Raw genomic sequence first — 110,739 nt, 5'->3', positions numbered from 1 at the left:
ACGCCGGGGGCTCGCCGCCGGGGCGGTCGAACCACTCGCGCAGCGTGCAGACCAGCATCCAGTCCAGCAGCCGGTCGAGCACCACCTGCTGCCCGGGCGCGTCGACGGCGACCTCGGCGGCGAGGTGGTCCAGCACGGCGTCGCCCGTGCCGCCGCCGGCGACGCGCAGGACCGTGGGCAGCGCGTCCAGCAGCCGGGCACCGATCTCGCCGCGGACCGGGTAGGCGCCGACGATCACCGTCGTCGCGCCGTCGCCGGGGTCGTGCCAGCCGCGCCGGTACCGGGTCCCGCCCTCCACGCAGTGCTCGCCGCACGCGACCGGCTCGGCGCCCGTCCCCGGCTCGTCGACGAACGTGAACGTCCCGGGCCCGCGCACGACGACCGTGTCGTAGGCGTTCAGCGGCTCGGGCTCGCCATGCTCGGGCACGACCCAGCCGCCGCCGTCGAGGACGGTGCACAGGGTCAGCGGCGCGCCGTCGACGAAGTGCAGCGCCCAGGGCGCGGAGAGGGCCGAGCTGCCGAACAGCGAGCCGTGCGCCCGCAGGTCACCGAACGCGTCCACGTCGTCGAGATTAGACGATCGGACAGGCATTCCGGGGTCTCGCCCATGGGATCGTCCGAGCGGATCGGGTTGACTCGACGCCATGACCGCGTTGACCGAACAGGACCTCGAGTTCCTCCGCCGCCCATTGCATGGATTCCTGACCGTCGCCGGCGGCCAGCCGCGCCCGGTGTGGTTCGAGGCCACGCCGGACGGCGTCGAACTCTTCACCGAACCGGACTCGCCCAAGGTGCGCCGCCTGCGCCGCGACCCCCACGCGTCCCTGATCGTCGCCGCGCCGGTGGGGGAGCGCGAACGGTGGGTTTCGGTCACCGGCCGCGTCACGCTGGAACCCGGCGGCGCGCACGACCTCGCCGCGCGCCTGGCCGCCCGCTACTGGGACCTCGACGACCCGGTGCGCGCCGCCGACCTCGAGGGCATCCTGGCGACGGACCAGCTCCGGCTGGTCATCCACCCGGAAACCGTGCGCCGGTACACCTACTGAACGGGGCCCCGGGCGGGTGCTCCCGCCCGGGGCCCCGGCCTCAGTCCAGCTCGGCGCGCACCTCCCGCGCCGCCGCCACCAGGTTCCGCAGCGCCGGCTCGACCTCCGCGTACCCGCGCGTCTTCAGCCCGCAGTCCGGGTTCACCCACACCCGCGATGCCGGCACCGCACCCACCGCCGTCCGCAGCAGGGAAGCCACTTCGTCCGCCGACGGCACCCGCGGCGAGTGGATGTCGTACACCCCCGGCCCGACGCCGCGGCCGAAGCCGCCTTCGTTCAGGTCCGTGAGCACCTCCATCTTCGACCGCGCCGCCTCGATCGACGTGACGTCCGCGTCCAGCGCGTCGATCGCCGGCAGCACCTCACCGAACTCCGAGTAGCACATGTGCGTGTGGATCTGCGTCGCGTCGGCGATCCCGGACGTCGCCAGCCGGAACGCCGACACCGCCCAGGCGAAGTACTCGTCGTGCCGCGACTGCCGCAGCGGCAGCAGCTCCCGCAGCGCCGGCTCGTCGACCTGGACGACGCGGATGCCCGCCGCCTCCAGGTCGTGCACCTCGTCGCGGATCGCCAGCGCCACCTGCCGCGCCGTCTCGCCGAGGGGCTGGTCGTCGCGGACGAACGACCACGCCAGGATCGTCACCGGGCCGGTCAGCATGCCCTTGACCGGCTTCGCGGTCAGGCTCTGGGCGTAGCGCGCCCACTCGACGGTCATCGGTGCCGGCCGCGAGACGTCGCCGTAGAGGATCGGCGGGCGGACGCAGCGGGAGCCGTAGGACTGCACCCAGCCGTGCGCGGTCGTGGCGAACCCGGTCAGCTGCTCGGCGAAGTACTGCACCATGTCGTTGCGCTCGGGCTCGCCGTGCACCAGGACGTCGAGCCCCAGCTCTTCCTGCAGCCGGATGACCCGCTCGACCTCGGCACGCATCGCGGCGGCGTAGCCCGCGTCGTCGAGCGTCCCGGCGCGGTGCGCGGCTCGCGCGCGCCGGACGTCCAGGGTCTGCGGGAACGACCCGATCGTCGTGGTCGGCAGCGGCGGCAGCCCGAGTGCGGCCTGCGCCGCCGCCCGTTCCGCGTACGGCACCCGGGCGACGTCCGGGAGCGCGGCCAGCCGGTCGCGGACGGCGGAGTCGGCCAGCTCGGCCGCCGAGGCCCGGTCGGCGACCGCGGCCCGGGCGGCGGTCAGGTCCGGGGACTCGCCCTGCAGAGCGCGCCCGAGCAGCACGACCTCGTCGACCTTCTGCCGCGCGAACGAAAGCCAGCTCGCGAGCCGCGGGTGCAGGTCTTCCCGCGTGACGTCGTAGGGCACGTGCAGCAGCGAGCACGACGTCGCCACGCTGACGGACTTCGCGACGCCGAGCAGGGTCGCGGCCCGGCTCAGCGCGCGCTGCGGGTCGGTTCGCCAGACGTTGCGCCCGTCGACGACCCCGGCCAGCACCTCCTTGTCCCGCAACGCCGGTTCCGCCGCCACCGCGTCCACAAAGGACTCGTCGGTGACCAGGTCGACGGCCAGCGCGTCGATCGGGGCGCGGGCCAGCACGCCGAGGCCGCGGCCCAGCCCGCCGAAGTATCCGGCGACCAGCAGCTTCGGCCGCGCGGCCGCCTTGCCGAGCCAGTGGTACGCGCGGATCAGCGCGTTCAGCTCGGCCTCGGTGCGGTCGGCGGCGAACGCGGGCTCGTCGAGCTGCACCCACTCGACACCCTCGTCGTGCAGTCGCGCCAGCAGGTCGGCGTAGCGGGGGAGGAGCGCGTCGAGCAGGTCCAGGGGGTCGAAGCCGCCGATCCCCTTGCTGAGCAGCAGGAACGTCACCGGCCCGACGAGCACCGGCCGCGTCTCGATGCCGAGCGCGCGGGCCTCCCGGTACTCGTCGAGGGGTTTGGTCCCGGCGAGGGTGAACTCGGTGTCCGGGCCCAGTTCCGGGACGAGGTAGTGGTAGTTGGTGTCGAACCACTTGGTCATCTCGAGCGCCGGCGCGTCCTGGATGCCCCGCGCGGCGGCGAAGTACGTGTCGAGCCGTGAGAGCCCCGGCCGCGCGGGCAGCGCGCCGAACAGTTCGGCCGTGTCCAGCACGTGGTCGTAGTGCGAGAACGTGTTGGACGGGATGGAGTCCAGGCCGGCGTCCCGCAGGTCGAGCCAGGTCCGCTGCCGCAGTTCGCGCCCGACGGCCAGCAACGCGGCCTCGTCGATCTTGCCCGCCCAGTAGCGCTCCAGGGCGCGCTTGAGCTCCCGGTCCGGGCCGATCCGGGGGTAGCCCAGCACAGTGGTGCCGATGGTCACAAGCTCTCTCCTCGCGAGCTGGTCCGAAGAGTCCGGACGCGCGCGAAGGCGAGCGTTTCGGTCGTGCCCATCCCGCGAGGCCCGGACTCGCGCACGCCGTCGGCGCGCGCACCACGGGCAGGTCTTCGGACTCGTGGGCGCACTGCTCGCGCCTACCGGCCGTCGCTTCCCAGGCTCGCGCCCAGTGCTTCATGACGGCTTTCGTTCCCACTCACCGCTGCGGGGCAGTCCCGGATTCGCACCGGGTTCCCTGTTGCCTCCCCGGGGCGAACCCCGGGGAACCAGTGGCGGGTCCGAGTCTAGGTCACTTGTCCAGGGCGACGGCGAAGAAATCGGTGAGCTTGCCGACAGCGAGGTCGATGTACTCGCGCTTGTCGTAGAGGTCGACGTGGCTCGCGCCCTCGATCCAGTGGATCTCCGCGGGACCGGTGGCCCGCCGGTGGGCTTCCAGCCCCATCCACGCGGTGACGGCGCGCTCCCCGAGGATCTGCAGGATCGGGCGCGGGCCGATCAGCGGCACGGCGTGGAAGACGTCGCCGGACGCCATCTTGTCGACGCTGTCCCAGGTGAGGAACTTCGCCGAGCGCTCGTGGTAGCCGCGGGCGCCGCAGTAGTACTCCCAGCCCTCGATGCCGTGCTCGCCGCCGAGGGCACCGGCCTGTTCCGCGGTCTCCGGGAACATGGTGAGCACACCGGGGTCCTCGCCGCGGGCGGCGGTCGTGCGGGCCTGCGCGGCGGCGTCGAGCAGGCCCTGGAAGACGGCCGGGTCCTGGGTGCCGTCGGCGCCGTAGCGGAACTGGCGGGCAGGCTCGGCGGTGCACACGGTCGCCACGGCCTTGACCCGGTGATCGCCCCCGGCGGCGGCGAGCGAGTAGCCCCCGGAGGCGCAGATGCCGAGCAGCCCGATCCGGCCGGCGTCGACCTCGGGCCGGGTGGTGAGGAAGGAGACGGCGGCCTTGAAGTCTTCGACCCGCTGGGCGGGATCTTCGAGGCCGCGCGGCAGGCCGCCGGACTCGCCCTGGTAGGCGGCGTCGAAGGCGAGGGTGACGAAGCCGCGCTCGGCCATCAGGCGCGCATAGGTGCCGGAGGTCTGTTCCTTGACGCCGGTACCGGGGTGGCCGACGACGAGGGCCGCGCCGGTGGCGTCGTCGGGAACGTAGAGGTGGGCGGCGATGTCGAGGCCGACGCTGGGGAAGGTGACTGTCGTGGTCATGTCTCCACCTTCGGCCCGGGGTGCGCGGCGGAAAAGACGAGAGTTCCTGCCTGGGCAGGATCCTGCCCCCGCACGCGCACGCCGGGAACTCCACACTGGAGGCATGAGCACCTGGACGCCCGAAGACCTCACCTTGCTGGCCGAGAGCTACTCGCTCGTGCTGACCGCCGGCGACGGCGACGAGCCCGGGGCGGAGATCGGGATGGCGGTCGCCGGCGGCGCGGTGTACGTCCGCGCCCATCGCGGTGTCCGCTCCCGCTGGTACCGGGCGGCGAGCGAAGCCGGGCACGGCCGGATCCGCGTCGGCGGCGTCACCCGCGAGGTCCGGCTCACGACCGGTCCCGAGCTGCCCGCCGGGCTCGACGCGGCCTTCGCCGGCAAGTACGGGCCGGTGTCCGAAACACTCGTCGCGAGTCCGCAGGCGCGGGCCGCGACGATCCGGATCGACCCGGCGGCGTGAAAAAGCCCGGCCACACCAGGAGGTGTGGCCGGGCTCAGCGGGAGATCAGTCCCAGTCGAGCGCGCCGCCCGACTGGTATTCGATGACGCGGGTCTCGAAGAAGTTCTTCTCCTTCTTCAGGTCCATCGCCTCGGACATCCACGGGAACGGGTTCTCGGTCTCGCCGAAGATCGGCTGGAGGCCGATCTGCTGCGCGCGCCGGTCGGTGATGAAGTGCATGTACTGCTCGCACAGCTGCGCCGACAGGCCGAGCATGCCGCGGGGCATCGTGTCGCGCGCGTACTTGACCTCGAGCTCGCACGCCTCCTTCAGCATCCCGCGGACCTCTTCCTGGAACTCGGGCGTCCACAGGTGCGGGTTCTCGATCTTGATCTGGTTGATGCAGTCGATGCCGAAGTTCAGGTGGATCGACTCGTCGCGCAGGATGTACTGGTACTGCTCGGCGATGCCGACCATCTTGTTCCGGCGGCCCAGCGACAGGATCTGCGCGAAGCCGGTGTAGAACCACATGCCCTCGAAGATCACGTAGAACGCGACGAGGTCACGCAGGAACGCCGTGTCGGCCTCCGGCGTCCCGGTCTTGAAGTCCGGGTCCTCCAGGTGCTGCGTGTACTTCAGCGCCCACGCGTCCTTGTCCGAAATGGACGGGACCTCGCGGTACATGTTGAACAGCTCGCCCTCGACCAGGCCGAGGCTCTCGCAGATGTACTGGAAGGTGTGCGTGTGCACGGCCTCCTCGAACGCCTGGCGCAGCAGGTACTGGCGGCACTCGGGGTTGGTGATCTGCCGGTACACCGCGAGCACGATGTTGTTGGCCACCAGGGACTCCGCGGTCGCGAAGAAGCCCAGGTTGCGCTTGAGCATCTGCCGCTCGTCCTCGGTGAGGCCGTCCTTCGACTTCCACAGCGCGATGTCGGCCTGCATGGCGACCTCGGTCGGCATCCAGTGGTTGTTGCAGCCGGCCAGGTACTTCTCCCAGGCCCACGTGTACTTCATCGGCAGCAGCTGGTTGACGTCGGCGCGCGCGTTGATCATGCGCTTGTCGTCGACGTTGATCCGGGCGGCGCCGACCTCGATCTCCCCGAGGCCGGTCGCGTCCGTGGTCTCCACGTTGGTCATGTTCCCAAGTTCCTTACTGGCAGGCTTCGCAGTCGGGGTCGTCGATGCGGCAGGCGGCGCCTTCGGTGGCGACGAAGTCCACGTCGGGTGCCGGGGCCGGCGACGGCGCCGGGGCGGGCGTCGGCGCGGGGGCCGGAGCGGCCGCGGGCGCCGCCGGGGCCGGGGTGGCCGAGACGGCGTTCAGCTTGCCGTCGGTGCCGCGCAGGGTGCTCTTCTCCACGTGCGTCGCAGACTGCGCCCGCAGGTAGTACGTGGTCTTGAGGCCCTTGTGCCACGCGTAGCGGTACAGCTCGTCGAGCTTGCGGCCGCTCGGCGCCGCGATGTACAGGTTCAGCGACTGCGCCTGGTCGATCCACTTCTGGCGCACCGAACCGGCGTCGACGATCCACTTCGACTCGATCTCGAACGCCGTCGCGTACAGCGCCTTCAGGTCGTCCGGCACGCGGTCGATCTGGCCGAGGGAGCCGTCGAAGTACTTGAGGTCGCTCACCATGACCTCGTCCCACAGCCCGCGCTCCTTGAGGCTCTTGACCAGGTGCGGGTTGACCACGGTGAAGTCGCCGGACATGTTCGACTTGACGAACAGGTTCTGGAACAGCGGCTCGATCGACTGGCCGACGCCGGAGATGTTGGAGATCGTCGCGGTCGGCGCGATCGCCATCACGTTGGAGTTGCGCATGCCGACGGTCTTGACGCGCTCGCGCAGCGGCGCCCAGTCCAAAGTGGACGAGGTGTCGATGTCGAGGCCGTCACCGCGGCGCGCGTCGATGAGCAGCTGCAGCGAGTCGATCGGCAGGATGCCCTTGCTCCACAGCGAACCCTCGAACGACTGGTACTGCCCGCGCTCCTCGGCGAGGTCGGTCGACGCCGAGATCGCGTAGTAGGAGAGGTGCTCCATCGAGACGTCGGCGAACTTCACGGCCTCGGCGGAGGCGAACGGGACGCCGATCTCGAACAGCGCGTCCTGGAAGCCCATGATGCCCAGGCCGACCGGGCGGTGGCGCAGGTTGGAGCGGCGCGCCTCCGGGATCGTGTAGAAGTTGATGTCGATCACGTTGTCCAGCATGCGGACGGCCGTGCGCACGGTCTTCTCGAGGCGCTTCGTGTCCAGGCCCTCGGGGGTGACGTGCTTGAGCAGGTTCACCGAGCCGAGGTTGCAGACCGCGACCTCGTCGGTGGTGGTGTTCAGCGTGATCTCGGTGCACAGGTTGGACGAGTGCACGACGCCGACGTGCTGCTGCGGCGAGCGCAGGTTGCACGGGTCCTTGAACGTGATCCACGGGTGGCCGGTCTCGAACAGCATGGTCAGCATGCGGCGCCACAGCTCCACCGCGCGGATCCGGCGGAACACCTTGATCTCGCCGCGGTCGGCCATCGCCTCGTACTCGCGGTAGCGGGCGGCGAACTCGTTGCCGTAGAGGTCGTGCAGGTCCGGGGTCTCGTTCGGCGAGAACAGCGTCCACTCGGCGTTGGCCTCGACGCGGCGGAGGAACTCGTCGGGCACCCAGTTCGCGGTGTTCATGTCGTGGGTGCGGCGGCGGTCGTCACCGGTGTTCTTGCGCAGGTCGAGGAACTCCTCGATGTCCACGTGCCACGTCTCGAGGTACGCGCAGGCCGCGCCCTTGCGCTTGCCGCCCTGGTTGACCGCGACGGCGGTGTCGTTGGCGATCTTGAGGAACGGCACCACGCCCTGCGACTGGCCGTTGGTGCCCTTGATGTGCGCGCCGAGGCCGCGGACCGGGGTCCAGTCGTTGCCGAGGCCGCCGGAGTACTTGGCCAGCAGCGCGTTGTTCTTGTAGGCCTGGAAGATCGAGTCCAGGTCGTCGTCCACCGTGGTCAGGAAGCAGGACGACAGCTGCGCGCGGGTGGTGCCCGAGTTGAACAGCGTCGGCGTCGAGGCCATGAAGTGGAACGTCGAGAGCAGCTCGTAGAACTCGATGGCGCGGGCTTCGCGGTCGTCCTCGCGGATCGCCAGGCCCATCGCGACGCGCATGAAGAACGCCTGCGGCAGCTCGAAGCGGGTGCCGTCGTGGTGCTGGAAGTACCGGTCGTAGAGCGTCTGCAGGCCGAGGAAGCCGAAGTCGAGGTCACGCTTGGCCTCGATCGCGGCGGTGATCTTGTCCAGGTCGAAGGACAGCAGCTCGCCGTCGACCAGCTCCAGCTCGACCGCGCGGCGCAGGTAGGCGCGGAAGTACGCGGGGTACTCGGCCGCCATCTCGTCCTGGCTGGCCAGGCGCGGCTTCTTCGCGAGGTAGCTCAGGGCCTCGCCGCGCAGCTTGTCCAGCAGCAGGCGGGCGGAGACGTAGGAGTAGTTCGGCTCCTGCTCGACCAGCACGCGGGCGGCCAGGACCTGGGCCAGGGCCAGCTCCTCGGCGCTGATGCCGTCGTAGAGGTTGCGCTTGGCCTCGGCCAGCACCGGCTCGGCGCTGACGTCTTCGAGGCCGGCGACGGCCTCGCCCACGACGTGGGACACGCGGGCCCAGTCGAGCGGGCGCAGGACGCCGTCGGCGCCCTTGACGTTCAGCGAGACCTCGGTCGCGGCCGGCTTGACAGCCTCGCGGGCCTTCATGCGCTCGTCGCGGTAGAGGACGTAGGCGCGGGCGACCTTGTGGTGCTCACCGCGCATGAGCGCGAGCTCGACGATGTCCTGGATCTGCTCGATGTGCAGGGCGGTCTCGGGGCCGGCGTGGCGCAGCAGGGTGGTCTCGACCTGCTGGGTCAGCTCGGCGACGACGTGGTGCACGCGGGAGGACGCGGCGGCGTCGCCGCCCTCGACCGCGAGGAACGCCTTGGTCAGCGCGACCGAGATCTTCCCGGCGTCGAACGGCGACACGCTGCCGTCCCGCCGGATGACCCGGATCGCGGTGGGTGTGTCCGCGGCGGAGGGCCGCTGACCGGTTTCGACTGACATGCGTGTCTCCAAGTTTTCGGGCGCGTCGGATCGCCGCACGGCCTCGCGAGGCCGTGCGCTGCACGTTCTTCAAAGCTGCCCGGCAGTACTCTGCAGCGGTCTCCCCGTCGCTGGGCCCTGCCGGTCACCAGAGACTACATGTAGGGGTCGATGTGCGCGCGGGACCCCAGATGGCGTGTCGCGAGCTCACCCTGCCGGGTTACGTGATCACCCAGAGGCGCAGTTCAGGAGGCGGAGCGGAGGGCTCGCGAGTAGGTTCCGAGGTCGCCGCGAGGAGAGCGGACCACGGGGGCCCGGTGGTCCGGTGGGTCGGCTCAGGCGCCGAAGCGCAGCTCCGACTTCGGGAGCTCCAGGCTCGCCACCGGCCGCCGCCCCGCGAGGTAGCCCAGCGGGCCCTCCGGGTTGAAGCTCCAGTCCGCCGAGGCCGGGCGCGGGCTGACCTTCGCCCCGACCGGGGTCCGCAGCAGGCCGTCGCGTTCCTGGACCACCTCGAACGACGTCGGCAGGCGCACCGGCAGCCCGGCCCGGCGCCGGAACGCCGCCGTCGCGATCCAGTCGTCCGCCGTGGCCGCGGTCGCGGTGAACGTGCGGCCACCGGTGAAGTCCAGCGTCGCCAAGTCCTTCGGGATCGCCCACAGCTCGCGGCCGCCGGCCAGGGACGCCTCGCTGTCGACCCAGATCTCGGTGATCGAGCACGACACACGCCGGGCCTTGATCGACACCGCGGCCAGCAGCTCGTGGTACGCCATCTGCCCGGGCGGGGTGTAGTCGATCCACGCCGTGAAGACGGACGCGTGCCCGGCGATCACCAGCGGCTCGGCGGCGACCTCGGGCAGGTCCGCCACCGGCACGCGCCAGATGGACACCCGGGCGTCGGCGGTCAGGTTCCAGGGCTGCGGCGGGTAGAGGCTCATTTCTCCAGCCAGGGAAGGTAGTCGGGCAGGTCCTCGTCCACGCGCAGGCCCCACGACGGCGGCCGCTTCTGCAGGAACGACATGACCCCTTCGACGGCGTCCGCGTTGGTGCCCAGGCCGCCGATCAGCTTCGAATCGAGCTCGTGCACCGGGAACGGCGACTCGGCGCTCGCCATCCGGTAGAGCAGCTGCCGGGTCACCGCGACCGACACCGGCGCCGTGTTCGCGATGATCTCGCGAGCCAGCTGGTACGCCTCGTCGAGCACGGTCCCGGTCGGGAAAACCTGGTGCACCAAGCCCTTGGCGAGGGCCTCCGCCGCGGGGAACACCCGGCCGCTGATCATCCAGTCCAGCGCCGTGCCCATCCCGACGAGCCGGGGGAGGAACCACGCCGACGCGCCTTCGGGGTAGATGCCGCGGCGGGTGAACACGAAGCCGAACCGCGAGTCCTCCGAAGCGAGGCGGTAGTCGCAGGGGAGCGTGATCGTGCTGCCCGCGCCGACGGCCGCGCCGTGCAGGGCCGCGATCACCGGCTTGTTCATCGTGAAGATCCGCTTCGAGCACCGGCCGGCGGGTTCCTGCCACGCCGCGTCCGGGCCGGTCGCCGGGTCGAAGTCGAAGCCGCCCTGCGACAGGTCGGCGCCGACGCAGAAGTCCTGGCCCGCGCCGGTCAGCACGACGACCCGGACGTCCTCGTCGCGGTCCGCGCGGTCCATGGCGGCACCGAGCTCGTCGGCCATCCGGATCGTGTAGCCGTTGCGCGCCTCGGGGCGGTTCAACGTCACCGTGGCGATCCGGTCCGCGACGGCGTAGGTGGTCTCGGCCATGGTGAGGAAAGTATTGCAGTCCGCCACTACTGGCAAGATGTCAATAGTGTGTCCGCAGCGTCCGGGGTGAAACAATCAGGCGTGCTTGATTTTTCCGGCGGCCGGTGCGACGCTGGGCGACAGGACGCAAGGAGGCGGCGGATGGCGGACCTCGGCGTGATCCTCGGGGATCTCGACGCGGAATCACTGGCGATCGACGACGTGGTGGCGAACCTGCCCGAGTCCGACTGGGCACGCGCGACGCCCGCCGAGGGGTGGACTGTCGCGCACCAGATCGCCCACCTGGCCTGGACCGACCGCAAGGCCTTCATCGCGGCGGCCCACCCGGAAGACTGGCAGGCCGAAGTCGAAGAACTCCTCAAAGCGGGGGAGACCTACGTCGACGACGGCGCCGCCGCCGGGGCCGAGCGCCCGCCGCGGGAGATCCTCGAAGACTGGCGGGCCGGCCGCAGGCAGCTCGCCGAGGCCCTGGCCGCGGTGCCGGACGGGCAGAAGCTGCCCTGGTACGGCCCGCCGATGAGCGCGGCCTCCATGGTCACCGCCCGCCTGATGGAGACCTGGGCGCACGGCCAGGACGTCTTCGACGCGCTCGGCCTGACCCGCGAGCCGACCGCGCGGCTGTGGCACATCGCCCGCTTCGGCACCCGCACCCGCGACTTCGCCTACCTGCTCAACTCGCTCGCGCCGCCGGCCGAGGAGTTCCGCGTCGAGCTGACCGCGCCCGACGGCTCCGCCTGGACGTTCGGTCCCGAGGACGCCGAGCAGAAGCTCACCGGCAGCGCGGTCGACTTCTGCCTGGTCGTCACCCAGCGGCGGCACCCGGCCGACACCGACCTGGTCGCGCACGGCGCCGACGTCGAGGAGTGGCTGACCATCGCGCAGGCCTTCGCCGGTCCGCCGGGGGAAGGCCGGAAGCCGGGGCAGTTCGCACCGCCGACGCACTCTTCTCCGCGGAGGCGGCAATGACATCGCTGTACCGCATCGGCAACGCGTCGGGCTTCTACGGCGACCGCTTCAGCGCGGTCCGGGAGATGCTCACCGGCGGCCCGCTCGACGTCCTGACCGGCGACTATCTGGCCGAGCTGACCATGCTCATCCTCGGCCGCGACCGGATGAAGGACGCGAACCGCGGCTACGCCAAGACCTTCCTGCGGCAAATGGAAGAAAACCTCGGGCTGGCGCAGGAAAAGGGTGTCAAGATCGTCGCCAACGCGGGCGGGCTCAATCCCGCCGGGCTCGCGGACGCCCTGCGCGAACTGGCGGCGAAGCTCGGCCTCGACGTCAAGATCGCGCACGTCGAAGGCGACGACCTCGTCGCCCGCGCCGACGAACTGGGTCTCGGGAAACCGTTGACCGCCAACGCCTACCTCGGCGCCTGGGGCATCGTGGAGTGCCTCAACGCGGGCGCGGACGTCGTCGTCACCGGGCGGGTCACCGACGCCTCGGTGATCGTCGGCCCCGCCGCCGCGCACTACGGCTGGGCTCGCGACGACTTCGACGCCCTCGCCGGCGCGGTCGCCGCCGGGCACGTCATCGAGTGCGGCGCTCAGGCCACCGGCGGGAACTACGCCTTCTTCACCGAGCATTCCCTGGGTGTGCCGGGCTTCCCGATCGCCGAGATCGAGGCCGACGGCTCCAGTGTCATCACCAAGCACCCGGGCACCGGTGGCGTGGTCACCGCGGGCACGGTCACCGCGCAGCTGCTGTACGAAATCACCGGCGCGCGCTACGCCGGGCCGGACGTCACGACCCGGTTCGACACGCTGTCGCTGACCGAAGACGGCCCCGACCGCGTCCGCATCTCCGGCGTCCGCGGGGAAGCTCCGCCGCCGACCCTGAAGGTCGCGCTCAACACCCTCGGCGGCTTCCGCAACGAGACGACGTTCGTCCTCACCGGACTCGACATCGAGGCGAAAGCCGCGCTGGTGCGCGAACAACTCGAAGCGGCACTCAAGGAGCGGCCGCCCGCCGACGTCCAGTGGACACTGGCCCGGACCGACCACGCCGACGCCGACACCGAGCAGACCGCGAGCGCCCTGCTGCACGTCGCCGTCAAGGACGCCGACCCGAAGGTCGCCGGACGCGCCTTCACCGGCGCCGCCGTCGAGCTGGCGCTGGCCAGCTACCCCGGCTTCCACGTCACCGCGCCGCCGTCCGACGCTTCGCCGTACGGCGTCTACACCGCGGCCTATGTGGACGCCGGGCAGGTCCCGCACGTCGCCGTGCTGCCGGACGGCATGCGTGTCGACATAGCGCCTTCGGCGTCCACTCTGGACTTGTCCGAAGTGGACGAGCCCGCGCTGCCCGAGCCGCTCGACCACGGCCCCGTGCGCCGGGTGCCGCTCGGCACGATCGCCGGTGCCCGCAGCGGCGACAAGGGCGGCAACGCCAACCTCGGCCTTTGGGTGCGTTCGGAAGAGGCCTGGCGGTGGCTGGTGCACCGGCTGACCGTCGCCGAGTTCAAGCTGCTGCTGCCCGAGACCGCCGACCTGGCGGTGACGCGCTACCTGCTGCCGAACCTGCGGGCGATGAACTTCGTCGTCGAGGGCATCCTCGGCGAGGGCGTCGCGTCGCAGGCGCGGTTCGACCCGCAGGCCAAGGCCTTCGGCGAGTGGCTGCGGTCCCGTGAGATCGACATCCCCGAGGTGCTCCGGTGACCGACCCCTTCCGGACGCCCGAGCGGGCCGAGCTGCGCAAGACCGTGCGCCGGTTCGTCGAGCAGGAGGTCCTGCCGCACCTCGACGACTGGGAGCGCGCCGGCGAGCTGCCGCGCGACCTGCATCGCAAGGCCGGGGACCTCGGCCTGCTCGGGGTCGCGTTCCCCGAGGAGATCGGCGGCGGCGACGGCAACTACCTCGACGCCCTCGTCGTCGCCGAGGAGATGCACTACGCCGGCGGCTCCGGCGGGCTGTTCGCGTCGTTGTTCACCTGCGGCATCGCCGTCCCGCACATCGCCGAGGCGAACGACCCGGTGCAGATCGAACGCTGGGTGCGCCCGACGCTGGCCGGGGACAAGATCGGTTCGCTGGCCGTCACCGAGCCGGACGGCGGCTCCGACGTCGCCGGGATCCGGACGACGGCGGTGCGCGAGGGCGACGAATACGTCATCAACGGCGCCAAGACCTACATCACCTCCGGCTGCCGCGCGGACTTCGTCACGACGGTCGTGCGCACCGGCGGTGACGGCGCGCACGGGCTTTCACTGATCGTCGTCGAGCGCGGGACGCCCGGGTTCACCGTGTCGCGCAAGCTCGAGAAAATGGGCTGGCTCTGCTCCGACACCGCCGAACTGTCCTACGTGGACGTCCGGGTGCCGGTGGAGAACCTGGTCGGTGCCGAGAACAGCGGGTTCGCGCAGGTGGCCACCCAGTTCGTCACCGAACGGCTTTCCCTTGCGGTGCAGGCGTACTCGCACGCCCAGCGGGCGCTCGACCTGACGCTCGACTGGTGCCGCCTGCGCGAGACGTTCGGCCGCCCGCTCATCTCGCGGCAGGTCGTGCAGCACAAGCTCACCGAGATGGCGCGCAGGACCGACGTCGCGCGCACCTACGCCCGGCAGGCCGCGATCCGGCACGTCTCGGGCGAGGAGGTCATCGCCGAGGCCTGTTTCGCCAAGAACACCGCCGTCGAGGCCGCCGAGTGGGTGGTCAACGAGGCCGTCCAGCTGCACGGCGGGCTCGGCTACATGCGCGAGGCCGAAGTGGAGCGCCACTACCGCGACGTCCGGATCCTCGGCATCGGCGGCGGCACCAACGAGATCCTCACCGGCTTGGCCGCGAAGCGATTGGGATACACTTCATGACCGCTCTGAGGTCCACAGTGGACACACGGGCCGCCGAGTTCGGCGCCAACCGCGAGGCGATGCTGGAGAAGCTCGCCGAGATCGACACCGAGCAGGCCAAGGCCGTGGCCGGCGGCGGCGAGAAGTACGTCGAGCGCCACCGCAAGCGCGGCAAGCTCCTGGCCCGCGAGCGGATCGAACTGCTGCTCGACGAGGACTCGCCGTTCCTGGAACTTTCGCCGCTGGCCGCCTGGGGTACCGACTACCGTGTCGGCGCCAGCCTGGTGACCGGCATCGGGGTCGTCGAAGGCGTCGAGTGCCTGATCTCGGCGAGCGACCCGACGGTCAAGGGCGGTGCCAGCAACCCGTGGACGACGAAGAAGAGCTTCCGGGCGGCGGACATCGCCGCGCAGAACCGGCTGCCGTCGATCAATCTCGTCGAGTCGGGTGGTGCGGACCTGCCGACGCAGAAGGAGATCTTCATCCCCGGTGGCCGGATCTTCCGGGACATCACGCGCGCGTCCGCCGCGGGCTGCCCGACGGTCGCGCTGGTGTTCGGCAACTCGACCGCCGGCGGGGCGTACCTGCCGGGCATGTCGGACTACGTCGTGATGGTCAAGGAACGCGCCAAGGTGTTCCTCGGCGGGCCGCCGCTGGTCAAGATGGCCACCGGTGAGGAGTCCGACGACGAGTCGCTCGGCGGCGCCGAGATGCACGCGCGGACCTCGGGCCTGGCCGACTACCTGGCTGTCGACGAGCAGGACGCAATCCGCTTGGGCCGCAACATCATCAAGCGGCTCAACTGGACGAAGCAGGGGCCGTCACCCAAGCCGGAGTACGACGAGCCGCTGTACGACACCGAAGACCTGCTCGGCATCGTGCCGCCCGACCTGAAGGTGCCGTTCGACCCGCGCGAGGTGATCGCCCGCGTCGTCGACGGCTCCGACTTCGACGAGTTCAAGCCGCTGTACGGCTCGTCGCTCGTGACGGGCTGGGCGAGCATCCACGGCTACCCGGTCGGCGTGCTGGCCAACGCCCAGGGTGTGCTCTTCGGCGAGGAGTCGCAGAAGGCCGCGCAGTTCATCCAGCTGGCCAACCAGATCCACACGCCGCTGGTGTTCCTGCACAACACGACCGGCTACATGGTCGGCAAGGAGTACGAGCAGAGCGGCATCATCAAGCACGGCGCGATGATGATCAACGCCGTGTCGAACTCGAAGGTGCCGCACCTGTCCGTCCTCATGGGAGCGTCCTACGGTGCCGGGCACTACGGCATGTGCGGCCGCGCCTACGATCCCCGCTTCCTGTTCGCCTGGCCGAGCGCGAAGTCCGCGGTGATGGGCCCGGCGCAGCTGGCGGGCGTGCTGTCCATCGTGGCCCGCGCGGCGGCCGAGAGCCGCGGCCAGGAGTACAACGAGGACCACGACAAGGCCATGCGCGCCATGGTGGAAGGCCAGATCGAAGCCGAGTCGATGCCGATGTTCCTCTCCGGCATGCTCTACGACGACGGCATCATCGACCCGCGCGACACCCGCACCGTGCTGGGGCTGAGCCTGTCCGCGATCCACAATGGACCAGTGAAGGGCGCCGAGGGCTTCGGCGTCTTCCGGATGTGAGTGAGCGATGATCCAGAACCTGCTGGTCGCCAACCGCGGCGAGATCGCCCGCCGCGTGTTCCGCAGCTGCCGCGACGCCGGGATCGGCACGGTCGCCGTGTTCTCCGACGCCGATGCCGCCGCGCCCCACGCGCTGGAGGCGGACGCGTCCGTCCGGCTGCCCGGCAACGCGCCGTCGGAGACGTACCTGCGCGCCGAGCTGCTGGTGAAGGCCGCGGCCGACACCGGCGCCGACGCCGTTCACCCCGGCTACGGCTTCCTGTCCGAGAACGCCGCGTTCGCCCGCGCCGTCCTCGATGCCGGGCTGACCTGGGTCGGGCCGCCGCCGGAGGCCATCGAGACCATGGGCTCCAAAGTGGAGTCGAAGCGGCTGATGGCCGCCGCGGGTGTCCCGGTGCTGTCCGAACTGGACCCCGAGCACGTCACCCAGGACGATCTTCCGTTGCTGGTCAAAGCTTCTGCCGGTGGTGGCGGACGCGGGATGCGCGTGGTCCGCTCGCTGGACGAGCTGGCCGAAGCGGTGGAAGGCGCCGGCGCGGAGGCCGGCTCGGCGTTCGGCGATCCGACCGTGTTCTGCGAGCGGTACCTGGAGACCGGGCGGCACATCGAGGTCCAGGTCCTGGCCGACCGGCACGGCACGGTGTGGGCGGTGGGGGAGCGGGAGTGCTCGATCCAGCGCCGGCACCAGAAGGTCGTCGAAGAGGCACCCTCGCCGTTCGTCGACGAAGCGATGCGCGAGGAGCTGTTCGACGCCGCGCGCAAGGCGGCCCAGGCGATCGACTACGTCGGCGCGGGCACGGTCGAGTTCCTCGCCGGTCCCGACGGGCGGTTCTACTTCCTCGAGATGAACACCCGGCTGCAGGTCGAGCACCCGGTCACCGAGAACGTCACCGGGCTGGATCTGGTCGCGTTGCAGCTGCGGGTCGCGGAGGGGGAGCGGCTGCCCGCCGACCCGCCCCCGACCGTCGGGCACTCCATCGAGGTCCGGCTCTACGCCGAAGACCCGGCCGAGAACTGGCAGCCGCAGAGCGGCACGCTGCACACCCTGGACGTGCCCGACGTAGACCGGCGCTTCGGGCACGGTCCTGGCTTGCGGCTGGACTCCGGGTTCGAGAGCGGGTCCGTGGTGGGCGTCCACTACGACCCGATGCTCGCCAAGGTCATCACCTGGGCCCCGACCCGCGCCGAGGCGGCCCGGCGGCTCGCCAAGGCGCTGGCGGCGTCGAAGATTCACGGCGTGGTCACCAACCGCGACCTCCTGGTGACCATCCTGCGGCACGAGGCGTTCCTGGCGGGGGAGACGGACACCGCGTTCTTCGACCGGCACGGCCTCGACACCCTCGCCGCGCCACTGGCCACTGTGGACACCGAGCGCGTCTCGGCACTGGTCGCCGCGCTGGCGGACGCCGCGGGCAACCGGGCGTCGGCGACCACGCAGGGACGGCTGCCCAGCGGCTGGCGCAACGTCCGCTCCGCCGGTCAGCGCAAGGTTTTCTCGGTGAGCGACCGCGAGTACGAGGTCGTCTACTCGCTGACGCGCGACGGCCTGAAAGCCGAAGGTCACGACGTCGAACTGGTCACCGCCGGGCCCGGCCGGGTCGTCCTGGACGTCGCCGGCGTGCGGCGCACGTTCGACGTCGCCCGGTACGACGGGGTGTCCTACGTGGACTCCGCACTCGGCTCGGTGGCGTTGACGGCGGCGCCGCGGTTCGCCGACCCGGACGCGGCGCTGGCCGCGGGGTCCTTGGTCGCGCCGATGCCGGGCACGGTCGTCCGGCTGGCCGTGCAGGCCGGGGATCCGGTCAAGGCCGGCGACCCGTTGCTGTGGCTCGAAGCGATGAAGATGGAACACCGGATCGCCGCCCCCGCCGACGGCGTGGTGGCGGAACTGCCGGTGACAGTGGGACAGCAGGTCGAAGTGGGCACGATCCTCGCGGTGGTGGGAGAAGCAGAATGAACGCGATGAACTTCATCGAGCCGGAAGAGCGGATCGCGCTCCGCAAGGCCGTCGCCGAGCTCGGTACCAAGTACGGGCACGAGTACTACGCGAAGAAGGCACGGGCGGACGAGAAGACCCACGAGCTGTGGGACGAGGCCGGCCGGCTGGGCTACCTCGGCGTCAACATCCCCGAGGAGTACGGCGGTGGAGGAGCGGGTATCGCCGACCTCGCCGCGGTGCTCGAAGAGCTGGCCGCCGCCGGTTCGCCGTTGCTGCTCATGGTCGTCTCGCCGGCCATCTGCGGCACCGTCATCTCCCGCTTCGGCACCGACGAGCAGAAGAAGCAGTGGCTGCCCGGCATCGCCGACGGCACCAAGCGGATGGTCTTCGCGATCACCGAGCCGGACGCCGGGTCGAACTCGCACAAGATCACCACCACCGCCAAGCGCGACGGCGACGGCTGGGTCCTCAGTGGACGCAAGGTCTACATCTCCGGCGTCGACGAGGCGGACGCGGTGCTCGTCGTCGGCCGCATGGAGGACTCCAAGACCGGCCGGCTCAAGCCCGCGCTGTTCATCCTGCCCACCGGCACCGAGGGCTTCGAGTACACGAAGATCCCGATGGACATCGTCGCGCCGGAGAACCAGTTCTCGCTGTTCCTCGACGACGTCAAGCTCCCGGCCGAGGCGCTCGTCGGCGAGGAGGACGCGGCCATCGCGCAGCTGTTCGCCGGCCTCAACCCGGAACGCATCATGGGTGCGTCGTTCTCCCTCGGCATCGCCCGGTACGCGTTGGCCAAGGCCGTCTCCTACGCCAACCAGCGGCAGGTCTGGGGCACGCCGATCGGGGCGCACCAGGGGCTCGCGCACCCGCTGTCGGAGATCAAGATCGAGCTGGAACTGGCCAAGCTGATGACGCAGAAGGCCGCCTCGCTCTACGACTCCGGCGACGACTTCGGCGCGGGGGAGTCGGCCAACATGGCCAAGTACGCCGCCGCCGAGGTCGCCATCCGCGCGACCGACCAGGCCGTGCAGACCCACGGCGGCAACGGCCTGGCCACCGAGTACGGCCTCGGCACGCTGGTCACGGCGGTGCGGCTCGGCCGGATCGCCCCGGTCAGCCGCGAGATGGTGCTCAACTTCGTCGGCCAGCACAGCCTCGGCCTCCCCAAGTCCTACTAGGAGGGTCGCCATGTCTACTTTGGACGGCAAGACGATCATCATGTCCGGCGGCAGCCGCGGCATCGGCGAGGCGATCGCGCTGCGGGCAGCTGCCGACGGCGCCAACGTCGCGCTGCTGGCCAAGACCGCCGAACCGCACCCGAAGCTGCCCGGCACGATCTACACGGCGGCGGAGGCGATCGAGAAGGCCGGCGGGCACGCGCTGCCGATCCTCGGCGACGTCCGGGACGACGACGGGGTCGCGGCGGCGGTGGCGAAGACCGTCGAGCAGTTCGGCGGCATCGACATCGTCGTGAACAACGCCAGCGCGATCGACCTGACGCCGACCGAGCAGGTCAGCATGAAGCGCTACGACCTCATGCAGGACATCAACGCGCGCGGCACCTTCCTGCTGTCCAAACTGGCCATCCCGCACCTGCGCGCGTCGGCCAACGGGCACGTCCTCACGCTGTCGCCGCCGATCAGCCTCGACGAGAAGTGGTTTACCGCCGGGCACCTCGCCTACAGCATCGCGAAGTACTCGATGAGCCTGGTGACCGTCGGGCTCGCGGCGGAACTCAAGAAGGACGGCATCGCGGTCAACTCCCTGTGGCCGCGCACGACCATCGACACGGCGGCGATCCGCAACGTCGTCGGCGCCGAGCTGGCCGACCGCAGCCGGACGCCGGAGATCATGGCCGACGCCGCGTACGCGATCCTCACCAAGCCGAGCCGGGAAGCCACCGGGAACTTCTTCCTCGACGACGAGGTCCTGCGCGCCGAGGGCGTCACCGACTTCGCGAAATACCGCATCGGCGGTTCGGAGGAGGACCTGCAGCTCGACTTCTGGGTCGATCCGGCTTGACCGGCGTCCGCGAACCCCAGCAGGAACGCAGCCGCACGACGCGGCGGCGGCTGATCGAGGCCGCGCTCGACAGCTTCGGCGAGCGCGGCTGGCACGGCGTCACGGTCGCCGTGATCGCCGAACGCGCGGGCGTCTCCCGGGGCGCCGCGCAGCACCACTTCCCGACGCGGGAGGACCTGGTCGCGGCAGCGGTCGACCTCCTGGGCGAGGCCCAGATCGACGAGCTGCGGGCGCAGGCCGCGGACCTGCCGAGCGGGGCGTCGCGCATCGAGCGCGTCGTCGAGATGGTGCTGAACCTCTACACCGGGCCGCTGTTCCGCGCGGCCCTGCAGCTGTGGTCGGTGGCGGCGACCGACGAGGCGCTGCGGGACGTGCTGGTCCCGCTGGAAGCGCGGGTCGGGCGCGAGGCGCACCGGGTGACGGTGGAGCTCCTGGGCGTCGACGAGTCCCGCCCGGGGGTGCGCGAACTGGTCCAGGCCACCCTCGACCTCGCTCGCGGCCTGGGCCTGGCGAACCTCCTCACGGACGACGCCCGCCGGCGGCGGCAGATCGTCCGGGAATGGGCCCGGACGCTGGAGCTGCGGCTCGGGTGAGCCGGTCCAGGGCCGCCTGGCTCCGTTCGTCCGCGGCCCGGTGGATCACCAGCAGCTGGTCCGGGTCCTGGACCGGCCGGAGCGTCTCGAACTGCACGGTGAGAACGCCGGCCTCGGGGTGCCGCACGACCTTGCGCCCGCGGCCGTTGACCTTGACGTCCTGTTCGGCCCACAACCGCGCGAACTCCGCGTTTCCGGTGGTCAGTTCGGCGATGAGCCCACTCAGCGCCCGGTCGTCCGGGTGCGCGGCCCACGCGGTGCGCAGGTGGGCGATCCCCTCCCGCACCACGGTTTCCCGGTCGAGGTAGAACTCGCGGACCCGCGGGTGCATCAGGCACAGCCACATCGCGTTGCGCCGCGCCGGGGGCAGCGTGCCGAAGTCCACCAGCAGCCTCGCCATCTCGGGATTCCAGGCGAGGACGTCGTAGCGGTGGTTGAGGAGCATGGCCGGCAGCGGCGACAGGTCGGTGACCAGCCGGGCCAGCGGCGGCGTCGCGGTGGTGGCGAGCTCGTCGGTGGAACGCGGGCGCTGCCGCGTCAGGTCGAAGAGGTAAGCGCGTTCGTCCGGGGCCAGCCGCAACGCCCCGGCCAGCGCCTCCACCACCTCCGCCGAGGGCCGCAGCCCGCGGGCCTGCTCCAGCCGGACGACGTAGTCGACGCTGATCCCGGCCAGTTCGGCGACGTCTTCGCGGCGCAGCCCGGGCGTCCGCCGGCGCGGCGGCAGGCCGAAGTCCCGCGGGTCCAGGCGTTCCCGCCGGGTCCGCAGGAACGCGGCGAGCTCCGCGGTGGGGGTCGTCATGATCTTTGCAACCACCAGCGTGGGACTCGTGTTCCCAGGAAGCCCTTTCCCTTACCCCGGGCGCGCGGCGGCCGCAGACTCGCTGCGACACCGCGATCGCAGGAGGACACCATGGCACTCACTCTCGACACCTACCGGCTGCTGGGCCGCTCCGGGCTGCGGGTTTCCCCGCTGGCGCTGGGCACGGCGACGTTCGGCACGGAGTGGGGCTGGGGTGCGGAGAAGGCCGAAGCGCGCAAGCTGTTCGACACCTACGTCGAGCGCGGCGGCAACTTCATCGACACCGCCAACACCTACACGGACGGCAGCTCCGAGCGTCAGCTGGGCGAGTTCACCCGCGACAGCCGCGAGAGCCTGGTGCTGGCCACGAAGTACACGACGCTGCGCCGTCCCGGCGACCCGAATTCCACGGGCTCGCACCGCAAGAGCCTCTTCGCGTCCGTGGAAGCCAGCCTGAAGCGGCTGAACACGGACTACCTCGACCTGCTCTACCTGCACGTGTGGGACTTCACGACCCCGGCCGAGGAGATCCTGCGCGGCTTGGACGACCTCGTCCGCCAGGGCAAGGTCCTGTACGTGGCGATGTCCAACGCCCCAGCCTGGGAGATCTCGCGCATGCAGGCGATCGCCGACCTGCGCGGCTGGTCGCCCCTGGTCGGGCTGCAGGTCGAGTACAACCTGATCAACCGGGCCGCGGAACGCGACCTGATCCCGATGGCGCGGGCGATGGGCCTGGGGGTGACGCCGTATTCGCCGCTGGCGGGTGGGGTGCTCACCGGCAAGTACCGCGGCGCTGCTCCCGCGGGCGCCCGGTCGAGCTTCAACGCGGGCCTGGGGATGCTCAGCGAACGGAACCTCGCCATCGCCGACGTCGTCACGGAGGTCGCTGCCGAGCTGGGCCACACGCCCGCGCAGGTCGGGCTGGCCTGGACCCTGCAGAACCCGGGCGTGACGGCCCCGATCATCGGCGCGCGCACGCCCGGGCAGCTGGAAGGGAACCTCGGCGCGCTGGCGGTCGAGTTCACCGAGGCCCAGCTGGTCCGGCTCGGCGAAGCGAGTGCGATCGACCTCGGCTACCCGCACGACCTGCTCGCCGGTGACCACATCCGCGCGGTGACGCTCGGGGAGCTGAAGCTCGAAGCGCGCCGTTGACTGCGGGCGGCCGGACCGCTCGCCGGGCCCGCCGACCGGTCGAGCGGTCGGGTGCGGGCAGGACACCGCCGGTCCGCCGTTCGGCCGCGACTCGCCGACGGCGGACGACCGGTCGGCGACACGCCGACCAATCCGGAACCGCAACCGGGTCCGAAGCGTCATAGTGTCGTAAGTAACACAATCGGCCCAATGGGCGAATGACTATTAGTAGTGGTTCTCAGAGGAAGGCAGACCGGTGTCCGGTTCAGGAGTCGAGCTCACCCACCGCGCGATGGCGATGCTGAAGGCGGTGGCAGCAGGCCGGGCACAGATGTCGTGCAGCTGCGAGCCCGACCTCTTCATCGACGGATTCGCCTGTTGCGATCAGATGACGGCCCACGCGCTGGCCCACGGCGGCTACCTGCGCCCCGCCGTCGAGGCCGCGGCCGGTCGCGTCCCGGCCGAACTGACCGAAGCCGGCCGCGCCGCGCTGGAGATCACTGCCGCCGCCTGAGCACACGCACGCGTGCTACGGAGCGTCGTGGCGTCGAACAGGTGTTCGGTATCCCGCGCGCGACCCCGACCTGGCAGGCTTGAGCCATGGCGGAACCCCCACCACCGGTGGACGACGAGGCGACGGTCTTCCTCCCCAGCGACCTGCGCGGCGCCCACTGGCCGACCCGTGACCCCGACGTCTCCCGGCGGCCCTACGACGAGTTCGCCACCCAGATCGTCGCGCGGCCGCCCGCCTCGCCGGTCTCCGCCGGGCGCGGGGAAGGCGCCGGCTCGTCGCTCGCCCGCTCGAGCGGCCGGATGGCCGTCGCCTCGACCGTCAGCCGGATCACCGGGTTCGTCGCGAAGCTGCTGCTGGCCGCCGTGGTCGGCACCCGGGTCGTCAACGACTCCTTCACCGTCGCGAACACCCTGCCCAACATCGTCTTCGAGCTGCTCTTCGGCGGCGTGCTCGCCAGCGTCGTCGTGCCGCTGCTCGTGCGCTCCCAGGACGACCCGGACGGCGGCCGCGCCTACACGCAGCGGCTGATCACGATGGGGCTGGTGCTGCTCACCGTCGGCACGGCCGTCGCGGTGGCGATCGCGCCGCTGTTCACCTCGCTCTACGTCGACAAATCGTCTCCGACCGCGAACCCGGGGCTGACCACCGCGCTCGCGTACCTGCTGCTGCCGCAGATCCTGTTCTACGGCCTCTTCGCGCTGCTCTCGGCGATCCTCAACGCCCAGAACGTCTTCGGCCCGCCGGCCTGGGCGCCGGTGCTGAACAACGTCGTCGTCACCGCCACGCTCGTCGTGTTCGCCGTCGTGCCGGGGGAGCTGACGCTCGACCCGGTCCGGATGAGCGACCCGAAGCTGCTCGTCCTCGGCCTCGGCACCACGCTCGGCATCGTCGTGCAGGCGCTGGTGCTGATCCCCGCGCTGCGCCGCACCGGGTTCCGGTTCCGCTGGCGCTGGGGTTTCGACCCGCGGATCAAGGAGTTCGGCGGGCTCGCCGCGTGGATCCTCGGCTACGTCGTGGTCAGCCACGTCGGGTTCGTCGTCACGACCCGCGTGCTGACGTACGGGACCAGCGGCGGCGTCACCGCCTACAGCTACGCGTCCCTGCTCTTCCAGCTCCCGTACGGCATCCTCGGCGTCTCGCTGCTGACCGCGCTGATGCCGCGGATGAGCCGCGCCGCCGCGGACGGCGACACGGTCTCGCTCGTCGGCGACCTCTCGCTCGCCTCCCGCATCTCGACGGTCCTGTTCGTGCCGATCTCCGCCGTGCTGGCCGTGGTCGGCACGCCGGTCGGCATCGCGATCTTCACCTGGGGCCGCGGCACCCTCGACGACGCCGAGCGGCTCGGCCAGACCCTGGCCGTCTCCGCGGTCGGGTTGCTCCCGTTCGCGCTGGTCATGTTGCAGCTGCGGGTGTTCTACGCGATGAAGGACGCCCGCACGCCCACGCTGATCATGCTCGTGATGACCGCCGTGAAGATCCCGCTGCTGCTGCTCTGCCGCGGCCTGCTCGACGGCGAGCACGTCGTCCTCGGCGTGATGCTCGTGAACGGCGCCGGGTTCGTCGTCGGCGCTGTCCTCGGCCAGGTCTGGCTGTGGGTCCGGCTCGGGCACCTGCGCAGCAAGCGATCGCTGCGGGTCGGGCTGATCACCCTCTCCGTCAGCGCCCTCGGCGTCGGGGCCGCGGTGCTCGCCGGCTTCGCCGTGCCCGGCTCGCTCGGCACGATTCCCGCCGCCTGGGTGAAACTGCCGGTCCAGACCTTGCTCGGGATGGCCGTCCCGTTCGGCTTGCTGGCGCTGTTGAGGCTCCCTGAGTTCACGCCGGTGACCCGGCGCGCGGCCGCTCTCCTGCGGCGATTCGCGCCTCGTTGACGACTACGGCCGGGAGCGCGATCCGGATGTCTCGAAACGGTAACGAGACCGCTGCGATCAGCGCGTTTACATTTCCCGCGCGGCTTTCTACGATCCACCCGGATCAGCGATGGGGTGGAGGTCGTGCATGACGCGCAGGGCGCGCAGGCGGCGGGACCGGGTCACGGTCGACGAACTGCTGCGGGCGGCCGGGGTGCGGCCGCGCAAACCCGGTTCGCGCTCGGCCGAGGTGGCTGCCCGGCGTGATCCCGACGACCCCGAGCCGCGTGGCGCGGCCGGCCGGATCGCGCTGGCGTCGGCGGTGATCGTGGTGCTCGGCGGGCTCGTGCTGGCCCTGGCGACGCGCAGCGATCCCGTCCCCGGGTCGACGCGGTTCCCGCAGCTGCAGCCGGCCACCGGCGTCCCGACGTCGACCGTGGTCGCCGTGCCGACGCGGACGACGACCCCGTCGCCGGTCGTCATGCACGCCCGCGAGACACCGACGCCCACGCCGACGGTGACGGTCGAGCTCCCGCCGTCGCCGACCACGACGGTCACCCTCCCGACGTTCACCCCGGACTACCGCTGCTACCCCTACGGCTGCCGCCGCGACGGCACGCCGGTGCGCTGACGCCGCAGCAGCAGGTAGGTCCCGGCGGCGAGCACGAACCCGGCGGCGAACGTCAGGTCACCGGTGGCGGGGACGGCTTTCGGGATCGGCGCGGTGTAGAGCGCCTGGTTCGCGAACAGCCCGACGGAGACCACCAGCCCGACGAGGAACGCGGTGAACCCGGCGGCGTTGCGGTGGCGCCGGTCGGCGAGCAGCTCGCCGAACTCCGTGCCGCGGCGCAGGTGGTGGTCGGCCAGCAGCACACCGAGCCACGGGCCGATCCAGTAGGCGATGACCAGCAGGAAGTTCTCGTACGCGTGCCCGGCGTCGGCCAGCCCCAGCCAGGCCAGCACGAACCCGACCGCGCCGAACGCGAGCGCGACGACGGCGCGGCGCCACGCCAGCGGCAGCCGGATCCCGAGGGCGAGGAAGGCGAGGGCGCCGGAGTAGACGTTGAGGACGTTCGCGGCGACGGCGCCGAGCGTGATCGCCAGCAGCGTCGCGGCGGCGAGGAAACCCGGCAGGTGCCCGGTGAAGGCCGTCGTGGGGTTGTCGTCGGCCGGGCCGGCGATGGTCGTCGACGCGGCGCCGACGAGCATCAGGATCGTCGTGGAGACGAACAGGCCACCGCCGGCGTAGAGGCCGATCGCGCGTCGTGACGCGGTCTTCGGCAGGTAGCGCGTGTAGTCGGCGGCGTAGGGGTTCCAGCCCGCGGTGTAGCCGAACGCGGTGCCGACGGCCAGGAGGAACCCGCCCACGCTGCCGGCGTTGGTGGTGGCGCCCGACTTCCCGAAGATGACGACGCTCGCGACGGCGAACACGATGGCGAGAACGGCGAAGACGTACTTCTCGTAGGCCTGGACGAGGTTGTGCCCGAAGAACGCGATGGCGATCTGCAGCGCGACGACGAGCACGAGGCAGGCGACGGTGGGCAGCCCGGTGAGGCTCGCCAGCGCGAAGGCCCCGCTGACGCTGTTGACGGCGAACCAGCCGACGCCGGCCATCAGGGACATGAGCGCGGCGGGCACGAGGTTCCCGCGGTAGCCGAAGGCGGCCCGCCCGAGCACCATCTGCGGCACGCCGTAGCGCGGCCCGCGGGCGCTCAGGACGCCGTGCGCGACGGCGCCGAGCCCGTTGCCGACGACGGCGGCGAGCGCGGCCTGGGTGAAGGAAAGCCCGAACGCCGTGACGGCGAGGACGCCGACGAAGACCGTGGCGAACTCGAGGTTGGGGGAGGCCCAGGTCCAGGCCAATTGCCGGGGCGTCCCGTGCCGGTCGGCGTCGGCGACGGGTTCGACCCCGCCGGGCTCGACCGCGACGACCTTGTCGCCGTATCCGGGTTCTGCGGGGCTCGTCATGCGAAGACGGTAGGTGACGAAGATTGCGGCGGTGTGACGGATTCCCGCTTCCCGCTCACCGGAACGATTTCCGCTGACCGGGAACCCGCGAAGACCCCCTCACCGGCCCCGATGCCGGTGAGAGGGCCTTCGACAGCCCCACTACGGGCCTGGTGTCAGCCGGCGTACCCGGCGACGATCTTCGTGAACGCGTACTTGTCCTGCGTGATGCCGCTGCACTCGCCGCCGCCGCTGCAGTCGCGGTTGGTGGCCCAGAACGTGAAGCGGGCCAGGTGGTGGCTCGTGGCGTAGCCGCGGATGGAGTTGAAGTTCGCCACCGTGACCGTCTCGCCCGCGTTGTCGGTCTTGCCGTTCATCGAGGAGAGGCCGCTGTGCCGGTAGGCGGTGTCGTCGCTGTAGCCGAACGTGGTCTTGAGCTGGTTCTTCAGCCCGTCGACCGCGGACTTCGTCAGGGCGGCCATGTCCCCGCCGCTGGAGAAGTCGAACGGCATGACCGACCAGACGTCGACCGGGGCGCCGATCGCCTTGGCCTGGTTGATCAGGCGCTTGCCCCACGAGTCGGGGCCGGTCGTGGTGGTGCCGATGGTGATGACGACCTTCAGGTTCGGGTTCTTCTGCTTGGTCAGCTTGACCGCGTTGAGGATGCGGTCCTGCACCGTGTTGTTCTGGAACTCGTCGGTGTTCTCGATGTCCAGGTCGATCGCCTTGAGGCCGTAGGCGTCGATCACCTTCTGGTACGCGCCGGCCAGCGCCGACGCCGACGTGCACTTCGAGCCCAGCTTCGTGCCGGACCAGCCGCCGAAGGAGGGGATCACGTCCCCGCCCGCGTTGCGGATGTTCTGGATCATCGTCTTGTCCGAGCCGGTCAGCGAGCGGCTGCCGTCCCACTTCGGGTTGCAGGTGCCGTCGGACAGGACGAACGCGAGGGTAAACGCTTTCACGCCGGTGGCGGACATCGCCGCGGTGGGGCTGGTCTGGCCGCCCCACTGGTACAGGTACGGCGAGGCGAGCACCGGGTCGACCGCGGCCATGGCCTGCGGGGCGAGGCCGACCGCCGTCGCCATCGCGGCTCCGGCCGCGACCGCGAGGGTCACCAGACGGCGCATGGATTTCATGATGGGGTCCTCCAAACGAGCAGGTTGGAGCACCTCCGGTTTGAGGCGGCGGGATCATCCCGGGAGGAGCGCTGTGTGCCACCACACAGTGGACTAGACCAATGTTGTATGTCAACCCTCCGAGGGTCGGAAATATGACTTACCGTGCGCGCACGGCCCCCGAGCGTCGGCGGCGTGAGATTCCCCTGAAGGCGGAGTGACAGCGCCCCGCATTCCGGCTACTTTGCCGAAATGGTGGGGGATTCGGTCGCCGCCGGCGGAGGACGCCGCCCGGGCCGGTCCCTGCCCGCCGTCGTCCTGCGGCGCTGGGCACTGCGGCGGTGGGCGCTGTGGCGGCTGCCGCGCCGCGGTCAGGTCCTCTACCTCGTCGCGATCGACGTCCTGGCCCTGGCCGCCACCGTGCTCGCGGCCCTCCGGTTCCCGCCGCTCGCGACCATGCTGACGCCGTTCGCGCTGCTCCTGGGCGGGATGCTGGTGTCGGCCGAGCTCGCCCGCGGGGTCGAGCGCCACCGCGAAGAAACCCTCCTCGGCCCCGGCGTCGACACCCCGTGGATCTTCGCCGGGGTACTGGTGCTCCGGCCGGGCCTCGCCGTCGCGCTGGTCGTGCTCTCCGCGCTGCACCAGTGGTTCCGGGTCCGCAGAAGACCCGTGTACCGGCAGGTGTTCGGCGCCGCCGCGACGGCGCTGGCCGGCCTCGTCGCCGGCGCGTTCCTCACCGCGACCCGGGTCCGGCCGCTCGGCGAGGTCCTCGACGCCCGCACCGTCCTCCTGCTGACCGTCGCCGGCGTGGTGTTCCTGGCGGTCAACGCCGCGCTCGTGACCGCCGCGGACGGTCCCCGCGGGTCCCGTGAAGCGCTTCCGGGCCACGCTTTCGACGCCGCGATGACGGCGTCCGCTCTGCCGCTCGCCTGGGCCGTCGGGGCCGCCCCGCTGCTGGTCCCGCTGCTGGCGGGCGCCACCGTCGTCCTGCACCGCGGCGGGCTGGGCCGCGGCCGCCGCGACCACGTCACCCTCGACCCCGGCACCGGCGTGCTGACCGCGGCGTCCTGGCGCGGCGCCGCCGAAGCCGAGCTGGACCGGCTCGGCCGCCGCGGCCCCGGCCAGGCCGTGCTGCTGCTCGACCTCGACCACTTCCGCCAGCTCAACGACCGCTACGGCGCCCGCATCGGCGACGCCGTCCTGCGCGCGGTGGCCGACACCCTGCGCGACGAGGTCCGGGCCGCCGATCTCGTGGGCCGTTCCGGCGGCGAGGAGTTCGCGGTGCTGCTGCCCGGCACCGGCCGCTTCGACGCGATGGCGATCGCGGAGCGGATCCGGCTGAAGGTGGCGTCGACACTGGTGGCGCTGAAGGCCTCGGGCGACGGGCCGCAGTTCGTCGGCGTGACGGTGTCGATCGGGGTGGCGGGCTGCGCGGACGGCCTGCTCGCGGACGCGCTGCTCGCGGCGGAGGCGGCGGTGCTGCGCGCGAAGGCGGCGGGCCGCAACCGCACGATCTGCGCCGAACCGGGCTAGCGCGTCTTGCCCGCGACTCGAGGGCGCGGGACACCGTCGACGGACACGTAGATCCCGAACATGCGGCCGTGGCCGGTCCAGCCGTCGACCCGGCCGCGGTTGTTGCCCCGGCTGCGGATCAGCGGGCTCATCGCGGAGCCGCTGGGCCGGACCGTCACCGTGGCCCCGCCGGCGACCCGGCGCGCCACCGGTTTCCGCGCACCGCCGGCGTTATCTTTCCGTTAGGCCGGCCGTACAACCGGCAATATCCCGGAGCGTCTTGGGAACAGGGAAGGCGGCGAGGGGCCGTCAGGGGAATTCAGGGGGAACAAATGTCTTCACTTCGTCGTGCCGTCGGCGCCGCAACCATTGTGGCGGCGGCCGCGATTCTGTCGGCGTGCACCGGTCAGCAGGATGCTCCGCCGGCGGGCGGGCCGACCACGGCGCCGACCACGACACCGGCGGCGACGACGGCCGCCGTGCCCGCGGACGCCACCACGTCCGCGCCGGCGGCGAAGCCGAAGCCGGCGCCGACCAAGGCGAACCCGTGCGCCACGGCGACCAAGGCCACACTGGAAGCCGCGCTGAAGGCGGACAAGGAGCTGTCCGGCGCGCTGATCGTGGACGGCAAGAGCCTGCAGCGCATCAAATGCGTCGCGCCGTGGGCTTTCGCGCACTTCTCCAACGAGATCGACGGTGGCAGTGTTTTGTTCACCCAGCGGAACGGGACCTGGATTCCGGTGGGCGGGGGCACGGGGGAATTGTGCGAAAAGGTCCCGGCCGCGATCGCGAAGCAGATCTGCTACTGAGTGACCGTGATCGCGTCCAGCTTCTCCCGCAGGTAGTCCGCCGCGATCACTTCCGGGTAGGTCCGCTTGCCCAGCGGCGGCGCCAGCGACGTGATCCGCGCGTCGTGGTCGGTCTCGTAGAAGAAGATCAGGGACACGAGGTCCTCGTCGGGGGCCGAGGCGGCCGGTGGCAGGACGCGGTGCCGCGTCGAACGCCACCGGTCGCCGGTCCAGCGGGCCATCAGGTCGCCGATGTTGACCGTGAACGCGTCCGGGTGGAACGGCGCGTCCGCCCACCCGCCGTCGGTGTAGACCTGCAGCCCGCCGACGCCGGCCTGGCGGTCGAGCACCGTCACCGTGCCGAAGTCGGTGTGCGGGCCGATCCGGAACTGCTCCGGCTCGGGCGCGCCGACGTGGGTCATCGGCGGGTACCAGTTGATGTTGAACGTGTACGTCGGGTGCGCGGTGTGGCGCGTGAAGTGGCTCTCGGCCAGGCCGAGCGCCGCGGCGCAGATCTCCAGCAGGTGGTCCGACAGCGCCCGCATCCGGCGCATGTACTCCGTGGCCGTCTCGGCGAGTCCCGGCACTTCGTCCGGCCAGACGTTGGGCTGGAACCAGAACCCGTCGATTTCGGCGTCGCCCACGCCGAAGTCCGCGCCCGCCGAGTACGACTCCTTGAGGTCCGGCGGGGTCTCGGTGCCCTCGGCGTAGCCGTTGGCCTCGACGCCCGGCGGCAGCCAGCCGCGGCCGCCGACGGTCACGGCGTAGCGCTGCTTCACGTCCTCGGGCAGCGCGAAGAACTCCCGCGCCAGCTCACGCGTTCGGTGGCGCAGGTCGTCCGGGATGCCGTGGCCGGTGACCAGCAGGAACCCGGACTCGCGCAGCGCGCTGTCGATCTGCGCGGCCACCTCGGCGCGGCCCTCGGACGTGCCCGCGAACCACGGCGAGAGGTCCACGAGCGGAACGGTTGACGGCATACCGGCTCCTCAGCAAAGCACTGTCCTATTCGGACTTTTCGACTCCGATGTCCTCGAACCACAGGTCCGGGCGCGCGGCGATGAACTCCGTCATCAGCGCGGTGCACGCGGGGTCGTCCAGCAGGGTGATCTCCACGCCGAGCCCGGCGAGCCAGTCGTGCCCGCCGTGGAACGTCTCGGCCTCGCCGATGATGACGCGCCCGATCCCGAACTGACGGACGAGCCCGGAGCAGTACCAGCACGGCGAAAGCGTCGTGACCATGATCGTGTCGCGGTAGTGCGGGCGGCGCCCGGCGTTGCGGAACGCCGAGGTCTCGGCGTGCATCGAGGGGTCGTCGTCCTGCACGCGGCGGTTGTGCCCGCGGCCCAGCAGCGTGCCCGTGGTGTCGAACAGCGCGGCCCCGATCGGGACGCCGCCCTCGGCCTTGCCCAGCTCGGCTTCTTCACGGGCGACGGCGAGCAGGGCGCCAGGGTCGATCGGCATGCGTCACTCTTTCCGCCCGACGCGGTCCGTGGCAAGTGTTTGACCGTCCGACTGCACCATCCGGCGGATCGCGGACGGAAGCTGTCCGCGATGTCTGCCACACTGCGTCTCATGTACGGGACATCGGAACGCCTGCTCAGGCTGCTCTCCCTGCTGCAGGCGCGGCGCGACTGGCCGGGCGCGGACCTGGCGTCGCGGCTCGAGGTCGACGTCCGCACGATCCGCCGCGACGTCGAGCGGCTGCGGTCCCTCGGTTACCCGGTGCACGCGACCCCGGGCGTCGCCGGCGGCTACCGGCTCGGCGCGGGCGCGGCGCTCCCGCCGCTGCTGCTGGACGACGACGAGGCCGTCGCGGTGGCGGTCGGCCTGCGCACGGCGGCGAGCGGCACGGTCAGCGGCATCGAGGAGACGTCGGTGCGCGCGCTGGCGAAGCTGGAGCAGGTGCTCCCGGCCCGGCTGCGGCCCCGGGTGGGCGCGCTGAGCGCGGCGACGATGTCGCTCCCGGGCGGCGGCCCGACGGTCGACGCATCGGTGCTGACGGTGATCGCGGCGGCCTGCCGCGACCACGAGCGGCTCCGCTTCCCCTACGGCGACCGGTCCGGCGCGGAGACGGAACGATCGGTCGAGCCGCTGCGCCTGGTCCACACGGGACGGCGCTGGTACCTGGTGGCGTTCGACCTGGACCGCGCCGGCTGGCGCACGTTCCGCGTGGACCGCATCACGAGCGTCCCGGCCCCGAGCTTCCGGTTCACACCGCGCGAGCCTCCGGCGGAGGACCTGGCGGCGTACGTGTCGCGGCAGATCTCGTCGGCGCCGTACCCGCACCAGCTGGTGCTGCGAGTGGCGGCGCCGGCATCGGAGCTGTCCCACCGGGTACCCCCGACGAGCGGCGCGGTGGAGCCGATCGACGAGCACAGCTGCCGGGTGCGCACCGGGGCGAACACCCTGGACACGGTGCCGTACTACCTGGCCCAGTGGGGGTACGACTTCGTGGTGGAGGAGGCGCCACCGGGATTGGTGGAACGGCTGCGAGAGGTGTCTGAGCGCTTCGCCCGCGCGGTGGATTAGGTCGTTTCGACCCGGATGCGATCACTCTCGCCGTCGCTCAAGAAAGCCGCCAGCTGTGCCCCTTCCTCCGTCACTGCCGAGCGTTCGGGCCTGGTCAACCGCCGCAGCGGCCGCACCACCACCTCCTCGGCCTCCACGGTCCAAGTCGCGGCAACCCGGCCGTCCACCAGCACCACCCGCTCGCCCGCGACCGACAGCCCCCGGTGCGCGTCGTCGATGATGCGGGTGCGGTCGTCGTACCCCAGGATCGCGTTGTCGAACGCCGGCAGGAACCGCGCCGGCGCCGGTGTGTCCGGGTCCGGGCGGGGCGCGTCCGGGAGGTCGAGCAGCTCGCGGCCGCGCTCGTCGCGGAAGGTCACCAGTTCCGCGCGCACCGCCTTCACCGCCGCCGGCAGCCCCGCCAGGCCGCACCACGCGCGCAGGTCGGCCGAGGAAGCGGGGCCGAACGCCGCCAGGTACCGCTTCACCAGCTCCTGCCCGACCCCGTCGGCCGGGTCGAGCGGGTCGATCTCCCGGCCCAGCCACGACGCGAGCGGCAGGTTCCGCACCCCGCCCTTGGCCCGCCACAGCCCCCGCGGCGGCAGCTGCACCACCGGGATCAGCGCGGCGATGAGCATCTCGCCGAGCGGCCGCGGGCCGCACGAAGGCCACCGATCGGCGACCGCCCGGGCCAGCTCGCCCATCGACCGGGGCTCGCCGTCGGCCAGGACCGCCCGGCCCGCTGCCGCGAGCTCGTCGAGGTCGACCCCCTCGAGCTCGCGGCGGTAGGTGCCGAGGACGCGCTGGCGCAGCATGGCGTCGAAGCGGGCGCGCCACGCCAGGACGTCCTCGGCGGTGAGCAGGTGGACGGTCCGGCGCATCAGGTGCGTCCGCACCACGCGCCGCCCGGCGAGCAGGTCCGACAACGCCGCCGGGTCGAAGTCGCGCAGCCGCGACCACAGCCCGGTGAACGGCTCCTGCGGTTCCTGCGCCTGCAGGCCGCCGAGGTGCGCGACGGCGTCGTGCACCGGCAGCGCGGCGCGGTCGAGCAGCAGCTGCCGGGCGAGCGTCGCGCGGTTGAGCGACCGGGCGTCCAGCACCGTCACGTCGACTTCTGGCCGTCGAGCGTCTCGCGGATGAGGTCGGCGTGCCCGGCGTGCTGGGCGGTTTCGGTGATGACGTGCAGCATGGCCCGCCGCGCGCTCCACGTCGTCCCCGGCCGGTTCCACGGCGCGTCCGGCAGCGGGTGCTGCACGGAGAGATCGGCCTTCGCGATGATTTCCTCGCTGCGCTTCGCGACGTCTTCGTAGCGCGCGAGCACGCCCGCCAGGGTCTCGCCGGGCTGCATGGCGAACTCGTTCTGGTGGTCGATCGCCCATTGCGGGTACTCACGGGCGGTTCCGGCCGCCATGTCCGCCCAGGTCACGCCGTCGGGCAGGGCGTAGTTCATGGCCGACGGGCCGTCGACGGCGAAGCGCTGCCAGCTCTCTTCCATGGACGCGACGTGCTTGACGAGCCCGCCGAGGCACAGCGCGCTGACGGTCGGCCGCGCGCCGGCCTGCTCGTCGGTGAGGCCGTCCGTGGTGGTGACGAGGGCGGCACGGGCGGCCGCCAGCTCGGCGATGAGGTCGTCGCGTTCGGTTTCGTGGGTCATGGGACCACCATGGCAGGGGTAGCGGACAGGATGTGTCCGCTACCTCGGGCATGATCGGGTGATGCCGAAAACTTCCGCACGCCTGCTCGCCCTGCTCTCGCTCCTGCAGGCGCGTCGCGACTGGCCGGGGGCGCTGCTGGCCGAGCGCTTGGAGGTGAGCGCGCGCACGGTCCGCCGCGACGTCGACCGCCTGCGGGAGCTCGGCTACCCGATCGCGACGGCCAAGGGCCCCGACGGCGGCTATCGCCTCGGCGCGGGCGCGGACCTGCCGCCGCTGCTGTTCGACGACGAGCAGGCGGTCGCCCTGGCGGTGGCGCTGCGGACGGTCACCGGCGGCGGGATCGAGGAAGCGGCGGCGCGGGCCCTGACGACGGTCCGGCAGGTGATGCCGTCCCGGCTGCGCCACCGCGTCGACGCGCTGCACGTCACGGCGGTTTCCCCGGCGGGGCCGACGGTGGATCCGTCGGTGCTGGCGACGCTGAGCGCGGCTGTCCACGCGCACGAGGTGTTGCGGTTCGGCTATGCGTCGTCGGACGCGCCGCGCCGCGCGGAGCCGCACCACCTGGTGACGCGCGGCGGGCGCTGGTACCTGGTGGCGTGGGACCTCGACCGCGCGGACTGGCGCACGTTCCGCGTCGACCGGATGACGCCGCGCGTCCCGAACGGCCCCCGGTTCGTTCCGCGCGAGCTGCCCGGGGGAGACGTGGCGGCGTTCGTGGCGGACCGGTTCTCGGGCAAGGACGAGTGCCGCGGCGAGGTGATCCTGGACCTGCCGGCGAATGTCGTGTCGACGTACGCCGCCGACGGGGTGGTGGAGGAGCTGGGGCCGGACCGCTGCCGGCTGGTGCTGGGGGCGTGGTCGTGGGTGGGCCTGGCGGCGTCGATCGGCCGGTTCGACGCCGACGTCGAGGTCGTCGGACCGGAGGAGCTGAGGGAAGCGTTCGGGCAGCTGGCCCGCCGTTACGCCGCGGCGGCCGACCGACCGCTTAGTCTGTGACCGGCATCTCAGGCTGGGAAACGCCGAGCATCCGCAGCACGAGCCCGCCGTACTCCTTGCCGAGCGCGGTCGGCGTCTGGCGGGCGCGCTCGGTGTACCAGCGGGCGACGTCGACGCCCAGGGACAGCACCGCGCGGGCCGAGGTGTGGGCGTCGGTCACCGTGAACACCCCGGCTTCGGCGCCGGCCGCGATGACCTCGCGGACGATCCGCTCGATCCGCCGCCGCAGCTCGGCGACGACCTCGAACTCCTGCTCGGGCAGGGCCTGCAGCTCGTACTGCACGACCCGGGCGACGGTGTGCCGCCGAGCGTGCCAGGCGACGAAGTCCTCGACGATGAGCCGGATCCGTTCGACGGGATCGGACTCCTTCGCGACGACGTTCTCGACGAGGGCGAGGGTCTGCTCGTGGCCGTACCGGCTGATGGCGAAGAGCAGCGCGGCCTTGGACGGAAAGTGCACGTAGAGAGCGGCGGGACTCATCCCGGCGGCCCCGGCGATGTCCCGCGTGGTGGTGGCGTGGTAGCCCCGCTTGGCAAAGGCTTCCACCCCGGCGAGCATGAGCCGCCGCGCGGTCTCGGGCTGCACATCCGGCCACAGTTCGGCCGACAGCGACATCGTCATCCGGTGATCCTCCCAGACCGGACGGCCCGAGGTGGCCGGCTCCGCTCGCCCCCATTGTAAGCGGGCGCTTTGTCAGCGGATCTGGGGAGACATCCCCAAAATGGGGATGTCATGCCGGCAGGCTAGCGCTCCGACGGTCGTGCGCGACAGCTGGGTCGGCCCCAATGAGGTCGGGTCGATCGAACGCGTGTTCGAGCAATCGGGTAGAGTCTGCCTGGTGGTGGCGCGCCCGCAGGGGAAGTGCGGTACGCGCCACCACGCCTGACTCGGCGATCGCTGGAACGGCGCCGGTGCTGGTCTCCGCGACGACGGCGCCGTTGCCGACCGCGGTCCTCGCTGCCGGCCGGCTCGTGCCGTCAGGCCGCGAGCGGATGTGGCTCTCCGGTCAGCGCCGCGACCACGAACGCCGGCTCGTCGACGGTGGCCGCCACGTAGGTCATCGTGCTGCTCGTCTGGTAGCCGTGCGGACACCGGTTCGGCGCCGTTGAGCCCGGCGCGATGTCGGGTGACCAGGTTCGAGTCCGGGCGGCAAAGCGGTCGGAAGCAGCCTTGAGGTGCGTCGGGGATCAGCAAGGCCGCGGGCGGCGCGCGGTTTCGGTCGCCTCAAATGTCGCCGAGCAGTCTCGCCGCCTTGATGCCGAGGTGCAGGACGAGGCGGCGTTCCCCGTCGCTCAGGTCGAAGCCGGTGAGCTCTTCGATGCGGCGGAGCCGGTGGTAGACCGTCGCCCGGTGCACCCCGAGGCGCTCGGCGACCGCACGGGAGTCACCCGCGCGGTCGAGGAAGGTCTCCGCGGTGACCACCAGCTCGGGATCGGCGTCGGCGAGCGCGGTGATCGCCTGCGCGACCCCCATGCCGCGGAGCTGTTCGCGTGGCTGGGCGGCCAGCAGGGCGTAGATCCCGAGCGCGTCGTGGCGGGCGACGGACCGGAACCGGGGGATGACGTCGGCGACGCGGATCGCGTCGAGAGCCTGCTGGTACGAGGTCGCGGCGTCGGCCAGCCGTGTCGTGCGACGGCCGACCCCGGCCACCACAGCCCGCCAGTGCTCGGGGCGACCCAGCCGCTGCTCCGCCGACGAGCACAGCTCGTCGGCGAGCCGGGGGACCCGTTCCGCCGCGCGCTGGGTCACGACGAGCAGCCCGTGCCCGGGGCGGACCAGGACCATGCTCTCGCGGGCGGGCAGTGCGGTGGCCGCCGCACGCAGAGCCGCGCCCAGCGCCAAGCGGTCACCTGCGTCGACTTCCTGCCCGGCGACCGGCAGGGGTGCGACGACGATGACGACGACGCCACCGCGCGCCGCGAAGAGGTCCGATTCGACGAGCCCGTCGGCCGCGAGGGTACGGGCGACGTGGTCCTCCGAGAGGAGATCGCGGAGGAATTCCCCGACGCGGGCGTCGTGCAGTTCGCCCAGCGTCCGCTCGCGGAACAGCACCTCCGCGGCTTCGCCGGCCGCGACACCGGCGAGCGCGAGCCCGGCGTCGTCGACCGGTTCGTCGGCGTCGATGAGCCACAGGTAGCCGAACTGGACGCCTTGGAACCGGATCGGGATCGCGACTCGGGGCAGCAGGCCGAGCTCCGGGGCGGCGGGAAGGCGGACCGGTCCGTCGGCGCGGGCGAGCCGGAACCGCCGCAGCCAGGCGACCCCTTCCGGCGGAGCCTCCCGAGTCAAGATCACCCGCGCTCGCATGTCGTCGATGGGCCCGGCCTGGGCGCTGTAGGCGAGCAGCCGGAAGTGGACGTCGTCGACCGCGACGGCCCGGCCCAGCTGCCGGGCGAGGGTGTCCACCACCCGCTGCAGGTCTTCGCTCACGCCGACCGCGTGCCTTTCCTCGTGCGCGGCGCCGTCACGACGCTCCCCGTCAGCTCGTGAGACTAACTTCAGGGGACGTCGTCGAGCCACGCGACGACGTCGAGCTCGACGCGGAACGGCGAGATCAATCGCGCGCCGATCGTCGTCCGAGCGGGACGCCGGTCGGGGAACTCCTCGGTCCAGACTTCGTTGTAGGCGGCGAAGTCATCGAGGTCGGCCAGGTAGGCGGTGACCTTGAGGATGTGGTCCGGGCGCGCGCCGGCCTCGGCCAGCACCCGCCGGACGTTCGCGAAGGCCGCGCGGGCCTCGTCGGGGAACGCCCCGGTCACCGGTCGCCGGCTCTCGTCGACCCCGACCTGACCCGACATCAACAGCAGGTTGCCCTGCCTGCGGAATGCCGGCGCGGGCGGCGGGGTGATCGCGGTGTCGCTCATCGAAGGCTCCTTGGGCGTAGCGGGTCGAACGGACCCAGTTCGAGGGCGGCGGTCCTGCTCACGATCTGGTCGGCCAGCAGCTTTCCGGTGACCGGTCCCAGCGTCACGCCCCACATGCCGTGCCCGCCCGCGACGTGGACGCCGGGAAGCTTCGTCGCTCCGATGACCGGGAGGCCGTCGGGTGTCAGCGGCCGGGATCCGGCCCACGGTTCGCGGACGTCGTCCCACTCGGTGTCGAGCAAGGAGCGGAGCGAGCGCAGGATCGAGTCGATGCGGCGACCGTCGAAAGGTGCGTCCCGGTCGGCGATCTCCATCGTGCCCGTGATCCGGACCCGGTCGCCGTACGGGGTGAGCGTCACCCGTGCGCCGGGCAGGTAGACCGGACCCTCGAGCGGTTCGGCGAGCCGGACGCTGCACGAGTAACCGCGCCCGGCCTGCACCGGCACGCGCACGCCCAGCAGGCGGGCCAGCTCCGGCAACCACGCGCCCGTCGCCAGCACGACGGCGTCGGTCTTGTGCGGCGGTCCGGACCAGGTGTCCACCTGCAGCCCGCCGGGCCCGAACCCGATCGACCGCACGTGAGCGCCCTCGACGATCTCGCCACCTCGCTCGCGTACCGACGCGGCGAGCGCGTCGAGGAACGCGCCCGGCGCGAGGAACCGCTGTCCGTGCAGGTGCAGGATCTGCGTGATCTGGTCGGAGAACGGCGCCTCGTGGCCCGCCGAGATCCGGTAGGAGACGTCCTGCCCGGCGGTCCGGGCGGCGGTGAGTTCGTGCTCGAGCCCCGCGGTGTCCTGGCCGGCGGTGAACCCGATGCGGACGGTCCGCTCGTGGACCTCCGCAGCGACGCCGCCCTTGGCCAGCTCGTCGAAGGCGCCGAGGCCGTCGGCCGCCAGCGGCGCGAGCGCGGCCATCCCGCGCCGCCACCGGGACGCGGTCGCGTTCCGCGCGAACCCGGCCAGAAACGCCACCGTCGCCGCGGACGGCCGTCCACTGACCGAGACCGGTGAGCCGGGGGTGAGCAGGCTTCGTGTGCCTTCCCGCAGCAGGGCCGGCTCCGCCAGCGGTGCCACCATGGCCGGCACGAGGTAGCCGGCGTTGCCCCACGACGCGCCCGCCGCCACCGCCGACCGCTCCAGGACGGTGACCTCCGCGCCGTGCTTTTGCAGGAACCACGCACAGGAAAGCCCGACGACGCCGGCGCCGACGACCACGACCCGACGGGGTGTCCTCCCGTTCACCGCCACACCTCCTCGGCCACGCGCAGGAAGTTGCCGCCCAGGATCCCCTCGACCGCCTCAGGCGGGTGGCCGCGCTTCACCAGGGCCGAGGTGATGGCGGGCAGGCGTTCGGGCTCGATGAACTCCAGCTTGTCCCACTGCGAGTAGCTCGCCGGGAACAGTTCGGGGTTCGCGGCCAGCTCGTCACCGACCTGGTCGAAGCAGAAATCCAGCCCGAGGCCCACGTGCTCCCACCCGATCACTTCCACGGCGTGCTCGACGTGGCGGACGAGCGCTTCGGTGCTCGCGTCGTTGTCTCCCAGGAACATTCCGACCCCGTTGATCCCGACGACGCCACCGGTCGCCGCGCACGCGAGCATCTGGTCGTCCCACACGTTGCGCGCGTCGTCGTGCACCGCTCGCGCCGCCGTGTGGGACACCACCACCGGTGCCGTCGACGCCGCGAAGACGTCCATCGATGTCCGGTACGAGCAATGCGCGGTGTCGACCACCATTCCTGCCCGGTTCATCGCTGCCACCACCTCCCGGCCGAAGTCCGTCAGGCCGCCGTCGCTCTCGTCGTGGCAGCCGGAGCCGGCGGCGTTGCGCTGGTTGTAGGTCAGCAGCATGGTGCGCACGCCCAGGTCGTAGTAGGTCTGCACCAGGTCGGCCCGCCCACCCAGCGGATTGGTGTCTTCCAGGTCGAACGCGACGGCGAGCCGTCCGGTGGCCCGCGCCTCGCGCACGTCCTCGGTCGTGCGCGCCAGGAGGTAGCGGTCGGGCCGGCCGAGCAGCTGGTGCCGGAACCCCGACACCACCCGGATGGTGTCGGCAACGTCGTGCGGTGCGTAGCCGACGTTGACCGACACGAACGATGCTCCCGCCTTCGCGTACCGCCACAGCACGTCGACGTCGGTGTCCGGGTCGAGCGGGAGGCAGCAGTGCTGCTCCCACACCACAGCCCGCGTGCCGCACTCGGAAGCGTCCGGCCGGGTCGTGGGCATCAGTGGTTTCCGTTCACGCAGGAGGGGCAACCCGGCAGGCGCGCGCCGTGATGGAGCGCTCGCTTGTAGCGGGCCTCTTCCTCGAGCTCGGGAGGAAGGTCCGCGGTCAGCAGCGGCTGTTCCGGCAGCGCGTCGCGATCCACCAGCGCGCCGTCCTTGATGACGGCGTGGATGCTCTGGTAGTTCTTGGCGCCCAGCAGGGGATTCTCGTCGAGGACGACCAGGTCGGCGATCTTGCCGGCCTCGAGTGTCCCGAGGTCGTCGTCGACGTGGTAGGCCTCGGCGATGTTGCGGGTGGCCGCGTGCAGCAACGCCATCGGCGCCATGCCTTTTTCTTCCATGGCCCGGAGCCAGACGAAATGACCGGTCGCCAGGCGGTTCAGCCCCTCGTCTTCGGGCAGGCCGTTCCAGGTGCCCTTGATCATCGGCTCGCTCATGACCTCCGGGGCGAAGATGCCGCCGTCGTTGGCGAGCAGGATCGATGCCCCCGCCTCGACGAGGTGGCGGGCGTTGGCGTCCGAGGCCTTCCAGATCGTCCATTCCGGGTCCGAAATGGACTCCTTGAGAACCTTGAACCCGTTGTCGGTCAGCGGAAAGAGGACCGCGCCGCAGTTCTTCTCGGCGAAGAGTTCGAGGGTCTCGCGCGGGATCTCGGTGGGGCCGGTCGTGTTGGCGTGCTGCACGAGGTCGCAGCCCGCCTCGATCGCCATCCGCAGGCCTTCGACCGACGAGGTGTGGGCCTGCGCGGTCAACCCGGCGCGATGGGCTTCTTCGACGATGACGCGCTGCGTGCGCTCCGAGAACTGGATGAAGGCGCCGGCCGAGGCCCCGCCGTGCTCGTTCGACGCGTACTTGACGAAGTCGATCCCGCGTTCGAGGTACGCGCGGACCTCCTTGCCGACCTCCTCGGGCGTCAGCCACATCAGGTGCCGCCCGACGTTCTCGACCCACGTCGCGTTCACCCGGTCGACGAAGTGGGAGCTCCCGACGCCGGGGATCCGCTTGTCGAAGTCGTCGGAGAACGGGCCGTCGAACCCGACGATGTTGCCGGCGCAGCGGATCCGGCTGCCGGGCGTCTCGCCCCGGTCGATCCGGTCGCGGACCGCCATCAGCGCCCGGCGCGGCCCCCAGGTGTCGAACACCGTCGTCAGCCCGCCTTTCAGCGCGACCTGCGCGGCCTCGGCGATCAAGTCTTCGTAGCGCCCTTCGTACCGGACGAGCGTTTCGAACATGATGTTGACGAGGAGGTGCACGTTGGCGTTCATCAGCCCGGGGATGAGGAACTTCCCGCTGAAGTCGAGGGTCTCGGTGCCCGCCGGGACCGCCAGGGCGTCCGGGCGGTCGATCGCCGCGATGCGGCCGTTCTCGATCAAGATCGCGCGGCCGTCGATGCCCTTGTCGGCGACGCCGTCGATGACGGTCGCGCCCGTCAGCAGGAGTGACATCGTCGTCTTCCTTCCGTTCTCCGGTGCGTCACATCACGGTAGGTCCGTGGGCGCCACCCTGGTATGGACAGGAGTCGCACTGACGGGTGACCGCATTCGACAGCTGTCGAATGCGGCGCGCCCACTCGCTTGACAGAATCACTTGATGCTCACATCGAACGAACTCGCCGATCGGCTGTCGCGGCTGGCGGAGAAGTTCACCGTGACGGGTGCGTCGGCGGCGCTGTGGCACGACGGCACGCTGATCCGGTCCGAAACCGGGACGGTCAACGTGACGACCGGCGCTCCGGTGCGGCCGGACACGTTGTTCGCGGCAGGCTCGGTGACGAAGACGCTCACCGCGTCCCTGGCGATGACCCTGGTGGACGAGGGGCAGCTCGTCCTCGACGCGCCCGTGAGCGAGTACCTCCCCGGCTTCACGACGGCCGATCCCGGCCGCTCGGCGGCGATCACCGTGCGCATGCTGCTCAACCACTCGTCGGGCCTGCCCGGCAACTACCTGCCGAACCTGGAGCCGGGCGACGACGTGCTCGAGCGGCTGATGCGGGAACTCACGACGCTGGAGGTCACCGGCGTCCCCGGTCGGCGGTTTTCCTACAGCAACATGGGAATGAGCACCCTCGGACGACTGATGGAGGTGATCACCGGCGAACGTTTCGACGTCGCACTGCGCACCCGCATCCTCCAGCCGCTCGGCATGACCGCGACGGCGGACGCCGAGGAAATGCTCCTCCACTCAACGGCCGTCGGGCACGTCGTCCACCCCGCAAGCGGAGCCGTCTCAAGGGTGCCGCGCCTGCGTGTTTGGCCGGAGTACGGCCCGGCCGGTTCACGCTTGTGGCTCGACGTCGAGTCGCTGGTCCACTTCGGACGGATGCACATCGACGGCACGACACCCGACGGACACCGCCTCCTGTCGCGGGCAGCATTGGAGCAGATGCGCACGCCCCAGTACGACGAGTTCTGGGGCTGCCTCCGCGGGTGCGCGAACTTCGGGCTCGGCTGGGGCATTTTCCGTGAGGGCGACGACCCGGTCCTGACGCACTCCGGCGCCAACCTCGGCATGCATTCGACCCTCTACGTCGTTCCCCGGCAGCAGGCCGTGCTCGCGGTACTCACCAACAGCAGCACCGGAGCGATGCTGCACTCCACCTTGTGCACCGAGCTCCTCGACGAATTCTTCGACGCTCGGGGCCCGGCGGCCGTCGCCCCACCCGAGGCGAGCATCGAGGTCGACCGCGAGCGGTTCACCGGCCTTTACCGTGCCCCGGACGGCCAGGTGTCGGTCGAGGTGCGCGACGGGCAACTCCACGCGCGGTTGCTCCCGGATGCCGGCCTGGCCGACTGGGACCGCTTGATGGGCAGCCCCGCGGGCGGCGGCCAGGCCATGCCGATCACCTGCATCGACAGCGCGCGGAGCCGATTCGTCATGGACCTCGGCAGCCCGGGGAGTTTTCTGGCAGTCCAGTTCTACGAACCGGGCTTGGACGGACGTCCCACCCTGGTGCGGCTGGGGACCGTCTACGAGCGGACGCCGTGAGTACGCCGACGAGGTCGGATTCGTGAGTGAAGCCGGTGCCGGTGCGGCTGGTGGGCACGGCGGTGCCGTCCGGGCGATCCGCACGCAGGCCCGGTAGCCGTCCGGCTCGTACTCCTACGCCCATTCCGAGCGGGCTTGTAGCCGGCCGCCGTTGGCTTCGGCCTGCAGCGGTGTGATCCCGCCGGACACCCGGGAGCACGGCGCGCTGCCATGGCAGCACCCTTGCGCGGCCCGCCGCCCCTCGGACCGGACTTGGTCCGAGAGGCACCGCGGCAGCACGATGTGCACGGCGGTTTCGGCCAGTCCGAAGTCGGCGTCCGGCACCGGCTTCTGCTCGTTGACCACGATCCGCCCGCCACCCGCCAAGGGGATCGTGCTGTTCGGTCGCGGTCAGCCCGGCGATGTCGATCACCGGCAGGCCATCCGCACCCGGCTGGCGTGGGAGCGCTCGGTGAACTCACCGGCTGACATCGGCGGTGTTCCGGCAGCGGACGTCGCCATGGCAGCGAGAATTCCGGATGTGCTCATCGCCCGGGCCAGGGAGTCGCGTGTCTTGAGGTCGTCCGGGGGACTCCGGCTGCCGAGAGCGATTGCCGACCCGGCAGGGAGACGGTCGAGCGGCCGGCGCCCCAGAGGCCGGCGCCGGCCGATCGGACTCGCGCGATACTCAGGCGTCGCCGGGGTCGGAGCCGAGCCCGGCAGTGCCGAAGCCTCCGGCCGTGTGCAGGCCCGCGGTACGGCGCAGGGTGAACCGGTCGATCTCCACGCCGTCGTTGCGCAGTGTCCGCACGGTCAGCGTGGTCTTGTGGCCGAACCACGCCGGCTCGACGTCGATCGCCAGGAACGAGTAGCCGGTGTAGCGCACGCGCGACCAGCCGACCGTTTCGGTTTCCTGCCCGCCGCCCCGCACCCAGTGATACGACGTGAACTCGCCCTCGAAGGTGTCGGGCACCGGGAAGCTGTAGACGCTGCGGCCCCCGCCGCCGCAGGTCGCGTAGACCGTGCCGTCGCGGTCCGGGTCGACGGTGTCGCCGATCGCGACCTTCCGCGTGATCCGGCCGCCGCGCAGCGCGTCCGTGCGTTCGTAGATGTGGTTGTGCCCGTTGACGACCAGGTCGACGTGGTACTGGTCGAACAGCGGCACCCACTCCTCCCGCACGCCGCCTTCGGACGCGTGCTGGTTGGTCGTGGAGTAGGCGCAGTGGTGGAAGAACACGACGATGAAGTCGACGTCGGGCTGCTGCCGGAGGTAGCGCAGGCGGCGCTTGAGCCACGCGGTCTGCGAGCCGTGCGAGTAGCCGCGGTTGGCCGGGATCTCGTAGGAGACGTCGTTGGCGTCCAGGGAGATCACGCCGACGTTGCCGTAGATGAACGAGTGCACGCTCGGGCAGTCGGCCGGGCCGCTGCCGGGGAAGTCCCAGCGCTTGGTCTGGCCGCCGTAGCCGTCGGGCGAGTAGAGCGCTTCCATGTCGTGGTTGCCGGTGGTGACCATCCACGGCACGGACGCGGCGACGCCTTCGATCTGGGTGTAGTAGGCGTCCCAGACCTTCGGGTCGTAGAGGTCGTGGGTGCCGTCGGCGACCGGGCCGGGCGGGAGGCCCGCGCCGCTCGGGTCGGCGTAGGCGATGTCGCCGGCCAGCAGGTGGAAGCGCGGGTGCTGTTTCGCGACGGCGCCGTCCTGGGCCAGCGCGGTCGTGGAGACGCCCTGGTCGCCGAAGGCGGTGAAGGTGAACTTGCCGGCCGGGAAGCCGCGCGCGGGGGCGGTGGTGAACGTCGAGATCGCCGCAGCGCCGCCGTCGCCGCGAGCCGGGTCGAAGCCGTCGTGGCCGACGGCGTACGTATACGTGCGGCCCGGCGTCAGGTGGCTCGCCTCGGCGTGCAGGTAGTACTGGTCGTAGGGCGCGATGACCCCGGCGACCTCCGAGTGCAGGGCACGGGTCTCGGCCGGGATCCGGTGTCCCCACTGGAACCCGTGCCGGTCGTGGTGGTCGGCCACCCGCAGGAACGGGTTCTTGACGCGGGTGGGCACCTGCCAGGCGACCCGGATGTCCGTGCGGGGGTTGCGGCCGAAGGCGAGGTGCCGCCCGGCCGGGGCGACCTTCGCGCCGTCGGCGTAGGCGGTGCCGGGCAGCAGCAGCGGGCCGGCGCCGAGCAGGGCGCCGGTGGCGGCGGCGCCCTTGAGCAGGGAACGACGGGAGAGGTACTCGTGCTGCTCGGCCATGCTCAGGCGGGCAGCCAGCGCGTCGGGAACACCGACTCTCGGGATTTCCATGCGCGGATGCTCGCCGACGCGCGTTCCGGGCTGACGACACCGAGACGAACGGCAGCCGTCCAGTTACCCGTAGGGGAGTCAAGGAATACCCAAGCGCCTTTTACCTTGACCGAGTACCCCGTATGGTCGGCCCCGCCGGCGGCCTGGACCGTGGGCTACGGCAGGACGACGAGGCGTTTGCCGTGCAGGTCGGTGCGCTGCCAGGCGGCCTCGATGTCGGTCAGGGGCACCTTCTCCAGGTCGAAGGTGAGCTGCCCGGACCGGGTCCAGCCGACGATCTGGCCGTAGACCTCGCCCATGGTCTGCGGGTCGAGTCCCTTGGCCGCACCGCAGATCTCGACCCCGGAGGTGCGCAGGCTCTCCGCGGTGAGGCTGAGCGTGGCCCCGGCGGCTTGGCCGATCTGGATCACCCGGGTCGGTTTCGGGAACGCGAACGACGTCGGTACGAGCGAGCGCAGCAGGATCTCGGTGGGCCGCCCCCACAGGTAGTCCACGACGACGTCGTAGCCGTCTCCTCTGGCGTCGGTGAACGCCTGCGCCAGTTCTTCGTCGGAGACCGCGGTGTTGATCACCGTGTCGGCGCCGAGAGCCAGTACGTCGCGCAGCTGATCGTCGTCCCGGCCGGTTGCGACGATCCGCCCGGCGCCGAGCAGCCGGGCCACCTTGACCGCGAGCCGCCCGGCGACGCCGGTCGCGCCCTGCACCAGCACCGTCTCGCCGGGGACGAAACCCGCGGCGGTCGTGACGGACATGCCGGTGATCGCCGAGCCCAGCACCGTCGCCACGGCCGGGTCGATGTCCTCGGCGATCGGGACGAACGAGCCTTCCGGCACCACGGTCCGCTCGGCGAGCGCGCCGTAGGGCAGGCGCGGATTGCCGAACCCGACGAGGGTCCCGTCCGGGAGCGTGCCGATGCCGTCGAACGCGGCGATCGCGGGCAGCGCGGCGACGTACTTCGTGCTCGCGTAGTGCTCCCCGGCGGCGAACGCCTTGTCGACGTTCTCCACGGCAACCGCCGAGACCTCGATGATCACCTCGCCGTCGCCCGCCACCGGATCCGGGAAGTCCTCGTAGCGCGGGATGCCACCGACCTCGTGCAGCACCGCCGCTTTCATCGCAGCTCCTGCCCGAAGAACGCGGCGATCCGCCGTTGCCAGGCGGCCAGCACGCGAGGTGGCCGGGAGGGCGAGTGGTTGCGGGCAGGGGAGTGGTGCCGCGCGGGGGCGTGGCCCTGGTGCCCGGCAGGCCGCTCGATGTGCGCGGGCACTCCGGGGATGCGGTGGGTCATCCGGTGCAGCGCGTGGCGGAGCGAGTATTCGGTCATCGTCACCCTCCAGGTGTCTCTATCACTGATAGAGGCAGCCTATCACTGATAGAGTGCGGCCGGGAGGTGCCGAGATTGACGTTGGACCGGCAGCAGATCGTCACCGAGGCCGTGGCCCTGCTGGACGCCGAAGGGCTCGACGGCGTGACCACGCGGAAACTGGCCGCGCGCCTCGGCGTGCAGTCGCCGACGCTCTACTGGCACGTGCCCAACAAGGCGGCGCTGGTCACCGCGATCGCCGAGCACATCCTGGAGGAGCAGTTTCCCGAGCTGTCCCCGCCGCCCGCGGAGGAACCCTGGCAGGACTGGCTGACCGGTCTCGCCGAACGGCTGCGCCGGGCACTGCTCGCCCATCCCGACGGTGCCCGGGTCATCTCGGCCGCCCAGCTGTCGCGGAAGATGGCCGCGATCTCCGAACTGGCGATGAGCACCCTCGTGGCGCGGGGATTTCCGCTGCGTCACGCGCGCATGATCGTGCTGACGGTGGAGCGGTTCACCGTCGGCTACGTCCTGGAGGAGCAGGCGCCCCGCCCGGACACCGGCGCCGACGGTTTCGACCTGGCCGAGTTCACCGCGGCGTATCCGACCGTCGTGGCCGGCATCACCGACTACTTCCAGCCTGGCCGCACAGTCGACGACCTGTTCCACGACTGCCTGGACGTGATCATCGAGGGGGCCGCGGCCAAAGCCGGTCCGCCGTCTTGATCAGGGCGCGCGGCGGCCCGGTTGTCGTCACCCACAGGAAACTCGAGATTCGGTGTTCCAGTCCGCTGCGGCCACTTTCGGCCTGTTCCAGGACTGTCCGGCTGCACCCGCGGGTCGCCGTGCAGACACCGCGGAGACCTGGCCGGCCGGCGGCCCACCTCGACCAGTAGGTGTTCCAGTTCGACACCACCCCGGTCCGCAGCGCGGTGATCGTCGCGGCGACGTTCCAGATCTACCAGGTGTTGACAGCGAGTCAGGCGGATTCGTTGCGCCGGCAGGAGAGCCCGCGCACCCCGGAGATCATTCCAGCGCAACATATGAGGTCGGCCATCGACCACATCCGCAGCTACCAGCCCCGATTTCCGCGCCGCGGTGGAGCTGTGTCAGGCCGCGGGGCAGCGCACCACGGTGAGGGACGCGGGACCGACCCGCAGGATTCCGTCATCGAGAGGGGTGCAGCGCACGCCGCCGCGCCCGCGGAGCCCGCGGAACGCGCCGGGCGCCAGCACCACATCCATCCAGGCGCACGGGTGGGCCGGGCGATAGGCATGGAACCGGACTTCGCCCGCCCCGGAGTCGAGGCCGAAGACGGCGCCGGTCCCGCCACGCGGCCAGCTCGTCGACGGGAAACCCGCGCACGACGATGTTGCGTCGCGGCAGGTGCGGGCCCGGCACCACGGCGAGGCCGAGGTCCCGCGCGAGAACGTCGAGTGACTCGGCGGCGAAGAGGGTGACGGCGGCCCGGCGGTGGGCGGGCTGGTTGAAGTACCGGTCACCGACGAGCCCGAGCGTGGCGCGCACGGTCACCTCGTCGCGCTCGACGGGTTTCGGGTCGGGCCGCGGGCCGTCCGCGGGACGGCCTTCGAAGGCGTGTGCGGAGGAGACCAGCAGCGCGACGATCTCCACCGGGGTCGAGATCGTGGCGGGCGGGGTCGGCATGGGCTCTCCTCGACCGGCCGGTGCGCGAACCGGAGTTCGCGCGCCTGCGTTCCTCACTGGCCCTCGGTGTCGCTGGTGAACAGGGTGCGGTAGTCGCCGTAGCCCGCGTCTTCCAGGTCGTCGAGGTGGACGAACCGCAACGACGCGGAGTTGATGCAGTAGCGCATTCCGCCCTTGTCGAGCGGGCCGTCATCGAAGACGTGGCCGAGGTGGCTGTCCCCGTGCAGCGACCGGACCTCCGCCCGGATCATCCCGTGGCTGAAGTCTTCACGCTCGACGACGGTGGACTTGGCGATCGGCTTGGTGAAGCTGGGCCAACCGGAGCGGCTGTCGTACTTGTCGACCGAAGCGAACAGCGGCTCGCCGGAAACGACGTCGACGTAGATGCCCGGCTCGTGGTTGTCCCAGTACGCGTTCGCGAACGGACGTTCCGTGCCGTCCTGCTGAGTAACGCGGTACTGCTCCGGATCCAGTCCCGACACGGCTTCCGGATTCTTGTGGTACTTGGCCTGCTGAGGCACAGCTCTTCCTTCCCCGCCTGGCGGCGCGAAGCTGGGACACCAGGTGAAACGCACCTGGACGTGCAGATGTACAGACGTGCGGCGTACCCGCGCTATTCCGCTGGGCGTCCGGTCGGCGCGGGCGCGTTCTCCTTTCGTAAGGACTGGGAGAACGCGCCCGCCCGGGTGGACTGTGCGGTCCCTGAAACGGACGCCACTCGAAGGGGAAACCATGGCCGGCACGCGTCGTTGCCGATCCCCCTACGTGAGCCGGCCACCGGGTGAGACGCGCTGCTGCGCCGGACGGCGGCTGGACATCGCGCTCGGAGCTCCCGAACAATGTGCCCTCGTAATCGAGGGGGCGGAACCTGCCGGTGCCGCGACACGAGCGACCGCTGACCGAGGACGGGGCAGTAGCGAACCTCGCGACCGGTCTGCGCGAGTTGCGGCGGATGGCGGGTAATCCGCCGTACGTCGGCGAGTGGGCTTCCAACGGTGCTCGGCGGAACGCTGGCGTTCAGTGATGGCAGTGCCGTGCCGGTGTCCGCGTTGGACAACAGCGGGATCGGCAAGGTGATCGCGTTCGCACCTCGGTCGGTGACCTGGATGAAGTTCTTGGCCGCCGGCACGGCAGCCGGCAGAAACGTCGGGCTTTCCGAGTTCGAGGCGTACCGGCCGTGACAGGCCGGTGCTGCGCAACGATCGGATCCGTCCTCGGGCATCTGCCGAGCTCGTCGAGCAGGTGGTCAAAGGCGAGCACGGCACCGGGGCGGGCGACATCGCGCAGCTTCCTTCCCGGCAATCAGGGCGGTGGCCGCGCTCACGGTTGCCTCCTCCAGGGTGTGGCGACGCTGTGCTGGTAGACGTCGGCGAAGCGCCCGGCGACGCGGTCGATGCTGAACCGCTCGGCCACGGTCGCGCGGCCGGCGGCCGCGGCGGCCCGCGCCCGGGCGGGATCGCCGGCCGCGGCGCGCACGAACGCGGTCAGCCCGTCGGCGAAGCGGCTCAGCGTCGCGGTGTCGGCCAGCATCCCGTTGCGGCCGTGCTCGATGTAGTGGCCGAGCCCGCCGCGGCGTGGGCCGAGCACCAGCAGGCCCGCGTCCATCGCTTCGAGCACGGCGATGCCGAACTCCTCCTTGCGGCTCGGGCACACGTAGAGGTGGGGTGTCGGCGCCGGGAGCCACCGGGTGAGGCCGTGTTCGAGCAAGCGGACGTCGTCGTTGCCGAGCGCGGGCAGCACCGCCAGCCGGCCGGCCGCTTCGGAGTGCTCTTCGGACAGGGCCAGGATCCGGCCGAGGACCTGGGTTTCCTCCGCGGTCGGAGCGGCCGGGTCGCCGCCGACGAGCACGAGCGCGGCCTGCCGGTGCAGGCCGCGCGTGAGCCAGGCCTCGACCAGCAGGTCCTGTTGCTTGACCGGGTGCAGCCGGCCCACGGACAGGATGACCGGCAGGCCGCGGGCGGCGTCGCCCAGCCGCGGCAGGCCGGGGGACGGGGCGAACAGGGACTCGGCGAGCCGCTGCTGGCGGGCTTCGGCCGTGGGCACGCGGGGCAGCAGGGCGATCCCTTCGGCGACGGACTCCGGTTCGCGCCCCCGCAGCCGCGGGAAGTACCCGGGGAGTTCGCCGTCGGGCCGGCCGGGCAACCCCAGCAGGGTGTCCACGGTCGCGACCAGCCGGTCGGCGGTGTACATCCGGTGCAGGTCGAACCGGGCGGCGACGGGACCTGCGGGACCGGCGGCGGCGTGCCGCTCGGCGAGCGAGCGGTGCGGGTCGGCGGTGAGGGTGAACACGGTGCGGGCGCCGAGGGCGCGGGCGGCCTGGGCGATCGCGGCGGATCCGTCGTCGGAGTACCGCACGTGGACGACGTCCGGGGTGCAGCCCGACAGCCACAGCAGCTGCCGGGCGAGGAACGTGATCGCCGCGCGGTGCCGGGACAGGTCGATCTGGGCCGGCGCTCCCGCCGCGTCCACCGGGAGCCGCAGCACCACGTGCCCGGTCCCGTCGGGCTCGGCCAGCACGGGCCGCTCGGCCAGTCGGTCCCGGCCCAGCAGGGTCAAAGTCACCACGCGGGCGATCCCGGGCCGGCGGGGGAGGGCGTGCCCGAGGTGCCGCAGCAGGACCGTCAGCCCGCCGCTGGCGCCGGCGCCCGGGTGGTCGAACGAGCCCAGCAGCATCGACTGGGCCACGGTCAGCCCCGGCCGGGCCGGTGGCGGGACCGTCCACAAGGGAGCGCCGTCGGGGACGTCGGCCAGGCGGGCCAGGCAGATCGAGGCGAGGACACGTTCGTAGGGGTCGTCGGTGCTCTCGCGGGCCGACGCGATGGCTTCGGCGGCCGCCGGGTCTCCGGTGCACTGGGACAAGTAGCGCAGCGCCGCGTGCCGGTGGCCGCGGTCACCGTCGAGTCCGGCGATCACGTCGGCCACCGGGAAACAGCGGAGTGCGTGGCGTTCGGCGAGGTCCAGCAGCAGGACCCGGTGGCGTGGTGACGCCGCGGCGATCGCCGCCGCGGCTGCCTCCGAACCGTGTGCGGCGACGGCGTCACCGAAGACGTCCGCGGCGACGGCCGTCGCGAGGGAGTCGATCAGCTCGTCGCCGGTTTCCGGTGTGGCCGCGAGGACTTCGGCGGGTGCCGGGGTGACTGGTGCGCGAGCGAGCGCGCGCAGGGCGGCCAACGCGGAGTCCGCGTCGGGCAGCGCCGGACGGACACCGGCGTACTCGATCAGCGCCGGACCGGCGAACGACGGGTGGAAGGCGCGGCGGACGTCGGCGAGCCGGTCCGGGGACGCCCCGGGGCCGAGCGCGCGCAGCCGGGCCACCGCGTCGGCGGGGTGCGTGGTGGTCGTGGTCGCCGAAATCGTCACAGCGGGGCTCCCGTGCTCAGGCCGTAGGGTCGGTGGGGACGGAGAAGGAGGTGCGGATGACCGCATCGACGGGACCGCGGATCGCGGTGGTGAGCCCGCCGTTCGCGTCGCACGCGCGTCCACTCGCGACGGTCGGTGCCGCGCTCGCGGCCGAGGGCGCCGACGTGACTTTCGCGTGCGCGCCGGCGTTCGCGGGCCTCGCCGGGGAACACGGGCTGCCCTTCGGCGTTCTCGCGTTCGGCGACAACGCCAACACCGGCATCGCGGAACGCACCCGGCAGGAAGCCGCCGGCGCGGCCCGGCTGGCCGAGTTCCTCGAGGCGACGCGGGCGGGCGCGATCCCGGCGCTGCTCGCCCAGGCTCGGCACCGGCGGGCCGACATGCTGCCCGATCCCGCCGCGGTGCTGGCTTCGGTGCGGGAGTTCGACGACCGGTTCCGGCCGGACTGGTACCTCGTGGACCAGCTGGCCTACGCCGTCACGCTGGCGCTCCACGCCCTCGGCCGGCGCTGGGCGGCCTACTGTCCCGGTCACCCCGGTTACGTCCTGGAAGGTCCCGGGCGGTTCTTCGGGCTGCCGCCGTACTGGCCGGACGCGATCCGTCCCGGCGCCGGGGACCTGGCTCGCCTCCGCGCCGAGGCGGAGGCCAACGACCGGCAGTTCACCGGGCTGTTCGCGGCGTTCCTGGCCGAGCACGCCCCGGCCCGGCCGGCGCCGCCCAGCGCGTTCGGCCTGACGTCCGCGGAGGCCGTGCTGTTCAACTACCCCGAACTGCCGTGGCTGCCGGACCTGCCGCGCGGCCCGGCGCTGCGGTTCGCCGGGCACTGCAGTGACGTCGGGAAGACGTCCTTGACCGACGACTGGGTGCGGCGGATCGACCGGTTGACCGGCGACGGCCGGCGCAGGCTGGTGCTGGTCTCCTTCGGCACGTTCCTGTCCGCTCGCGACGACGTGCTCCGCACCGTCGTGACCGGCTTGCTCCGGATCCCCGACGTCGCGGTCCTGGTGGCGGCCGGAGACCGCGCCGCACCGGTACGGGCGGCTTTCGCCGGGAACGACCGCGTCGAGGTCGAAGACCAGGTGCCCCAGCGGGCGCTGCTGTCCCGTGTTGCCGCCGTGGTGCACCACGGCGGCAACAACACGTTCACCGAGTGCCTCGCCGCGGGCGTGCCGGCGCTCGCGTTGCCGTTTTCCAGCGACCAGTTCGCCGTCGCCCACGACCTGGAGCGGATCCCGGCCGGCCGGGTGCTCGACCCGCACGGCCTGACCCCGCAGGCCGTCGCGGACACGATGGCCGCCGTACTCGCGACGGCTCATCGAACCCGGGCGGCGGCGCACCGGCTGCTCGCCGGGCGTGGTCCGCGCGAGGCGGCTCGAAGCTTGCTCTCGGCCATGGGGCACCTTCCGGCCGTCGATCCACGGACGATGCAAACGTAGGTGGAAGATCGGCCACTGTCCGTGCTCGATCGGCGGTGATCCACGGCGGATTCCCACACCGGATCGGCGTGATCGCCGAGTTTCAGCAGGTAGGATTGACGGGCACAGGCCGCTCGGGCGATGTAGGAAAGTCGGCAAGGAGCCGAATCTGCATCGAAGTTGCATCGAAGTCGCGATTCGGCAGGACGGAGGTCGGGGCCCATGACCAGCGTCGCGCAGGTACGGGAACGGGCTCGGGACGCGCTCTTCGCGCGGGTGGCCGGCCCGGACGGGCCACGCAACCGGGACCGGATCCACCACGCGCCCGGACCGCGCTGGTTCGCTCCCGACAGCGCGATCCGCCGGGTGCACGGCGACACGGCGATGTTCACCGGCGGGTTGCGCGCGCTGCTGCTGCAGTCGCTGCACCCGTCGGCGATGGCCGCGGTGGCCGCCCATTCGGGGTACCGGGGCGATCCCTGGGGACGGCTGCAGCGCACCAGCACGTTCCTCGCCGTGACGACGTTCGGCACCGCCGAGGACGCCGAGCGAGCCGTCTCGGCCGTGCGGGGCGTGCACCGGCGCGTACGCGGTACCACCGAGGACGGGCAGCCCTACCGGGCCGACGACCCGCACCTGCTGAAGTGGGTGCACATCGCGGAAACGGACAGCTTCCTGCGGGCCCACCAGCGGTACGGCGCCCAGCCGCTCGACGAGGCCGGATGTGACCGCTACGTCGCGGAGACCGCGTTGGTCGCCGAGAAGCTCGGCGTCCTCGAGCCACCACGGACGCGGGCCGAGCTCGACCGGGCGCTGGCCGCGTACCGGCCGGAGCTGCGGGGCGGCGCGGACGCGCGCCGGGCGGCTCGGTTCCTGCTCGTCACCCCGCCGATTCCGTGGCCTGCAAGGGTTCCGTACGCCGTGCTCGCGGCTTCCGCGGTCGCGATGCTGCCGGTGTGGACCCGGGCTCCGCTGCGCCTGCCGTACCTGCCGGTGGCGGAGGCCACGGTCGTCCGGCTGGCGGCCGCCTCCTTGGTCAAGGCGGTGCGCTGGGCCATGGCCGCGCCGGAGTCGTGAACCGGCGCCCTCCGTTCTGCGATGCAGCCGCGATGCAACGGTATGCTGTGGTGCGATCAAATCGTCATCCACGCAGGTGGGAGGCGGTGGCAGGCGAACACCGGGAGACGGCGTGACCGATACGTCCGAAGCACGTTCGCTCGGCTCGAGCGAAGTGGCGCGGGCGCTCGGGGTCTCCCAGGTGACCCTGCGGACGTGGGAGAAGCGGTACGGGATCGGCGCCGCCCAGCGGGAGGACAACAACCGCCGGCGCTACACCCCGGAGGACGTCGAGCGGCTGCGCCGGATGCGGGCGCTGCAGGCGCAGGGGACCAGCGCGCGGGACGCGGCCCGGCTCGTGCTGTCGCGCTCGGCCGCCGAGACGACCGCCCGGCGACGCCGGGAGCGGCTCACCGAAGCCGCGGAGTCCTTCGACCTGCCCACGATCGGCGCGCTGGTCGACGACGCCTTCACCAGCCTGGGCGTGGCCAAGACGTGGACTGAGGTCGTGGCACCGGTGCTGCGCGCCATCGGTGAACGCTGGGCCGAGCACGATGACCGGAACGCGATGGTCGCCGAGTGGGCGCTGGCCACCACGGCCTCCGCGGCGATCGACCGGTACGCGGCCCCGGCGGCCGGTCCCGGGGGCTCGGCGCCGGTGCTGTTCGTCTGCGGCCCGACCGAGCGGCACGAGCTGCCGGTCAAGATGCTCAGCGCGGCGTTGAGCGACGACGGCGCCGCGGCCGCGTTCCTGAGCGGGCCGGTTTCGGTCGACGTCCTGCGGGCGATGTCCGCCCGGTTCGCGCCGCGCGACGTCGTGGTGTGGTCGATGACCGCGCAGTCGGCCGACGTGCGGTTCCTGCGCGTCTTGAGCGCCGAAGGGGTGCCGGTGCGCCCGGCAGGGCCGGGGTGGCGCGGGCTGCCGACGGTGGGCGAGCCGCTCCCGCCGTCGTTCACGGCGGCATTGGGCGTTTACAGCAGCTGAACGGCCTGGCGGTCATCGGCGTTCTTGGTGCAGGGCACGGGTTTCGTCCTCGGGGTCCGGGCGCAGCAGGGACCCCGGCACGGCGTGGCCGGCGGTGCCCAGCTTGTTCATCTTCTTCGGCACGGGCGCGCCCTGGTACTCGAGCGGGACCGCGGACAGGGGCTGGTGGACCTCGATGAACTCGCCGTGCGGCAGCCGCTTGATGATGCCGGTTTCGACGCCGTGGTCGAGCACCTCGCGGTCGGCCCGCTGCAGGCCCAGGCAGATCCGGTACGTGACGAAGTAGGCCAGCGGCGGGGCGACCAGCAGCCCGATCCGGCCCGCCCACGTCGTCGCGTTCAACGACAGGGCGAACTGCGCGGCGAAGATGTCATTGAAGCTGGACAGGGTGAGCACGAGGAAGAAGGCGATGGCCATCGCGCCGATCGAGGTGCGCACCGGTGCGTCGCGCGGGCGCTGGAGCAGGTTGTGGTGGGCGGTGTCGCCGGACAGTTTCCGCTCTATGAAGGGGTAACTCAGCAGCAGGGTCACGAGCACCGCGATCCCGATGGCGCCGGCGAAGAACACCGGGGGCACGGTGTGGTCGCCGAGGTAGAGCTCCCACGGCGGCCAGATCCGCAGCAGCCCGTCGGCCCACCCCATGTACCAGTCCGGCTGGGACCCGGCGGAGACCTGGGAAGGGTTGTAAGGCCCGAAGTTCCACACCGGGTTGATCTGGAACAGCCCCGACATCAGCGCCAGCACACCCACGACCAGCGTGAAGAACGCCCCGCCCTTCAGCGCGAAGTACGGCATGATCCGGACGCCGACGACGTTGGCCTCCTTGCGCCGCACCCCCGGGAACTGCGTGTGCTTCTGATACCACACCAGCGCCAGGTGCGCCCCCACCAGCGCGAGCATGATGCCCGGCAGCAGCAGGATGTGCAGCGTGTACAACCGCGGGATGATCTGATCACCCGGGAACTCCCCACCGAACAACGCCCAGTGGATCCAGGTGCCGATCACCGGCACCGACAACACGATCCCCGACAGGGTCGCGCGGATACCGGTACCGGAGAGCAGGTCGTCCGGGAGCGAGTAGCCGAAGAAGCCCTCGAAGCAGCCCAGGATCAGCAGCAGCCCGCCGATCACCCAGTTGGCCTCACGCGGGCGCCGGAACGCGCCGGTGAAGAAGATGCGCAGCATGTGCACGGCCATCGCCGCGACGAAGATCAGCGCGGCCCAGTGGTGCAGCTGACGCATGAACAGGCCGCCGCGCACGTCGAAGGACAGGTCGAGCGTGGTGGCGAAGGCCCGCGACATCTCCAGGCCCTGCATGTTCTTGAAGCTGCCCTGGTAGACGACCTCCTGCATGGAGGGGTCGAAGAACAGCGTCAGGTACACCCCGGTCAGCAGCAGGATGATGAAGCTGTAGAGCGCGATCTCGCCCAGCAGGAACGACCAGTGGGTCGGGAACACCTTGTTCAGCTGGTGCCGCAGGCCCTTGGCCGCGTGGTACCGCTGGTCGGCGTCGTTCGCGGCGGTGCCCAGCGCCTTTTCGACGGCACTCGCGCCCCTGGTCGGCGTGGTGAGTGAACTCATCGGCGATCCTCCTCCGGCGGTGGCCCGCCCGGCGATCGTCACCCCGCCGCGTCGCCGCCGCAACGAAAACCCGGTCTGCGGCCGATGGTGCATCGAATTTGAATCGCGCACGGTGTGTCCTCGCGGGATCGCGCTGCGGGCGTGGCCGCCGTCGGTCACGATGGGGAAATGGGGCGGTGGACGGCCGGGAAGCGGCTGCGGCAGGTGATGGTGTTCGTGCACGTCGCGGTGTCGGTCGGCTGGCTGGGGGCGGGCGCGGCCAACGTCGTGCTCGCAATGACCGCCGGGTACACCGGCGAGCCCGGCGTCCGCGAGGTCGCCTACCGGCTGATCGAGCGCATCGACGACTTCGTGGTCATCCCGGCGGCGTTTCTCACGCTGGTCGGCGGGATCGTGCTGGGGGCGGTGACGAAGTGGGGGCTGACCCGGTTCTGGTGGGTGCTGGTGAAGCTGGTGCTGACCGTCGCCGTGATCGTCTACAGCACGTTCGGCCTCGGGGTGTGGGTCGAGCAGAGCATCGCCGCGGCCGCCGCGGGCGTCGAGAGCCCGGTGGCGGGCCCGCTCGCCTACGGCGCGGCGCTCAACATCGTCGCGTTCCTGGCCATGACGTGGCTGTCGGTCGCCAAACCCTGGGGCCGCACCCCGTGGTCACGGCCGCCCGTGGTGGCGCGGCGACCACGCTTGTCCGAAGTCTGAACCTTGTTTGCATCGCATCTGCATCGCATTCGACGTGCAACGCCCCAGTGCGCGACCTACGCTCCGCAAGTGTTCGGATGGTAGATGCGTCGCGGAGGTGATCGCGTGGCTCACGAGTTCTCCACGGTGGTGGCCGCCCCGCTCGACGAAGTGTTCGCCTGGCACGGCCTGCCCGGGGCCATCGTGCGGCTGACGCCGCCGTGGCAGCCCGTCAAGGTCGCCGCCGAAGCCGACTCGCTGCGCGACGGCCGGGCGCGGCTGAACCTGCCCGGGGGCCTGCGCTGGGTCGCGGACCACGACCCGGACGGCTACCGGCCGCCGCACCAGTTCGTCGACCGGCTGGACACGCCCGTGCTGTCGAACCTGTTGTCCTGGCGGCACACCCACCGCTTCGCCGCCGACAGTCCTGATCGGACAGTCGTCACCGACCTCGTCGAAACCCCGGTGCCCGCAGGGCTGCTCCGGTCCATGTTCGCCTACCGCCACCGTCAGCTCGCCGCCGATCTCGCCGCCCAGCACCGGTACTGGCACGGACCGCTGACCGTGGCCGTCACCGGCGCGAGCGGACTGGTCGGGTCCGCGCTGACGGCGCTGCTGACCACCGGCGGCCACCGGGTGATCCGGCTGGTGCGGCGGCCCGCGCGCACCCGGGACGAGCGGACGTGGGACCCGGCCGCGCCGGCCACCGGCCTGCTGGCCGGCGTCGACGCGGTCGTGCACCTGGCCGGCACCTCCGTCGCCGGGCGGTTCGACGACGATCACCTGCGAGCCGTCCGGGACAGCCGGATCGGCCCGACCCGGGCGCTGGCCGCACTGGCGGCCCGCACCCCGGACGGCCCCGGCGTGTTCGTGTCGGCCTCGGCCGTCGGCTACTACGGCCCCGACCGCGGCGACGACGTCCTCACCGAAGACAGCAAGCCGGGGGAGGGCGCCCTGGCCGACATCGTCACCGAGTGGGAGGCGGCCACCGAACCCGCCGCGGCGGCCGGGATCCGGGTGGTGCAGGTCCGCACGGGCCTCGCACTGAGCCCGCGCGGCGGTCTGCTGCGGCTGCAGTACCCACTGTTCGCGGCCGGGCTGGGCGGGCCGCTCGGCGCGGGCCGCCAGTGGACGCCGTGGATCGGCCTCGACGACCTGACCGACATCTACCTGCGCGCGCTGACCGACCGCGGCCTCGACGGGCCGGTCAACGCCGTGAGCCCGGAGCCGGTGCGCAACACCGAGTACACGAGGGTCCTCGCCAGCGTCCTCAAGCGCCCGGCGCTGCTGAAGGTGCCGCGCTTCGGACCGCGGCTGCTGCTCGGCCGGGACGGTGCCCGTGAGCTGGCTTTCGCCGATCAGCGCGTGCAGCCGGAACGGCTGCTCGCGGCCGGGCACGTCTTCCGGCACGCCCGGCTCGGCGACGCACTGGCGCACCTGCTCGGCACGGCCGCCGACACCTCGAACGTGGGAGAACCGGTATGACCACCGTGCACCGTTCCGCCCCGGCGCCGGTCGTCCTGGCCGGCTTCCTGGCCGCGGTGGCCGTCGTCGCCGTGGTCGGTGGCTTCGCCGCGTCGTCCTCGCGCGAGGTGTACGCCGGGCTCGAGCAGCCACCCTGGGCGCCACCGTCCTGGCTGTTCGGTCCGGTGTGGACGGTGTTGTATGTCCTGATCGCCGTGTCCGGCTGGCTGTACTGGCGCGCCGGCGGCACCAGGACGGGCTTCGCCTGGTACGCGGTCGGCTTGGTGCTCAACGCGGCGTGGACGCCGTTGTTCTTCGCCGCCGGCGCCTACACGCTCGCGCTGGTCGAGATCGTGCTCCTCGACATCGCGGTGGCGGGCGCGCTGACGCTGTTCTGGCGCCGCTCGCGCGTGGCCGCCGCGCTGCAGGTCCCTTACCTGACTTGGACCGTGTTCGCCACGGCGCTCAACGCCGCGATCGTCGTGCTGAACTGACCGGCGCGCCTCCGCTGGCGGTCGCGGGGGAGTGGCCATGAGGCGGGTCACCCGGCGGGTTGTTTTGCCGTCGGCGGCAGCGGGGTAGCCGATGGATCCGTCCCGGCGCGGAGTCTGAAGTCGTCATCGAAGTTCTTCGACCTGACCGAAAGGGTGGACCCATGACCACTGTTTCCCGCACGTTCACGGTCGACGCGGCGCCCGGCGTCGTCGTCCCCTACCTGGCCGACTTCGGCCACGCCGAGGAGTGGGATCCCGGCACCGAGCGCTGCGTCCGCAACGACAGCGGCCCGGTCCGGGTCGGCTCGTCGTGGCACAACACCTCGAAGATCGCGGGGATCAGCACCGAGCTGACCTACACCCTCGAGCAGCTCGCCGGTGACCGCGTCGTGCTGGTCGGGCGCAACGACACCGCCACCTCGACCGAGACCATCGACGTCACGCCCAGTGGCACCGGCTCGACCGTCACCTACACCAACGAGCTGCAGTTCACCGGCCTGGCCAAGGTCGCGGCACCGCTGGGCAAGGTGGTCTTCGAAAAGCTCGGCAACGACACCGAAAAGCAGCTCACCGACGTGCTCAACGGGCTGGCGCACTAGACGAGACGGCGCACGCAGGCCGCACTCACCGCGCGGCGGTGACAAGGAAGATCCCCGCTACACCGAGTTCCCCGACGGCGATCCGACACCGGCCGTCGTCGGCAAGGTCTTCGTCACCCGAGGCGATGTCGTGGGCATCCTTGCCGAAGAGGAAGGAGTCGTGCACGACGTCCGCCTGGACACCGAGCATCCCGACGTCATCGTCTCGGAGGGACCGGCCGCGGCATTGCCCAGTGGGTTAGTTCGGCAAGATGGGCTCGAACCGTTCGTTGACGAATCCGTAGCAAGGGTTCTGCACGAAACGGCGGTAGTTGCTGTTCGTAATGCCGTCCACCGACAGGCACAGGCCGCTGTTGACGTTCTGGAACTGCGCGTTCCCGTTGTAGTAGTCCCAGATCATCCGCCACTGCTGGTTCGTGCCCACGAGGCAGTTGTATTGGATGATCGGGTTCCCCTGGTCCATTCCGTACGCGTAGTCGTCCAGGCACTTGGCGGAGGCGACGTTCTGCAGCCAGAAGACGCTCGGATCGTCGGTGGCCTGCCCCATCCGCCATCTCTGGTTGTTCCGGTACTCGCAGGCGAACTGGTCCACCGGGGCGAAGTCGTCGAGGCGTCCCCGGTCGACCTGCATGCACTTGAGGCCGGTGGGCGGGCTGCTGCTGAGGGGCTGCCAAGCCAGCACGTCACCGCTCACCGGCGGCATGATGGTCCGGTCGGCGTAGGCGGGCGCGGCGCCCGTCAGCGCCACGACGGCGATCACGAGCGGGACCAGGATCGCGCGGGGCAGGTGCAGCATGGGTCTCCTCGAAAGCACGAATGCGGGCCGGTGACGAGCTGTCACGCGGGGGAACACTAGGGATCACCCCAGCCGGACTCCAGGAGGAACCGGCGGAAAAGCCGGCGGAAACTCAGCGACCGCCGAGGTGCTCGCGGATGCGGGCCTGGTCCGGAAGTCCGATCGGGAACGTCAGGGCTTCGCGCAGCAGGGCGTCGCTGGCCGGGTCGCCGTGGGCGGCGGCGGCCTCGCCGAGCGCGAGCAGCGCGAGCCCGGTCGCCTGAGCGTGCTCGGCCCGGCGGGCCAGTTCCAGCGCGCGCTCGCCGGTTGCCGTGGCGTCGTCCCAGCGGGTCAGGCCGGCGTGGGACTGGGCCAGCAGCGCCAGCGCGAAAGCCTCGGAGCCGGGTTCGCCGAGAGCGGCGAACGTCGTCGCAGCTTCGGTCAGCAGGACGGCCGCGCCGGCGTGGTCGCCGGTGTCGTTGCGCACGGCGCCGAGGTTGAGCCGCGCTACCGCGACGCCGCGCCGATCGCCGAGCTCCTGCTTGCGGCGCAACGCCGCGGCGTGGTACTCGATCGCTTCGGCGTAGGCGCCGCGGTCGTGCGCGAGCGCGCCCAGGTTGTTCAGTGCGATCGTCTCGCGGCGCGCGTCGCCGGTGGCACGGGCCTGATCGAGGACGTCGGTGTACGCGGCCGCGGCGTCGGCGTACCGGCCGGCGAACTTGTGGGCGTTGCCGATCAGGGTCAGCGTCGCCGCCCGGCCGTCCGGGTCGGCGCCGAAGGCCTCGGCGGCGGACGCCGCCAGCGTCAAAGCCGCTTCCGGGTCGCCGTTCTGGTTGGCGGTGACCGCGGCGCCGTGCCATGCCCACGCCCGGGCCGGCTCGGTGGGCGCGGCGGCGGCCGCCGCGGCCAGCATCCGGCGTCCCTCGGCGAACCGGCCCCGGGCGACGTAGTGGCCGGTCAGCGCGCGCACGGTCGCCACGTGCAGCAGGGCGGGCGCGGCGTCGACGGCGTGCTGGACGGCGGCGCGGACGTTGTCCTGCTCCTCGCCCAGCCGCGGATCGCCGTCGCGGACCAGGCGGAGGAAGTGTCCGGCGTGCTTGTCTCGATCATCCGCGCTGGTGAGCTGGGTTTCCACGACCTCCCGGATGGTGTCCAGCATGCGGATCCGGTCCGTGATGGTGACCAGGCTGTGCGCGGCCAGCGTCGCCGGCGAAGGCGACCGGGCACGGCCTCGACGTCGACCGGGTCGGCGCCTCCGGCGAACGCACCGAGCAAGCCGAACAGCCGCCGGTCGGGATCGGTGAGCCCGCGCGTGCTCCACTCGACCGTGCGGCGCAGGCTCAGGTGCCGGTCGGGCAGATCCACGGTGTCGCCGTGCAGGTCTCGGACCTGGGCGAGCACCTGCGACGGCGCCTGGGTGCGCAGCCGCGCCGCGGCCAGCTCGAGGGCCAGCGGCAGACCGTCCAGCCGGCGGCACAGCGCGGCCACGGCGGCGGCGTTGTCCCCGGTGAGCGCGAATCCCGGCCGGACCGCGACGGTGCGCTGGACCAGGAGTTCGACCGCCGCGTTGCCGGCCAGGACTTCCGGGTCGTCACTGTCCGGAGTGGACAGTGGGGCCAGCGGCCACAGGTGCTCACCCCGGAGCCGCAGCGGCGACCGGCTGGTGGCCAGCACGGTCAGCCGCGGGCACCCGGCGAGCAGCGCGGCGACGTGGGTGGCCGCCGCGGCGACGTGGTCGAAGCTGTCGAGCACCAGCAGCCACCGCCCGTCGCCGATCGTCGTGGCCGGGTCGGGCGTGCGCAGGGATTCCGCCAGCGCCTGCGGGACGTCGTCGGGCTCCCGCAGGGCACTCAGGTCGAGGCCGTGCACGGCCTCGTACCGGCTCGCCGCCTGCCAGCCGGCTTCCAGCGCCAGGCGCGTCTTGCCGACCCCGCCGGTGCCGGTGATGGTGACCAGCCGCACTGCGGGATCCCGGACGAGCCGGAGCACCGCGGCGAGGTCGTCGGACCGGCCGACGATCGAGCTGACCGGTGCCGGCAGCATCGGACGTGCGGTCCGCTGTCGCCGCGTATCCGGCGGTGGTGCGGTCCGGGCGCTTCGCGTGAACGCGGCGTGTTGTTCCGGCGTCAGGCCGAGCGCACCGGCGAGTGCTCGCAGCGTCTCACGGTGCGGGCGCCGAGTAGCGCCGCGCTCGATCTCCCCGATGGCGCGGACGCTGATCCCGCTCTGTTCCGCCAGCTGCTCCTGCGACAGGCCGCGGCTGCAGCGCAGCTCTGCCAATAGCTCGGACAGCGTCTGCCCTGTTTGCACCGCGCCATAGTAGAGACGCCGCGCGACGGATCAAGCCAAGGCCAGGCTCGGAGCTGGGCACGGTTTGCCGGACTTGGGGGCCGCGACTGAAGGGGGAGTTGCCATGCCGACCCTCACCACCGTGGCCGACCGGACGATCACCGCGTCCGGCGACACCGTGGAGCGGACGCGGGCTCGCGATCGCCGAGACGGACCTCGCCGCGTTCGCCTTCGTCGTGGGGTGCGAATCGGCCGCCGGGGTAGGGGTTGCCGTACGGGCCGTCGCGGTGGGATGCCCGGCATCCCACCGCGACACGGGGGATGGATGTTCAGCCCTGGTATTCGGCTGCGACGTCGACGATCCAGGTGACGCCGAAGCGGTCCGCGAGCATGCCGAACGCCGGCGCCCACGGGGCGGGGCCGAATTCTTCGATGACGGTCGCGCCCTCGGCGAGGCCCTTCCACACCGGCGAGACTTCGTCGACGGTGGCGCCGCGGACGGACAGGAAGAACGGTTCCTTGGTGATGGTGGTGCCGTTTTCGCGGCGGGTGGTGGGCGCGGGCGGGGTCGTGGGGCCGTCGGTGCCGGGGACGTCGTAGGCCATGACGGTGAAGCCGTTGTCGGCGGTGACCTGGCCGAACACGACCTTGCCGGCGTCGGGCAGGTCGGCGGGCATCCCGAAGTCGCCGTAGGTGACGATGGTGGCCTGGCCGCCGAAGACCGACTGGTAGAACTCGAGGGCTTCGCGGGCCTGGCCGGTGAAGTTGAGGTGGGCGACAGCGGTGAGCGACATGGTGTTCCGGTCTTTCTCGAGTGGTGGTGTCGCCGGATGGTCCCGGCGACGAGCGTTACGATCGCCGGGGTAGCGGTCAGGGAACGTCCGCTTCTCGCGGCACCATCGAATTCATGCCGACTTCTTCTTCGACGGCGACCTCGGGGCGTCTCCTGTCGCTATTGCTGGCCCGCCGGGACTGGCCGGGCAGCTTGCTCGCCGGCCGGCTGGGCGTCAGCGAGCGGACCGTGCGCCGGGACGTCGACCGGCCCGCCCACCTCGGCGGGTGCAGCCACATCACCTGGTGGTTCGAACCAGCCGCTGGTACCTGGTCGGCTGGGACACCGCCCGGGAGGACCGGCGGACCCACCGCGTCGACCGGATCGAACGGGCCGCGGTTCACCCCGCGGGAGGTGCCTGGGAGCGACGTCGCGTCGTTCCTCGCCGCCCGGTTCAAGGGATCGACCACGGCCGACGTGTGGCCGTGCCAGGGGGAGGTGATTCTCGACCTGCCGGTCTCGGCGGCTGAGCACTCCGGTCGCCGAGCCCGGTGCGGCGCAGACGTCGATGGTGCCGCGCTCTCCCGGCCGTCCGGCTCGGCGTGAGCCGGGAGTGGTACGGACCACTGTTGGAGCCGTCGGCGCCGGGGTATCCGCTGCATCGAGGACAGCGAAAGGACCGCCGTGAACGAGAGCTCCACTCCCCGCCTGGTCGCGAACCCGAAGCGCACGCAGATCCGCACCGAGGCGGATCTCCGCCGGAGCGCGTCGCCCGTGGCTCCCGAAACCGGGGTGAAGACCGAACAGCCCTGACCACGCGGCAGATTCCCTCGGCCGAAAGTACGAGACGGGCGCGACTCAGCGGGTGCCGGGCCGCGGCGGGACCTAATTTCGCGGTATGACTACCGAAACGGTCCGGGCCGACCCACCCGGCACGATCATCGCCGCCTTCTTCGGCTTCCTGGTGTCCACGGTCTCCGCGATCGCCGGCGCGCTGCTCGTCCTGAGCGCGCGCGACGAAATCGCGGCCGCCCTGCGCCGCACCAACCCGTCGATGACGCAGGACCAGCTCGACCGGCTCACCCTGGTCGCGCAGGCCGTGCCGGTCGCCATCGCCGCGGTCATCGCGCTCGTCTACCTGTGGCTGTCGTTCAAGCTCAAAGCCGGGCGCAACTGGGCCCGCGTCACGCTCACCGTGTTCACCCTGCTCCAGGCCGCTTCGCTGCTGACCACCGAACCGTCGTGGGCGGGCTACGTCAGCTGCGGGGTCGCGGTCGTCGCGACCGTGGTCGGCTACCTGCCACCGTCCAACCGCTACATCGCCGGAGTCCGGCGCGCGGGCTGATCCGGGCCGGTGGATCATGACAGCCATGCGCGGAACGGGGGCCCGAGCCCGGCGCGGCATGCTCGGTACCGAAATCGCGGTGCTGGCCGCGGCGATGGTCGCCGACGCGCTGCTGGTCCTGCGCGTGCCCGGGCACGGAGGCGGCTGGGCCGCCCCGCTGGGCGGGCTGGTGTCCACCGGCACGGCTGTCCCGGTGCTGGTCGTGCTGCGGCGGCGCTTCCCCCGCCACATCGGCGTCCTGGGGAGCGCCGTCGCCGCGCTGTCGGTGCTCGGCACGGTCGTGCCGATCGTCACCGGCGCGCGGAGCCAGCCGCCGATCGCCGAAATCCTCGCGACCGGCTTGCTCACCGCCGCGGCCGGCCGCAAGCTCGAGCCGAAACGCGCGGCCGCGCTGGCACCGGCGCTGGGCGTCGTGATGATCGCGGCGCCGTTGCTGCGCTACGGATCGGACGTGCCGGAGGCACTGTCGGCCGTGGCGGCCGCGGCGTACTGGGGTGCCTGCCTCGGGGTCGGGCTCATCCTGCGGGCGGCGGACGGCCGGGAACGCGACGCGCTGGAGCGGGTGCGCGGCCAGGAACGGCTGCAGCTGGCCAGGGAGCTGCACGACCTGGTGTCCCACCACGTCAGCGGCATCGTGGTCCGCGTGCAAGCCGCCCGCGCGATCACCGAAGCGAAAACCGATGAGGACGACCACGCCGCGGTCTACCGCGAGATCGAAGAGGCCGGGAGCGCGGCGCTGGCCGCCGCGCGCCGGCTCGTCGGCATGTTGCGGGACACCGAAGGCGTGCCGCCGCCCGCCGGTGCCGTCCTCGGTGACGCGGTGCGCGCGGCGGCCGGCTCCTTCGCGCGAGCGGACATCGCCGAGGAGCTGGACCAGCTGCCGGTGCCGGCCCAGCTGGCCACGACGATCCACCGCGTCGTGACCGAGGCGCTGACCAACGTCCGGCGGCACGCGCCGGCGGCGGCCGACGTGGCCGTCTCCGCGCGCGTCGAAGCCGACGAGCTGGTGCTGGAGATCCGCAACGACGGCGTGCCCGCGACTCCGCTGCCCTCGCCCGGCGGCTTCGGGATCATCGGCATGACCGAGCGGCTGGCCATGCTGGGCGGCATCCTGACCGCGGGGCCCGAGGCGGGCTCGCGGTGGCGGGTCGCGGCCCGCTTGCCGCTCGGCGGCGAAGACGCTCCCTTCGAGACGTTGCCGCGGGGGATCTGATGACCATCCGGGTGCTGGTGGCCGACGACCAGGTGATGGTGCGCACCGGTTTCCGGCTGGTGCTCGACGCCGCGCCGGACATCGAGGTGATCGCCGAAGCCGCCGACGGCGAGACCGCGGTGCGGCTGGCGCGGCGGTTGCGGCCCGACGTGACGCTGATGGACATCCGGATGCCCGAAGTGGACGGTCTGCGGGCGACCGAGCTGCTGGCCGGACCGGGCGTCGCCGACCCGCTGCGGGTCGTGGTGGTGACGACCTACGACGCCGACGAGAACGTCTACGCCGCCCTGCTCGGCGGCGCCTGCGGGTTCCTGCTCAAGGACGCCGGGCCGCGGGTGCTGGTGGACGCGGTGCGCGCCGCGGCCAACGGCGAGGCGATGGTCTCGCCGTCGGTGACGGTGCGCCTGCTGGCCCGGTTCACCGAAAAAGCCCGGCGGCGCGCGGAAGGGACGCCGGCCCTCCTGACCGACCGGGAGTCCGACGTCGTGCTCGCGGTCGCCCGGGGGCGGACCAACGCCGAGATCGCCGACGATCTGCGCGTCTCCCTGTCGACGGTCAAGACGCACCTGGCGAGCGTGCAGCGCAAGCTCGGGCTCCGCAACCGCACGGAGGTCGCGATTTGGGCGTGGCAACGCGGTTTGCTCGGCTGACGGCGATGCTTGACCGGTGTGCGAGACTCGCCGAGTGTGCCGTCAGCGCGATGACCACTTCCCCCGGATCGGCTCCGGAACCGCCTGCGACCGACCGCGCGGGTGAGCGGTGGGGGATGGCCGGGCGCCGGCTGGTCCAAGCGGTACTGGACTGGGCTCTTGCCGTCGGCGTAGGGGTTTTCGTCGCGCTCGGCACCGGCCTGGTCACCATTCCCTTGGTGCGGTGGGGTTTCGTGCCACCGAAGCTCATCCTGTGGGGACCGGCGATCGCGTTCCTCACGGTCACCTACGCCTGCGACATCGTCATCCAGATCTGGATTCCGCTGCGCCGGGGCGGGATCACGCCGGGAATGCTGGTGATGGGCCTGCGGGTGCAGACCCTGCGCGGCGGGCAGCCCAAGGCACGCGCCTACCTGATCCGGTGGGTGCTCCTCACCGTCGACGGCCTGCTGCTGGGACTCGTGGCCGTCGTCAGCATCGTGGCCACCAAGCGGCGGCAGCGCCTCGGCGACCTGGTGGCGCGGACGCTCGTGGTCCGGGCCGACCGCGTACCGCTCGGCCGGTGACGACCACGATTGCCGCGCCCGTCAGGGGTGGGCCGTGCCGGGTTCGCCCGCCGCGGGCGGCTTGGCGGTGATGACGAGCGCCGCCTGGTCGTCGGTTCCGCTTTCGTCCCGGGCGAAACCGCGAACCGCGGCGGTGACCGCGTCCAGGACGTCCTGGGCGCCCGGCCGCGCCGGCGCCGACCCGACCGCGTCCAGCAACCGGTCGTCGCCGAACTGTTCGCCCGACGCAGTGCGGGTTTCGACGAATCCGTCGGTGAGCAGCACGAGGCTTTCGCCCGGCCGCAGGAGGAGCTGCCGCGGCTCGAGGCGGGGTTCGCCGCCCAGGCCGAGGAGCTTCCCGGGGATGTCGAGCTCGTGCGTGCGGTGGGCGGCGTCGAGCACCAGCGGCAGGTTGTGGCCCGCGCGGAGCAGGTCGATCTCGAGACCGTCGTCGCGCGGGGTCAGGTGGCCGTAGACCATGGTGACGAAGTCGGTCCCGTGGGCGTCCGGGCGGTTGCTCAGGGCGCGGTCGACGGCCCGGACGATCGCGACCGGATCGCCGAGCAGCGGCGCGACCGCGCGGGCGGTGTGGCGGACCAGCGCGGTGGTGGTCGCGGCCGTGGCGCCCCGGCCGCAGACGTCGCCGAGCATGAACGCCCACGTCCGGTCGTCGAGCGGGAAGACGTCGTAGAAGTCGCCGCCGATGTCCAGGCCCTCGCCCGCGGGGTGGTAGAAGGTCGCGAGCTCGGCCCCGGGGACCGCGGGCAGGCCGGGCAGCAGCAGACCGGCCTGCAGGTCGCGGGCGAGGGTGACGCGCTGGTGGTACTGGCGGGCGTTGCGGGCGGCGGACGCGGCGCGCCGGGCGACCTCTTCGGCGAGGGAGACGGTGTGCCCGTCGAAGCCGGCTTCGACGGTGCTGAGCAACGTGAGGACGCCGAAGGTCCGGCCGCGTTCGGTGAGCGGGACGCACAGGTAGCCGGTGACGCCCAGGTCGTGCCACGGGCCGGGGGTCAGGGGTGGCTGCCGGGCCACCTCGGTCAGGCCGGAGGCGAGCACCCGGGCCAGCGCGCCGTCGCTGCGGCGGGTAGGCCGGTGGGCGTCCAGGAGGGCGGTGTCGCGGGCGTTCGCGCCGGCGCTGCCGACGCGGCGCAACCGGCCGTCCTCGATGATGTCGACGGTGCAGAGCGGCGCGAGCCCGGGCACGCACAGCTGCGCCAGCCGCTGCAGGGCCTGCACGTGGTCGAGGTCCGCCGAGAGCGCGGTGCTCGCCGACAGCAGGAACGCGAGGTCCTGCCGAGCCGCCCGTTCCTTGGCCTCGGCGGCTTGCCGGGCCAGCTCGACGTGGTGGCGTTCGATCGCGAGCGCGGCCGTGCCGGCGAAGAGCCGGGTCAGCGCGAAGTCGGTGTCCTGGGGTGAGCGCGGCGTGCGGTGGTACATCGCGAACGTGCCCAGGAGCTGCCCGTCGCGGCCCAGGATCGGCGTCGACCAGCACGCGGCGAGGCCCGCGCGGCCGGCGAGCTCGCGGAAGTCGTCCCAGAACGGGTCGGTCGTGATGTCGGTGACGATGACCGGCCGGCGGCGATGCGCGGCGGTGCCGCACGAGCCGACCCCTTCGCCGGTGGCGATGCCGTCGATGGCGTCGTTGTAGAAGTCCGGCAGGCTCGGCGCCGCACCGTGGCGCAGGTGCCGGCCGTCGGGGTCGGCGAGCAGGACCGACACCAGCACGTCCGGGGCGAGCTCTTCGATCGCCCGGGCCATGCCGTCGAGGATCTGCTCCAGCGGCGCCTGGCGGGCGATCTGCTCGAGCAGGACGCGGTGCTCGGCGGTGAGGCGCTGGGCGTGTTTGACCTGAGTGGTCTCGACGCCGATGAGGCGCACGCCCGTCACGGCGCCGGACGCGTCCCGGCGGGGCTCGTAGGTGAAGTCGAAGAAGGCTTCCCGCGCGTCCGCTCCGGGCCCCAGCACCACCCGTGCGTCCCGCCCGGTGGCCGGCGTCCCCGTCCGGTGCACCTCGTCCAGCAGGGCGAGGAAGCCCTGACCGGCGAGTTCCGGCAGGACCTGGCGGAGCGGGACGCCCAGCGACGACGCGTCGGACCGGGCGACCGCGTCGAAGAAGGCGGGGTTGGCGGCTTCCAGTACGTGGTCCGGGCCCGACAGGGACGCGAAGACCGCCGGCGACTGGCCGAACAGCGCCCGCAGATCCGAGTCGGTCGCGACCGACGGCTCGGGACTGCCGAGCGCTCCGTCACCGGGTAGGGACATCGGTCTGCTTTCTGCGGAGGCTCGGCGGCCGGGTGCCACCACCTGGATCGGGCGGGCGCACCTGGCGGTTCAAGTGCCGGCCGGGCCGATCGCGCTCGAACGGCGGATCACCCGGTCTCGGTACCCTACCCACGTCGCGCCGTCTCGGCATCCGTCGCGTCCGGCCCACGGCGTGCGTGTCCCAAGTGTGATCGCTCGCCCGTGAAATGGCCGAGCTGGACTGCCAGTGGTTCGAGGTCGGCTGGTGCTCAGTCGTCGGCCGCGGCGCCGAGGTGTTCGCGCTGGTGCACCGTGATGTCGATCAGGAGGCTCTTGAAGCGCCCGTAGTCCGCCGCCCCGAGCCGCCGGGCGTGCCGTTGCTGGATGTCTGCCATGATCGCGTCCGCCGCCTTCATCTGGGCCAGCCCGCGGCCGGTGGGGCAGATCAGCTTCGCCCGGCGGTCGCTCGGGTCGGGCCGCCGCTCGACGTACCCGAGTGCCTCGAGCTCGTCGATCAAGGTCCCGATGTTCTGCTTGTACTGACCGGAAAGCCGGGACAGGTCGGTGGCCCGGACGCCCTCGGGGTCGAGGTAGGCGAGCACGGCGCCGTGGCGGGGCTTCAGGTCGTCGAACCCCTGCTCGGCGAGCGTGGCGAACATTTCCCGCTGCACCGCGAACAGCAACCGGCCGGCCAGGACGCCCAGATCGGGGTCCGTCGCGTTCCGCTCCGCCCGGGTGACCATCCGCCCCTCCTCGTGCTCGCCTGTCGCCGCCACCTTAACGATCGTCAGCGGCGGACGAGCTCGCGCCCGAGATCCCTCCGCAGGTGCACTTCGATGAACACCCGCAGGTAGCGGTCGTTCGCCAGCTCGTCGAAGGCGGCCGCCAAGGACGGGTCCGGCTCGGCGGTGAGGTGGACGATGCGCCACCGGTTGAGCGGAGCGTCCTCCGGCCCGCCGACGGAGTGCTCGACGTGGAAGAGCGGCTGGCCGGCACCGGCGGTGAAAGTGCGGCCGTCGGGTGCTTCGAAACGCTCGGCGCCGATGAAGAACGCGCGCCGGTTCCCGTGGTCGAGGCGGACGTGCTCGATGATCGTGGCGAATCGCGAAGGGTCGGCCCACAGCCGCTGGCCGGACACGCGGGTGAAGTCCTCGAAGTGCCCGTGCCGCACGCTCGGGAACTTCTCGGCGCTGCCGGACTTCACCACCGTCGGGATGTAGACGTCCGGCGCCGCGGCCTTGCGCACCTCCATGTCCCACAGCCGGGCGCCGGTGTAGCCGAACGGCGGGTGCACGTCGTAGCGCTCGCTTAGCACGTCGTTCACCGGGACCGGCGGCAGCTCCACCGAAGTGGTGCCGGGCTCGGCCCACGCCCGCTCGAAGATCTCTTCGTGGTTCATGCCTTCTCCTGGTGAGCCTTGACGGTGTCGTGGATCCAGCCGGTGACGACCGGCCAGACCGGGTGGTCCGGGTGGACCACGTCGAAGTGGGTGCCGCCCTCGACATCGACGTAGCGGGCGGTGCCGCCTTCGGCCTCGGTCTTCTCGGCGTAGCGGCGGCTCCACCCGGCGGGCACGGCTTCGTCGGCGGTGCCGTGCACGGCGAGCACCGGCACGCCGGCGTCGGCCAGTTCGAGCGGGGACGCCCAGGCGTAGCGCTCGGGCTGCTCGGCGACGTGGCCGCCCAGCAGCAGCTTGACTATCCCGTCGCCGGCGGCCGCGGCGACCGCGGGCCACGCTTCGGGCCGGGCGGGCTCGGGTGCGTCCTTCGGCGGCTCGGCGTCCGGGTCGGTGAGGACGGCGCCGAAACCGGTGGCGTCGGCGGTCTTCAGGTCGAGCGCGCCGCCGAGCTCGACCAGGCCGATCGGGGTGATCCCGGGGTTGGCGCCGGGGGCCTCCGGCGGGAGCACGCCGCGGTGGGCCGCCCACGTGGCCAGGTGGCCGCCCGAGGAATGGCCGAGGAGCACGACCCGGCCGGTGTCGAGCGCCGGGTCCATCCCTTCGAGGGCGTCGACCGCGGCGGCCACGTCGAGGAAGGTGCCGGGCCAGCCGCCGCCCGGTTCGCCGATCCGCCGGTAGCCGATGTTCCAGACCGCGTACCCGCGGGCGACCAGGTCGTCGGCGACGCCGGTGGTCTGGCGGCGGTCCCACATGGCGGTCCAGTAACCGCCGTGGACGACGGTCACCACCGGGAAGGGACCGTCACCCTCGGGCAGGTACAGCTCGCCGACCTGCGAGGGCTCGGGCCCGTAGGCGATCGTACGGACGCGGCGGGAGCCGTCCTCGGCGTCGTCGTAACGCAGGCCGCGCTCGGCGCCGACCAGCGTGTCGATCGTGGCGAAGAAGGCGCCGATCGCCGGCACGTTCGCGCCCTTGACCTTCGACTCGTCCCACGCGGCGTCGTCGGTCCACTCGACGAAGTCCAGCCAGGTCCGCTCGTCGAGGCGGACCAGGCGGGCGGCGACGAACCCGCGCCGGTCCGCCCGGAACGCCGCCACCATCCCCGGGCGCGCGGCCAGCATCGCTTCGGTGTTCTCCGGGGTCACGGTGAACGTGGCCATCTCGATGACCGACATCGTCAGCTCCTCGTCGTCGTCCGGCTCAGGTGGTCCGGATTCATGATAGTAATAATACATGACTAAACCGGGTTCGGGATCTCCCTGACGCCGACCACCGACGTGGCGGGCCTCCACGCGGCCGCCCAGGCCGCCGAAGCCGGCGGCCGCGCCGGCGGGGGAGTACTACTCGATCGCGGGTGCGCCCGCGGGGCCGGTGCCCACGCACCCGATCGAGATCCGGACCGGTGCGCAGGGCCCTCACCGGCGAGCTCGCCGACGGGTGGGCGGCGCCGATCGCCGCCTGCCTGCCGTACGAGAAGGGGGCAAAGCCCACCGCCTGATCGACGAAGCGGCCGTGGCCGCGGGGCGGGACCCGGCTTTCGTTCGCCGGATCGCGCAGGTGGTCGGTACCGTCACGGCGATGAAGGGGCAGCTGCGGATCGGGAGCGGCGCCGATCCCGTGCGGGGAACGGCCGGGCAGTGGGCGGAGGTGCCGGCGCACCTGGGCACCGACCAGCCCTTCACGTCGTTCGTGTTCCGGCCGGAACACGAGACGGCCGACCAGGTCGCCGCGTTCGCCGGCGAGGTGGTCCCGGAGGCCCGCCGGCTGCTGGACGGCCGCTCGTGAAGGGCGCCTCGGACAGCGTGAGCCGGCTCGTCCGGCTGGCGCGGCTCGAGGGTGAGGTCGACGTGCGCTGCCTGCTGGCCGGGAGCTTCGCCCTGGAAAACCCGGTGGCCGCGCCGGGGTCGGTGCCGTTCCACCTGGTGCTGGCGGGGCGGTGCACCGTGACGTCCGGTGCCACCACCGTCCACTTGGGACCCGGCGACCTGGCGCTGCTCCCGCACGGCGACGCCCACCGGGTGACGGCGACCGAGGGACCACGGCTCGCCTGCGAGGAGGAGGGCGGGACCGCGTTCCCGACCCGGCGGACGCCGGGAGCGGAACCGCAGGTGGACCTGTTCTGCGGCCACTACCGCTTCGAGCGGGGCGCCGGCGCATTGGTGTTCCGCTTGATGCCGGCGCTGGTGCACGTCTCGCTGGACTCGCCCGCGCTGACGTTGGCCGAGGTCCTGCGCGGCGAAGCCGGCTTCGACGGCCCCGGCACGCGGGCGATCGTCGCCGCGTTGCTCGACGCGCTGCTGGCGATGGCCCTGCGCAGCCGCCCCGAGCAGCGCCTGGACACGCCCGGCCTGTGGACGGCAGCCGGCGACGACGCACTGGGCCGCGCGGTCGCCGGCGTGGTCGAGCGGCCGGGCGAGGCCTGGACGATCGACCGCCTGGCCGCGGCCGCCGGAATGTCCCGGGCGACGTTCCAGCGCCGCTTCACCGCCCGCACGGGCACGACGGTGGTCGCGCTGGTGACGGCGATCCGGATGATGGTCGCCGCCGAGCAGCTGACGCGGTCGGAGCACTCGGTGTCGCGCATCGCGAAAGAGGTCGGGTACCGGTCGGAGTCGGCGTTCGGGCAGGCCTTCCGGGCGGCTTTGGGGATGTCGCCGGCTCGGTACCGGAGGGAAGCGGCGGCCCGCCGATGAACTGCGGGTCGCCTTCGAGCTGGTGGAAGGAGTCACCACACGCCGCTTCCCGACGTCGCTGCGTTGCCCGCACGCTGATCGTGCCTGCCCGGACGGGTGACCGCTGAGCCGATCCCGGCGGAAAACGAGCCGATCACGCGTTGTCGGCTCCGGCGTGCCGCCGAAAGGATGGGCGCATGGAGGACCGGCACTTCGCTCTGCTCGTCATCGGGTTCGGCAAGGGCGGCAAGACCCTCGCCGCCGCGATGGGACGGCTCGGCAAGCGCGTGGCCATGGTCGAGCAGTCCGCCGAGATGTACGGCGGCACCTGCATCAACATCGGCTGCGTCCCGACCAAAGCGCTGGTCCACCGCGCCGAGCACCCCGGCGCCGGCAGCCCGGCGGAGTGGCACCGCCAGGCCGTCGACGAGACCCGCGCGCTCACGACCGCGTTGCGCGGCAAGAACTTCGCCATGCTCGACACGATCGACTCCGTCGTCGTCATCACCGGCCGGGCCGAGTTCCTCGACGATCGCACCGTCCGGGTGACCGCCGGCGAGGACGTCCTGGACCTCACGGCCGACACGATCGTGATCAACACCGGCGCGGTGCCCACCGTCCCGCCGATCCCGGGCCTGCGCGAGAGCGCGCACCTGCGCACCAGCACCGGCCTGATCGACCTCGACCACCTGCCGAATCGGCTGGCGATCCTCGGCGGCGGCTACGTCGGCGTGGAGTTCGCCTCGATCTACGCCCAGTTCGGCAGCGCCGTCACCGTCCTCGACGCGGGCCCGCGGATCATGCCCCGCGAGGACGACGACGTCGCCGAGGCGGCGGCCGGGATCCTGCAGGGGGCCGGGGTCGAGCTCGTCCCGGACGCCCGCGTGACGGCAGTGCGCGACCTCGACAACGGCGTCGAGATCACCTACGAAGCCGGCGGCCGGACGCACGTGCTGGCGGCCGACGACGTGCTCGCGGCAACCGGCCGCACCCCCGCGACGGCCGGTCTCGGCCTCGACCGCGCCGGGGTGCGCACCACGCCGTCCGGCGCGGTCGAGGTGGACGAGTTCCTGCGCACCAGCCGGCCGCACGTCTACGCGGTCGGCGACGTCAACGGCGGGCCGCAGTTCACCTACATCTCGCTCGACGACAGCCGGATCGTCGCCGACCAGCTCACCGGCCGGGGCAAGCGGTCCACCGCCGACCGGAGGTTCGTGCCGTACACGGTGTTCATGAGCCCGGCGCTCGCGCGCGTCGGGCTCACCGAACGCGAGGCCGTCGAGCGGGGCCTGCCGGTGAAGGTCGTGCGGAAGGCCGTCGCGGACATCGCGGCGATGCCGCGGGCGAAGATCGTCGGTGAGACGCGCGGGCTGATGAAGTTCGTCGTCGACCGCGTGACCGACGAAGTGCTGGGCGCGGCGCTGCTGAGCGTCGATGCGCAGGAGCTGGTCAACCTGGTCACGCTGGCGATGCGCCACGGCGTGACCGCGAGCGAACTGCGCGACGCCGTCTACACGCACCCGTCGTCGACGGAGGCGTTCAACGAAGTCCTGGCGACGCCGGGGAAGGAGTACTGACATGCCGGTGATCACGACCGACGACGGGGTGGAGATCTTCTACAAGGACTGGGGCACGGGACAGCCGATCGTCTTCAGCCACGGCTGGCCGCTGTCGGCGGACGACTGGGACAACCAGATGCTGTTCTTCGCCCGGCACGGCTACCGGGTCGTCGCCCACGACCGCCGCGGCCACGGCCGGTCCGCCCAGGTCGGCGACGGGCACGACATGGACCACTACGCCGACGACCTGGCCGCGCTCACCGCCCACCTCGACCTGCGCGACGCCGTCCACATCGGACACTCCACCGGCGGCGGCGAAGTGGTGCGCTACCTGGGACGCCACGGCGAGTCGAGGGTCGCCAAGGCGGCGATCCTCAGCGCCGTCCCGCCGCTGATGGTGCAGACGGACGCGAACCCCGGCGGCTTGCCCAAGAGCGTCTTCGACGACCTGCAGGCGCAGCTCGCGGCGAACCGTTCGGAGTTCTACCTTTCGCTGGCGGCCGGCCCGTTCTACGGCTACAACCGGCCCGGGGCCGAGAAGTCCGAGGCGATCGTCCGGAACTGGTGGCGCCAGGGCATGGAAGGCGGTGCGAAGGCGCACTACGACGGGGTCGTCGCGTTTTCGCAGACGGACTTCACCGAGGACCTGAAGAAGATCACCGTGCCGGTGCTGGTCATGCACGGCGACGACGACCAGATCGTCCCGTACGCCGATTCGGCGCCGCTCTCGGCCGAGCTCCTGGCGAACGGCACGCTCAAGACGTACGCGGGCTTCCCGCACGGCATGCCGACCACCGAGGCCGACACGATCAACGCGGACCTGCTGGAGTTCATCCGGTCCTGACCCGGCACCGGACACGGGAAACTCCCGTTCCCTCACCCGGAGCCGACGAAACCGGTCCGGTAGGCGAACACGACCGCCTGGACCCGGTCACGCAGGTCCAGCTTGGTCAGGATGCCGGAGACGTACGTCTTCACCGTTTCGAAGCCGAGCCCCATCCGCTCGGCGATCTCGGTGTTCGACAAGCCTTCCGCGATCAACCGCAGCACTTCGCACTCCCGGGGAGACAGGATCTCCGGTGCCCGGCCGTCCGGCGGCGTGGCGGCCGGGCGGACGCGGGCGGCGAAGCGTCCGATGAGCTTCCGGGTCACGGCCGGTGCCAGCAGTGAGTCGCCTCGGGCGATCGTGCGGATCCCGTTCACCAGTTCGGTCACCGGGGAGTCCTTGAGCAGGAATCCGCTCGCCCCGGCGCGCAAGGCTTCGTAGACGTACTCGTCGGTGTTGAACGCGGTCACGACGAGCACCTTCGGCGGCCGGGTGGCGCCGGGCCGCGCGATCCGCCGGGTGACCTCGATGCCGTCCGGTCCCGGCAAGTGGATGTCCATGACGACGACGTCCGGGCTCAGGCGCTCGCTCGCTTCGAGCGCCTCCGCGCCGTCGGCGGCTTCCCCGACCACCTCGATGTCCGGCTGCGCCCCGAAGACCGTCACGTAACCCGTGCGGACGAGTTCCTGGTCTTCGCAGATCAGCACGCGGATGGTCATGCGCCACCGGCGATCGGGACCACCGCGCGCAACCGGAACCGGCCGTCCGGCTGCGCGCCGGCCGTCAGCTCACCGCCCAGGACCGAGACTCGCTCCCGCAGCCCCGCCAGACCGCGCCCGCCGGCGAGCTCCCGCCGGACGCCCACCGAGATCGGGACCGGCGCGGCGGCGTTCGTGACCTCGACCTCTACGCGGCCGTCGAGCTGGGTGGTCCGCACCTCGGTCGGCTGCCCGGCGGCGTACTTGACGGCGTTCGTCAGGCCCTCCTGCACCACCCGGTACACGGCCAGGGCGACGTCGGCGGGCAGGGGCGACGGATCGCCCGTCTCGGTCAGCTCGACGGGTTGCCCGCCCGCGCGGGTGCGCTCCACCAGGTCCCGCACGGTGCCCCGGACCGGCGGCCGCGGCGCGGACTCGCCCGTGGCTTCCAGGACGTCGAGCTGGTGCCGCAGCTCGGCGAGGGCCTGCCGGCCGGCGCCGCTCATCGCCGTGAGCGCCTTGCCGACGCGGTCGGGTGCGCCGACGAGGAACTGCGTGGCGTCGGCCTGCACGACGATGGCGGTGACGTGGTGGGTGATCACGTCGTGCAGCTCCCGCGCGATGCGCGCTCGTTCCGCGGCGGCCGCGGCGCTCGCCGCCGACCGGCGGCGCTCGGACTCTTCCGCGCGCCGGTGGCGGACGAAGGTGCCCAGCACCCAGAAGATGACGAATATGAGGTAGAAGACGGAAAACTCGGTCAGCCGGTCCGGGGAGCCGAGTGCGGTCAAGACGACGCAGAGCAGGACGTACGCGACCGTCGCCAGGCCGGCCGTGGTGCGCCGGAACCGCGCCAGGTGCGCGCCGGCGGAATACAGCGCCAGGTACACGGTCACGGTGCTGAACTGCGGCTGGTAGGCGAGCGACTCGTGGACCGCGAAGGCGATGCCCGTGATCGCCAGGCACATGGCCGGCCGGGAGCGGCGCACGGCGAGCGGCAGCGTCTGCGCCAGCACGAGCACCACGGCAAAGAGGTCTGCGGGCCGCCGCGGCAGGTCGCCGAACTCCGCGCTCATGGTGGCCAGCGCCGGCACGAACGCCAGCACGGTGAACACGACGGCGATCCCTCGGTCCACCGCCGCGGCGTCGCGGGCCCGCCACCGGCTGCCGATCGCCCCCAGCCGCTTGCTGACCCACGTCGTCGGCATGGCGCAGAGCCTAGTATCCCCCGTGCGAGCTACTCGCCGATGTCCTCGGAATGGGGAATCGCGTGGCCGCCGGCCCTTCTAGTTTTTCCGGCAGCTCCGCACTGCCCGGACCCGAAGGGAACACCGCCATGACTTCCCCCGCCGACGACACGACCGGCGCGACCACCGGCCGCCCGGCACCCTGGTCGCGCCGGTGGCGCTTTCCGTTGCTGCTGGCCGCGATGCTGGTCGTGATGGTCGTCGCGCAACAGCTGACCGTGGCCTTGAACGACTTCGGCGTCGTCGACCTCGTGGTCGGCGTGGCCCTCGGCGGTGCCACGCTGTTCTGCTACGCACGGCTGAGCAAGCTCGTCGAACGGCGGCCATCCGTGCCGGAGCTCGCGCGCGACCGGGCGTCGTCCGGGCTGCTGGGCGGGATCGCCGTCGGCGCCGGTGCCTTCCTGGCGACGATGCTGCTCATCCTCGGTTTCGGGGGCTGGCAGGTCACGGAAGGGGAGCCCGGGAAGTTCCTGGCGACCCTCGGCGTCATGGCCTGCGTGGCGGTGACGGAAGAAGTGGTGTTCCGCGGCATCCTCTTCCGCATCGCCGAAGAACGGCTCGGGACGTGGCCCGCCCTGGCGGTGTCCGCGGTGCTCTTCGGCGCGGTGCACCTGGCCGGGACCTCCGAAACCGGCACGGGCGCGATGCTGTGGGGCGCCACCGCCATCGTCCTGCAGGGCGGCATCATGCTCACCGCCGCCTACATCGCCACTCGCGCCCTCTGGATGCCGATCGGCATCCACTTCGCCTGGAACGTCGTCGAAGCGGGGTTCGGCACGGCGGTGTCGGGCAAGTCGAGCGAGTTCGGCAGCCTGATCCACACGGCGTTGTCCGGCCCGCCGGCGCTGACCGGTGGCTCCTTCGGCCCGGAAGCCGGGGTGGCCGGCATCCTGTCCTGCCTGGTCGCCGCGGTGTTTCTGCTGCGTTCGGCGCGCCGCACCGGCCGGATCGCCGCCCGCTGAAGAGAAGAACTGGCGGTCGGTGTGCTGAGCGGGGGCTTGTTCGTCAGTGTGCGCCGGCGGCGGTGGGACCGGTGTACCGAGCCGCGCCGAAGGCGAGAATCAGGTAGCCGATGATGGAGAACAGGAACAGGCCGAAGAAGCCGAAAACCCCGCTCTTGCCGAACGCTTTCGCGACGTCGATCGAGACGATGATCGCGACGATCAGGTTGACCAGCGGGATCAGGAGCAGGATCAGCCACCACCCGGAGCGCCCGGCGATCTTCAGCAGTACGTAGGCGTTGTAGATCGGGATGATCGCCGCCCAGCCGGGCCGTCCGGCCTTGGTGAACACCTTCCACAGCGCGATGATCGTGATCACGGCGAAGACCAGGCCCGAACCGAACCCGAGGCCGAGACCGAGGACGGACGTGGAGTTGTGATCGTTCATGGGGCGGGAGTGTCCTTCCGGGACCGGCGGTCGTGTCGGGTGACTGTAGCGTCGCCCGGACGGCCGTGCCGACCGGGCCGCGCGCAGTGGAATCCGTCGGCTGGTCGTTCGCGAGGCGGCCGCACTGGGGGTCGAGGCGAGGCTGCTCGCACCTGCCACCCCCTGGGCCGGCAGGTGCGAGCGTGCCCGACCGGTATTAGCCGGCCTCGGCGACTCGCGACAATCTTCCGGTCCCCGGAGGCTGACCACGATCTGGGGGCCGTCGCGGCCGGCCGGGTGAAGCCATCGAGCCGGCGGCCGAGCTACTCGCCACCGCTGGATGAGGACGAGCCGCCGTCGCCTCCGGACGAGGAGGAGCTGCCGCCGTCTCCGCTGGACGAGGAGTCGCTGCTGGAGTCACTGCCGCCGTAGCTGGTGCTGCCACCGCCGTAGCTGCCGGAATCACTCGAGTCGCTGCTGCCGCCGCCGGAGTCGGAGTCGGTGGCACTTTGACTCTCGGACGAGGATTGCGCGGCGCCGGCGTCGGTCTCCGAACTCGTGTCCGTGCCGTTCTGGCTGTCGACACCCGATGTGCCTGCGCCGTCCGGGCTGCTGGTGCCGCTGTCGCCGGTGGCCGCCTCGGGCGTGCCGTTGGCTGGGTCGGGGCCGGTTTCCGTGCTCCGGCCCTGGCCGATGGCACTTCGCGTGCCGGCGGACGGGGCATCCTGGCCGTTCCCGCCGACGGGTCCCGGGTCGGTGTCGGGGGTTCCGGTGTTCACGCCGCCGCCGTTCATCATGCCGGGTGTCAGTGCGTTTTCCCGTGCTGCAGCCTGTGCCTCGGCCGGGTCGCCGCCGACCGGTCCCGGGTCGGTGTCCGGGGCTCCGGTGTTCACGTCACCGCCGGTCATCACACCCGGCTCCAGCGCGTACTCCTGCGCTGCCTCCAGCGCCTCCTGCTGCTCCGCCGCCTCGAATGCGGCCCTGGCGTCACGGAGGCTCTCGGGAGCCGGCTCGGGCAGGCCGGGGTCGAGGGCTCGCGGGACCTGCCGGCCTTCCTCGCCATAGAGGTTGTTGTCGTCGCGGTAGCCCATCTCCGCGCGGTTGAAATCGTCCTTGAGCGCGTTGAACTGGTCGATCAGGGCGTTCCGCTGGTCCTGTGTCTCGGCCTGGTTGATCCTGGAGAGGGTGTCGTTCAACGCTTCCTGGTACGCGTTCCGCGTATCCGCCGGAAGCTTGCTCGCCTGCAACTGGTCTCCGAGCCACTGCCGGTCGCCCGCGAGACGGCTGTCGGCTTCGTCGGCCGGGCCGAGGGCTCGCCACGTCTCGTACGGGTTCAGGTAGCCCACCGGTTCGGTGAGGCCGTCCCTCGCGAGCTGCCTGCTGATCGCCTGCCGCTGGTCGCCGGGAAGCAGCGACGGACCCTCGTTCCGGGGACCCGGCGGGACCGACTCGAAGAACTCCGCCTCCGGGAAGGACCGGGCGATCGGTGTGTCCATCAGCTGCTGCCGGAGCCGCGACAGCGCCAGCGCGGCGTCCTCCTGCTCCTGCGTGAACTCCTTGTAGTTGTTGACGTCCTCCGCCGCCCGGAGCAGGTTCTCCGCGCCCGGGGTGAGCTGGATCAGCCCTTCGGGTTGCGGTGGCCCGACCTCCGGTGCGCGAGGGGCCCGACCGGGCCGCCCCGGCTGCGCGGGGCCGTAGGGGGACTGCTGTTCCGGAGGTATCGGCGCCGGGCCCGGCCGGGGAGCCGGGCGGGCGAATCCGCCGTTTTGCGCGACCTGAACGCCTTCTCGCGGGGAGCCCGCCGGTGGCTGGTTGCCGGAGGACGGATCGGGAACTGCGGCGACGGCCGGTGCGGCGGTCATCCCCGCGGCCAGGGTCACGGCGGCCGCCGCGGCGGCACTGCGGCGCAGACGTCCGCGGTGGAATCCCCGGATCGCGCGGAACCATTCCTTGTTCATGAGGTCATCCCTTCGGCTCGGGTGATTCCGCGGCGGCGCGTTGCCGGGCGAGCAGGCCGCGAAGTCGTGGAGTGCCCTGGGCCGCACGCGAAAGGTTCGGTGCCGTCCGGGTCAGGTGGGTGCCGGCATCGGCCGGATCCGGTTTCCGTTCGGAGCTCTCCGCACCGGTGGCGTGTTTGTCGGGCGCCGCCGGTGTCAGGTGGTTCTCCCGCTTCGGCGGCACCGCGCTCCGAGTGAGGGTGACCGGAGTCGTGCCACCCGGTCGCGGCCTCTTGTCTCCGTGCGCGAGGAGCTTTCGCATGGGCACCACCGAGTCGTTCCCGGTGGCCACCGGTTGCTCCGAGGCCGCCGGAGCGGGCTCGGCAGTACCGCCCGCAGGACGTCGCACAACTTTCACCGGATGGCGGCCGACGTTCGACACCTTGTGCGGCGAGGGCCCTCCGTGCCGCGGCTTGGGGGCGTCCACGGAGCGGGCCGGGTCGTCGGGCCGCCGGTCCCCGGAGTCGGGAACCCGGTCCCCGTCCCGGTCGGACACACCATTGTGGACGGTGATGTTCGACGGGTCGGTCAGCTTCCCGTCGCCGGGCTTCGGCGGGGTGATCCAGAGCAGGCGCGCGATGCCGGCGGCGATCGGGTCGGCGATCAGGGACGCGCCCGTCCGGTTGGGCCGGAACTGCTCCCGGGCCGCCTCCTGGCCGGGCTGCTCGTCGAACGCCGAGTCGGCGGTGTAGGCCTCGTGGCCGGCGACCGCCGCGGCGAGGTCGACCAGGGACGCGCAGTGGCAGATCCGCGCGGCGCGCTCGATCGCCTTGTTCAGGTCGTAGCCGAACTTCCGGACGCTGGTCAGGTCGCTCTCGCCGACCGCGCTCGCGGCGTGCGGGTTCCGCGGGTCCGTGGCCAGCGGGTAGTTCGTGAGCACGATCGTGGCGTGCGGTGCCCGGGTGCGGATTCCGGCCAGCACCTGCAGCAGCCGCGCGACCAGTGTCGGCGCCCGGCCGGGGGCCGACGACTTGGCCTGGGCGAGGTACTCCTGGTCCGTCGAGGTCCAGTCCAGCAGCGGACCGAGGTCCCTGATCTCCTTGTCCAGCGCGACGTTCAGCCCGTTCGCGGCGCGCTCGACGTCGGCGATCACGGTGGCCAGGTGCGCGTCGTCGCCGCCGAAGCCCACGAGGACGAGCTGAGCCCCGGGACGGACCTGGTCGCGTTGCGGCGGGTTGACGACGGTGTCGCCCGGTCCTTTCTGCGCTTCGAAGAAGTCCGTGGTCTGCGCGCCGGAAGCCGCGACGACGTTCGCGTCCACCAGCAGCCGGGTGTTGGCGCTCTGCAGCCGGGACAGCGCCTGCAGCGCCGGCGCCCCGGCGGATCGGTGGCGCGGGTCGGCCGGGTCGAGATAGGTGTCGCGGACCCCGTCACCGGCCATGTACGAGTCGCCGATGATGTCGACCGCCACGCTCACCCGCCGGGCGGGCGGCGGATCCGCGGACGCCGCCGGCGTCAGGCCGAACGCGGCACCCAGGGAGACGGCGCCGATCGTCGCGAGGGACAGCAGCCGAGGCATTCTCGTGCATGCCTCGGCGGGGCCGCGCGCCTCGCGCGCAGGAATGAACATCGCTTTTCCTCCTGTGATCGGGAATGCGCAGGGGACTCTCGGGTGACCATGGCCGCGTCCGGCACCGATCTTGGCGGGATCCGCCCGGACCGGTCCATGCCGCACAGATGCGGCATGGACGCGCCGTCGGCGAGGTGCCAAGGTGGATCGCCGGCGCATCCAGCCGAGCAGGACCGGGAGATGCTGAGGGGTGTCATCGACGAAGGCCGAGGCCGAGGCCGAGTTCGCGGGTGCGGCGGGCCTGGATCGGCAGGTGCGGGGGATCGTCGCCGCCGTCGTCGTGCTGTCCCGGCTGGCCACTCTGGCGATGGTCGCGCTGAGCGTCGTCGGCGGCCTGCAGATCCACGCCTACACGCGGGTTCCGCTGGCCACCGTCGTGTACGTCGTTCTGGCCGGCTGGAGCGCGGTGGTGATCACGGTGGTGCTGCGCCGCGCGGCGGTGCCCGGTGCGGTGCTGGTCGCGGACGTCACGGTCACCGTCACCGCCATGGTCGCGCTGCCGCTGGCGGTGGACAACGCGATCCTTTCGAACGTGTCGAATTCCTACCTGGAACCGATCACGGTGAGCGTCGCGGTGGCGGTCGCCCTCATCAGCGGATCGGCCCGGGGCACCGCGGCCGGCTGCACCGCGCTCGCCGTCGCCTACTTCGTGGGACAGCCACCGCTGTCCGACGGCGGCGGGGACATCACCTCGCTGGTCAGCACGATCGGCTGGCAGGTCGGCACCGCCACCTGCTGCTTGGTGTTCATCCAGCGGTTGTGGCGGGCCGTGCACCACGTGGACATCGCCACGGCACAGGTGATCGCGGCACGGGAGAAGCTCGCCGCCCAGCGCGCGCACACCGAGGAACGCGCCCGGCACTTCCGGGAGCAGGTCCGCCGCTACCGTGCCCTGCACGACGGGCCGTTGCGCGTCCTGACGATGATCGCCGGGCCCGGCCCCGCCGCCCACCCCGACCCCGTGGTGCGCCGGCACTGCGCAGTCAGCGTCACCGCCCTGCGCGGCGCCGCACCCGACGAAACCGGTGGCACCCTCACCGACCTCTCCCTGGCGTTGATGAAAGCCGGCGGCGACAGCGCGGCCCTGGGGTTGCGGGTGGAGTACCACTTCGCCAACCTGCCCGACGATCTCCCCACGACGGTCGTCACCGCTTTGTGCCGGGCCAGCGCGGAAGCGTTGAGCAACGCCGCCGCGCACGCCGGTACCGCCCGCGTCCGTCTCACCGCCATGGCCAGCGGGAACGGCGGGACGTCCGGGCCGGTGGTGACGGTGGCGATCGTCGACCAAGGCAAGGGGTTCGACCCGGCGACCACCCCGCTCGGCTACGGGATCCGGCACTCGATCATCGAGCGGATGACGGAGATCGGCGCGGCGGCGACGGTGGACAGCCACCCCGGTGAAGGCACCCGCATCGACCTGCGATGGCCGGCATGATCCGGATCGCCGTCATCGACAACGACAAACTCGTCCCCGCCGGTCTGCGCGCCCTGCTCGCCGACTCCGCCGACATCACGCTCGTGCACACCGCCACCACCGTCGCCGGCTACCTCGCCACCCAGTCCTCCGGCCCCGATGTCGTCCTGCTCGACCTGCAGCTGGAGGACGGCACCCACCCCGACGCCAACGTCGTCGCCTTGCGCGCCACCGGTGCGGCCGTCCTGGTCATCTCCGTGCACGGCGACCGCCGCCACGTCCGGGCCACCATCCGCGCCGGTGCTTCCGGTTACCTCATCAAGGACGACGATGCCGACAAGCTCACCGACGCCATCCGCACCGTCCACACCGGACACCTGGCGCTGACGACCGAACTCATGACCCTCATCAACGACGACCCGCCCGAGCTGTCCCCGCAAGAACTCCAGGTCCTCTACCTCTACGGCACCGGCAGCACCCTGGCCGCCACGGCCCGCCGCCTCGGCATCGCCATCCCCACGGTCCGCTCCTACCTCGACCGCATCCGCGCCAAGTGGGCCGCGACCGACGAACCCGTTGACGACATCCGCGCCCTGGTCCACGAATACCCCCAACCCGACCCGCCGACCTGAGTCGCGTCGAATTCGCGTCAAGGACCATGGACAGCGCTCACCCGGACCGCCGCGCTGGAGGAGTCCGATGCCGCGCCGGCGGACGAGATCGTGGCCGGCTCGGTCCGGCTCGACTGAAGTCCGCGGTCCCCCGCAGAGCGCGGCGTTGCTGGTCCTCGTCGGCGCGGTACTGGCGTCATCGCGGCCGCGGGGCTGCACACGGGCACACCTGAGGCGACGGCGAAGGGCTACCAACTCTACATCCGTCTCGGCAGCACGCCGATCACCCGCGCGATCGGGTTCGTGCTCAACGCCCTGACGCCTGAGATACTTCCCCGGTGATGCGGGAGAAGCGTCGATGAGTCCTGGTGCGGAAATGGGAATCGTGCTGCTCGCGTTCGGAGCTCTTTCCGTGGCTTCGGTGATCGTCGGGGTCCGTCGGCGGGAGAAGACCGGAGGATTGGGCCGGGTTCCGCCGCCGGATCCGCAGTACGCGTGTCGGATCGTCGCGCTGCGGGACGAGGACTACGACGTCGTCCTGCGCGGCGGGGCCTGGGTCAATGGCGTCAACGTGACGCGGCCCTTGGCCAGCCTGTTGGTCAGCCGTGATCAGGTCGAGCTGCGCGTGTCATCCGTCGTGTCGATCCGGATCGCCCGCGCCGAGGTGACCGGCGTGCGCCGGGTGCGCGGCCCGTTCAGCCGCGGTTTCAAATTCCGCACCGAGTCGGGCCGGCTGGACAAGGTGACCTTGTGGTTCCAGGGCAAGGCCGCGAAACAGCTGGCCGAGCTCGGCTGGTACTGAATCGCCGCCGTACCGCGCCGGGCAGGCTGTGCCTCGACCAGCTCGAACAGAGTCACGTCATCGCGTGAAGACCACGGAGAACCCGCTCCATGAAGTCGATGCTGGGACGATCGCCGGGGGCCGCCCGCGTGGCTTGGATTACCACCAGGCCACGGTCGGCGAGGTCGGAGACCAGGACTCGTGCGACGCCCAGGGGAATTCGTCGATACGCGGCGATTTCCGCGACCGATTGCGAAGAGCGGCACAAGAGGCAGATCGCGGCCTCTTCCCGGGAGCAGGCGTGCTCCGGAGTACGGCCACGCTCGGTTGCCGCGATGAGCGTTTCGACGGGTAGCGTGCGCGTGGGCCGCGTACGTCCATGGGTGCGGAAGTACGGCCGGACAAGATCTGCGGTGTCCGGGTCGAGCCCCAACGCCGGCTCCACATCGGCTCCTCACTCGTACTGTCGTCTGCCGAAAAGTATTTGTCCGTCAGCCGATCGATGGCAATCGACCGAACGGGTAGCGGCGCGCAGCGGCGCCGTGACCGTCAGCTCGGCCGACCGAGCCGGCCGGGAGTGCAGGGTCGCGAGGGATTCGAGACCGGCGCGGCCGAATCCGCCAGGTAGGTGACCCACTGCCACTGGGTGAACTCGTCCCGGCTGCTCCGCGAGCCGGACCGGGCGGCCTCGAGGTCGGGTGCGACTGCGCGCATGGACAGGATGGTCTCCGCGAATTGCGACGAGCTGGCAATTTCGGTGACCGCCGGGCCTGCTCACTTGCACGCCTGGCGCGGCCGTCCGGTTGCCGTGCCGTCCTGTGCCGTTTCTCGCAGCATCGTTGCTGCTCAAGGCTTCTAAGCTCGGCTGATGGACCCCTTCGGCGGTTTCGTCAAGCGGCAGTGGGTGTGGTCCGCCCTCCCGGTGGCCGTGGTGGTCGTCTTCTCCTTTTCTCCGGATGTGGTGGCGGCTTTCGGGCTGGTTCCTGTCGTCGCCGTCCTGCTTGCGGTGGGGTTCGGCGGCGCGGTCTGGCGCCTGCGGGTGTCGGTCCGGAATCGCGCTGCCGCGCGCGAGAACGGTTTCGGGGGCTGGCTGCCGCTGCCGACCGACCACGACCACGACCGCCGGATCGACTTCGCGGCCGAAACCGGGCGGCTGCGCCGGGTGGCGCGTCGCGCGGCGGCGTTCGTCCTCGTGTGGATGGCGCTGGCCGGGGCCGGGGCCGCGGATCTGGTCCTGCTCGACAAGGCCGCCGACGAGCTCCTCGCCACCGGCGCGCGGACCACCGGCGAGGTGGTTTCCGTGCAGAAGTTCACCCGGGGCAGGATGACGTTCGAGGTGCGCTTCGAGTCGCGGACGGCGAAGATCGTCCGCGACTCGAAGCACTCCTACGGCGTCGGCGAGCGGGTCACGGTGGTCTACGACCAGGCCGACCCGGATCGCGTGCGCACCCTGGTGGAAGAGAACAAGAGCCAGTTCCTCGTCAACCTCGGCTACGTCCTGCTCGTGGCCGGCTCGCTCGGGACGCTGTTCGCCGTCTTGGCCGCGGTGGGCTGGTGGGGCCGGGCCCGCACGGTCGCGGCCACCGGGTGGCGGAACGCGACGGTCGACATCGTGCGCGTCTACACCCGCAACGGCCGCTCACCGCGGCGGCCCCCGCCGGAGATCCACGTCCGCTACCGCGAGGGCACCGGCATCGTGCTGAAGGCGGTGTCTTCGACGCACGGGGCCAATGCGCTGGCGGACTTCACCGACCGGCTTGCGTGGGTGGGCGGCTGGGGACGGCACATGGTCGTCCTCTTCCCGAACGGGCCGCGCCGCCCCGGTCCGTACGCGGTTCCGGCTTTTGCGTTGACCCTGCGCACCGAGGGCGGCGGGCGCCGGTGACCGCGGTGCTCGTCCACCGCTTTGCATCACGTCACGAATTTGATGGACTCGTCGAGAAATTTTGCCTGGTACAAATCGCTTTGCTGCCCGTTGGCGGTGAACAGGTCCGAGGTGCTCGTGTAGTTGACGTTGGTGAACACCCGGACGTTGTGGCCGGTGCGGTTTCGCGCCGACCTGGCGTTGTGCCAGACGCACAGGCCGCTGCCGGTTCCGCTGCCACGGAATTCGTAGCATGTCGGCTGGGTCGGGCCGAGATTGGGAATGTTGGCGACGGCGAAGTCGGACACCGCCCCACCGGACACGCCCGTCGGGTAGTAGAACAGGCAGAACTCTCCATCATCGCAGCTACCGTCCCGTGCACCGGTTGCGTGGGCCGTGCCGGCCAGGGGTATCGCCAACGCGACGACGGCGCCGACGATCGCCACCGCCCTGGCCGTGCGCGTACTTGCCGCGACAGCACCGGATTTGCCGACCAAGGACCGCATCTTGCTTCCTCCTTCAGACCTGCGGCATCGGAGCCGCGGGTCGACCATCCACACCACGCTCGGCGTGCCGGGGCCGGTTAGCTGCGGCCTGCGCCACCACCCGGATGGTCGAATCGCTGCCGATTTCGACGGCGTGATCAGACCGCCTCTTCGGCTGCGAGGTGGTGCCGGTGTGTGGCATCGCCCTCCGCTTTTGGCCTTCGACCGCGAGCAACCTGCGTGGGTCGGTGGCTCGGGCCGCTGGATCGTTGTCCTGTTCGCCGGCAGTCGCCGGGGCCCTCGCCGTCCGCGTGCTGTACCCGCGAAGTTCATTGCCGGCCCTCCCGCACGCTCGCAGTAGCCGAGCAGCGGCCAACCGATCGGCGGTGAGGCTGGTCAGCCGCCGGTGACGGCGGTGATCAGGGTGTGGGGTGTGCCCTCGCCCAGCATCACGTAGAGGTCGGGGGCCTCGGCGGCGGCCGCGGCGCTGCGCGTGAACATGGCCTGCTCGTACTCGGCGAGCGCGGTCTCGACGTCGCCGGGGTGGGCGGCGATGGCCTGGCCCAGCTCGGCGCCGTCGTACATGGCCAGGTTGGCGCCTTCGCCGTTGGGGACCGTGAGGTGCGCGGCGTCGCCGAGCAGGGTGACGCCGGGTGTCCGGTCCCACCGGTGCCCGGCGGGCAGGGTGTGGATGGTGCGCAGGACCGGCGCGGTCTCACCGGCGGTGACCAGCGTGGTGAGCTCCGGTGCCCAGCCGTCGAACTCCCGCACGATCCGGGTGGTGGCTGCGTGGGGGTCGGCGAAGTCGATGCCCGCGAACCACTCCGGCGACCGGGCCAGCATCACCCAGGTGTGCAGGTTGCCGTCGCGCTCCCGGTGGGCCAGGATCCCCTTTCCCGGCTCGAGCACCATCATCGCGCCGCCACCGACGAGTTTCGCGCTGGTCGGGTGCCGGTGGTCGCCGTCGAACAGGTGGGTCTCGACGAACCCGATGCCGGTGTACTCGGGTGTCGCGGCGGACAGCAGCGGCCGGACGCGGGACCAGGCGCCGTCCGCGCCGACGAGCAGGCTGGTGGTGGCGGTGGCGCCGTCGGCGAAGGTCACCTCGTGGCGGCCGTCGCCGAGAGCGCGGACGCCGCTGACCTTGTGTCCCCAGTGGACGGTGCCGGCCGGGAGCGAGTCGAGCAGCATCTGCCGCAGCTCACCGCGCTGCACCTCGGGGTTGCCGCCCGTGCCGTCGTCGGGTGCCTCGAACAGGACGTTCCCGTCCCGGTCCAGCAGCCGCATCGCCTGGCGGCCCTCCAGGATTAGGTCGCGGAACTGCGCGGTGAGGCCCGCCGTCTCCAGTGCCGGCTGGCCGTTGTAGTCGCGGATGTCGAGCAGGCCGCCCTGCGTGCGCGCCGACGGCGACGATTCCGCCTCGTAAACCTCGGACGGGATGCCGAAGGTGTGCAGCACGCGGGACAGCACCAGGCCGCCCAGGCCCGCGCCGATGATCGTGACCGGGGTTGTCATGGTTCCTCCGGAGCTTGGTTGGATCGTCACTCCAATCAAGCTAGCACGAGTTTGGAGTGACGATCCAGTCGTGCGATGATGGGACCATGGGCAAGAACACCGCGCCGCGGTCGCCGCGCCGCACGGACAGCCTGTCCCGGGAGCTGATCATCCGGTCCGCGACCGAGCTCCTGGACAGCGGCGGCGAGAGCGCGTTGACGCTGCGCGCGCTCACCGTCCGGCTGAGCACCGGCTACGGCGCGATCTACCACCACGTCGCGGACAAGGGCGACCTGCTCGCGGCCGCCACCGACGACATCATCAGCCGCGTGCTGTCCGGCGCGGCCCTGGATGACGACCCGCGCGAAACCCTGCGCCGCCTCGCTCTCGGGCTGTTCGACGCGGTCGACGCGCATCCCTGGGTCGGGGCCGAGCTGTCCCGGCAGCCGTGGCGGCCCGCGTTGCTGGACTTCTACGAGAGCATCGCGCGGCTGCTGGACGCGCTCGCAGTTCCTGAACGAGCGCGCTTCGACGCGGCCGGCACGCTCATGAACTACGTCCTCGGCGTCGCCGTGCAGAACGCCGCGAACGCCCGGTACCTCGCCGACGCCGAGACGGACCGAGCGTCCTTTCTGGACAACGCCGCCGCGCAGTGGGCGCAGGTGGATCCGGCCCGCTACCCGTTCGTGCACGCGTCGGTGACGCAGCTGCGTGAGCACGATGACCGCGAGCAGTTCCTCGCCGGCTTCGACATCTTCCTCGCCGGCATCGCCACTTTGGCCTAGCGCGGAACTGCCGGCCGGGGGCCGTGAACCTGGGAGAAGCGCACCCTGGTTCGCCGGCGGCGGGTCGGCGACGCTGGACGGATGACCGACGAACACGCTCCTTTCACCGGGATGTGGGTGACCGCCGACGGCCACATCCGCCAGGAACTGCGGCCGGACGGCCGTTATGACGAGGCCCGCGGCAGCCGGAAGAGCGCCTACACCGGCAGGTACACGGTGACCGGCAACCACCTCGACTACGTCGACGACACGGGCTTCACCGCCACCGGCGACATCCGTGACGGCGTGCTCTACCACGAGCACCTGGTCCTCTACCGCGAGGACAGCTGACGCTTCAGGACGCGGGAACGGCAGGTTCAGGCGTTCCGGCCGCCGCGGTAGGTGCCGGGGGTCTGTCCCATCGTGCGGGTGAAGGTGTCGACGAACGCGCTCGTGGTCGCCCAGCCGCAGCGGTGGGCGGTCTGGGTGACCGTGGCACCTTCGGCGAGGTGGATCATTGCGTGGAACACGCGGGTCGTCGTGCGCCACTGCGGGTAGGTGGTGCCGAACTCCAGCCGGAACAACCGGGCGAGGGTGCGTTCGCTCGTGCCGGTGTGCTGGGCGAGCCAGCGCGTGGTCCGGGGCCTGCTCAGGTCGTCGGTGACGAGCCGGCAGGCGTGGGCGAGCCGGGCGTCGCGCGCGGCCGGCAGCGTCAGGGGCCGGTCGTGCGCCCGCCGGAGCCGGTCGCGGAGCACGGCCTGGATCCGTCCGGCCTCCGCGGCGCCGAGATCGGGCTCGGTGCGGGCGATGAGCAGCTCGCGGAGGAACGGGCTCACCGCGATGACCGCGGGTGAGCCGGCGGCCAGCGGCGAGTCCTGGGCGGGGAACATGAGGGTGAGCACGTCCGCGTCGCCGTACACGCGGTGCTCGTGCCACGTGCGGGCGGGGATCCACACGGCACGGTCGGCGGAGGCGACCCAGGCGCCGCGCTCGGTGTGCACCGCGAGCACGCCGCGGGCGACGTACACCAGCTGGTGCTCGTCGTGGCGGTGCCGTTCGATCACCTGACCGGCGAGGTGCAGGTGGCGAGTCTGCGACATGAACAGGCAGATTATCGGAAGCGGGCCACCGGCGCAGGTGTGACGGTGAGGGCATGGCGATCTCACGAGCCGTCCGATGACCTCGGCGCGTCCGGTGAAGCGGTTGCGCCGCTTCGCCGCCGACACCCGGCCGCTGGCCGTTCCCGCGTTCCGCCGGACGGTCGTGGGCCAGGGTGCCGCGGTGATCGGGACGATGGTGACGGAGGTCGCTGTCCCGGTACAGGTCTACGACATCTCGCGGTCGTCGTTCGACGTCGGCCTGGTCGGGCTGGCCGGGCTCGTCCCGATCCTCGTGTTCGGGCTCTACGGCGGCGCCGTCGCCGACGCGGTCGACCGGCGACGGCTCACCCTCGGTTCGTCGGTGCTGACCTGGTCGGTCACGCTCGCGCTGCTGACCCAGGCGCTCGCCGGGCTCCGGTCGGTGCCGCTGCTCCTGGCGTTGGTCGCCGTCCAGGCCGGCGGCTTCGCCGTCTCCTCTTCGGTCCGCGGGGCCATCACACCGGCGCTCGTGCCCGTGGCCCTGGTCCCTGCCGCCAATGCGCTGAGCTATACCGTCTCGACGGTCGGGCAGGTGCTCGGGCCGGTGGTCGCGGGTGTCCTCATCGGACTCCCGGGCGGTTTCGGGTACGCCTACGGCGCCGATGCGGTGTTGTTCACCGCCGCGCTCTACGCCGCGTTCCGCCTGCCTCCGTTGCCGCCGTCGGCGCCGATCGGCCGGCCGGGGTTGCGCGCCGTGGTGGAAGGTCTGCGGTTCCTCGCCGGCCGGAAGGTCCTGCTGACGTCGTTCCTGGTGGACATCGCGGCGATGGTGCTGGCGATGCCGCGTGCGCTGTTCCCCGAAGCCGCCGAAACGCGCTGGCACGGCGGTGCCGGGTTGCTGTATTCGTCGATCGCGCTCGGCGCTGTCGTGGCGGGGGTGTTCAGCGGCTGGATCGGGCGGGTGCGGCGGCAGGGGGTGGCGCTCATCGTCGCCGTCGCGGTGTGGGGGTGCGCGGTCGCGCTGGCCGGTGTCGCCCCGAGCCTGTGGCTCGCGGTCTGCCTGCTCGGCATCGCGGGCGCGGCCGACCTCGTCAGCGCGGTCTACCGGCAGACGATCCTGCAGACGTCCGTGCCCGACCACCTGCGCGGCCGGCTCCAAGGGGTCTTCACGGTGGTCGTGGCCGGCGGTCCGAGCCTGGGCGATCTGCGGGCCGGGGCGCTGGCGGCGGTGCTGCCGCTCACGGTCGCGTGGTCGGCGCCGGCGGTCCTGTGCGCGGTCCTCGTGGTGGTCGGCGGCCTTCTGGCCGGTCCCTTTCGCCGGTACACCGGAGAGTCGCGGGAGGATGCGTAGTGCCTTGAGCCGTGCAGCCACGGCCGGGGCGGATCACGGGGTTCTGCTTGCCCGTAGCGCGTAACGACGCTCGGCGTAGGCGAGGTCGTCGCGCCAGAGCCTGTTCGCCGTGTGGCGCATCAGCGGGCGGATCGCCGGTGCGAGCTTGGCGGCCACCGCGAACCCGGGGCGTTCGGAGGCCGCGATCGTCGCCTCGACGACCGCCGTGCGGGGACGGCCGTCGAGACCGGGGCCGAGTGGCGTCGCGTGCGTCTCGACCACGCTGCCGACGCCTTCGCCCTCGACGATCCGCATGACGACCGTCCGGGGCTCGGGGCAGACGAACTCGGCCAGGACCGGCACGCCCCACCGCCCGGCGAGCCGGAAGGTCACCTCGACCAGGAAACGGTCCTCGTCGTCGGGCACGTCCAAGCCCTTGGGCGCTTCGAGTACGCGAAGGCGTGCGAAGGAGTAGGGGTGGAACCAGGCGCCGTGCCACGGGTCGAGGCGGTTCGCCACGACGTCCTCGGGCTCGCAGACGCCGGTGAGCGTCGCGACCGCGTCGATGCGCACGGCCGAGCCGGGCCGCTCGGGCACCACCGGCCGGTCGGTCGGCTGCTCGCGGCCGAGCGCGTCGAGGCGGGCCCACACGAGCACGCCGTCGTCGTGGGCCGGGACCGGTGACCAGGCGCCGCAGCGTTGGCCGTCGAGCCGCAGGCCGTGCCACCGGCAGAGCAGGTCGCCCCCGTCGATCCGGGCGTCGGCGAGCGGCGCGCCCAGGTGCGGGCAGGCCCCGGGACCGATCCGGACGTCGCCGTCTTCGCCGCGCCAGGCGACGAGCTCGACCCCGCCCACGGTCGTGCCGAAGGGCCGGTCGGCCCGCACCGAGCGGCTGGCCGCGAGGACGAACCAGTTACCGGACGGGCGGGCCGAAGCCCGCTTGCCCGCGGCCTCGATGAGCGCCGGCGGACAGTCCCGGTAGGTCGGTTCCTGGTGCGCCCACCGCGGCTCGCGGAAGGGCTGGACGGGCCATCGCCGAGGCCACAGCCCGGCGACACGCTGGCTGGCGGTCATGGCTCCATCGTCGGGGACCGGCGACCGGCGCGCACGCCGGATCGATCCCGATCGGTCACAGGTTTGCCGCCCGATGTGCAGGGTAAAGGCACACGGTGCATCGTTTGGATAGCGAATACGGCGACGACGGAGGAGCCCGGATGGCAGTGATCCCCGACACGGGTCCGGCGATCCGGCTCGACGAGGTGCGACAGCGGTGCGCCGAGCACGTCCACGGCTTCGTCACCGAACGAGTGCGGGAACACTTCACCGGACGCGCCGCCGGCACCCCGGCCATCGCCGCGCTGCCGGAGTTCGTGGCCGACGGCAAGTTCCTCCGGCCGTTGTTCGCCTACACCGGCTGGTGCTGCGGCAAGCCGGACGACGAAGCGGCCTTGCGCGCCGTGGCCGCACTCGAACTGCTGCACTGCTTCGCCTTGGCCCAGGACGACGTCATGGACGGCTCCGCACGACGCCGCGGCCGCGCGGCGTTGCACGTCAGGTTCGCGCAGTGGCACGAAGACGAGGGACTCGGCGGATCCGCCGCCCGGTTCGGCGAGTCGGCCGCGATCCTCGCGGGCGACCTGTTCCTCGTCTGGTCCGAACAGCTGCTGCGCGGCAGCGGACTGCCCGCCGAGGTCCTCGCCCGGGGCTGGCCGGTCTACGACCACCTGCGCTCGGAACTGGCCGTCGGGCAGCTCGGTGATCTCGTCAACGAAGCCCGCGCGCTGCCCGCGTGGGGTGCTGTCCTCGACGTCGTCCGGCGCAAGTCGGGCAACTACACCGTGCGGCGCCCGCTCGAATTCGGCGCCGCCCTCGCCGGGTGCGACGAGCAGGTCGTCCGAGCCCTCGGCACGTACGGCGGCCTGGTCGGCGAGGCGTTCCAGTTCCGCGACGACCTGCTGGGGGTCTTCGGCGATCCGGCCGTCACCGGCAAGCCGGTCGGCGACGACCTGCGCGAGCGGAAGGCCACCACGGTGGTCGTGCTCGCCGCCGAGCTGGCCGACCGCGGGCAGCGCGCCGAGCTCGACGGCCTGCTCGCCCTCGACGTCGTCGACACCGCCGCCGTGGCGCGCTGGCAACGGCTGATCACCGCCACCGGCGCCCGCGACCAGCTGGAGAAGCTCATCGACGAACGAGTCCACCACGCGCTCGAGGTGACCGACCTGGCCGACCTTCCACCGCGGCCCGCGGAAGCCCTCACGACACTGGCGCTGCGGTGCACCGAGCGGGTCCGATGAAGACCGTCGCCGGGCGCACCGACCGCGTGGTCGTCGTCGGTGCCGGGCTGGCCGGCCTCTCCGCCGCCCTGCACCTGGCCGGGCGGGGCCGCTCGGTCGTGGTCCTCGAGCGGGACCCCGGGCCCGGCGGGCGAGCCGGGCGCGTCGACCTCGACGGCTACCACCTCGACACCGGCCCCACGGTCCTGACCATGCCCGCGATCCTCGGTGACGCCTTCGCCGCCGTGGGCGCCGACCTGGCCGCGCACCTGCGGCTGACCCGGCTCGAACCCGCCTATACCGCGCGGTTCGCCGACGGATCGGTCCTGCCGGTGCACACCGACGCCGAGCGGATGACCGACGTCGTCCGGGACTTCGCCGGGCCGGCGGAGGCAGCGGGTTACCGGCGCCTGCGCGACTGGCTGACCCGCTTGTACCGCGCGGAGTTCGACCGGTTCGTCGCCGCGAACTTCGACTCGCCACTCGGGCTGCTCACGCCGGACCTGGCCCGGCTCGTGGCGCTGGGCGGATTCCGGCGCCTGGACCCGCGGATCGGCGCCTTCCTCAGTGACGAACGGCTCAAGCGCGTCTTCACCTTCCAAGCGCTGTACGCGGGGGAGTCGCCGATGCGGGCGCTCGCCCTCTACGCGGTCATCTCCTACATGGACACCGTCGGCGGCGTGTACTTCCCCGAAGGCGGGATGGCCGCCGTGCCTCAGGCCATGGCGAAGGCGGCCGCCGAGGCCGGGGTCGAGTTCCGCTTCGGCACGGCCGTCAGCGCACTCGAACGCCGGGGACCGCGGATCACCGCGCTGCACACCGACAACGGCAGCCGGATCGAAGCGGACGCGGTCGTCCTGACCACCGAACCGCACGAGAGCTACCGGCTCCTCGGGCGGACACCGCGCCGGCCGGTGCAGCTGCGCGCGGCGCCGTCGGCGCTGGTCCTGCACGCCGGTGGCCCCGCCGAGCCGGCGCTCGGGCACCACACGATCTCCTTCGGGAACGGCTGGGCGTCGACGTTCCGCGAGCTGATCACCGACGGACGGCGGATGAGCGACCCGTCGCTGCTGATCACCCGCCCGACGGCGACCGACCCGTCGCTGGCCCCGCCGGGCCGCGACCTGTACTCGATCCTGGCACCGGTGCCGAACCTCGACCGCGGGCCCCGCGACTGGGACGCCGACGCCCAGCCGTACGCCGAGGAGATCCTCGACCACGTCCGCGCCCGGCTGCTGCCCGGCTTCACCCCCGAAACCTCCTACGTGCTGAGCCCGGCCGACTGGCAGCGCCGCGGCCTGGTGGCCGGCACGCCGTTCAGCTACGCGCACTCGTTCGTCCAAACCGGACCGTTCCGGCCGCGGAACCTGCCGCCCGGCACGGAGAACGTCGTCCTGGCCGGCGGCGGGACGGTCCCCGGCGTCGGCGTCCCGACGGTCCTGCTCTCGGGCCGGCTCGCCGCGGACCGGATCACCGGCGGCCACCGCACCACGACCACCACCCTCGACCTCGCCGCGGAAGGAAGCCGATGACGAGCCGCGAACTCGACGCCGCCGGCATCACCGAACCCGGGCTGCGCCAGGCCTACCGGCGCTGCCGGGAGGTCAACGCCCGGCACGGCCGGACCTACTTCCTGGCCACGCGCATGCTTTCGCCCGCTCAGCGCCCGGCCGTGCACGCGCTCTACGCGTTCGCCCGGCGGCTCGACGACCTCGTCGACGAGCCGGAACCCGGGGCCACGCCGGAAGGTCTCGCCGCCACGCTGCACGAGGTCGAACGGCACTTCCGCACCGAACTCGCCGCCGGGCGCAGCGACGACCCGCTGCGCACCGCCGTGATCGACACCGCCGCTCGTCACGAGATCCCCGAACCGCACTTCACGGCCTTCTTCACGTCCATGCGCATGGACCTCACCGTCACCGCCTACCCGACCCGGGCCGCGCTCGACGAGTACGTGCACGGCTCGGCCGAAGTCATCGGCCTGCAGGTGCTGCCGGTGCTGGGCACCGTCGTGCCGCGCGCGGAGGCCGCCCCGCGCGCCGCCGCCCTCGGAAAAGCTTTCCAGCTGACCAACTTCCTGCGCGATGTCGCCGAAGACCTCGACCGCGGCCGGGTCTACCTGCCGGCCGACGAACTGGCCGCCGAGGGGGTCGACCGCGACCGGCTCACCTGGTGCGCGCGCACCCGCCAGGTCGACCGGGCGGTGCGGCGGGCGCTGGCCGACCAGGTCGCGCGGACGCGGCGGATCTACGCCGAGGCCCGCCCGGGCATCCCGATGCTGCACCCGGCGTCCCGGCCGTGCGTGTGGACCGCTTTCACGCTCTACGGCGGCATCCTCGACCGCATCGAAGCCGCGGACTACAACGTCTTCGCCGGCCGCGCCCGGGTGCCGCGGCACCGCCGGCTGCTCGCGGCCGGGGATGCCCTCGTCCGCGCCCAGTGGGCTCGCCACCGCCACCCGGTGGCGGTGGCCTGAGGTGGGCCGGTTCGAGTACCTGATCGTGCTCGTCGCGTGCGTGGTCGTGACGCTGCCGCTGGAGCTGGCCGGGGCGCGGGTGTACCGGCGGCCGCGCCTGCTCGCCCGTGCGGTGCTGCCGGTCGCGGCCGTGTTCCTGGTCTGGGACGCCGTCGCCATCGCCGCCGGCGTCTGGGACTTCGACCCGGCGTTCGTGACCGGGCTGCGCGCGCCGCTGGGGATCCCGCTGGAAGAGGTGCTGTTCTTCGTCGTCGTCCCGGTCTGCGGGCTGCTGACCTACGAGGGCGTGCAGCTCACCGGCCGGCTGGTGGGGCGGGTCCTGCGACGCCGTCAGCGGGTGCCGCGCTGATGCCGTGGGGCTACACCGTGCCCGCCGTCGCCGCCGTGGTCGTGGTGATCGCGGCGGAACTTCTCGTGCTGCGCACCGGGCTGCTCCGCCGGCCCGCCTACTGGGTCACGATGGCCATCGTCACCGCCTTCCAGGTGCCCGTGGACGGGTGGCTGACGAAGCTGTCCGCCCCGATCGTGCGGTACGCCCCCGACGGCATCACCGGCTGGCGGTTCCCGTGGGACATCCCCGTCGAGGACTTCCTCTTCGGGTACGCCCTGGTCACCGCGGTCCTGCTGCTGTGGGAACGCGGGAAGTCGCGAAAGGACAGTGCATGAGCTTGTTGTCCGGCAACGGGTTGCCCCGGGACGAGGTGCCGTCCGCGTTCGACGGCGGCGCCGCGGCCTACGACCGGCTCGTCGGCATCAACCCGGGCTACCACCGGCACCTCCGCATCTCCGCGCGCCGGCTCGGGGCCGCCGACGGCTCGCGCATCCTCGACGCCGGATGCGGCACGGGCGCCTCGACAGCGGCGTTGCTGTCGGCGGCCCCGCGCGCCCGGATCACCGCGATCGACGCGTCCGCCGAGATGCTCGCCCGGGCGCGCGCGAAGAACTGGCCGGCCACAGTGGACTTCAGCCACACTCCAGTCGAGGAGCTGGCGGACGAGGGTCCGTTCGACGCGATCTTCGCCGCCTACCTGGTGCGCAACCTCGCCGATCCCGACACCCAGCTGAAGAAGCTGCACGGCCTGCTGCGCCCGGGTGGCCGCATCGCCGTGCACGAGTACTCCGTGCGGGACTCCCGGCGCGCCCAGCGGGTGTGGAACGTGGTCTGCGGCGCGATCGTGATCCCGGCGGGCCGGCTCGCCACCGGCGACGCGACGCTGTACCGGCACCTGCGCCGCAGCGTGCTCGCCTTCGACGGCGTCGCCGACCTCTGCGCCCGCCTGGCCGGCGCCGGGTTCACCGACGTCCGCACCGGCACCATGCCCGGCTGGCAGCGCGGGATCGTCCACACCGTCCTGGGCACCCGCCCGTGAAGCCGGGACGCGACCGCCGCATCGAGACGCACCTGGCGCCGGCCGGGCTGACCGATGCCGGGCGCCTCGGGCGTCGTCCGCGCGCCGCCGTCGTCGGAGGCGGGATCGCCGGGCTGACCGCCGCGACGGGGCTGGCCGAGCGCGGTGTCGAGGTCACGGTGTTCGAGCGCGAGCGGCACCTCGGCGGGCGCGCCGGCGGCTGGGCCGAGCGGCTGCCGGACGGCACCCCGGTCACCATGAGCCGCGGCTTCCACGCGTTCTTCCGCCAGTACTACAACCTCCGCGCGCTGCTCGCCCGCACCGACCCCGGGCTCGACCGGCTGACCGCGGTCGCGGACTACCCGCTGGTCGACGCGCACGGCCGCACGGACACCTTCGCCGGGCTGCCGCAGACCCCACCGGTGAACGCGCTCGCGTTCGCTTTGCGCAGCCCCACATTCCGGGCGCGGGATCTGCTCCGGCTCGACGGACGGCGGGCGCTGCCGCTGGCCGGGGTCGCCGTGCCACGGATCTACGAGCAGCTCGACGACGTCGACGCCGCGACGTTCCTCGCCGCGATCAACTTCCCCGCCGCGGCACGGCACCTCGCCTTCGACGTGTTCTCCCGCAGCTTCTTCGCCGACCCTTCGGAGTTGTCGGCGGCCGAGCTGGCGACGATGTTCCACCTGTACTTCCTCGGCTCCGCCGAAGGTCTGCTGTTCGACGTCCCGGCCGAGCCGTTCCCGCAAGCCCTCTGGAACCCGCTGGGGGAGTACCTGGCCTCTCGGCGCGCCGACATCCGGACCGGCGTGCTGGTCGCGGTGGTCGAGCCCGAAGCCGACGGGTTCCGGGTCGACGGCGAGTTCTTCGACGCCGTCGTGCTCGCCGGGGACGTCCCGGGCCTGCAGCGCGTCGTGGCGGCTTCCCCGGGGTTGGGTACCCCGGACTGGCGTGCGGCCGTCGCGGACCTGCGCACGGCACCGCCGTTCGTCGTCCGCAGGCTGTGGCTGGACCGCCCGGTCGACGCCGCGCGCCCCGCGTTCCTCGGGACGGGCGGTCTGCCGCCGCTGGACAACATCAGCGTCTTGGACCGCTACGAAGGCGAAGCGCGCCGGTGGGCCCGCCGCCACCACGGCTCGGTCGTCGAGTTGCACGCCTACGCGTCCGGTGCGGACAGCGAACGCGTCGCCAAAGAACTGGACGGGATGCTGCACCGGCTCTACCCCGAGACCGCCGACGCCCGCGCGGTCGGCGCGATCACGCTCGTGCGCCAGGACTGCCCGCTTTTCCCGGTCGGCGGCTTCGCCCGGCGGCCTGCGGTCGCGACCCCGCAGCCCGGTCTGGTGCTCGCCGGGGACGCGATCCGGATCGACCTGCCGGTCGCCCTCATGGAACGCGCGGCCACCACCGGCTGGACCGCCGCGAACACCCTGCTGCGGCGGTGGGGGCTCGCCGGTCACCCGCTGCGCTCGGTGCCCAACCACGGCCGGATAGCCCTGCTCGACCGGCTCGCCGCCCGCAGCGGGCGGCTCATTCCCGCGCGGTGAGCAGTGCCACCGCGTCGCCGAGCGACTCCGGGCGCTCCGCTCGTTTCCCGCGTGCCGGCCACCCCGGCCCGGCCAGCACCAGCCGGGCTTTCCCGCGCAGGCGTGGGGGTTTCGCCGGCTGACTGCTCCACACCACGACGGCCGCGGGGTGCGTGCGCCGGACCGCATCGCGAAGCGCGCCTTCGGGGATCGAGGCGCCCAGCAGCAGTGCGGATCGGCCGTTCTCGGCGAGTGCTGCGCGGAGGGCCTCGAGCGGCAGGGTGTGCCGGTCGCCGTCCGCGCAGGCGAGCAAGATCGCGGCGCCGGTGCCGACCGGTGCCGGAACGCGGTGCAGGGCGACGGTGATCGCCCAGGCCAGGACGTGCACGAGGTCGATGCAGTGGTCGGGGCCGCCGAGGGCGTCGAGTGCGGGCCGGCAGAGACGGTCCCAGGTGGCGACGACGCCTTCGGCGCTCAGCTGCGCTTCGAGCACCGCGATCGACCGGTCCGTGTCCAGCCGGGTCACCGCGTCCAGCAGCAGCTCGACGTCGGCGCCGCGACCGGGGTGGAAGGCCCGGGACGCGGCGGTCCCGGTGCTGAAGCCCTGGTCGATCAGGTGCTTCATCCGCAACAGCGCGTGGACGTCGGCGCTGTCGTACCGGCGGTGGGCGCCGGCTTGCGGCGCGGAGAGCGTCAGCCCGTACCGGCGGTGCCACGCGCGCAACGTGGACGGCGGCAGCTCCAGCATGCGGGCGACCGCCCCTGCCGACCAGGTGGCGGGGGCGGTGCCGGGAGACTCCATCGGAACAGTGTGGCCGAACCGGACGCGGGACGCTCAGCTGTCGGGGTGGCCGACCTCACCGGGCCGCCCCGGTGCAGCCTCGCCGGCCGGCCGTGGTTGAACGCGGCGGACCGGGCGGGCTATGGTGGCCGTACGTGATTGAGCAGCCAGTCACATCACGGTTTTCGCCCGGCCTGGACCCCGCCCGCCGGCAACCTCGGATTTCGAGCGTGGGGAGCCACTATGGCTCGGCCTTTCATCGTCGTCAACGCCGACGGGTGTCCGCCCCTCGACGTGCACACCCTTCATCCTCGCCCCGGTGCGGCGGTCGTGACCGTCCGCGGAGAGATCGACCTGGTCACCGCACCGCGGTTGGCCGACGAGCTGAACGCGCTGTGCCGGACTCCGCACCACCAGGTGCTCATCGATCTGAGCGGGGTGGATTTCCTGTCCGTCCGGGGTGTCACCGTGCTGCTCGACCTGGAACAGCACTGCCGGGCGGTTTCGACGCGGCTTTCCGTGGTCGCTTCGCCGGTGGTCCGGCGGGTCTTCGAGCGGCTGGGCCTGGCCGGCCGGTTCGGCATGGCGGAGCGGCTCCGGCTCGTCCCCTTGCAGCCCTAGGACCGGACGGGGCGGCGTGACTTCTCACGCGGTGGCCGCACGGGATCGCGGCTTCACGGCCGGCCGGAGGGACGGGGCGGCCACGAGGTAGGCCCGGACCGCGTCCGCGGCGACCCGGTCCCACGAATAGCGCGCGTTCGCCCGGTCCCGGCCGGAGGCGCCGTAGATACCGCGCAGCGCCGGGTCGCCGAGCAGCCGCCGCAGCGCGGACACGAGGTCAGCCCGCTGCCCGGGCCGGACGAGGAGCCCGGTGAAGCCGTCGACGACCGTGTCGGTCAGCCCGCCGACCGCGGCCGCGACCACCGGTACCCCGCAGGCCATGGCTTCGAGGGCCACGGTCCCGAACGGCTCGTACCGCGGGGTGCACACCACGACGTCGGCCGAGCGCAGCAACGCCGGCCGGGCGGCCCGGGGGACCCGCCCCGGCCAGCGGACGCGATCGGCGACACCCAGCCGGGTCGCCAGGTGCCGCAACCGGTGCGCTTCGGGCACGTCACCGGCGACGACCAGTTCGGTGTCCGGCAGCTGGGGGAGCGCGGCGATCGCGACGTCGAACCCGTTGTGCGGCAAGCCCGGCCCGGCGCTGACGATCCGGTGGTGCGCCGTACGAGCCGCCCGGGGGCCCTCGTCGGAAAACCGGTCGAGGTCCACTCCGCACGGCACGATTGAGATCCGGCCGCGGGGCACGCCGAGCCCGTTCAGTTCGAGTACTTCGGCCGAGCAGGTGGCGATGATCCGGTCGGCGCGCCGGCCGAGCATCCGCTCGAGCCGGATCCGGTCGGCCAGGCCGGCGGCTCGCTCGCTCCGGTGTCGCTGTTCCGCGCTCCCGAGCGTGTGGAAGGTCTGCGCGAACGGGATCCCGAGTTCGTCCGCCGTGAGAGCGGTCGCGATCCCGGAGATCCAGGAGTGCGCGTGGACGAGATCGGGGGAGTCCGTCCTCCACCGGTCCCGCAGGAAGTCGCCGAAGTCGCCGGTGAACGGCAGCAGGTCGGCTTTCGCGGCCCGCCGGGGCGGCCCGGCCGGCACGTGCACGACGCGGTACCCGCCCGGAGTGTCCACTCTGGACCGGACGCTCCGGGATCCGCGCCGGGTGTAGACGGTCACCTCGTGCCCGGCCCGCGCCATCGCCGAGGCCAGTTCGTCGACGTGGACGCTCTGGTCACCCGGGTCGGCTTCCCCGGCGGCGCTCAGCGGGCTGGCGTGCGCCGAGACCATCGCGATCTTCACGGTCGGTGCGCACCGAGGTCGGCGCGGTCGACCTTGCGGTGGAACCGCATCCCGGCCAGGCCGCCGACCAGCGCGACGACGAGCGCGACGACGGTCATGACGATCGTCCAGACCCAGACGGCGATGCCCTGCTTCACGCCGTTGAACCGGGCCATGCGCCCGGCGACGTAGCCGCCGCAGTAGTAGGCGACCAGCAGGACGGCGGTGCCGATCGCGGTGAGCCGGCCGGTGAACCGGCTTCGCACCGCCGGCTCCCGGCGGCCGTCGTCCTCACGTTCGGTGGGCATGGTGCGCTCCTTCGGTGGTCCGGTGAGCCGAGCGCGGAGACCCGGACCGCCGCCACTCGCGCGGATGCGATCGTGAGGAGAACACCGGACCTCCGGGTGCCACTCGCCGTCGGACACCGGGGTCTGGGGTGTGTGCTGCCGAGCCGATCACGGCTCCTGGTGGGCGAATGCCCTCGACGTGCCCCCTCAAACATCAGACGGGAGCGCGGCCGCCGCGACGGTCTCGTCGGCGAACCGCAGCTTTTCCTGGACCACGGGCGACAGCGCGAACGGGTAGAGGTCGTCCTTGCCCATGCTGCGGTTGAGCTGGTTGAGCGCGCGCGACAGCGGAGTCCAGGTCGCGATCAGGTCGTCGACGTCGTCGGTGTGGTCTTCGGGGACGGCGTCGACGCGGCTGCCCGGGTGCGGCGCGATCGGCGTGCCGGCGACCAGCACGCCGAGCGCCGCCGCGGTCTGCACCGTGTCGCGGATGTGCAGGAGGTGGGCGAAGGTTTCGGCCCAGTCCTCCCACGGGTGCGCGGCCGCGTAGTGGCTGACGTGGTTCTCCGCCCAGCCGGTGGCGGCGGTGTCGCCGTAGTGCTCGGCGAGCGCCTGCTGGTAGTCGGCGCGCTCGTCGCCGAACAGGCGCCGGAACGCCTCCGGCGCGCCGGCGATGAGCCGATCCCAGTACCAGTGGCCGATCTCGTGGCGGAAGTGGCCGAGGAGCGTGCGGTACGGCTCGGCCAGCCGCGCGCGCAGGCCTTCGCGGAACCCGTCGTCGCCTTCGGCGAGGTCGAGGGTGATCACGCCGCCGGCGTGGCCGGTGGTCACCGGCCGGTCGGTGCTCGAGAGCAGGTCGAACGCCAGGCCGTGCTCGGGATCGGCCGTCCGCGGCGTGACCGGGAGTCCGAGGTCGTCCAGCTGGTAGAGCAGCCGTCGTTTGGCGGTCTCCGCGGCGCGGAAGGCTTCGAGGGCGTCGACGTCCGCGTCGGCCGGGCGGGTCCGGGTCAGCTCGCAGCAGCCGCACAAGGGGTGGCCGGCGGTGATCCAGTTGCACCCGGCGAGCTCGGCGTTGGCGCAGCGATCACGTCCGGTCGTGCGGACCATCGACCGCGTCGCGCGGTCGTAGCCGACGCCGGTGCCGCACACCACGCAGGCCGAGTTCTCGAAGAACAGCAGGTTCGCGCAGTGCGGGCAGGTGAACGTGCGCATGCGGGACGTCCTTCCGGTCAGGTGCGGGACTGTCGGTGGTCACGAGCCGGCCAGTCGCGGAGCGTGGTGTAGACGGCGTCGTCGTGGAGCAGGCCGAAGTGGTTGAGCCCGCCGAGCCAGACTATGTCGGCTGGGTCGCCGAAGAGGAGCCGTCGCGGCGTAGTGCCCGGGCGCGGCTTCGGGGACCGACGCGGTCCAGTAGTCGCGCGCGGCCGCCGAAGCCGGTGCGGTCAAGCCGTGCACCAGTTCGCTCAGCGCCGAGGTTGCCGGCTTGATCATTCGCGCTTCTTCCTTTGCTCATACCCGCCGGGAGGGCGGTGAACCGCAACCACCGGGGTGATCTCGGGCGCTAGCTGGCGGCGAGGATCGCGGCCGGGTCGACGGTGCCGTCGGTGATCGCGGCGGCCACGTCGGTCAGGCGCAGCCGACGAGCACGGGCGTAGGACCGCAGCTGCTTGAACGCGTCGTCCATCGAGAGCCCGCCGCGTTGGGCGAGGACTCCCTTGGCCTGCTCGATGACGACGCGGCTGTCGAGCGCGGTCTGCAGCTGGCCGGCGACCTCGTTGCGCTGCTCGATGGTGCGCTGCTGCAGGATCCCGATGGTCGCGACGTCGGCCAGGGCCTGCCCCAGTTCGATGTCGTCGCGGTCCGGGTCGCCCGGATCGGCGCCGAGAAACGTCAGAACCCCGATTACTTCGTCCCGCAAGCGCATCGGAATGGCGTGCGCCGCACGGAATCCGCATTCGTGGGCGGCGGCGGTGAATCGGGGCCACTGGCGCGTCTCGGCACGCAGGTCGGTGCAGAAGACCGGGACGCCGCCGCGGACGCAGTCGATGCACGGCCCGTCGTCGGTCTCGACGGCGAACAGCTCCAGCAGCTCGGCTCGCTCGGAAGAGGTCGCGGCCACGCGCAACCCGCCGGTGGCGTCCAGCAGGATCACGCTCGTCGCGGACACACCGAGCAGCTCGACGCAGTGCTCGGCGAGCATGGACAGGAAGTCGGACACGTCGAAGTCGGCGACGAGGGTGTCGGCGAGCCTCACGAACGTCCGCGAGAGCAGCCTTTCCCGGTTGTGCAGGACTTCGCTGTGGGGTTCGCCTGCCATCAGTTGTCTTCTTGCTTTGCCGAGCGGTGGTGCCGGTCCTGGCGACGCTGTTCCCGGGTGCGGCGGGGAGGCGGCGGCGCGAGCAGGTCGACGGCCCAGCGATCCGCCCACCCGGACGGCGGTGCCGAAGGGCGCGCGCCGGTCAGTCGGCGCGCCTGCGCGAGAGGTTTTTGCAGAGCGGAGTGAAAGGTCATGGCGGACTCCAGCGTTCCCATCGGGCCGCTGGGGTCTGGAGCGGCAGCTCGAAGACATCGATTCACGAGTGATTCGGTGTCCGCTCCGCGTCGGCTTGGCCCGATCTGCCACCGGCCCGCTACCGGGCGGTGCGCAGCGGTGCACTGACTTCGTGCAGGTGCTGCAGGACGTAGTAGTAAGTCTTGAACAGCCCGCACTGGGCGTAGTCGATCGCGTGGTCGTCGCAGAACTTCCGGACCAGGGGCTGCGCGCGACGCAGGTTGGCTCGCGGCATGCTCGGGAACAGGTGGTGCTCGATCTGGTAGTTCAGCCCGCCGAGGGTGAAGTCGACCCACGGACCGCCGCGGACGTTGCGGCTGGTGAGCACCTGCTTGCGCAGGAAGTCGAGCTTGGTCTTGTCGGTGTAGGTGGGCATGCCCTTGTGTCCCGGCGCGAACGAGCACCCCATGTACACGCCCCACAGCCCTTGGTGGACGGCGATGAACGCCAGCGCCACCGGCGGGGACAAGACCACGAACACCGCACCCAGGTAGAGCCCGATGTGGGCGGCCAGCAGGACGGCTTCGAGCCGGCGGTGCTTGACCTCGTCGTCCCGCACGGCCTCGATGGCCGCCCAGTGCAGGCTCAGCCCTTCCAGCAGCAGCAGCGGGAAGAACAAGAACGCCTGGTGCTTCGACGTCCAGCGCACGAACCCGCGTTTCCCACCCGTCTGCCCGCGGGTGAAAGCCAGCAACGGGATGTCGATGTCAGGATCGTCGTCTTCGTGGTTGGGGCTGGCGTGGTGGCGGGTGTGCTTGCCCATCCACCAGCCGTAGCTCATCCCGACGATCCCGCCGAGCGCGTAGCCCAGGCGATCGTTGGCCCGGCCCGTGCGGAAGATCTGGTTGTGGCCCGCGTCGTGGCCCAGGAACGCGATCTGGGCGAACATCACGGCGAAGAACGCCGCGGTGACCAGCTGCCACCACGAGTCGCCCAGCAGGGCGAACGCGACACAGCCGCCGGCGAAGACGAGCAAGGTCAGGCCGATCTTCCGGCCGTAGTAACCGAGGCGCCGGTCCAGCAGGCCTTCGTTTCGTACGAGGCGGCCGAGCGCGCCGAAATCGTTGCGTGACGCGGCCCGGAGGGCGGCGTCACCGCCCACAGCAGACACAGTCATGTGAGTCCTTCCCAAGTCCTGCGGGCGCCGGGGACTGGGGCGGCCACTCACTACCGGACCCGGATTCCCGGTCCTGAACCAGGTCAAACAGGATCTGACCGGGGGTCAGGCGAACGGTATCGAATGCGTGCCCCACCTGGTGATGGTCGACAGCCCGGCGTTGAGCAGGCGCACGACCTGGCTCCGGGTCCACCCGGTTTCGGCGGCGACCTCGGAGATCGGCCGGTGTCGTACCGCCACGGACCAGACGGTGAACCGCTGGCGGGGCGGCAGGAGCGCGAGCTCGTCGCGGACCACCGCTTCGGCCAAGGCGTTGTCGAACACCGCCGGGTCGCGGCGACGGTCGAGGCTGCGCAGCGCAGCCGCCACGGCGATCCGGCCGCGCCGGGCGGCGGCCAGACGGTGTGCCGGCGAGGAGGGGGCGGTGGTCGACGAGGCGGTCAGCTTCGGGACCAGCCGGATGCACAGGCGCGCGGCGGCCCCGGGGGACCGGCCGGTCCGCCGGGCGACGAGGTACACCATCTCGAGGACGCGGTCGGTGTCGCTGACCTCGGGGCTGCGGATCCACGGTGGGTCCGCCGTCTGCCGATCCTCCATGGTGATCATCAGCTTGGGCTCTTTTGCTCGGTAAGGACGTGCACGCCACGGCGGCATCGTCCATCTTGGACGGTCATCGCCCGCACGCAGCCGACGGGTCGAGGTGAGCCGTAGCGGCGACGGGGAACCGCAAGCATCGGGGCGCGGTCTGGGGTCGTCGCGGAATTCGGAGTGGTCCACGATCAGCTCCTGAGCGCCGGCCTCCGTGGATCAGGGCCGGCTGTCGAGCGGTGATCGTCGCGAGCGCGTGGTCTGGGCCCTCCCGGCGCGGTGATCACCAGCCTAACGCCTCGCCGGCGTTCTGGCGACCGCACCGAACGGCCGGCGGGCCGGCCCGACATCGGCCCATCCGGCCGGTTCGGTCGCCGGCAGGAAGGACGAGCGACCGTTCGCCCTTTACCGAACCCGAACAGTACGCAGACCGTTCTCTGCGGTCCCGGCCTTAGCGTGCGGGTATGTCACGTCGCGCTCGCCTGTTCCTGAACTCGGTACTGGTCTTGGCCCTGGCCACGACGGCCGCGGCCTGCACCACGGACAGCTCGTCGCCGGCGACCCCGGGCGGCAAACCGAACATCGTCCTGGTGCTCACCGACGACCTCTCGATGAACCTGCTGCCCTACCTGCCGCACGTGCAGGAACTGGCCCGCAACGGCACCACGTTCGCCGACTACACCGTCACCGACTCGCTGTGCTGCCCGTCGCGGTCGTCGCTGTTCACCGGGATGCTGCCGCACGACACCGGCGTGTTCACCAACGGCGGCCAGGACGGCGGCTACGGGGCCTTCCACGGCCGGGGCGACGACAAGTCGACCTACGCGACATCGTTGCAGCAGGCCGGCTACCACACCGCGATGATGGGCAAGTACCTCAACGGCTACGACCCGAAGGCCGACGGCGTGCCCCCGGGCTGGAACGAATGGGACGTCGCCGGCAACGGCTACGGTGAGTTCAACTACGACCTCAACGAAAACGGCACGGTCAAGCACTACGGCAAGGCGCCCGAGGACTACCTGGTCGACGTCATGGCCGGAAAGGCCGCGCAGTTCGTCACCGGCTCGGCCGCCGCGCACACGCCGTTCGCCATCGAGCTCGCCACCTTCGCCCCGCACGGCCCGTACACCCCGGCGCCCCGCGACGCCGACGCGTTCCCCGGCCTCACCGCGCCGCGCGGGCCGGCGTTCGACACCCTGCCGTCGTCGGCGCCGTCGTGGCTCGCGTCCCGGACGCCGTTGACGGACAAGGAAAAGAAGACCATCGACAAGGACTTCCGCAAGCGCGCGCAGGCCGTGCAGTCGGTGGACAAGATGATCGGCACCGTGGAAGCCGCGCTGGACGAAGCGGGCGTGCGAGGCACCACCGACATCGTCTTCACCTCGGACAACGGTTACCACATGGGGGAGTACCGGCTGACTCCCGGCAAGCAGACCGCCTTCGACACGGACGTCCACGTGCCGCTGGTGGTGGCCGGCCCCGGCGTCAAGGCGGGGGCGACGGTGGACCAGCCGGTGGAGAACATCGACCTGCGGCCGACGTTCGAGCAAGTGGCCGGCGCCTCGACGCCTTCGCAAGTGGACGGCGAGAGCCTGGTGCCGTTGTTGACCGGCACCGCGCCACCGGCGTGGCGCACGGTCGGGCTGGTGGAGCACCACGGCCCGGACTTCGACCGGACCGACCCCGACAAGCCGAAGAAGAACAGCGGCAACCCCACCACGTACGAGGCGATCCGCGGGACCGGCTTCACCTACGTCGAATACGCGGACGGGACGAAGGAGTACTACGACCGCGGCCCGGATCCGCAGGAGCTGCACAACACCGCGGCGCAGTTGCCGCCGGACAAGGCGAAGCAGCTGCACGACACACTGCAGGCCATGGTCTCCTGCCACGGGGCGGCCGCGTGCCGGCACTGAGACCGCCGGCCGGCAGCCGTACCCGGACATGAGAGCGGGGCACCAGGGTGACCCTGGTGCCCCGCTCCGTGTTCAGTTGTCCCGCAGGCCGTCAGACGGTGTGCGGGCTGTGCGCGACGGTGTTCCAGCCGGTGGCGATGACGTGGGCGTTGCCGCCGTTGCCTGCCCAGCCGGAGTTCCCGCCGGTGGTGGTGCTGGTGTTCCAGGCGTCGCCGGTCGAGCCGGTGGCGCCGGTGTCACCCGAGTTGCCCGAGGTCACCGTGGTGGCCGACTTCGTGCCCTCGTGCTTCCAGCTGCCGTGGTGACGGCCCTGCTGCTCGTGCCCGCGGGTCGACGTGACGGCGGTGTTGCCGCCGGTCGAGCCCGAGTCGCCCGAGTTGCCGGACTTGCCGCTCACGGCGTTGTTGCTGCTGGTGGCGTTCCCGGCGTCGCCGGAGTTGCCACCGTTGCCGCCCTTGGCGGTGCCGGTCACGACACCCAGGACGCCCGTGCGGCCGCCCTGCTCGTGCCGCTTCCAGCTGTGCCCACCGGTGTTCGTGGCGGAGTTCTGGCCGGTGCTGACTGCGGTGGCGTCGCCGCCGTTGCC

109 protein-coding genes, 4 pseudogenes and 1 riboswitch (1 of these 114 only partly in view) are annotated in these 110,739 nt (G+C 71.9%); of the genes and pseudogenes, 56 read left to right on the top strand and 57 right to left on the bottom strand.

What is annotated here, in order from left to right; all coding sequences use genetic code 11:
- Positions 1-562, bottom strand: partial view of an AraC family transcriptional regulator gene (locus tag QSK39_RS39625; protein WP_285482971.1) — the 5' portion only. 344 nt of this gene lie to the left of the window's left edge; the window shows 562 of its 906 coding nt (coding positions 1-562); its start codon is at positions 560-562; its stop codon lies beyond the left edge, outside the window.
- 82 nt (positions 563-644) lie between these two features.
- Here QSK39_RS39625 and QSK39_RS39620 point away from each other — a divergent pair, with 82 nt between their 5' ends.
- On the top strand, positions 645-1,046 hold the full coding sequence (locus QSK39_RS39620; protein ID WP_285482970.1) for a pyridoxamine 5'-phosphate oxidase family protein: 402 nt from the start codon (positions 645-647) through the stop codon (positions 1,044-1,046).
- A gap of 40 nt (positions 1,047-1,086) precedes the next feature.
- Here the strand turns inward: QSK39_RS39620 and metE are convergent, their stop codons facing one another.
- Both metE and QSK39_RS39610 read right to left on the bottom strand, forming a co-directional pair.
- Positions 1,087-3,324, bottom strand: a complete 2,238-nt coding sequence (metE, locus tag QSK39_RS39615) for a 5-methyltetrahydropteroyltriglutamate--homocysteine S-methyltransferase (protein WP_285482969.1) — start codon at positions 3,322-3,324, stop codon at positions 1,087-1,089.
- Between the two features lie 99 nt (positions 3,325-3,423).
- A riboswitch (cobalamin riboswitch) is annotated at positions 3,424-3,625 on the bottom strand.
- A gap of 3 nt (positions 3,626-3,628) precedes the next feature.
- Entirely contained in the window at positions 3,629-4,537 is a 909-nt protein-coding gene (locus QSK39_RS39610; protein WP_285482968.1) for an alpha/beta hydrolase, read from the bottom strand.
- 103 nt (positions 4,538-4,640) lie between these two features.
- On the opposite strand from QSK39_RS39610, the gene QSK39_RS39605 reads away from it, so the two are divergent.
- Positions 4,641-4,997, top strand: a complete 357-nt coding sequence (locus tag QSK39_RS39605) for a DUF2255 family protein (protein WP_285482967.1) — start codon at positions 4,641-4,643, stop codon at positions 4,995-4,997.
- Positions 4,998-5,042: 45 nt separating this feature from the next.
- Here the strand turns inward: QSK39_RS39605 and QSK39_RS39600 are convergent.
- The 4 genes and pseudogenes from QSK39_RS39600 to QSK39_RS39585 form a co-directional block, all read right to left on the bottom strand.
- A pseudogene (locus QSK39_RS39600) lies at positions 5,043-6,119 on the bottom strand (ribonucleotide-diphosphate reductase subunit beta); the annotation flags it as partial.
- Positions 6,120-6,129: 10 nt separating this feature from the next.
- Positions 6,130-9,027, bottom strand: a complete 2,898-nt coding sequence (locus QSK39_RS39595) for a ribonucleoside-diphosphate reductase subunit alpha (protein ID WP_285482966.1) — start codon at positions 9,025-9,027, stop codon at positions 6,130-6,132.
- A gap of 314 nt (positions 9,028-9,341) precedes the next feature.
- Positions 9,342-9,941, bottom strand: coding sequence for an acetoacetate decarboxylase family protein (locus QSK39_RS39590; RefSeq protein ID WP_285482965.1), 600 nt, complete (start codon positions 9,939-9,941; stop codon positions 9,342-9,344).
- Positions 9,938-10,768: an enoyl-CoA hydratase-related protein gene (locus tag QSK39_RS39585; protein ID WP_285482964.1), complete on the bottom strand. Its 831-nt coding sequence runs from the start codon at positions 10,766-10,768 to the stop codon at positions 9,938-9,940. The genes QSK39_RS39590 and QSK39_RS39585 overlap by 4 nt, the downstream gene beginning before the upstream one ends.
- Positions 10,769-10,909: 141 nt before the next feature.
- Between QSK39_RS39585 and QSK39_RS39580 the strand changes: the two genes are divergently transcribed.
- Genes QSK39_RS39580 through QSK39_RS39545 form a run of 8 tightly spaced genes read left to right on the top strand, consistent with a single transcriptional unit; the run spans position 10,910 to position 20,722 of the window.
- On the top strand, positions 10,910-11,734 hold the full coding sequence (locus QSK39_RS39580) for a TIGR03084 family metal-binding protein (RefSeq protein WP_285482963.1): 825 nt from the start codon (positions 10,910-10,912) through the stop codon (positions 11,732-11,734).
- Positions 11,731-13,425, top strand: a complete 1,695-nt coding sequence (locus tag QSK39_RS39575) for an acyclic terpene utilization AtuA family protein (protein ID WP_285482962.1) — start codon at positions 11,731-11,733, stop codon at positions 13,423-13,425. Before QSK39_RS39580 ends, QSK39_RS39575 begins: the two co-directional genes overlap by 4 nt.
- Positions 13,422-14,570 carry an acyl-CoA dehydrogenase family protein gene (locus QSK39_RS39570; protein ID WP_285482961.1) on the top strand — a complete coding sequence of 383 codons (1,149 nt, stop codon included), beginning with the start codon at positions 13,422-13,424 and terminating at the stop codon, positions 14,568-14,570. The genes QSK39_RS39575 and QSK39_RS39570 overlap by 4 nt, the downstream gene beginning before the upstream one ends.
- On the top strand, positions 14,567-16,165 hold the full coding sequence (locus QSK39_RS39565) for an acyl-CoA carboxylase subunit beta (RefSeq protein ID WP_285482960.1): 1,599 nt from the start codon (positions 14,567-14,569) through the stop codon (positions 16,163-16,165). The genes QSK39_RS39570 and QSK39_RS39565 overlap by 4 nt, the downstream gene beginning before the upstream one ends.
- A 7-nt stretch (positions 16,166-16,172) precedes the next feature.
- Entirely contained in the window at positions 16,173-18,122 is a 1,950-nt protein-coding gene (locus QSK39_RS39560) for an acetyl/propionyl/methylcrotonyl-CoA carboxylase subunit alpha (protein ID WP_285482959.1), read from the top strand.
- Complete coding sequence (locus QSK39_RS39555) at positions 18,119-19,285, top strand: acyl-CoA dehydrogenase family protein (RefSeq protein ID WP_285482958.1); 1,167 nt, start codon at positions 18,119-18,121, stop codon at positions 19,283-19,285. Before QSK39_RS39560 ends, QSK39_RS39555 begins: the two co-directional genes overlap by 4 nt.
- 10 nt (positions 19,286-19,295) lie before the next feature.
- Entirely contained in the window at positions 19,296-20,129 is an 834-nt protein-coding gene (locus QSK39_RS39550) for an SDR family oxidoreductase (RefSeq protein WP_285482957.1), read from the top strand.
- Entirely contained in the window at positions 20,126-20,722 is a 597-nt protein-coding gene (locus QSK39_RS39545; protein WP_284744782.1) for a TetR/AcrR family transcriptional regulator, read from the top strand. The genes QSK39_RS39550 and QSK39_RS39545 overlap by 4 nt, the downstream gene beginning before the upstream one ends.
- On the opposite strand, the gene QSK39_RS39540 is transcribed toward QSK39_RS39545, so the two are convergent.
- Entirely contained in the window at positions 20,649-21,521 is an 873-nt protein-coding gene (locus QSK39_RS39540; RefSeq protein WP_285482956.1) for a helix-turn-helix transcriptional regulator, read from the bottom strand. The two genes, QSK39_RS39545 and QSK39_RS39540, sit on opposite strands and share 74 nt — an antisense overlap.
- A 111-nt stretch (positions 21,522-21,632) precedes the next feature.
- Between QSK39_RS39540 and QSK39_RS39535 the strand changes: the two genes are divergently transcribed.
- The 4 genes from QSK39_RS39535 (at position 21,633) to QSK39_RS39520 (ending at position 25,644) form a co-directional block, all read left to right on the top strand.
- Positions 21,633-22,673 carry an aldo/keto reductase gene (locus QSK39_RS39535; RefSeq protein ID WP_285482955.1) on the top strand — a complete coding sequence of 347 codons (1,041 nt, stop codon included), beginning with the start codon at positions 21,633-21,635 and terminating at the stop codon, positions 22,671-22,673.
- Positions 22,674-22,908: 235 nt separating this feature from the next.
- Complete coding sequence (locus tag QSK39_RS39530; protein WP_155542567.1) at positions 22,909-23,166, top strand: hypothetical protein; 258 nt, start codon at positions 22,909-22,911, stop codon at positions 23,164-23,166.
- 86 nt (positions 23,167-23,252) lie between these two features.
- The gene (gene murJ, locus QSK39_RS39525) at positions 23,253-25,034 is read left to right on the top strand and encodes a murein biosynthesis integral membrane protein MurJ (RefSeq protein ID WP_285482954.1); all 1,782 of its coding nucleotides are present in this window, start codon (positions 23,253-23,255) and stop codon (positions 25,032-25,034) included.
- A 127-nt stretch (positions 25,035-25,161) separates the two neighbouring features.
- Positions 25,162-25,644, top strand: a complete 483-nt coding sequence (locus tag QSK39_RS39520; protein ID WP_285482953.1) for a hypothetical protein — start codon at positions 25,162-25,164, stop codon at positions 25,642-25,644.
- On the opposite strand, the gene QSK39_RS39515 is transcribed toward QSK39_RS39520, so the two are convergent.
- Together QSK39_RS39515 and QSK39_RS39510 are read right to left on the bottom strand one after the other, a co-directional pair.
- Positions 25,608-26,981 carry a purine-cytosine permease family protein gene (locus tag QSK39_RS39515; RefSeq protein ID WP_285482952.1) on the bottom strand — a complete coding sequence of 458 codons (1,374 nt, stop codon included), beginning with the start codon at positions 26,979-26,981 and terminating at the stop codon, positions 25,608-25,610. The two genes, QSK39_RS39520 and QSK39_RS39515, sit on opposite strands and share 37 nt — an antisense overlap.
- A gap of 155 nt (positions 26,982-27,136) precedes the next feature.
- Positions 27,137-28,087 (bottom strand): chitinase, encoded by a 951-nt coding sequence (locus QSK39_RS39510; protein WP_285482951.1) that lies wholly within the window; start codon positions 28,085-28,087, stop codon positions 27,137-27,139.
- Between the two features lie 240 nt (positions 28,088-28,327).
- On the opposite strand from QSK39_RS39510, the gene QSK39_RS39505 reads away from it, so the two are divergent.
- Positions 28,328-29,608 carry a GGDEF domain-containing protein gene (locus QSK39_RS39505; protein WP_285482950.1) on the top strand — a complete coding sequence of 427 codons (1,281 nt, stop codon included), beginning with the start codon at positions 28,328-28,330 and terminating at the stop codon, positions 29,606-29,608.
- On the opposite strand, the gene QSK39_RS39500 is transcribed toward QSK39_RS39505, so the two are convergent.
- Positions 29,605-29,796, bottom strand: coding sequence for a hypothetical protein (locus tag QSK39_RS39500; protein WP_285482949.1), 192 nt, complete (start codon positions 29,794-29,796; stop codon positions 29,605-29,607). The two genes, QSK39_RS39505 and QSK39_RS39500, sit on opposite strands and share 4 nt — an antisense overlap.
- A 123-nt stretch (positions 29,797-29,919) precedes the next feature.
- Between QSK39_RS39500 and QSK39_RS39495 the strand changes: the two genes are divergently transcribed.
- A complete protein-coding gene (locus tag QSK39_RS39495) occupies positions 29,920-30,396 on the top strand; it encodes a hypothetical protein (RefSeq protein ID WP_285482948.1) in 477 nt (158 codons plus the stop codon).
- On the opposite strand, the gene QSK39_RS39490 is transcribed toward QSK39_RS39495, so the two are convergent.
- A complete protein-coding gene (locus tag QSK39_RS39490; protein WP_285482947.1) occupies positions 30,390-31,352 on the bottom strand; it encodes an isopenicillin N synthase family dioxygenase in 963 nt (320 codons plus the stop codon). The genes QSK39_RS39495 and QSK39_RS39490 overlap by 7 nt on opposite strands.
- Positions 31,353-31,377: 25 nt before the next feature.
- Positions 31,378-31,836 (bottom strand): nucleoside deaminase, encoded by a 459-nt coding sequence (locus tag QSK39_RS39485; RefSeq protein WP_284744771.1) that lies wholly within the window; start codon positions 31,834-31,836, stop codon positions 31,378-31,380.
- A 111-nt stretch (positions 31,837-31,947) separates the two neighbouring features.
- Here QSK39_RS39485 and QSK39_RS39480 point away from each other — a divergent pair, with 111 nt between their 5' ends.
- On the top strand, positions 31,948-32,904 hold the full coding sequence (locus tag QSK39_RS39480; protein ID WP_285482946.1) for a helix-turn-helix transcriptional regulator: 957 nt from the start codon (positions 31,948-31,950) through the stop codon (positions 32,902-32,904).
- Here QSK39_RS39480 and QSK39_RS39475 read toward each other — a convergent pair.
- Both QSK39_RS39475 and QSK39_RS39470 read right to left on the bottom strand, forming a co-directional pair.
- Entirely contained in the window at positions 32,901-33,989 is a 1,089-nt protein-coding gene (locus QSK39_RS39475; protein ID WP_285482945.1) for a winged helix DNA-binding domain-containing protein, read from the bottom strand. The genes QSK39_RS39480 and QSK39_RS39475 overlap by 4 nt on opposite strands.
- Complete coding sequence (locus tag QSK39_RS39470) at positions 33,986-34,537, bottom strand: DinB family protein (RefSeq protein ID WP_285482944.1); 552 nt, start codon at positions 34,535-34,537, stop codon at positions 33,986-33,988. The genes QSK39_RS39475 and QSK39_RS39470 overlap by 4 nt, the downstream gene beginning before the upstream one ends.
- Before the next feature lie 61 nt (positions 34,538-34,598).
- Here QSK39_RS39470 and QSK39_RS39465 point away from each other — a divergent pair, with 61 nt between their 5' ends.
- Complete coding sequence (locus tag QSK39_RS39465) at positions 34,599-35,534, top strand: helix-turn-helix transcriptional regulator (protein ID WP_285482943.1); 936 nt, start codon at positions 34,599-34,601, stop codon at positions 35,532-35,534.
- Here the strand turns inward: QSK39_RS39465 and QSK39_RS39460 are convergent.
- From QSK39_RS39460 to QSK39_RS39435, 6 genes are all read right to left on the bottom strand, one after another.
- Positions 35,524-36,156, bottom strand: a complete 633-nt coding sequence (locus QSK39_RS39460) for a TetR/AcrR family transcriptional regulator (protein WP_285482942.1) — start codon at positions 36,154-36,156, stop codon at positions 35,524-35,526. The genes QSK39_RS39465 and QSK39_RS39460 overlap by 11 nt on opposite strands.
- 603 nt (positions 36,157-36,759) lie before the next feature.
- Entirely contained in the window at positions 36,760-37,965 is a 1,206-nt protein-coding gene (locus QSK39_RS39455) for a PucR family transcriptional regulator (RefSeq protein WP_285482941.1), read from the bottom strand.
- A 68-nt stretch (positions 37,966-38,033) separates the two neighbouring features.
- Entirely contained in the window at positions 38,034-38,399 is a 366-nt protein-coding gene (locus QSK39_RS39450; RefSeq protein WP_285482940.1) for a RidA family protein, read from the bottom strand.
- Positions 38,396-39,640 carry an NAD(P)/FAD-dependent oxidoreductase gene (locus tag QSK39_RS39445; RefSeq protein WP_285482939.1) on the bottom strand — a complete coding sequence of 415 codons (1,245 nt, stop codon included), beginning with the start codon at positions 39,638-39,640 and terminating at the stop codon, positions 38,396-38,398. Before QSK39_RS39445 ends, QSK39_RS39450 begins: the two co-directional genes overlap by 4 nt.
- On the bottom strand, positions 39,637-40,623 hold the full coding sequence (locus QSK39_RS39440) for a dipeptidase (protein ID WP_285482938.1): 987 nt from the start codon (positions 40,621-40,623) through the stop codon (positions 39,637-39,639). The genes QSK39_RS39445 and QSK39_RS39440 overlap by 4 nt, the downstream gene beginning before the upstream one ends.
- The gene (locus tag QSK39_RS39435; RefSeq protein WP_285482937.1) at positions 40,623-42,068 is read right to left on the bottom strand and encodes an amidohydrolase family protein; all 1,446 of its coding nucleotides are present in this window, start codon (positions 42,066-42,068) and stop codon (positions 40,623-40,625) included. Before QSK39_RS39435 ends, QSK39_RS39440 begins: the two co-directional genes overlap by 1 nt.
- A 145-nt stretch (positions 42,069-42,213) precedes the next feature.
- Between QSK39_RS39435 and QSK39_RS39430 the strand changes: the two genes are divergently transcribed.
- A complete protein-coding gene (locus QSK39_RS39430) occupies positions 42,214-43,608 on the top strand; it encodes a serine hydrolase domain-containing protein (RefSeq protein ID WP_285482936.1) in 1,395 nt (464 codons plus the stop codon).
- A gap of 114 nt (positions 43,609-43,722) precedes the next feature.
- Here QSK39_RS39430 and QSK39_RS39425 read toward each other — a convergent pair.
- The 4 genes and pseudogenes from QSK39_RS39425 to QSK39_RS39410 form a co-directional block, all read right to left on the bottom strand.
- A pseudogene (locus tag QSK39_RS39425) lies at positions 43,723-43,986 on the bottom strand (hypothetical protein); the annotation flags it as partial.
- 289 nt (positions 43,987-44,275) lie between these two features.
- Positions 44,276-45,880, bottom strand: coding sequence for a purple acid phosphatase family protein (locus tag QSK39_RS39420; protein WP_285482935.1), 1,605 nt, complete (start codon positions 45,878-45,880; stop codon positions 44,276-44,278).
- A 155-nt stretch (positions 45,881-46,035) separates the two neighbouring features.
- Positions 46,036-46,995 (bottom strand): quinone oxidoreductase family protein, encoded by a 960-nt coding sequence (locus QSK39_RS39415; RefSeq protein ID WP_285482934.1) that lies wholly within the window; start codon positions 46,993-46,995, stop codon positions 46,036-46,038.
- A complete protein-coding gene (locus tag QSK39_RS39410; RefSeq protein ID WP_285482933.1) occupies positions 46,992-47,204 on the bottom strand; it encodes a hypothetical protein in 213 nt (70 codons plus the stop codon). The genes QSK39_RS39415 and QSK39_RS39410 overlap by 4 nt, the downstream gene beginning before the upstream one ends.
- 75 nt (positions 47,205-47,279) lie before the next feature.
- Here QSK39_RS39410 and QSK39_RS39405 point away from each other — a divergent pair, with 75 nt between their 5' ends.
- Positions 47,280-47,909, top strand: coding sequence for a TetR/AcrR family transcriptional regulator C-terminal domain-containing protein (locus QSK39_RS39405; RefSeq protein WP_285482932.1), 630 nt, complete (start codon positions 47,280-47,282; stop codon positions 47,907-47,909).
- A gap of 441 nt (positions 47,910-48,350) precedes the next feature.
- Here QSK39_RS39405 and QSK39_RS39400 read toward each other — a convergent pair whose 3' ends face one another.
- Both QSK39_RS39400 and msrB read right to left on the bottom strand, forming a co-directional pair.
- Positions 48,351-48,848: a molybdenum cofactor biosysynthesis protein gene (locus tag QSK39_RS39400; protein WP_285482931.1), complete on the bottom strand. Its 498-nt coding sequence runs from the start codon at positions 48,846-48,848 to the stop codon at positions 48,351-48,353.
- Positions 48,849-48,901: 53 nt separating this feature from the next.
- The gene (gene msrB, locus QSK39_RS39395) at positions 48,902-49,369 is read right to left on the bottom strand and encodes a peptide-methionine (R)-S-oxide reductase MsrB (protein ID WP_285482930.1); all 468 of its coding nucleotides are present in this window, start codon (positions 49,367-49,369) and stop codon (positions 48,902-48,904) included.
- A 474-nt stretch (positions 49,370-49,843) separates the two neighbouring features.
- Here msrB and QSK39_RS39390 point away from each other — a divergent pair, with 474 nt between their 5' ends.
- Complete coding sequence (locus QSK39_RS39390) at positions 49,844-50,029, top strand: DUF7402 domain-containing protein (RefSeq protein WP_285482929.1); 186 nt, start codon at positions 49,844-49,846, stop codon at positions 50,027-50,029.
- Between the two features lie 139 nt (positions 50,030-50,168).
- Here QSK39_RS39390 and QSK39_RS39385 read toward each other — a convergent pair whose 3' ends face one another.
- Complete coding sequence (locus QSK39_RS39385; RefSeq protein ID WP_285482928.1) at positions 50,169-52,208, bottom strand: glycosyltransferase family 4 protein; 2,040 nt, start codon at positions 52,206-52,208, stop codon at positions 50,169-50,171.
- 56 nt (positions 52,209-52,264) lie between these two features.
- Between QSK39_RS39385 and QSK39_RS39380 the strand changes: the two genes are divergently transcribed.
- The 3 genes from QSK39_RS39380 to QSK39_RS39370 all read left to right on the top strand — a co-directional run bounded on the left by QSK39_RS39380 (position 52,265) and on the right by QSK39_RS39370 (position 55,664).
- Complete coding sequence (locus QSK39_RS39380; RefSeq protein WP_285482927.1) at positions 52,265-53,644, top strand: glycosyltransferase; 1,380 nt, start codon at positions 52,265-52,267, stop codon at positions 53,642-53,644.
- A gap of 201 nt (positions 53,645-53,845) precedes the next feature.
- Positions 53,846-54,700, top strand: a complete 855-nt coding sequence (locus tag QSK39_RS39375; protein ID WP_285482926.1) for an oxygenase MpaB family protein — start codon at positions 53,846-53,848, stop codon at positions 54,698-54,700.
- Positions 54,701-54,812: 112 nt separating this feature from the next.
- Positions 54,813-55,664: a MerR family transcriptional regulator gene (locus tag QSK39_RS39370; RefSeq protein ID WP_285482925.1), complete on the top strand. Its 852-nt coding sequence runs from the start codon at positions 54,813-54,815 to the stop codon at positions 55,662-55,664.
- A gap of 12 nt (positions 55,665-55,676) precedes the next feature.
- Here QSK39_RS39370 and qcrB read toward each other — a convergent pair whose 3' ends face one another.
- Complete coding sequence (gene qcrB / locus QSK39_RS39365) at positions 55,677-57,245, bottom strand: cytochrome bc1 complex cytochrome b subunit (RefSeq protein WP_285482924.1); 1,569 nt, start codon at positions 57,243-57,245, stop codon at positions 55,677-55,679.
- A gap of 168 nt (positions 57,246-57,413) precedes the next feature.
- Between qcrB and QSK39_RS39360 the strand changes: the two genes are divergently transcribed.
- The 4 genes from QSK39_RS39360 to QSK39_RS39345 all read left to right on the top strand — a co-directional run bounded on the left by QSK39_RS39360 (position 57,414) and on the right by QSK39_RS39345 (position 60,477).
- Positions 57,414-57,941, top strand: a complete 528-nt coding sequence (locus QSK39_RS39360) for a DUF2269 family protein (protein WP_285482923.1) — start codon at positions 57,414-57,416, stop codon at positions 57,939-57,941.
- A gap of 105 nt (positions 57,942-58,046) precedes the next feature.
- Complete coding sequence (locus tag QSK39_RS39355; RefSeq protein WP_285482922.1) at positions 58,047-59,405, top strand: TIGR01777 family oxidoreductase; 1,359 nt, start codon at positions 58,047-58,049, stop codon at positions 59,403-59,405.
- Positions 59,402-59,878 carry a TspO/MBR family protein gene (locus QSK39_RS39350; RefSeq protein ID WP_285482921.1) on the top strand — a complete coding sequence of 159 codons (477 nt, stop codon included), beginning with the start codon at positions 59,402-59,404 and terminating at the stop codon, positions 59,876-59,878. The genes QSK39_RS39355 and QSK39_RS39350 overlap by 4 nt, the downstream gene beginning before the upstream one ends.
- A 161-nt stretch (positions 59,879-60,039) precedes the next feature.
- Positions 60,040-60,477, top strand: coding sequence for an SRPBCC family protein (locus QSK39_RS39345; protein WP_285482920.1), 438 nt, complete (start codon positions 60,040-60,042; stop codon positions 60,475-60,477).
- A gap of 25 nt (positions 60,478-60,502) precedes the next feature.
- Here QSK39_RS39345 and QSK39_RS39340 read toward each other — a convergent pair whose 3' ends face one another.
- From QSK39_RS39340 to QSK39_RS39320, 5 genes are all read right to left on the bottom strand, one after another.
- Positions 60,503-60,667, bottom strand: coding sequence for a hypothetical protein (locus tag QSK39_RS39340; protein WP_285482919.1), 165 nt, complete (start codon positions 60,665-60,667; stop codon positions 60,503-60,505).
- 48 nt (positions 60,668-60,715) lie between these two features.
- A complete protein-coding gene (locus QSK39_RS39335; RefSeq protein WP_285482918.1) occupies positions 60,716-61,273 on the bottom strand; it encodes an RICIN domain-containing protein in 558 nt (185 codons plus the stop codon).
- A 112-nt stretch (positions 61,274-61,385) separates the two neighbouring features.
- Positions 61,386-62,231, bottom strand: a complete 846-nt coding sequence (locus QSK39_RS39330; protein WP_285482917.1) for a tetratricopeptide repeat protein — start codon at positions 62,229-62,231, stop codon at positions 61,386-61,388.
- Positions 62,210-63,562 (bottom strand): ATP-binding protein, encoded by a 1,353-nt coding sequence (locus QSK39_RS39325; RefSeq protein ID WP_285482916.1) that lies wholly within the window; start codon positions 63,560-63,562, stop codon positions 62,210-62,212. Before QSK39_RS39325 ends, QSK39_RS39330 begins: the two co-directional genes overlap by 22 nt.
- A gap of 308 nt (positions 63,563-63,870) precedes the next feature.
- Entirely contained in the window at positions 63,871-64,335 is a 465-nt protein-coding gene (locus tag QSK39_RS39320; protein ID WP_285482915.1) for a VOC family protein, read from the bottom strand.
- Between the two features lie 113 nt (positions 64,336-64,448).
- On the opposite strand from QSK39_RS39320, the pseudogene QSK39_RS53340 reads away from it, so the two are divergent.
- From QSK39_RS53340 to QSK39_RS39290, 7 genes and pseudogenes are all read left to right on the top strand, one after another.
- Positions 64,449-64,598, top strand: a pseudogene (locus tag QSK39_RS53340) (HTH domain-containing protein); the annotation flags it as partial.
- Between the two features lie 2 nt (positions 64,599-64,600).
- Positions 64,601-64,843, top strand: coding sequence for a WYL domain-containing protein (locus QSK39_RS53335; RefSeq protein ID WP_502873360.1), 243 nt, complete (start codon positions 64,601-64,603; stop codon positions 64,841-64,843).
- A 154-nt stretch (positions 64,844-64,997) separates the two neighbouring features.
- Positions 64,998-65,126, top strand: a complete 129-nt coding sequence (locus QSK39_RS39310) for a hypothetical protein (protein ID WP_285482914.1) — start codon at positions 64,998-65,000, stop codon at positions 65,124-65,126.
- An 85-nt stretch (positions 65,127-65,211) separates the two neighbouring features.
- Positions 65,212-65,658 carry a hypothetical protein gene (locus QSK39_RS39305; protein WP_285482913.1) on the top strand — a complete coding sequence of 149 codons (447 nt, stop codon included), beginning with the start codon at positions 65,212-65,214 and terminating at the stop codon, positions 65,656-65,658.
- Positions 65,659-65,683: 25 nt separating this feature from the next.
- Positions 65,684-66,871, top strand: a complete 1,188-nt coding sequence (locus tag QSK39_RS39300; protein WP_285482912.1) for a sensor histidine kinase — start codon at positions 65,684-65,686, stop codon at positions 66,869-66,871.
- Positions 66,871-67,521 carry a response regulator gene (locus QSK39_RS39295; RefSeq protein WP_285482911.1) on the top strand — a complete coding sequence of 217 codons (651 nt, stop codon included), beginning with the start codon at positions 66,871-66,873 and terminating at the stop codon, positions 67,519-67,521. Before QSK39_RS39300 ends, QSK39_RS39295 begins: the two co-directional genes overlap by 1 nt.
- 50 nt (positions 67,522-67,571) lie before the next feature.
- Positions 67,572-68,087: an RDD family protein gene (locus tag QSK39_RS39290; protein WP_285482910.1), complete on the top strand. Its 516-nt coding sequence runs from the start codon at positions 67,572-67,574 to the stop codon at positions 68,085-68,087.
- Positions 68,088-68,108: 21 nt separating this feature from the next.
- Here QSK39_RS39290 and QSK39_RS39285 read toward each other — a convergent pair whose 3' ends face one another.
- From QSK39_RS39285 to QSK39_RS39270, 4 genes are all read right to left on the bottom strand, one after another.
- Positions 68,109-70,328, bottom strand: coding sequence for a SpoIIE family protein phosphatase (locus QSK39_RS39285; protein WP_285482909.1), 2,220 nt, complete (start codon positions 70,326-70,328; stop codon positions 68,109-68,111).
- A gap of 248 nt (positions 70,329-70,576) precedes the next feature.
- A complete protein-coding gene (locus QSK39_RS39280) occupies positions 70,577-71,050 on the bottom strand; it encodes a MarR family winged helix-turn-helix transcriptional regulator (protein WP_285482908.1) in 474 nt (157 codons plus the stop codon).
- Between the two features lie 44 nt (positions 71,051-71,094).
- The gene (locus QSK39_RS39275; RefSeq protein ID WP_285482907.1) at positions 71,095-71,706 is read right to left on the bottom strand and encodes a hypothetical protein; all 612 of its coding nucleotides are present in this window, start codon (positions 71,704-71,706) and stop codon (positions 71,095-71,097) included.
- Positions 71,703-72,881, bottom strand: a complete 1,179-nt coding sequence (locus QSK39_RS39270; RefSeq protein ID WP_285482906.1) for an alpha/beta hydrolase — start codon at positions 72,879-72,881, stop codon at positions 71,703-71,705. Before QSK39_RS39270 ends, QSK39_RS39275 begins: the two co-directional genes overlap by 4 nt.
- 403 nt (positions 72,882-73,284) lie before the next feature.
- Between QSK39_RS39270 and QSK39_RS39265 the strand changes: the two genes are divergently transcribed.
- From QSK39_RS39265 to QSK39_RS39250, 4 genes are all read left to right on the top strand, one after another.
- The gene (locus QSK39_RS39265; protein ID WP_285482905.1) at positions 73,285-73,491 is read left to right on the top strand and encodes a hypothetical protein; all 207 of its coding nucleotides are present in this window, start codon (positions 73,285-73,287) and stop codon (positions 73,489-73,491) included.
- Positions 73,492-73,508: 17 nt separating this feature from the next.
- Positions 73,509-74,399 (top strand): AraC family transcriptional regulator, encoded by an 891-nt coding sequence (locus QSK39_RS39260; RefSeq protein WP_285482904.1) that lies wholly within the window; start codon positions 73,509-73,511, stop codon positions 74,397-74,399.
- Between the two features lie 176 nt (positions 74,400-74,575).
- A complete protein-coding gene (locus tag QSK39_RS39255; RefSeq protein ID WP_285482903.1) occupies positions 74,576-75,955 on the top strand; it encodes an FAD-dependent oxidoreductase in 1,380 nt (459 codons plus the stop codon).
- Position 75,956: 1 nt separating this feature from the next.
- Positions 75,957-76,781, top strand: a complete 825-nt coding sequence (locus QSK39_RS39250; protein ID WP_285482902.1) for an alpha/beta fold hydrolase — start codon at positions 75,957-75,959, stop codon at positions 76,779-76,781.
- 32 nt (positions 76,782-76,813) lie between these two features.
- Here QSK39_RS39250 and QSK39_RS39245 read toward each other — a convergent pair whose 3' ends face one another.
- Positions 76,814-77,482, bottom strand: a complete 669-nt coding sequence (locus QSK39_RS39245; RefSeq protein ID WP_285482901.1) for a response regulator — start codon at positions 77,480-77,482, stop codon at positions 76,814-76,816.
- Positions 77,479-78,666 (bottom strand): sensor histidine kinase, encoded by a 1,188-nt coding sequence (locus QSK39_RS39240; RefSeq protein ID WP_285482900.1) that lies wholly within the window; start codon positions 78,664-78,666, stop codon positions 77,479-77,481. Before QSK39_RS39240 ends, QSK39_RS39245 begins: the two co-directional genes overlap by 4 nt.
- Before the next feature lie 128 nt (positions 78,667-78,794).
- On the opposite strand from QSK39_RS39240, the gene QSK39_RS39235 reads away from it, so the two are divergent.
- Positions 78,795-79,667 carry a CPBP family intramembrane glutamic endopeptidase gene (locus QSK39_RS39235; RefSeq protein WP_285482899.1) on the top strand — a complete coding sequence of 291 codons (873 nt, stop codon included), beginning with the start codon at positions 78,795-78,797 and terminating at the stop codon, positions 79,665-79,667.
- Between the two features lie 43 nt (positions 79,668-79,710).
- On the opposite strand, the gene QSK39_RS39230 is transcribed toward QSK39_RS39235, so the two are convergent.
- From QSK39_RS39230 to QSK39_RS39220, 3 genes are all read right to left on the bottom strand, one after another.
- Positions 79,711-80,094, bottom strand: a complete 384-nt coding sequence (locus QSK39_RS39230; RefSeq protein WP_285482898.1) for a DUF5684 domain-containing protein — start codon at positions 80,092-80,094, stop codon at positions 79,711-79,713.
- Positions 80,095-80,396: 302 nt separating this feature from the next.
- Complete coding sequence (locus tag QSK39_RS39225; protein ID WP_285482897.1) at positions 80,397-82,031, bottom strand: hypothetical protein; 1,635 nt, start codon at positions 82,029-82,031, stop codon at positions 80,397-80,399.
- Positions 82,032-82,035: 4 nt separating this feature from the next.
- Positions 82,036-83,589, bottom strand: a complete 1,554-nt coding sequence (locus QSK39_RS39220) for a GDSL-type esterase/lipase family protein (protein ID WP_285482896.1) — start codon at positions 83,587-83,589, stop codon at positions 82,036-82,038.
- A 241-nt stretch (positions 83,590-83,830) separates the two neighbouring features.
- Between QSK39_RS39220 and QSK39_RS39215 the strand changes: the two genes are divergently transcribed.
- The 3 genes from QSK39_RS39215 (at position 83,831) to QSK39_RS39205 (ending at position 86,467) form a co-directional block, all read left to right on the top strand.
- Positions 83,831-85,075, top strand: a complete 1,245-nt coding sequence (locus tag QSK39_RS39215; RefSeq protein ID WP_285482895.1) for a sensor histidine kinase — start codon at positions 83,831-83,833, stop codon at positions 85,073-85,075.
- Positions 85,072-85,686 carry a response regulator transcription factor gene (locus tag QSK39_RS39210; RefSeq protein ID WP_285482894.1) on the top strand — a complete coding sequence of 205 codons (615 nt, stop codon included), beginning with the start codon at positions 85,072-85,074 and terminating at the stop codon, positions 85,684-85,686. The genes QSK39_RS39215 and QSK39_RS39210 overlap by 4 nt, the downstream gene beginning before the upstream one ends.
- A gap of 337 nt (positions 85,687-86,023) precedes the next feature.
- Complete coding sequence (locus tag QSK39_RS39205; RefSeq protein ID WP_285482893.1) at positions 86,024-86,467, top strand: hypothetical protein; 444 nt, start codon at positions 86,024-86,026, stop codon at positions 86,465-86,467.
- 52 nt (positions 86,468-86,519) lie between these two features.
- Here the strand turns inward: QSK39_RS39205 and QSK39_RS39200 are convergent, their stop codons facing one another.
- Complete coding sequence (locus tag QSK39_RS39200) at positions 86,520-86,891, bottom strand: DUF742 domain-containing protein (RefSeq protein WP_285482892.1); 372 nt, start codon at positions 86,889-86,891, stop codon at positions 86,520-86,522.
- A 104-nt stretch (positions 86,892-86,995) separates the two neighbouring features.
- Entirely contained in the window at positions 86,996-87,160 is a 165-nt protein-coding gene (locus QSK39_RS39195) for a hypothetical protein (RefSeq protein ID WP_285482891.1), read from the bottom strand.
- Positions 87,161-87,314: 154 nt separating this feature from the next.
- Between QSK39_RS39195 and QSK39_RS39190 the strand changes: the two genes are divergently transcribed.
- A complete protein-coding gene (locus QSK39_RS39190; RefSeq protein ID WP_285482890.1) occupies positions 87,315-88,331 on the top strand; it encodes a DUF3592 domain-containing protein in 1,017 nt (338 codons plus the stop codon).
- A gap of 26 nt (positions 88,332-88,357) precedes the next feature.
- Here QSK39_RS39190 and QSK39_RS39185 read toward each other — a convergent pair whose 3' ends face one another.
- Positions 88,358-88,816 carry a peptidase inhibitor family I36 protein gene (locus QSK39_RS39185; RefSeq protein WP_285482889.1) on the bottom strand — a complete coding sequence of 153 codons (459 nt, stop codon included), beginning with the start codon at positions 88,814-88,816 and terminating at the stop codon, positions 88,358-88,360.
- Between the two features lie 375 nt (positions 88,817-89,191).
- Positions 89,192-90,310, bottom strand: coding sequence for an FAD-dependent oxidoreductase (locus tag QSK39_RS39180; RefSeq protein WP_285482888.1), 1,119 nt, complete (start codon positions 90,308-90,310; stop codon positions 89,192-89,194).
- Positions 90,311-90,396: 86 nt separating this feature from the next.
- Here QSK39_RS39180 and QSK39_RS39175 point away from each other — a divergent pair, with 86 nt between their 5' ends.
- Together QSK39_RS39175 and QSK39_RS39170 are read left to right on the top strand one after the other, a co-directional pair.
- On the top strand, positions 90,397-91,074 hold the full coding sequence (locus QSK39_RS39175; RefSeq protein WP_285482887.1) for a TetR/AcrR family transcriptional regulator: 678 nt from the start codon (positions 90,397-90,399) through the stop codon (positions 91,072-91,074).
- Between the two features lie 81 nt (positions 91,075-91,155).
- Positions 91,156-91,404: an Atu4866 domain-containing protein gene (locus QSK39_RS39170; RefSeq protein ID WP_285482886.1), complete on the top strand. Its 249-nt coding sequence runs from the start codon at positions 91,156-91,158 to the stop codon at positions 91,402-91,404.
- Positions 91,405-91,430: 26 nt separating this feature from the next.
- Here the strand turns inward: QSK39_RS39170 and QSK39_RS39165 are convergent, their stop codons facing one another.
- Positions 91,431-92,153: an AraC family transcriptional regulator gene (locus tag QSK39_RS39165; RefSeq protein WP_285482885.1), complete on the bottom strand. Its 723-nt coding sequence runs from the start codon at positions 92,151-92,153 to the stop codon at positions 91,431-91,433.
- A gap of 76 nt (positions 92,154-92,229) precedes the next feature.
- Between QSK39_RS39165 and QSK39_RS39160 the strand changes: the two genes are divergently transcribed.
- Entirely contained in the window at positions 92,230-93,483 is a 1,254-nt protein-coding gene (locus QSK39_RS39160; protein ID WP_285482884.1) for an MFS transporter, read from the top strand.
- Between the two features lie 33 nt (positions 93,484-93,516).
- Here the strand turns inward: QSK39_RS39160 and QSK39_RS39155 are convergent, their stop codons facing one another.
- Positions 93,517-94,536: a Rieske (2Fe-2S) protein gene (locus QSK39_RS39155; protein ID WP_285482883.1), complete on the bottom strand. Its 1,020-nt coding sequence runs from the start codon at positions 94,534-94,536 to the stop codon at positions 93,517-93,519.
- A 140-nt stretch (positions 94,537-94,676) separates the two neighbouring features.
- Between QSK39_RS39155 and QSK39_RS39150 the strand changes: the two genes are divergently transcribed.
- The 7 genes from QSK39_RS39150 to QSK39_RS39120 are packed head-to-tail and all read left to right on the top strand — an operon-like array spanning position 94,677 to position 101,107.
- On the top strand, positions 94,677-95,756 hold the full coding sequence (locus tag QSK39_RS39150) for a polyprenyl synthetase family protein (RefSeq protein ID WP_285482882.1): 1,080 nt from the start codon (positions 94,677-94,679) through the stop codon (positions 95,754-95,756).
- Entirely contained in the window at positions 95,753-97,267 is a 1,515-nt protein-coding gene (gene crtI, locus QSK39_RS39145; RefSeq protein WP_285482881.1) for a phytoene desaturase family protein, read from the top strand. The genes QSK39_RS39150 and crtI overlap by 4 nt, the downstream gene beginning before the upstream one ends.
- On the top strand, positions 97,264-98,211 hold the full coding sequence (locus QSK39_RS39140; protein ID WP_285482880.1) for a phytoene/squalene synthase family protein: 948 nt from the start codon (positions 97,264-97,266) through the stop codon (positions 98,209-98,211). The genes crtI and QSK39_RS39140 overlap by 4 nt, the downstream gene beginning before the upstream one ends.
- Position 98,212: 1 nt before the next feature.
- Complete coding sequence (locus QSK39_RS39135) at positions 98,213-98,560, top strand: lycopene cyclase domain-containing protein (protein WP_285482879.1); 348 nt, start codon at positions 98,213-98,215, stop codon at positions 98,558-98,560.
- Positions 98,560-98,877, top strand: coding sequence for a lycopene cyclase domain-containing protein (locus tag QSK39_RS39130; RefSeq protein WP_502873350.1), 318 nt, complete (start codon positions 98,560-98,562; stop codon positions 98,875-98,877). Before QSK39_RS39135 ends, QSK39_RS39130 begins: the two co-directional genes overlap by 1 nt.
- Entirely contained in the window at positions 98,874-99,581 is a 708-nt protein-coding gene (locus QSK39_RS39125; RefSeq protein ID WP_285482878.1) for a class I SAM-dependent methyltransferase, read from the top strand. The genes QSK39_RS39130 and QSK39_RS39125 overlap by 4 nt, the downstream gene beginning before the upstream one ends.
- The gene (locus QSK39_RS39120; protein WP_285482877.1) at positions 99,578-101,107 is read left to right on the top strand and encodes an FAD-dependent oxidoreductase; all 1,530 of its coding nucleotides are present in this window, start codon (positions 99,578-99,580) and stop codon (positions 101,105-101,107) included. The genes QSK39_RS39125 and QSK39_RS39120 overlap by 4 nt, the downstream gene beginning before the upstream one ends.
- Here the strand turns inward: QSK39_RS39120 and QSK39_RS39115 are convergent.
- A complete protein-coding gene (locus tag QSK39_RS39115) occupies positions 101,091-101,888 on the bottom strand; it encodes a MerR family transcriptional regulator (protein ID WP_285482876.1) in 798 nt (265 codons plus the stop codon). The two genes, QSK39_RS39120 and QSK39_RS39115, sit on opposite strands and share 17 nt — an antisense overlap.
- Positions 101,889-102,110: 222 nt before the next feature.
- Between QSK39_RS39115 and QSK39_RS39110 the strand changes: the two genes are divergently transcribed.
- Positions 102,111-102,488 (top strand): STAS domain-containing protein, encoded by a 378-nt coding sequence (locus QSK39_RS39110; RefSeq protein WP_285482875.1) that lies wholly within the window; start codon positions 102,111-102,113, stop codon positions 102,486-102,488.
- A 24-nt stretch (positions 102,489-102,512) separates the two neighbouring features.
- Here QSK39_RS39110 and QSK39_RS39105 read toward each other — a convergent pair whose 3' ends face one another.
- The 6 genes from QSK39_RS39105 to QSK39_RS39080 form a co-directional block, all read right to left on the bottom strand.
- Positions 102,513-103,715, bottom strand: coding sequence for a glycosyltransferase (locus QSK39_RS39105; protein ID WP_285482874.1), 1,203 nt, complete (start codon positions 103,713-103,715; stop codon positions 102,513-102,515).
- The gene (locus tag QSK39_RS39100; RefSeq protein ID WP_285482873.1) at positions 103,712-104,002 is read right to left on the bottom strand and encodes a hypothetical protein; all 291 of its coding nucleotides are present in this window, start codon (positions 104,000-104,002) and stop codon (positions 103,712-103,714) included. The genes QSK39_RS39105 and QSK39_RS39100 overlap by 4 nt, the downstream gene beginning before the upstream one ends.
- Positions 104,003-104,188: 186 nt before the next feature.
- Positions 104,189-105,193, bottom strand: coding sequence for a zinc-binding metallopeptidase family protein (locus QSK39_RS39095; protein WP_285482872.1), 1,005 nt, complete (start codon positions 105,191-105,193; stop codon positions 104,189-104,191).
- A gap of 349 nt (positions 105,194-105,542) precedes the next feature.
- On the bottom strand, positions 105,543-106,298 hold the full coding sequence (locus tag QSK39_RS39090; protein ID WP_285482871.1) for a GAF and ANTAR domain-containing protein: 756 nt from the start codon (positions 106,296-106,298) through the stop codon (positions 105,543-105,545).
- Positions 106,299-106,611: 313 nt separating this feature from the next.
- On the bottom strand, positions 106,612-107,649 hold the full coding sequence (locus QSK39_RS39085; RefSeq protein ID WP_285482870.1) for a fatty acid desaturase family protein: 1,038 nt from the start codon (positions 107,647-107,649) through the stop codon (positions 106,612-106,614).
- 105 nt (positions 107,650-107,754) lie between these two features.
- Positions 107,755-108,255 (bottom strand): hypothetical protein, encoded by a 501-nt coding sequence (locus tag QSK39_RS39080; protein WP_285482869.1) that lies wholly within the window; start codon positions 108,253-108,255, stop codon positions 107,755-107,757.
- 446 nt (positions 108,256-108,701) lie between these two features.
- Between QSK39_RS39080 and QSK39_RS39075 the strand changes: the two genes are divergently transcribed.
- Positions 108,702-110,153 (top strand): sulfatase family protein, encoded by a 1,452-nt coding sequence (locus QSK39_RS39075; protein WP_285482868.1) that lies wholly within the window; start codon positions 108,702-108,704, stop codon positions 110,151-110,153.
- Positions 110,154-110,244: 91 nt separating this feature from the next.
- On the opposite strand, the pseudogene QSK39_RS39070 reads toward QSK39_RS39075, so the two are convergent.
- Positions 110,245-110,739: pseudogene (locus tag QSK39_RS39070) on the bottom strand (hypothetical protein); the annotation flags it as partial.

Source organism: Amycolatopsis sp. NBRC 101858, from assembly GCF_030269325.1.
GTDB lineage: Bacteria > Actinomycetota > Actinomycetes > Mycobacteriales > Pseudonocardiaceae > Amycolatopsis > Amycolatopsis ponsaeliensis.
The sequence above is the reverse complement of the archived record's forward strand: the minus strand, read 5'-3'. Positions and strand labels throughout refer to the sequence as shown.

Bases quoted from the DNA above. Each gene is read 5' to 3' on its own strand.
- qcrB (WP_285482924.1), bottom strand. From the start codon at position 57,245: ATGAGTTCACTCACCACGCCGACCAGGGGCGCGAGTGCCGTCGAAAAG.
- QSK39_RS39250 (WP_285482902.1), top strand. From the start codon at position 75,957: ATGCCGGTGATCACGACCGACGACGGGGTGGAGATCTTCTACAAGGAC.
- QSK39_RS39595 (WP_285482966.1), bottom strand. From the start codon at position 9,027: ATGTCAGTCGAAACCGGTCAGCGGCCCTCCGCCGCGGACACACCCACC.
- QSK39_RS39220 (WP_285482896.1), bottom strand. From the start codon at position 83,589: ATGCCTCGGCTGCTGTCCCTCGCGACGATCGGCGCCGTCTCCCTGGGT.
- QSK39_RS39490 (WP_285482947.1), bottom strand. From the start codon at position 31,352: ATGCCGTCAACCGTTCCGCTCGTGGACCTCTCGCCGTGGTTCGCGGGC.
- QSK39_RS39090 (WP_285482871.1), bottom strand. From the start codon at position 106,298: ATGGCAGGCGAACCCCACAGCGAAGTCCTGCACAACCGGGAAAGGCTG.
- QSK39_RS39345 (WP_285482920.1), top strand. From the start codon at position 60,040: ATGACCACTGTTTCCCGCACGTTCACGGTCGACGCGGCGCCCGGCGTC.
- QSK39_RS39515 (WP_285482952.1), bottom strand. From the start codon at position 26,981: ATGACGAGCCCCGCAGAACCCGGATACGGCGACAAGGTCGTCGCGGTC.
- QSK39_RS39275 (WP_285482907.1), bottom strand. From the start codon at position 71,706: ATGAACCACGAAGAGATCTTCGAGCGGGCGTGGGCCGAGCCCGGCACC.
- QSK39_RS39580 (WP_285482963.1), top strand. From the start codon at position 10,910: ATGGCGGACCTCGGCGTGATCCTCGGGGATCTCGACGCGGAATCACTG.
- QSK39_RS39185 (WP_285482889.1), bottom strand. From the start codon at position 88,816: ATGCGGTCCTTGGTCGGCAAATCCGGTGCTGTCGCGGCAAGTACGCGC.
- QSK39_RS39210 (WP_285482894.1), top strand. From the start codon at position 85,072: ATGATCCGGATCGCCGTCATCGACAACGACAAACTCGTCCCCGCCGGT.
- QSK39_RS39320 (WP_285482915.1), bottom strand. From the start codon at position 64,335: ATGTCGCTCACCGCTGTCGCCCACCTCAACTTCACCGGCCAGGCCCGC.
- QSK39_RS39235 (WP_285482899.1), top strand. From the start codon at position 78,795: ATGACTTCCCCCGCCGACGACACGACCGGCGCGACCACCGGCCGCCCG.
- QSK39_RS39170 (WP_285482886.1), top strand. From the start codon at position 91,156: ATGACCGACGAACACGCTCCTTTCACCGGGATGTGGGTGACCGCCGAC.
- QSK39_RS39150 (WP_285482882.1), top strand. From the start codon at position 94,677: ATGGCAGTGATCCCCGACACGGGTCCGGCGATCCGGCTCGACGAGGTG.
- QSK39_RS39195 (WP_285482891.1), bottom strand. From the start codon at position 87,160: ATGCGCGCAGTCGCACCCGACCTCGAGGCCGCCCGGTCCGGCTCGCGG.
- QSK39_RS39255 (WP_285482903.1), top strand. From the start codon at position 74,576: ATGGAGGACCGGCACTTCGCTCTGCTCGTCATCGGGTTCGGCAAGGGC.
- QSK39_RS39285 (WP_285482909.1), bottom strand. From the start codon at position 70,328: ATGTCCCTACCCGGTGACGGAGCGCTCGGCAGTCCCGAGCCGTCGGTC.
- QSK39_RS39410 (WP_285482933.1), bottom strand. From the start codon at position 47,204: ATGACCGAATACTCGCTCCGCCACGCGCTGCACCGGATGACCCACCGC.
- QSK39_RS39115 (WP_285482876.1), bottom strand. From the start codon at position 101,888: ATGGAGTCTCCCGGCACCGCCCCCGCCACCTGGTCGGCAGGGGCGGTC.
- QSK39_RS39505 (WP_285482950.1), top strand. From the start codon at position 28,328: ATGGTGGGGGATTCGGTCGCCGCCGGCGGAGGACGCCGCCCGGGCCGG.
- QSK39_RS39555 (WP_285482958.1), top strand. From the start codon at position 18,119: ATGAACGCGATGAACTTCATCGAGCCGGAAGAGCGGATCGCGCTCCGC.
- QSK39_RS39465 (WP_285482943.1), top strand. From the start codon at position 34,599: ATGCCGAAAACTTCCGCACGCCTGCTCGCCCTGCTCTCGCTCCTGCAG.
- QSK39_RS39300 (WP_285482912.1), top strand. From the start codon at position 65,684: ATGCGCGGAACGGGGGCCCGAGCCCGGCGCGGCATGCTCGGTACCGAA.
- QSK39_RS39245 (WP_285482901.1), bottom strand. From the start codon at position 77,482: ATGACCATCCGCGTGCTGATCTGCGAAGACCAGGAACTCGTCCGCACG.
- QSK39_RS39540 (WP_285482956.1), bottom strand. From the start codon at position 21,521: ATGACGACCCCCACCGCGGAGCTCGCCGCGTTCCTGCGGACCCGGCGG.
- murJ (WP_285482954.1), top strand. From the start codon at position 23,253: ATGGCGGAACCCCCACCACCGGTGGACGACGAGGCGACGGTCTTCCTC.
- QSK39_RS39085 (WP_285482870.1), bottom strand. From the start codon at position 107,649: ATGACTGTGTCTGCTGTGGGCGGTGACGCCGCCCTCCGGGCCGCGTCA.
- QSK39_RS39435 (WP_285482937.1), bottom strand. From the start codon at position 42,068: ATGTCACTCCTGCTGACGGGCGCGACCGTCATCGACGGCGTCGCCGAC.
- crtI (WP_285482881.1), top strand. From the start codon at position 95,753: ATGAAGACCGTCGCCGGGCGCACCGACCGCGTGGTCGTCGTCGGTGCC.
- QSK39_RS39360 (WP_285482923.1), top strand. From the start codon at position 57,414: ATGGGGCGGTGGACGGCCGGGAAGCGGCTGCGGCAGGTGATGGTGTTC.
- QSK39_RS39560 (WP_285482959.1), top strand. From the start codon at position 16,173: ATGATCCAGAACCTGCTGGTCGCCAACCGCGGCGAGATCGCCCGCCGC.
- QSK39_RS39225 (WP_285482897.1), bottom strand. From the start codon at position 82,031: ATGAACAAGGAATGGTTCCGCGCGATCCGGGGATTCCACCGCGGACGT.
- QSK39_RS39350 (WP_285482921.1), top strand. From the start codon at position 59,402: ATGACCACCGTGCACCGTTCCGCCCCGGCGCCGGTCGTCCTGGCCGGC.
- QSK39_RS39110 (WP_285482875.1), top strand. From the start codon at position 102,111: ATGGCTCGGCCTTTCATCGTCGTCAACGCCGACGGGTGTCCGCCCCTC.
- QSK39_RS39430 (WP_285482936.1), top strand. From the start codon at position 42,214: ATGCTCACATCGAACGAACTCGCCGATCGGCTGTCGCGGCTGGCGGAG.
- QSK39_RS39535 (WP_285482955.1), top strand. From the start codon at position 21,633: ATGGCACTCACTCTCGACACCTACCGGCTGCTGGGCCGCTCCGGGCTG.
- QSK39_RS39270 (WP_285482906.1), bottom strand. From the start codon at position 72,881: ATGTCGGTCATCGAGATGGCCACGTTCACCGTGACCCCGGAGAACACC.
- QSK39_RS39100 (WP_285482873.1), bottom strand. From the start codon at position 104,002: ATGCCCACCGAACGTGAGGACGACGGCCGCCGGGAGCCGGCGGTGCGA.
- QSK39_RS39470 (WP_285482944.1), bottom strand. From the start codon at position 34,537: ATGACCCACGAAACCGAACGCGACGACCTCATCGCCGAGCTGGCGGCC.
- QSK39_RS39610 (WP_285482968.1), bottom strand. From the start codon at position 4,537: ATGACCACGACAGTCACCTTCCCCAGCGTCGGCCTCGACATCGCCGCC.
- QSK39_RS39095 (WP_285482872.1), bottom strand. From the start codon at position 105,193: ATGCGCACGTTCACCTGCCCGCACTGCGCGAACCTGCTGTTCTTCGAG.
- QSK39_RS39130 (WP_502873350.1), top strand. From the start codon at position 98,560: ATGCCGTGGGGCTACACCGTGCCCGCCGTCGCCGCCGTGGTCGTGGTG.
- QSK39_RS39335 (WP_285482918.1), bottom strand. From the start codon at position 61,273: ATGCTGCACCTGCCCCGCGCGATCCTGGTCCCGCTCGTGATCGCCGTC.
- QSK39_RS39400 (WP_285482931.1), bottom strand. From the start codon at position 48,848: ATGCCGACCCCGCCCGCCACGATCTCGACCCCGGTGGAGATCGTCGCG.
- QSK39_RS39160 (WP_285482884.1), top strand. From the start codon at position 92,230: ATGACCTCGGCGCGTCCGGTGAAGCGGTTGCGCCGCTTCGCCGCCGAC.
- QSK39_RS39080 (WP_285482869.1), bottom strand. From the start codon at position 108,255: ATGATCACCATGGAGGATCGGCAGACGGCGGACCCACCGTGGATCCGC.
- QSK39_RS39550 (WP_285482957.1), top strand. From the start codon at position 19,296: ATGTCTACTTTGGACGGCAAGACGATCATCATGTCCGGCGGCAGCCGC.
- QSK39_RS39175 (WP_285482887.1), top strand. From the start codon at position 90,397: ATGGGCAAGAACACCGCGCCGCGGTCGCCGCGCCGCACGGACAGCCTG.
- QSK39_RS39415 (WP_285482934.1), bottom strand. From the start codon at position 46,995: ATGAAAGCGGCGGTGCTGCACGAGGTCGGTGGCATCCCGCGCTACGAG.
- QSK39_RS39205 (WP_285482893.1), top strand. From the start codon at position 86,024: ATGAGTCCTGGTGCGGAAATGGGAATCGTGCTGCTCGCGTTCGGAGCT.
- QSK39_RS39510 (WP_285482951.1), bottom strand. From the start codon at position 28,087: ATGCGCCGTCTGGTGACCCTCGCGGTCGCGGCCGGAGCCGCGATGGCG.
- QSK39_RS39480 (WP_285482946.1), top strand. From the start codon at position 31,948: ATGTACGGGACATCGGAACGCCTGCTCAGGCTGCTCTCCCTGCTGCAG.
- QSK39_RS39165 (WP_285482885.1), bottom strand. From the start codon at position 92,153: ATGTCGCAGACTCGCCACCTGCACCTCGCCGGTCAGGTGATCGAACGG.
- QSK39_RS39575 (WP_285482962.1), top strand. From the start codon at position 11,731: ATGACATCGCTGTACCGCATCGGCAACGCGTCGGGCTTCTACGGCGAC.
- QSK39_RS39590 (WP_285482965.1), bottom strand. From the start codon at position 9,941: ATGAGCCTCTACCCGCCGCAGCCCTGGAACCTGACCGCCGACGCCCGG.
- QSK39_RS39565 (WP_285482960.1), top strand. From the start codon at position 14,567: ATGACCGCTCTGAGGTCCACAGTGGACACACGGGCCGCCGAGTTCGGC.
- QSK39_RS39290 (WP_285482910.1), top strand. From the start codon at position 67,572: ATGACCACTTCCCCCGGATCGGCTCCGGAACCGCCTGCGACCGACCGC.
- QSK39_RS39305 (WP_285482913.1), top strand. From the start codon at position 65,212: ATGACTACCGAAACGGTCCGGGCCGACCCACCCGGCACGATCATCGCC.
- QSK39_RS39380 (WP_285482927.1), top strand. From the start codon at position 52,265: ATGACCGCATCGACGGGACCGCGGATCGCGGTGGTGAGCCCGCCGTTC.
- QSK39_RS39230 (WP_285482898.1), bottom strand. From the start codon at position 80,094: ATGAACGATCACAACTCCACGTCCGTCCTCGGTCTCGGCCTCGGGTTC.
- QSK39_RS39375 (WP_285482926.1), top strand. From the start codon at position 53,846: ATGACCAGCGTCGCGCAGGTACGGGAACGGGCTCGGGACGCGCTCTTC.
- QSK39_RS39460 (WP_285482942.1), bottom strand. From the start codon at position 36,156: ATGACGATGTCGCTGTCGGCCGAACTGTGGCCGGATGTGCAGCCCGAG.
- QSK39_RS39295 (WP_285482911.1), top strand. From the start codon at position 66,871: ATGACCATCCGGGTGCTGGTGGCCGACGACCAGGTGATGGTGCGCACC.
- QSK39_RS39155 (WP_285482883.1), bottom strand. From the start codon at position 94,536: ATGACCGCCAGCCAGCGTGTCGCCGGGCTGTGGCCTCGGCGATGGCCC.
- QSK39_RS39075 (WP_285482868.1), top strand. From the start codon at position 108,702: ATGTCACGTCGCGCTCGCCTGTTCCTGAACTCGGTACTGGTCTTGGCC.
- QSK39_RS39450 (WP_285482940.1), bottom strand. From the start codon at position 38,399: ATGAGCGACACCGCGATCACCCCGCCGCCCGCGCCGGCATTCCGCAGG.
- QSK39_RS39440 (WP_285482938.1), bottom strand. From the start codon at position 40,623: ATGCCCACGACCCGGCCGGACGCTTCCGAGTGCGGCACGCGGGCTGTG.
- QSK39_RS39240 (WP_285482900.1), bottom strand. From the start codon at position 78,666: ATGCCGACGACGTGGGTCAGCAAGCGGCTGGGGGCGATCGGCAGCCGG.
- QSK39_RS39420 (WP_285482935.1), bottom strand. From the start codon at position 45,880: ATGGAAATCCCGAGAGTCGGTGTTCCCGACGCGCTGGCTGCCCGCCTG.
- QSK39_RS39495 (WP_285482948.1), top strand. From the start codon at position 29,920: ATGTCTTCACTTCGTCGTGCCGTCGGCGCCGCAACCATTGTGGCGGCG.
- QSK39_RS39265 (WP_285482905.1), top strand. From the start codon at position 73,285: ATGAAGGGGCAGCTGCGGATCGGGAGCGGCGCCGATCCCGTGCGGGGA.
- QSK39_RS39180 (WP_285482888.1), bottom strand. From the start codon at position 90,310: ATGACAACCCCGGTCACGATCATCGGCGCGGGCCTGGGCGGCCTGGTG.
- QSK39_RS39340 (WP_285482919.1), bottom strand. From the start codon at position 60,667: ATGCTCGGTGTCCAGGCGGACGTCGTGCACGACTCCTTCCTCTTCGGC.
- QSK39_RS39125 (WP_285482878.1), top strand. From the start codon at position 98,874: ATGAGCTTGTTGTCCGGCAACGGGTTGCCCCGGGACGAGGTGCCGTCC.
- QSK39_RS39140 (WP_285482880.1), top strand. From the start codon at position 97,264: ATGACGAGCCGCGAACTCGACGCCGCCGGCATCACCGAACCCGGGCTG.
- QSK39_RS39485 (WP_284744771.1), bottom strand. From the start codon at position 31,836: ATGCCGATCGACCCTGGCGCCCTGCTCGCCGTCGCCCGTGAAGAAGCC.
- QSK39_RS39605 (WP_285482967.1), top strand. From the start codon at position 4,641: ATGAGCACCTGGACGCCCGAAGACCTCACCTTGCTGGCCGAGAGCTAC.
- QSK39_RS39620 (WP_285482970.1), top strand. From the start codon at position 645: ATGACCGCGTTGACCGAACAGGACCTCGAGTTCCTCCGCCGCCCATTG.
- QSK39_RS39280 (WP_285482908.1), bottom strand. From the start codon at position 71,050: ATGGTCACCCGGGCGGAGCGGAACGCGACGGACCCCGATCTGGGCGTC.
- QSK39_RS39585 (WP_285482964.1), bottom strand. From the start codon at position 10,768: ATGGCCGAGACCACCTACGCCGTCGCGGACCGGATCGCCACGGTGACG.
- QSK39_RS39190 (WP_285482890.1), top strand. From the start codon at position 87,315: ATGGACCCCTTCGGCGGTTTCGTCAAGCGGCAGTGGGTGTGGTCCGCC.
- QSK39_RS39520 (WP_285482953.1), top strand. From the start codon at position 25,162: ATGACGCGCAGGGCGCGCAGGCGGCGGGACCGGGTCACGGTCGACGAA.